The organism is Janthinobacterium sp. HH106, from assembly GCF_001758725.1.
Taxonomy (GTDB): Bacteria; Pseudomonadota; Gammaproteobacteria; order Burkholderiales; family Burkholderiaceae_D; genus Janthinobacterium.
The window spans coordinates 1-90,844 of the sequence record NZ_LRIC01000069.1 but is presented as its reverse complement, the minus strand read 5'-3'; the positions used below and the strand labels follow the sequence as shown (position 1 = coordinate 90,844).

At 63.2% G+C, this 90,844-nt stretch carries 93 protein-coding genes and 1 pseudogene; 43 read left to right on the top strand and 51 right to left on the bottom strand.

The features are described from left to right. Positions 1-22 precede the first annotated feature (22 nt). A pseudogene (locus JAB8_RS26595) lies at positions 23-775 on the top strand (neutral zinc metallopeptidase); the annotation flags it as partial. Positions 776-819: 44 nt separating this feature from the next. On the opposite strand, the gene JAB8_RS26590 reads toward JAB8_RS26595, so the two are convergent. The 5 genes from JAB8_RS26590 to JAB8_RS26570 all read right to left on the bottom strand — a co-directional run bounded on the left by JAB8_RS26590 (position 820) and on the right by JAB8_RS26570 (position 6,583). Continuing rightward, entirely contained in the window at positions 820-1,899 is a 1,080-nt protein-coding gene (locus tag JAB8_RS26590; protein WP_083287951.1) for a TIGR03118 family protein, read from the bottom strand. Positions 1,900-2,006: 107 nt separating this feature from the next. Then, positions 2,007-2,771, bottom strand: a complete 765-nt coding sequence (locus JAB8_RS26585) for a transporter substrate-binding domain-containing protein (RefSeq protein WP_070292299.1) — start codon at positions 2,769-2,771, stop codon at positions 2,007-2,009. Next, the gene (gene nadC / locus JAB8_RS26580) at positions 2,771-3,637 is read right to left on the bottom strand and encodes a carboxylating nicotinate-nucleotide diphosphorylase (protein ID WP_070292298.1); all 867 of its coding nucleotides are present in this window, start codon (positions 3,635-3,637) and stop codon (positions 2,771-2,773) included. Before nadC ends, JAB8_RS26585 begins: the two co-directional genes overlap by 1 nt. Continuing rightward, positions 3,634-4,767: a quinolinate synthase NadA gene (gene nadA, locus JAB8_RS26575; RefSeq protein ID WP_070218383.1), complete on the bottom strand. Its 1,134-nt coding sequence runs from the start codon at positions 4,765-4,767 to the stop codon at positions 3,634-3,636. The genes nadC and nadA overlap by 4 nt, the downstream gene beginning before the upstream one ends. Before the next feature lie 217 nt (positions 4,768-4,984). Beyond that, a complete protein-coding gene (locus tag JAB8_RS26570; RefSeq protein WP_034756044.1) occupies positions 4,985-6,583 on the bottom strand; it encodes an ABC-F family ATPase in 1,599 nt (532 codons plus the stop codon). Between the two features lie 210 nt (positions 6,584-6,793). Here JAB8_RS26570 and JAB8_RS26565 point away from each other — a divergent pair, with 210 nt between their 5' ends. The 3 genes from JAB8_RS26565 (at position 6,794) to JAB8_RS26555 (ending at position 8,583) form a co-directional block, all read left to right on the top strand. Next, positions 6,794-7,342, top strand: a complete 549-nt coding sequence (locus JAB8_RS26565) for a DUF2939 domain-containing protein (RefSeq protein ID WP_070292297.1) — start codon at positions 6,794-6,796, stop codon at positions 7,340-7,342. A 74-nt stretch (positions 7,343-7,416) separates the two neighbouring features. Continuing rightward, positions 7,417-8,088: a hypothetical protein gene (locus JAB8_RS26560; protein WP_070292296.1), complete on the top strand. Its 672-nt coding sequence runs from the start codon at positions 7,417-7,419 to the stop codon at positions 8,086-8,088. A 48-nt stretch (positions 8,089-8,136) separates the two neighbouring features. After that, entirely contained in the window at positions 8,137-8,583 is a 447-nt protein-coding gene (locus JAB8_RS26555) for a GNAT family N-acetyltransferase (protein ID WP_083287949.1), read from the top strand. 59 nt (positions 8,584-8,642) lie between these two features. Here JAB8_RS26555 and JAB8_RS26550 read toward each other — a convergent pair whose 3' ends face one another. Both JAB8_RS26550 and JAB8_RS26545 read right to left on the bottom strand, forming a co-directional pair. Continuing rightward, a complete protein-coding gene (locus JAB8_RS26550) occupies positions 8,643-9,335 on the bottom strand; it encodes a DUF3334 family protein (protein ID WP_070218387.1) in 693 nt (230 codons plus the stop codon). A 306-nt stretch (positions 9,336-9,641) separates the two neighbouring features. Next, complete coding sequence (locus tag JAB8_RS26545; protein ID WP_070218388.1) at positions 9,642-9,899, bottom strand: DUF1488 family protein; 258 nt, start codon at positions 9,897-9,899, stop codon at positions 9,642-9,644. Between the two features lie 294 nt (positions 9,900-10,193). Here JAB8_RS26545 and JAB8_RS26540 point away from each other — a divergent pair, with 294 nt between their 5' ends. The 11 genes from JAB8_RS26540 to JAB8_RS26490 all read left to right on the top strand — a co-directional run bounded on the left by JAB8_RS26540 (position 10,194) and on the right by JAB8_RS26490 (position 17,887). Further along, positions 10,194-10,511 (top strand): hypothetical protein, encoded by a 318-nt coding sequence (locus JAB8_RS26540; protein ID WP_070292295.1) that lies wholly within the window; start codon positions 10,194-10,196, stop codon positions 10,509-10,511. A 122-nt stretch (positions 10,512-10,633) separates the two neighbouring features. Continuing rightward, positions 10,634-12,304, top strand: a complete 1,671-nt coding sequence (locus JAB8_RS26535) for a DUF6138 family protein (RefSeq protein WP_070292294.1) — start codon at positions 10,634-10,636, stop codon at positions 12,302-12,304. A 96-nt stretch (positions 12,305-12,400) separates the two neighbouring features. After that, positions 12,401-13,090, top strand: coding sequence for a hypothetical protein (locus JAB8_RS26530; RefSeq protein ID WP_070292293.1), 690 nt, complete (start codon positions 12,401-12,403; stop codon positions 13,088-13,090). Positions 13,091-13,115: 25 nt separating this feature from the next. Beyond that, positions 13,116-13,442: a hypothetical protein gene (locus JAB8_RS26525; protein WP_070292292.1), complete on the top strand. Its 327-nt coding sequence runs from the start codon at positions 13,116-13,118 to the stop codon at positions 13,440-13,442. 106 nt (positions 13,443-13,548) lie between these two features. Next, positions 13,549-14,190: a hypothetical protein gene (locus JAB8_RS26520; RefSeq protein ID WP_070218393.1), complete on the top strand. Its 642-nt coding sequence runs from the start codon at positions 13,549-13,551 to the stop codon at positions 14,188-14,190. Positions 14,191-14,275: 85 nt separating this feature from the next. Then, positions 14,276-15,148 carry an alpha/beta hydrolase-fold protein gene (locus tag JAB8_RS26515; protein ID WP_083287948.1) on the top strand — a complete coding sequence of 291 codons (873 nt, stop codon included), beginning with the start codon at positions 14,276-14,278 and terminating at the stop codon, positions 15,146-15,148. Positions 15,149-15,243: 95 nt separating this feature from the next. Next, the gene (locus tag JAB8_RS26510) at positions 15,244-16,098 is read left to right on the top strand and encodes an undecaprenyl-diphosphate phosphatase (protein ID WP_070292291.1); all 855 of its coding nucleotides are present in this window, start codon (positions 15,244-15,246) and stop codon (positions 16,096-16,098) included. Between the two features lie 59 nt (positions 16,099-16,157). Beyond that, complete coding sequence (mntP, locus tag JAB8_RS26505) at positions 16,158-16,727, top strand: manganese efflux pump MntP (protein WP_070218395.1); 570 nt, start codon at positions 16,158-16,160, stop codon at positions 16,725-16,727. A gap of 95 nt (positions 16,728-16,822) precedes the next feature. Beyond that, positions 16,823-17,029, top strand: a complete 207-nt coding sequence (locus JAB8_RS26500) for a hypothetical protein (RefSeq protein WP_070292290.1) — start codon at positions 16,823-16,825, stop codon at positions 17,027-17,029. Positions 17,030-17,262: 233 nt separating this feature from the next. Further along, positions 17,263-17,568: a hypothetical protein gene (locus JAB8_RS26495; RefSeq protein ID WP_070292289.1), complete on the top strand. Its 306-nt coding sequence runs from the start codon at positions 17,263-17,265 to the stop codon at positions 17,566-17,568. Between the two features lie 73 nt (positions 17,569-17,641). Continuing rightward, positions 17,642-17,887 carry a hypothetical protein gene (locus JAB8_RS26490; RefSeq protein WP_070292288.1) on the top strand — a complete coding sequence of 82 codons (246 nt, stop codon included), beginning with the start codon at positions 17,642-17,644 and terminating at the stop codon, positions 17,885-17,887. 7 nt (positions 17,888-17,894) lie between these two features. On the opposite strand, the gene JAB8_RS26485 is transcribed toward JAB8_RS26490, so the two are convergent. After that, the gene (locus tag JAB8_RS26485) at positions 17,895-18,116 is read right to left on the bottom strand and encodes a hypothetical protein (RefSeq protein ID WP_070292287.1); all 222 of its coding nucleotides are present in this window, start codon (positions 18,114-18,116) and stop codon (positions 17,895-17,897) included. Positions 18,117-18,262: 146 nt separating this feature from the next. Here JAB8_RS26485 and JAB8_RS26480 point away from each other — a divergent pair, with 146 nt between their 5' ends. Beyond that, positions 18,263-18,979, top strand: a complete 717-nt coding sequence (locus JAB8_RS26480) for an SOS response-associated peptidase family protein (protein WP_070292286.1) — start codon at positions 18,263-18,265, stop codon at positions 18,977-18,979. A 1-nt stretch (position 18,980) separates the two neighbouring features. Here the strand turns inward: JAB8_RS26480 and JAB8_RS26475 are convergent, their stop codons facing one another. The 8 genes from JAB8_RS26475 to queE form a co-directional block, all read right to left on the bottom strand. After that, a complete protein-coding gene (locus tag JAB8_RS26475; protein ID WP_070292285.1) occupies positions 18,981-20,162 on the bottom strand; it encodes a DUF418 domain-containing protein in 1,182 nt (393 codons plus the stop codon). Between the two features lie 14 nt (positions 20,163-20,176). Continuing rightward, entirely contained in the window at positions 20,177-21,094 is a 918-nt protein-coding gene (gene ldcA / locus JAB8_RS26470; RefSeq protein ID WP_070292312.1) for a muramoyltetrapeptide carboxypeptidase, read from the bottom strand. A gap of 32 nt (positions 21,095-21,126) precedes the next feature. Beyond that, positions 21,127-22,044, bottom strand: a complete 918-nt coding sequence (locus JAB8_RS26465; protein ID WP_070218402.1) for an alpha/beta hydrolase — start codon at positions 22,042-22,044, stop codon at positions 21,127-21,129. 195 nt (positions 22,045-22,239) lie between these two features. After that, entirely contained in the window at positions 22,240-23,394 is a 1,155-nt protein-coding gene (locus JAB8_RS26460; protein ID WP_070292284.1) for a ChuX/HutX family heme-like substrate-binding protein, read from the bottom strand. A 62-nt stretch (positions 23,395-23,456) separates the two neighbouring features. Beyond that, entirely contained in the window at positions 23,457-25,820 is a 2,364-nt protein-coding gene (locus tag JAB8_RS26455; protein ID WP_070292283.1) for a TonB-dependent hemoglobin/transferrin/lactoferrin family receptor, read from the bottom strand. A gap of 241 nt (positions 25,821-26,061) precedes the next feature. Further along, the gene (tadA, locus tag JAB8_RS26450; protein ID WP_070292282.1) at positions 26,062-26,571 is read right to left on the bottom strand and encodes a tRNA adenosine(34) deaminase TadA; all 510 of its coding nucleotides are present in this window, start codon (positions 26,569-26,571) and stop codon (positions 26,062-26,064) included. After that, a complete protein-coding gene (gene queD, locus JAB8_RS26445; protein WP_035819191.1) occupies positions 26,564-27,010 on the bottom strand; it encodes a 6-carboxytetrahydropterin synthase QueD in 447 nt (148 codons plus the stop codon). The genes tadA and queD overlap by 8 nt, the downstream gene beginning before the upstream one ends. 9 nt (positions 27,011-27,019) lie before the next feature. Further along, positions 27,020-27,655: a 7-carboxy-7-deazaguanine synthase gene (gene queE, locus JAB8_RS26440; protein ID WP_070218406.1), complete on the bottom strand. Its 636-nt coding sequence runs from the start codon at positions 27,653-27,655 to the stop codon at positions 27,020-27,022. Between the two features lie 290 nt (positions 27,656-27,945). On the opposite strand from queE, the gene JAB8_RS26435 reads away from it, so the two are divergent. The 5 genes from JAB8_RS26435 (at position 27,946) to JAB8_RS26415 (ending at position 34,472) form a co-directional block, all read left to right on the top strand. Then, a complete protein-coding gene (locus JAB8_RS26435; RefSeq protein WP_070292281.1) occupies positions 27,946-28,845 on the top strand; it encodes a sensor histidine kinase in 900 nt (299 codons plus the stop codon). 90 nt (positions 28,846-28,935) lie between these two features. Next, positions 28,936-29,922 (top strand): diguanylate cyclase, encoded by a 987-nt coding sequence (locus JAB8_RS26430; RefSeq protein WP_070218408.1) that lies wholly within the window; start codon positions 28,936-28,938, stop codon positions 29,920-29,922. 154 nt (positions 29,923-30,076) lie between these two features. Then, positions 30,077-32,941 carry a pitrilysin family protein gene (locus JAB8_RS26425; RefSeq protein ID WP_071654466.1) on the top strand — a complete coding sequence of 955 codons (2,865 nt, stop codon included), beginning with the start codon at positions 30,077-30,079 and terminating at the stop codon, positions 32,939-32,941. Between the two features lie 161 nt (positions 32,942-33,102). Beyond that, positions 33,103-33,876 carry a hypothetical protein gene (locus JAB8_RS26420; protein WP_139143196.1) on the top strand — a complete coding sequence of 258 codons (774 nt, stop codon included), beginning with the start codon at positions 33,103-33,105 and terminating at the stop codon, positions 33,874-33,876. Beyond that, positions 33,873-34,472: a hypothetical protein gene (locus tag JAB8_RS26415; protein ID WP_070292279.1), complete on the top strand. Its 600-nt coding sequence runs from the start codon at positions 33,873-33,875 to the stop codon at positions 34,470-34,472. Before JAB8_RS26420 ends, JAB8_RS26415 begins: the two co-directional genes overlap by 4 nt. A 30-nt stretch (positions 34,473-34,502) precedes the next feature. On the opposite strand, the gene JAB8_RS26410 is transcribed toward JAB8_RS26415, so the two are convergent. Together JAB8_RS26410 and JAB8_RS26405 are read right to left on the bottom strand one after the other, a co-directional pair. After that, a complete protein-coding gene (locus JAB8_RS26410; RefSeq protein ID WP_070218411.1) occupies positions 34,503-34,757 on the bottom strand; it encodes a hypothetical protein in 255 nt (84 codons plus the stop codon). Positions 34,758-34,781: 24 nt separating this feature from the next. Further along, on the bottom strand, positions 34,782-35,567 hold the full coding sequence (locus JAB8_RS26405) for a DNA/RNA non-specific endonuclease (protein WP_070292278.1): 786 nt from the start codon (positions 35,565-35,567) through the stop codon (positions 34,782-34,784). A 207-nt stretch (positions 35,568-35,774) separates the two neighbouring features. On the opposite strand from JAB8_RS26405, the gene JAB8_RS26400 reads away from it, so the two are divergent. Continuing rightward, on the top strand, positions 35,775-36,302 hold the full coding sequence (locus JAB8_RS26400; protein WP_034755971.1) for an SRPBCC family protein: 528 nt from the start codon (positions 35,775-35,777) through the stop codon (positions 36,300-36,302). A 72-nt stretch (positions 36,303-36,374) separates the two neighbouring features. Here the strand turns inward: JAB8_RS26400 and JAB8_RS26395 are convergent, their stop codons facing one another. The 6 genes from JAB8_RS26395 to JAB8_RS26370 form a co-directional block, all read right to left on the bottom strand. Continuing rightward, complete coding sequence (locus tag JAB8_RS26395) at positions 36,375-37,388, bottom strand: response regulator (protein ID WP_070292277.1); 1,014 nt, start codon at positions 37,386-37,388, stop codon at positions 36,375-36,377. Next, positions 37,381-38,478 (bottom strand): hybrid sensor histidine kinase/response regulator, encoded by a 1,098-nt coding sequence (locus tag JAB8_RS26390; RefSeq protein WP_070292276.1) that lies wholly within the window; start codon positions 38,476-38,478, stop codon positions 37,381-37,383. Before JAB8_RS26390 ends, JAB8_RS26395 begins: the two co-directional genes overlap by 8 nt. 1 nt (position 38,479) lies before the next feature. Continuing rightward, entirely contained in the window at positions 38,480-39,823 is a 1,344-nt protein-coding gene (locus JAB8_RS26385) for a HAMP domain-containing sensor histidine kinase (protein WP_070292310.1), read from the bottom strand. A 2-nt stretch (positions 39,824-39,825) separates the two neighbouring features. Beyond that, positions 39,826-41,220: a class I SAM-dependent methyltransferase gene (locus JAB8_RS26380; protein ID WP_070292275.1), complete on the bottom strand. Its 1,395-nt coding sequence runs from the start codon at positions 41,218-41,220 to the stop codon at positions 39,826-39,828. 263 nt (positions 41,221-41,483) lie between these two features. Further along, positions 41,484-42,509: an AraC family transcriptional regulator gene (locus JAB8_RS26375; protein WP_070292274.1), complete on the bottom strand. Its 1,026-nt coding sequence runs from the start codon at positions 42,507-42,509 to the stop codon at positions 41,484-41,486. Then, positions 42,509-43,417 carry a GGDEF domain-containing protein gene (locus tag JAB8_RS26370; RefSeq protein WP_070218417.1) on the bottom strand — a complete coding sequence of 303 codons (909 nt, stop codon included), beginning with the start codon at positions 43,415-43,417 and terminating at the stop codon, positions 42,509-42,511. The genes JAB8_RS26375 and JAB8_RS26370 overlap by 1 nt, the downstream gene beginning before the upstream one ends. A gap of 308 nt (positions 43,418-43,725) precedes the next feature. Between JAB8_RS26370 and JAB8_RS26365 the strand changes: the two genes are divergently transcribed. Both JAB8_RS26365 and JAB8_RS26360 read left to right on the top strand, forming a co-directional pair. After that, entirely contained in the window at positions 43,726-46,263 is a 2,538-nt protein-coding gene (locus JAB8_RS26365; RefSeq protein ID WP_070292273.1) for a TonB-dependent receptor, read from the top strand. Between the two features lie 14 nt (positions 46,264-46,277). Beyond that, positions 46,278-48,143: a phytase gene (locus JAB8_RS26360; protein ID WP_070292309.1), complete on the top strand. Its 1,866-nt coding sequence runs from the start codon at positions 46,278-46,280 to the stop codon at positions 48,141-48,143. Between the two features lie 219 nt (positions 48,144-48,362). Here JAB8_RS26360 and JAB8_RS26355 read toward each other — a convergent pair whose 3' ends face one another. The 3 genes from JAB8_RS26355 to JAB8_RS26345 all read right to left on the bottom strand — a co-directional run bounded on the left by JAB8_RS26355 (position 48,363) and on the right by JAB8_RS26345 (position 49,355). Beyond that, on the bottom strand, positions 48,363-48,773 hold the full coding sequence (locus JAB8_RS26355) for a hypothetical protein (protein WP_139143195.1): 411 nt from the start codon (positions 48,771-48,773) through the stop codon (positions 48,363-48,365). Between the two features lie 91 nt (positions 48,774-48,864). After that, entirely contained in the window at positions 48,865-49,062 is a 198-nt protein-coding gene (locus JAB8_RS26350) for a hypothetical protein (protein WP_175445262.1), read from the bottom strand. Positions 49,063-49,079: 17 nt separating this feature from the next. Next, on the bottom strand, positions 49,080-49,355 hold the full coding sequence (locus JAB8_RS26345; RefSeq protein WP_139143194.1) for a hypothetical protein: 276 nt from the start codon (positions 49,353-49,355) through the stop codon (positions 49,080-49,082). 214 nt (positions 49,356-49,569) lie between these two features. Between JAB8_RS26345 and JAB8_RS26340 the strand changes: the two genes are divergently transcribed. After that, on the top strand, positions 49,570-50,448 hold the full coding sequence (locus tag JAB8_RS26340; RefSeq protein ID WP_070292269.1) for an EamA family transporter: 879 nt from the start codon (positions 49,570-49,572) through the stop codon (positions 50,446-50,448). Between the two features lie 212 nt (positions 50,449-50,660). After that, the gene (locus tag JAB8_RS26335; protein WP_240453661.1) at positions 50,661-51,041 is read left to right on the top strand and encodes a cytochrome c family protein; all 381 of its coding nucleotides are present in this window, start codon (positions 50,661-50,663) and stop codon (positions 51,039-51,041) included. Between the two features lie 47 nt (positions 51,042-51,088). Here the strand turns inward: JAB8_RS26335 and JAB8_RS26330 are convergent, their stop codons facing one another. The 5 genes from JAB8_RS26330 to JAB8_RS26310 form a co-directional block, all read right to left on the bottom strand. Continuing rightward, a complete protein-coding gene (locus JAB8_RS26330; RefSeq protein ID WP_070292268.1) occupies positions 51,089-51,439 on the bottom strand; it encodes a hypothetical protein in 351 nt (116 codons plus the stop codon). A 12-nt stretch (positions 51,440-51,451) separates the two neighbouring features. Beyond that, positions 51,452-51,715: a DUF378 domain-containing protein gene (locus tag JAB8_RS26325; RefSeq protein ID WP_083287945.1), complete on the bottom strand. Its 264-nt coding sequence runs from the start codon at positions 51,713-51,715 to the stop codon at positions 51,452-51,454. A gap of 212 nt (positions 51,716-51,927) precedes the next feature. Next, complete coding sequence (locus JAB8_RS26320; RefSeq protein WP_070292267.1) at positions 51,928-52,458, bottom strand: GNAT family N-acetyltransferase; 531 nt, start codon at positions 52,456-52,458, stop codon at positions 51,928-51,930. A gap of 7 nt (positions 52,459-52,465) precedes the next feature. Then, positions 52,466-53,038, bottom strand: coding sequence for a helix-turn-helix transcriptional regulator (locus JAB8_RS26315; RefSeq protein WP_070292266.1), 573 nt, complete (start codon positions 53,036-53,038; stop codon positions 52,466-52,468). A gap of 32 nt (positions 53,039-53,070) precedes the next feature. After that, a complete protein-coding gene (locus JAB8_RS26310) occupies positions 53,071-53,970 on the bottom strand; it encodes a LysR family transcriptional regulator (RefSeq protein WP_070292265.1) in 900 nt (299 codons plus the stop codon). Positions 53,971-54,075: 105 nt separating this feature from the next. Between JAB8_RS26310 and JAB8_RS26305 the strand changes: the two genes are divergently transcribed. Together JAB8_RS26305 and JAB8_RS26300 are read left to right on the top strand one after the other, a co-directional pair. Further along, positions 54,076-55,152 carry a YeiH family protein gene (locus JAB8_RS26305; protein WP_070292307.1) on the top strand — a complete coding sequence of 359 codons (1,077 nt, stop codon included), beginning with the start codon at positions 54,076-54,078 and terminating at the stop codon, positions 55,150-55,152. 107 nt (positions 55,153-55,259) lie between these two features. Then, the gene (locus tag JAB8_RS26300) at positions 55,260-55,901 is read left to right on the top strand and encodes a LysE family transporter (RefSeq protein WP_070218425.1); all 642 of its coding nucleotides are present in this window, start codon (positions 55,260-55,262) and stop codon (positions 55,899-55,901) included. A 2-nt stretch (positions 55,902-55,903) separates the two neighbouring features. Here the strand turns inward: JAB8_RS26300 and JAB8_RS26295 are convergent, their stop codons facing one another. Then, positions 55,904-56,668, bottom strand: coding sequence for an alpha/beta hydrolase (locus JAB8_RS26295; RefSeq protein WP_070292264.1), 765 nt, complete (start codon positions 56,666-56,668; stop codon positions 55,904-55,906). 88 nt (positions 56,669-56,756) lie between these two features. On the opposite strand from JAB8_RS26295, the gene JAB8_RS26290 reads away from it, so the two are divergent. Further along, the gene (locus JAB8_RS26290) at positions 56,757-57,515 is read left to right on the top strand and encodes a helix-turn-helix transcriptional regulator (protein WP_217494252.1); all 759 of its coding nucleotides are present in this window, start codon (positions 56,757-56,759) and stop codon (positions 57,513-57,515) included. Here JAB8_RS26290 and JAB8_RS26285 read toward each other — a convergent pair. The 7 genes from JAB8_RS26285 to JAB8_RS26255 all read right to left on the bottom strand — a co-directional run bounded on the left by JAB8_RS26285 (position 57,512) and on the right by JAB8_RS26255 (position 62,525). Beyond that, on the bottom strand, positions 57,512-58,153 hold the full coding sequence (locus JAB8_RS26285) for a CatA-like O-acetyltransferase (protein ID WP_070292262.1): 642 nt from the start codon (positions 58,151-58,153) through the stop codon (positions 57,512-57,514). The two genes, JAB8_RS26290 and JAB8_RS26285, sit on opposite strands and share 4 nt — an antisense overlap. Before the next feature lie 37 nt (positions 58,154-58,190). Then, complete coding sequence (locus JAB8_RS26280; protein ID WP_175445261.1) at positions 58,191-58,580, bottom strand: DUF5071 domain-containing protein; 390 nt, start codon at positions 58,578-58,580, stop codon at positions 58,191-58,193. A gap of 13 nt (positions 58,581-58,593) precedes the next feature. Further along, entirely contained in the window at positions 58,594-59,814 is a 1,221-nt protein-coding gene (locus JAB8_RS26275) for an MFS transporter (protein ID WP_070292261.1), read from the bottom strand. Positions 59,815-59,948: 134 nt separating this feature from the next. After that, positions 59,949-60,260 carry a pentapeptide MXKDX repeat protein gene (locus JAB8_RS26270; protein WP_070292260.1) on the bottom strand — a complete coding sequence of 104 codons (312 nt, stop codon included), beginning with the start codon at positions 60,258-60,260 and terminating at the stop codon, positions 59,949-59,951. Between the two features lie 81 nt (positions 60,261-60,341). Further along, the gene (locus JAB8_RS26265; RefSeq protein ID WP_070292259.1) at positions 60,342-61,118 is read right to left on the bottom strand and encodes a molybdopterin-dependent oxidoreductase; all 777 of its coding nucleotides are present in this window, start codon (positions 61,116-61,118) and stop codon (positions 60,342-60,344) included. Between the two features lie 4 nt (positions 61,119-61,122). Next, complete coding sequence (locus JAB8_RS26260; RefSeq protein ID WP_070292258.1) at positions 61,123-61,719, bottom strand: cytochrome b/b6 domain-containing protein; 597 nt, start codon at positions 61,717-61,719, stop codon at positions 61,123-61,125. Next, positions 61,719-62,525, bottom strand: coding sequence for a DUF1223 domain-containing protein (locus JAB8_RS26255; RefSeq protein ID WP_071654465.1), 807 nt, complete (start codon positions 62,523-62,525; stop codon positions 61,719-61,721). The genes JAB8_RS26260 and JAB8_RS26255 overlap by 1 nt, the downstream gene beginning before the upstream one ends. A 131-nt stretch (positions 62,526-62,656) precedes the next feature. Between JAB8_RS26255 and JAB8_RS26250 the strand changes: the two genes are divergently transcribed. The 10 genes from JAB8_RS26250 to JAB8_RS26205 all read left to right on the top strand — a co-directional run bounded on the left by JAB8_RS26250 (position 62,657) and on the right by JAB8_RS26205 (position 73,718). Beyond that, positions 62,657-63,247 (top strand): sigma-70 family RNA polymerase sigma factor, encoded by a 591-nt coding sequence (locus JAB8_RS26250; RefSeq protein ID WP_070292257.1) that lies wholly within the window; start codon positions 62,657-62,659, stop codon positions 63,245-63,247. Further along, positions 63,244-63,891, top strand: a complete 648-nt coding sequence (locus tag JAB8_RS26245; RefSeq protein WP_070292256.1) for a DUF1109 domain-containing protein — start codon at positions 63,244-63,246, stop codon at positions 63,889-63,891. The genes JAB8_RS26250 and JAB8_RS26245 overlap by 4 nt, the downstream gene beginning before the upstream one ends. 131 nt (positions 63,892-64,022) lie before the next feature. Beyond that, complete coding sequence (locus JAB8_RS26240; RefSeq protein ID WP_217494251.1) at positions 64,023-65,531, top strand: DUF4331 domain-containing protein; 1,509 nt, start codon at positions 64,023-64,025, stop codon at positions 65,529-65,531. Between the two features lie 13 nt (positions 65,532-65,544). Beyond that, a complete protein-coding gene (locus tag JAB8_RS26235; RefSeq protein ID WP_070218433.1) occupies positions 65,545-65,793 on the top strand; it encodes a hypothetical protein in 249 nt (82 codons plus the stop codon). Between the two features lie 64 nt (positions 65,794-65,857). Further along, entirely contained in the window at positions 65,858-67,072 is a 1,215-nt protein-coding gene (locus tag JAB8_RS26230; RefSeq protein WP_139143193.1) for a hypothetical protein, read from the top strand. Further along, on the top strand, positions 67,069-68,304 hold the full coding sequence (locus JAB8_RS26225) for a HupE/UreJ family protein (protein WP_070292255.1): 1,236 nt from the start codon (positions 67,069-67,071) through the stop codon (positions 68,302-68,304). The genes JAB8_RS26230 and JAB8_RS26225 overlap by 4 nt, the downstream gene beginning before the upstream one ends. Positions 68,305-68,433: 129 nt before the next feature. Next, positions 68,434-68,943: a sigma-70 family RNA polymerase sigma factor gene (locus JAB8_RS26220; protein ID WP_070292254.1), complete on the top strand. Its 510-nt coding sequence runs from the start codon at positions 68,434-68,436 to the stop codon at positions 68,941-68,943. After that, positions 68,940-69,932, top strand: coding sequence for a FecR domain-containing protein (locus JAB8_RS26215; protein ID WP_070292253.1), 993 nt, complete (start codon positions 68,940-68,942; stop codon positions 69,930-69,932). The genes JAB8_RS26220 and JAB8_RS26215 overlap by 4 nt, the downstream gene beginning before the upstream one ends. Positions 69,933-70,035: 103 nt before the next feature. Then, the gene (locus JAB8_RS26210) at positions 70,036-72,504 is read left to right on the top strand and encodes a TonB-dependent siderophore receptor (protein ID WP_070292252.1); all 2,469 of its coding nucleotides are present in this window, start codon (positions 70,036-70,038) and stop codon (positions 72,502-72,504) included. 14 nt (positions 72,505-72,518) lie between these two features. Continuing rightward, complete coding sequence (locus JAB8_RS26205) at positions 72,519-73,718, top strand: PepSY-associated TM helix domain-containing protein (RefSeq protein WP_070292302.1); 1,200 nt, start codon at positions 72,519-72,521, stop codon at positions 73,716-73,718. Here JAB8_RS26205 and JAB8_RS26200 read toward each other — a convergent pair whose 3' ends face one another. Together JAB8_RS26200 and JAB8_RS26195 are read right to left on the bottom strand one after the other, a co-directional pair. Continuing rightward, the gene (locus JAB8_RS26200; RefSeq protein WP_070292251.1) at positions 73,719-74,264 is read right to left on the bottom strand and encodes an RNA 2'-phosphotransferase; all 546 of its coding nucleotides are present in this window, start codon (positions 74,262-74,264) and stop codon (positions 73,719-73,721) included. It abuts the gene before it with no gap. A 17-nt stretch (positions 74,265-74,281) separates the two neighbouring features. Continuing rightward, positions 74,282-76,351, bottom strand: a complete 2,070-nt coding sequence (locus JAB8_RS26195; RefSeq protein WP_070292250.1) for a TonB-dependent receptor — start codon at positions 76,349-76,351, stop codon at positions 74,282-74,284. A gap of 95 nt (positions 76,352-76,446) precedes the next feature. Between JAB8_RS26195 and JAB8_RS26190 the strand changes: the two genes are divergently transcribed. Beyond that, positions 76,447-77,676, top strand: a complete 1,230-nt coding sequence (locus tag JAB8_RS26190) for a response regulator (RefSeq protein WP_070292249.1) — start codon at positions 76,447-76,449, stop codon at positions 77,674-77,676. Here JAB8_RS26190 and JAB8_RS26185 read toward each other — a convergent pair. Both JAB8_RS26185 and JAB8_RS26180 read right to left on the bottom strand, forming a co-directional pair. Then, positions 77,655-78,029, bottom strand: a complete 375-nt coding sequence (locus JAB8_RS26185) for an immunity 22 family protein (RefSeq protein WP_070292248.1) — start codon at positions 78,027-78,029, stop codon at positions 77,655-77,657. The genes JAB8_RS26190 and JAB8_RS26185 overlap by 22 nt on opposite strands. 1 nt (position 78,030) lies before the next feature. Further along, positions 78,031-80,736, bottom strand: coding sequence for a polysaccharide deacetylase family protein (locus JAB8_RS26180; RefSeq protein WP_070292247.1), 2,706 nt, complete (start codon positions 80,734-80,736; stop codon positions 78,031-78,033). A gap of 174 nt (positions 80,737-80,910) precedes the next feature. On the opposite strand from JAB8_RS26180, the gene JAB8_RS30220 reads away from it, so the two are divergent. The 3 genes from JAB8_RS30220 (at position 80,911) to JAB8_RS29315 (ending at position 83,813) form a co-directional block, all read left to right on the top strand. Further along, positions 80,911-81,033, top strand: a complete 123-nt coding sequence (locus JAB8_RS30220; protein WP_275528112.1) for a hypothetical protein — start codon at positions 80,911-80,913, stop codon at positions 81,031-81,033. Between the two features lie 471 nt (positions 81,034-81,504). Further along, entirely contained in the window at positions 81,505-83,103 is a 1,599-nt protein-coding gene (locus JAB8_RS28395; RefSeq protein WP_071654464.1) for an RNA-directed DNA polymerase, read from the top strand. A gap of 80 nt (positions 83,104-83,183) precedes the next feature. Then, positions 83,184-83,813, top strand: coding sequence for a hypothetical protein (locus JAB8_RS29315; RefSeq protein WP_139143192.1), 630 nt, complete (start codon positions 83,184-83,186; stop codon positions 83,811-83,813). 84 nt (positions 83,814-83,897) lie between these two features. Here the strand turns inward: JAB8_RS29315 and JAB8_RS26170 are convergent, their stop codons facing one another. From JAB8_RS26170 to JAB8_RS26140, 7 genes are all read right to left on the bottom strand, one after another. Then, complete coding sequence (locus tag JAB8_RS26170) at positions 83,898-84,953, bottom strand: ABC transporter substrate-binding protein (protein ID WP_070292301.1); 1,056 nt, start codon at positions 84,951-84,953, stop codon at positions 83,898-83,900. Positions 84,954-85,001: 48 nt separating this feature from the next. Beyond that, a complete protein-coding gene (locus tag JAB8_RS26165; protein WP_070292245.1) occupies positions 85,002-86,075 on the bottom strand; it encodes an ABC transporter substrate-binding protein in 1,074 nt (357 codons plus the stop codon). A gap of 33 nt (positions 86,076-86,108) precedes the next feature. Then, positions 86,109-86,987, bottom strand: a complete 879-nt coding sequence (locus JAB8_RS26160; protein ID WP_070292244.1) for an ABC transporter ATP-binding protein — start codon at positions 86,985-86,987, stop codon at positions 86,109-86,111. Beyond that, complete coding sequence (locus JAB8_RS26155) at positions 86,984-88,264, bottom strand: MFS transporter (RefSeq protein ID WP_139143191.1); 1,281 nt, start codon at positions 88,262-88,264, stop codon at positions 86,984-86,986. The genes JAB8_RS26160 and JAB8_RS26155 overlap by 4 nt, the downstream gene beginning before the upstream one ends. Then, positions 88,257-89,021: an ABC transporter permease gene (locus JAB8_RS26150; RefSeq protein ID WP_070292242.1), complete on the bottom strand. Its 765-nt coding sequence runs from the start codon at positions 89,019-89,021 to the stop codon at positions 88,257-88,259. Before JAB8_RS26150 ends, JAB8_RS26155 begins: the two co-directional genes overlap by 8 nt. Further along, a complete protein-coding gene (locus tag JAB8_RS26145; protein ID WP_083287941.1) occupies positions 89,018-89,854 on the bottom strand; it encodes an ABC transporter permease in 837 nt (278 codons plus the stop codon). The genes JAB8_RS26150 and JAB8_RS26145 overlap by 4 nt, the downstream gene beginning before the upstream one ends. Further along, positions 89,851-90,844 (bottom strand): PhnD/SsuA/transferrin family substrate-binding protein (locus JAB8_RS26140; protein ID WP_070292241.1); only part of this gene is annotated, 994 nt, incomplete at its 5' end. The genes JAB8_RS26145 and JAB8_RS26140, both read right to left, overlap by 4 nt.

The window sequence follows — 90,844 nt, the reverse complement described above, 5'->3', positions numbered from 1 at the left end:
GAGATGTGTATAAGAGACCGGCTCGTATGTGCTGGGCGTCAATCCCCTGACCCTGCTCAACCTGCTCAGCGGCGGTGGCGGCCAGGTCAGCACCCAGCAAAGCCAGGCCCCGGCGCGCCAGCCGCCCGAATCGGACGAGATGGCCCGCTTCGTGAAAACCGTGCTGGCCGATACGGAAGACACCTGGGGCGCCCTGTTCAAGGCCGAAGGCGGCAGCTATGTGAAGCCCAAGCTGGTGCTGTTTTCCGGGAGCATCCCGACGGCCTGCGGCACGGGCCAGAGCGCCAGCGGGCCCTTCTATTGCCCCGGCGACCAGAAAGTCTATCTGGACCTCGACTTCTTCAATCTGATGCAACAGCGCTTCAAGGTCTCGGGCGAGTTTGCGGAAGCCTACGTGATCGCGCATGAGGTGGGCCACCACGTGCAGAACCTGATGGGCTTGTCCGAGAAGGTCGACAATGCGCGCCGCACGGCCTCCGAACGCCAGGCCAACGCCATGTCCGTGCGCCTGGAATTGCAGGCCGATTGCTTTGCCGGCGTGTGGGCATTTCACGCGAACGCCGACCGCAAGATCCTGGAACAGGGCGACGTGGAAGCGGCCCTGAAAGCGGCCACGGCCATCGGCGACGATGCGCTGCAGCGCCAGTCGCAAGGCCACGTCGTGCCGGACTCGTTTACGCACGGCACCTCTGAGCAGCGCGTGCGCTGGTTCAGCAAGGGCATCGAGAGCGGCCAGATTGCCCAGTGCAATACGTTCGAGGCACGCCAGCTGTAAAGATCGCCCCCGTGCCGCCCTGCGCGCGCACGGGGACGTTGCTTCTACTTCAAATCGATGCGCCCGTATTGCCCATGCGTCTCGTCATCCGGCCCGGCCGCATAGAACAGCGTATTGACGGGCTGGCTGTTGAGGCCATTGCCGAAGGCGATGCCCCACAAGCCATCGATCGCCAGCGGCGTGCCATCGGTCTTGAGCAGCACGCCAGCGGCGGTACCCGTGTCGGGGTCATAGGCATTGATCTTGCCATCGCCAAAATTCCCTATCAACAACATATTGCTGGCCGTGCCGAAATCGGCGGGCGCCAGCGCCATGCCCCATGGCGCATTCAGGGCGCCGCCGCTCACCAGCCGCTTGATCAGTGTGCCACCCGTGTCATACACGTTCACGATACCGAGGCCGGCGCCGGCCTCTTCATCGTCGCCGCTGGCTTCCCGCTTCGCGTAGGCGACATAGATGCGCTCGCCAATGGCCTGGATGCCGAACGGCGCATAGCCAGCCGGCAAGGCGGGGTCGCCGAATGCGCCAGGCAGGGCGACCCTGGCGAAGCCGGCATCGAAGACGTCGACGCGCCCGTTGTGGAAATCGGCCGCATACAGGTAATTGGCGCCCGCATAGCGCGAAATGGCCAGGCCCTTGTAGACGCTGCCGCCCTCGCTGCCGTCGAAAACGACCACGGCGGTCGTCGGGCTGACCGTGGGCGACCAGGCGGAAATAGTCCCGCTTTCGCTGGCGAAGATGAAGGGGCTGGGTGCCGTCACGCCGTTCTGGCTCAGCTTGAAGTCCTGCGTGCCGTTGAAGACGATGCCCGTGGGCCCGGCCGGCGTGCCGACCACCAGCGATTGCGGCACGCCGTTGCCATCGTACAAAGTGGACTTCGCCGTGCCATTCGCGGCCACCCAGACGAAACCGCGCGGGTTGAAGGCCACGCCCCAGGCGTTGACGAGGTTGGGGTCCGTGTGCGCGGCCGGCACGGCGGGCTTGTCCGACACCAGGCTGGTGGCCGCATAGGCGCTCACGGCCGGTGGATGGTGATGATGGCCGCCGCCGCAGGCAAACAGGGCCGCGGCCAGCGCGATGACGAAACCGGTGCAGATCAGTTGCTTGATGCGGTGCGTATCCATGGCATTCCCCTCGGCGTGATGGGCAGTATTGTGCTGCCTGCTTTCAGGGTAGAACCGGGCCATGGAGCATGCTTGAGGCGTGTCAAGCGCGGCAAAGATAGCCAGTGTCAGGGTATGCTGACGTCGTAGCGCTTGCCCAGTCGTTTCAATTCGCCCGTCTCGATCAGGTTATTCAGTTCCTGGTCGAACTGCAGCCGCAGCCTGTCGAAAGCGGGTGAGCGTGGATAGGCAAAATAGCCGTTTTGCAGTTCGATGATTCTGGGCAGCGGTTTCACCTGGCGGCCATAGCCGAGACGGGCGATGACGGGGTCGGTATTGCGGCGGTTGCTGATGAACACGTCAACGTGGCTGTGCACCAGCATCTTCAAGCCATTTTCCACATTGTTGGCCACACTGACCTGCAGGCCGGGCCGCACGCGCTCCCAGTCCGCGCCATAGGCCCAGCCATTGAGCAGCACCACTCGGCGGTTCTTCAGCGCCGCGTAATCGCCATCCCAGCCGAAACTGGCGTCCTGGCGCGTATAAAAGACCATCTGGTCCTGGTAGAACGGCTTGTCGGAAAACGCCATGCTGGCAATGCGCTCGGGCGTCTTGTAGGGACCGATGAGGATATCGGCCTGGCCCTGCACCAGCATGGCTTGCGCGCGCGCCCACGGCACCATGCGAAAACGCACGGTGTTACCCGTGCGCGCCGCCATCACGCGCAGCAGTTCCGCGCCCAGGCCGCCGTATTCGCCGCTGTCCTGATATTCGAACACGCGCTCGAACTGCGCACCCACGGCCAGCAGTTCCCGGGCCGGCGCCGGCAAAGGCACGGCAAACGCCGGCCACAGCAGCGCCAAGGCCAGCAGGCGCCGCCCCGCTCTTCTCATCAGCCGACGATGCGCAAAGAGTAATCGGTGGCCCGCACGTCCTTCGTCAGGCTGCCGATCGAGATGCGGTCCACGCCCGTTTCGGCGATGGCGCGCACGGTGTCGAAGTTAATGCCGCCCGACGCTTCGAGCAAGGCGCGGCCGTTGGTGAGGGCCACGGCCTCGCGCATCATGTCGTTGCTGAAGTTATCGAGCAAGACGGAGACGGCGCCCGCGTCCAAGGCTTCCTGCAATTGCGCCAGGGTTTCCACCTCAATCTGCACGGGCACGCCCGCATCGAGGTTGCGCGCGTTTTCCAGGGCCTGGCTGACGCCGCCTGCCGCCGCGATATGGTTTTCCTTGATCAAGATGCCGTCATACAAGGCCAGGCGCTGGTTCTTGCCGCCGCCGACCCGCACCGCATACTTTTGCGCCAGGCGCAGGCCCGGCAAGGTCTTGCGCGTGTCCAGGATGGACGCCTTGGTGCCGGCGATCACATCGACATACCGGCGCGTGGCCGTGGCCACAGCCGACAGCAGCTGCAGGAAATTGAGGGCGCTGCGCTCGGCCGTGAGCAAGGCGCGCGCCGGCGCTTCAATCGTGCAGACGACGCTGTCGGCCGTCATCATGTCGCCTTCGGCGTAATGCCAGGCAATGTCGATGCTGCGGTCCAGGCTTTTCATGATGCCTTCGAACCACGGCGCGCCGCACAGCACGGCCGCTTCGCGCACGATGACACGGGCCGTGACGATGTGGTCGGGCGGCACCAGCTCGCCCGTCAGGTCGCACTGGCCCACGTCTTCCAGCAAGGCCGCCAGCAGATTGCCCTCGAACGCGCGCGCCAGGGCCGGATCGAAGGGAGCGAAAGAATTAACGAGGGTACTCATGCTGGACCGATTCCTTGGAACAATGTGGTTTCTTTTGCCAGGTCCGCGCCCGGCTTGAGGCCCGCCTTCTTGGCGGCGGCGAAGTCGAGCATGCGATTGATCGAACGCACGGCCAGCTGGCCGACGGCGGGATCGACGTGGATTTCGTTGTGCATGTTTTCCAGCGTTTGCGCCAGGTTCAGCAAGCCGTTCATGGCCATCCACGGGCAATGCGCGCAGCTTTTACAGGTGGCGCTGTTGCCGGCCGTGGGCGCTTCGATGAAGCGTTTACCTGGCGCGGCCGCGCGCATCTTGTGCAGGATGCCGTTGTCGGTGGCGACAATGAACGTGTCCGTGTCCATGGTTTGCGCTGCCGCGATCATTTGCGACGTCGAGCCGACCATGTCGGCCAGGGCCACCACGTTGGCGGGCGACTCCGGATGCACGAGCACCTTGGCTTGCGGATACTCTTCCTTGAGCAAATCGAGTTCGATACCCTTGAATTCGTCGTGCACGAGGCAGGAGCCTTGCCACAGCAGCATGTCGGCGCCTGTTTCTTTCTGAATGTACGAACCCAGGTGCTTGTCCGGCGCCCACAGGATTTTCTTGCCCTGCGCATGCAGGTGGGCCACGATGTCGAGGCCGATCGACGACGTCACCATCCAGTCCGCGCGCGCCTTGACGGCCGCGCTGGTGTTGGCGTAAACGACGACCGTGCGGTCCGGATGGGCATCGCAGAAGGCCGTGAATTCATCGACCGGGCAGCCGAGGTCGAGCGAGCAAGTGGCGTCGAGGTCGGGCATCAGGACGGTTTTCTCTGGACTGAGGATTTTCGCCGTTTCACCCATGAAGCGCACGCCGGCCACGACCAGGGTCTTGGCCGGATGGTCGCGCCCGAAGCGGGCCATTTCCAGCGAGTCGGAGACGCAGCCGCCCGTGGCTTCGGCCAGGTCTTGCAGGTCGGCATCTACGTAATAGTGGGCAACGAGCACGGCTTCGCGCTCGATCAGCAGGCGCTTGATGCGCGTGATCAGTTCGGCTTTTTCAGCCGGGGAAGGCGTCGCTGGCGTGCGTGCCCAGGCGTGGGCAGTGCAGCTGGCTCCGTCTTGCGGGTGTTCGTACTCGACGGATTTGATGGCTAAAGTTTGCATGGCTGTGTCAAACAAAAACGGGATAGACCGGCACGATTGCAATGAAGCAGGTGCGCCGGAACGAATGAACCGCGGCGCGTCGGTGTGGTGCTGGCCGATGGTACAGCTGGCCGGCATTGTCGGATTACGCTACGCTAATCCGACCTACATGGCCTGCCTACTAGCGTAGGTCGGATTAGCGCACAGCGCGTAATCCGACCCAACGTTAGCGTACAAATTAATCGATACCCTGGCTCTTGAGGTAATCCTCGTAATTGCCGCGGTAATCGACCACTTCATCTTCCTTGATTTCGATGATGCGGTTGGCCAGCGAGGACACGAATTCGCGGTCATGCGACACGAAGATCAGGGTGCCCGCGTATTTTTCCAGCGCGATGTTCAAGGATTCGATCGATTCCATGTCCATGTGGTTGGTCGGCTCATCGAGCATCAGCACGTTGTGGCGGCCCAGCATCAGCTTGCCGTACATCATGCGGCCCTTTTCACCGCCGGACAGTACCTTGACGGCCTTTTTCACATCGTCGCCGCCGAACAGCAAGCGGCCCAGGATGGAACGCACGGCCTGGTCGTCGTCGCCCTCTTTCGTCCACTGGCCGATCCAGTCGGTCAGGTTCGTGTCTTTGGCGAAATCTTCCGTCGGGTCTTGCGGCATGTAGCCGACGTTGGCGTTTTCCGCCCACTTCACGCGGCCCTGGTCCGGCTGCAGGCCGGCGATGTCGCCCGCGATGCAGCGCAGCATGGTGGTCTTGCCGGCGCCGTTGGCGCCGATGATGGCGATGCGTTCGCCCGCTTCGACCATGATGCTGAAGTTCTTGAACAGCTGGCGGTCAAAACCTTTCGAGATGTTCTCGACTTCCACGGCCAGACGGTGCAATTTCTTTTCGCCGTCGAAGCGCACGAACGGGTAGGCGCGCGACGATGGCTTGATGTCGTCGACCTTGATCTTTTCGATCTGCTTGGCGCGCGACGTGGCCTGGCGGGCCTTCGATTTATTCGCGGCGAAGCGGCGCACGAATTCCTGCAGTTCCGCAACCTTGTCTTTCGCTTTCGCGTTGTTGGCCAGCTGCTGGTTGCGCGCCTGGGTCGAGGCGAACATGTATTCGTCGTAGTTGCCCGGATAAATCTTCAGGGTGCCGTAGTCCATGTCGGCCACGTGGGTGCACACCTGGTTCAGGAAGTGGCGATCATGGGAAATAATGATCATGGTGGAGTTGCGCTCGTTGAGCACGTCTTCCAGCCAGCGAATCGTGTTGATGTCCAGGTTATTCGTCGGCTCGTCGAGCAGCAGGATGTCCGGATTCGAGAACAGCGCCTGCGCCAGCAGCACGCGCAGCTTCCAGCCTGGCGAGACATTGCTCATCGGGCCTTGATGCAGGTCAATGGCGACACCGGCGCCCAGCAGCAGTTCGCCTGCGCGCGATTCGGCCGTGTAGCCGTCGTATTCGGACACTTTGCCTTCCAGCTCAGCCGCCTGCATGTAGTCGTCGTCCGTCGCTTCCGGGTTCGCGTAGATCGCGTCGCGTTGCTGGATGGCGGCCCACATTTCCGTGTGGCCCATCATGACGACGTCGAGCACGCGCATGTCTTCAAACGCGAACTGGTCCTGGCGCAGCTTGCCCAGGCGCTCGTTGGTGTCGAGCATGACGTTGCCGCCCGACGGGTCCAGGTCGCCGCCCAGGATTTTCATGAACGTCGACTTGCCGCAGCCGTTGGCGCCGATCAAGCCATAGCGGTTGCCGTCGCCGAACTTGACGGAGATATTCTCAAACAATGGCTTGGCGCCAAACTGCATCGTAATATTTGCTGTAGAGAGCATGTGATATTGGGTCTTTATTCAGTTAAAACAGCTAGTTAAATACTTTTCTCCCATTATACAGCACCCATCCTCATCACTCTATAGCGGTCCGCCTAGGGCGACCGGAGCACATGCGGAAAAATAATGGCAAGAAAATATGATTGCCGTATTTTAATTTAACGGATACGCTGCGGGGCATCCGTTTCCACCCCTCCATCTCACAGGCTTCACTTGAAAAAAATCACCATCGCCGCGGCCCTGGCCGTCATTGCCGTCGCCGCCACCGCCTACGCTGCGCCGTATTACACCTTGCACCAGATCAAGACCGCCCTGGCCGAGCGCAATGCCGACGCCCTGGCCGGACACGTGGATTTCCCCGCCCTGCGCGCCAGCGTCAAGACGCAGCTGGAGGCGAGCATGGCGCGCAGCATCGCGGCGACCGCCGGCAGCGATAACCCGCTGGCCGCGCTGGGCCAGTCGATCGCCGGCGCCATGCTGGGCAAGATGGTCGATGCCATGGTCTCGCCCGCAGGTGTCGTCGCGCTGGTCAACAAGAGCGCCGTCAGCCCGCAAGCGGGAGCCGCAGGCGACACGGACGCGCCCGCCGATGGCGCCCGGAAAAAAGCCGCGTATTCCGCAGGCTATGCCGGCCTGAACACCTTCGTCGTGCGCGCACAAGACGGCAATGCGCAGGACGGCGCACTGGTCCTGCAGCGCCATGGCGTGTGGGGCTGGAAACTGAGTTCGATCGAGATTGCGTCGGCGATGGCCGCACGTTAAAGAAAAGGAACGCGCATGCGCAGGCGATCTGAGACACAATGCGTGTCATTTTGCCTCGGATTGCAGGAAATTTCATGCTGAAACATACGGTTTTATCGCTGGCAATGGCCCTGGCCTGCGCCACGCCATTGGCCCACGGCCTCGATGGCACAGCCGGGAGCAGCCACTCCGTTGTCTCGCGCATGCAGGCGGAAACGTCCAGCGCGGCCGACCCCGACGCCCCCGCGCCACTGCCCGTACCCAGCGATATCTCGCTGGCCGAACTGGAGCGCCGCCTGGCGCTGGGCCAGGCGCAAACCGCCGAAAAACACTATACCAGCGCGCTCGATCCGGCCGTGCTGAGTACCTTGGCGCAGCAGATGGGGTGCCACGATATCGCCGGCGTGCATCCGTTCGGCTTGCCGCTCGATCAAGCGCAGCCCACCGTGCTGAGCGGCTCCCACCTGCTGGCCCGCTGCCCGGACGGCGCTTACGTGACGATCACGGCGATGTCGATGGCGGGCAAGGCGGGCAAGCGCGCCTCCCTCAACCCGCAGGCGTTCAGGCACACGGTCGATGGCCGGCCCGCGCGGCGCCTGTATTACAAGGCGCCCAACGGCCGCCAGAAGGAATCGCTGACCATCATCGATGGCAGCTATGCGTATGCGCTCGAATACTGGTCGCTCGATGACAGCCAGCACAGCGGCATGGTGGGCATGCGCCGCATGGAAACATTGACGTTGCCGCAACAAGCCGGGCAAAACTAGCCAAAATACTGTATATTCATACAGTTATCAGCTATTTTCCTGCCCGCCATGCCCGCCAACCAGCACCACGCCTTGCCCTACACCATTTCCTTCAGCGCCACGATCGATGCGGAGGTCGAGCAAACCATCCTCGACGGCTTGAACGCCTACAACGATGCGATCACGGGATACCAGGACAGGCAGGTGTTGAGCGTGGTCGTGCGCGACCGCGACAGCCAGCGCGTGCTGGGCGGTGCCATGGGCCGGACCTCGCTGGGCCTGCTGTTTCTCGATTTGTTTTATCTGCCCGCCGCCTTGCGGGGGCTGGGACTGGGCAGCCAGGTACTGGCGCAGTTCGAGGAGGAAGGACGCCGGCGCGGCTGCGCCTCGGCGGTGCTGTACACCATCAGTTTCCAGGCGCCCGAATTTTACGAGCGCCGCGGCTGGCGCCGCTTCGGCGAGATTGCCTGCAGCCCCGAAGGCACGAGCCGGGTCTTCATGAGCAAGACCCTGTAGGCTGCATATGGCAGCGGCCGGCGGCAAACCGGCCGCCAGCCGCTCTCCGATACCGCTGCTTACATGCCCAGCGATTTGAGCAGGTCGGCGTTGTCGTCGTCTTCCGGCTCCGCCGCAGGCGCGGGGGCGGCGTCGCGTTCGCGGTTCGCATACTCGCTATCCATCAGCGAATCGGCGTCGATTTCGCGCGAATCGAAATCGTGCAGCTTGATGAACTCGGTACGGTCGATCGCCAGTTCCAGATAGAAAATATTATTCTTTTCCGTATAGAAAGTGACGCGGCGCATTTCCGGGCGGTCCAGCGGCGTGTCGACGCTGAGCATCACCTGCTTGTTCAGCACCAGCATCTTCGGCTGGCTCTGGGTGATGTTCGTTTGCAGCTCGCGCCGCACCTTGCCCGTGAAGTCGCCGACGATCTGGTTCATCAGTTCGCCCATGATGTTCGACACTTCGTCCGACGTGTAGAAGCTGGCCAGCTCCGACTTCGGCATACCCATGTGCAACATGTAGCGCTCGTAGATTTCCATCGCCGTATCGGCGGCGAAATTGAGCACCACCAGGCCCGTGAAACCGCCATCGAACATCACGAAGCAGCCGATGTCGGGCTTGAGGCCCGTCTTGGTGATGCGCTGCACCATGCCCGAATAATTGACCTTGCTTTGTGTTGCCACGTTGAGCACCCGAACCACCGAGTTGCACAAACTCATCAACAAATCTTCTGTACCGTACACAACATCCTTTTCTGCATCCATGAGCAACCTCTCCTACTATTTTAAAGATGACAGCACTGTTCCCTGCCCGCCGCGAGCCGAAACATGACCGTTTCGCTCAGCAAGCGGACGACTTCACCTTTGCATGCCTGACCTTGCGTGGCAGTGCGCGCCGCGATGCCGCCGGCCCGAACCGCCCTCTTACCTTTTTCTGTATAGAAATAAGTATCAGATGCGCAGAATACCGAGATGTAACATTTCCGTCCAGCCATACCTGCATTTACTTGACGATCTGTGCGGAAATACCATAGCTGGCCAGGACACGGGTGCAGGCAGAAGAAATAGTAACTAAAAATCAAGTGCGCGCAAGACGACGCTGCTGACCAGCAGATCGCGGCTCAGGTAAGCGAAGGCGCGCTGGCCGATGCGCAGGCGGTGGCTGTCGAAGATGTCCAGCAAGTTGCCGCCCTGCTCCTGGTCCAGGCTGTGCAAGGCCGTCACGGTGATGCGGCAGGTCTTTTCCGCCCCGAAGACGGACAAATGGAAGCGAATGGCATCGCCCGCCGGCTCGAGCGCGATGCTGTCGCGCAGAATTTCATAGGGCATGGACTGGCATCCCGCTGTGCGTATGGTCCGCCGCCCCCCGGCACCACCTGACTGACGGAATGGCCGAACAACGACGCTCAAGCTCGGCGCGGTTTTCTGCTAGGAATAAATGCATCATGACGTGTACGGCAATCTCAATGATCAATAACAAGCAAGCGTAGCGCGACGGCTCGTCAACTACCGTCTGTTACCGTACATATTCAACCGCGCGCCTGCCTTGGGGCCGTGCGGCGCACGTCCCGGCCCTCCCCCTGTGCTATTGTCGTCAGGTACATCACCAGGCAGGAGCCATGCATGAGCAACATCGTTACCAGCGTCTCGTTCCGCTACATCGATCCGCGCCACAAGGAACCGGGCCCCAGCCGGGAATTCATCAACCAGAACATTCTGCTGCCGCCGGGCGCCCATCTGCCGCGCATGGGCGAAGCGATCGAACTCATGCACTGGGACTTGAACCGCGACATGAAATCGGGCGTGTATTCCGTGCTGTTCGTCCACACGCGCATCGCCTTATTTGATGGCAATGACAAGCCTTCCGGCTGGCACACCACGATCACCGTGGGACCGCAGTCCGACGATATCGACGCGCGCTTCCTCACCGCCCCCTCGTGACAACCGTGCGGCCCTTGTTGCGGCCAGGCCCGACCACCTAAAATAGTGCTTTATATTAAACATGATCGTGACGGCAGCCGGTGGCACCGTCACGTGCAATGCAGGGAAAGACGACGATACAGATGAGCAATCTTGTAGAGCAGGCAACACAAGAAATGACGGCGGCAATCGAAGCGTGGTTTGCCGAGCGCCTCAAGCGTACCGACCTGGAAGCCGCCGTGAAGCGGACCACCTTGCAAATGGGCGTTTTTAACGATTTCCTGCTCGACTACAAGCCGGGACGCACCACGGCCGACGATTTCCATCTGGCCGAGGCCGATGATGTCGCACCGAGGACGCCTTCGCGCCTCGACGAAGCCGTCGTGCGCGACACCATCGCGCCCCGGCTGGCAGCGCTCGTGCGGGCGAAGCTGGAAACACTGGCCGACACGCCCCTGATCGACTACCGCTTCAGCTTTCGCGGCAAATTCCAGACGGCGCAGGGCATGCTGCACCTGAACCTGCTCGAGTATGTCAACGCAGGCAAGCGCACAAGCTTGCTCGATCACATACACAGCTACGTCACGCAAAAGCTCGAGCATGGCAACCGCCCGACGAAAAAGCTGGAAACCTTCTTCCTGGCGCGCCACCTGCTCGATCCCCACCTGTTTCCCCAAGCCGATATCGCCTGGACGATCGCCCAATTCGAGCGCATCGAGCAGCTGAACAAGTCGCGCCCGCAAGCGCTGGCCGAACACCGCAGCGATATCATCCAGGCCGTGTCGGCGTGGGCGGAAAAGCAGTTCCTGCCGCAGTTCTACGACGTGCAGCAATCGAGCTACCGCAGCACCGAATACACCTTGAAGGCGGGCGCGGCGCTTGACAAGCAGGCGCTGGCGTCCATCGACCTGCTGCTGTATGGCGCCGTGATGATCTTGCGCCACGAACCGAGCTACGCCAAGTCGACGGGCGTCAAATTCCTCGACATCGCGCGCGAACTGGGCAGCGAACGGGCCGTGCGCATGCTCAAGGAAGGCAGCGGCACCTTCGCGCCCGACGCCGTCCACCTGAAAAATGCGCAGCTGGAATGCCGCGCCAACGATGTGTTTGCCACCATCAGCATCGCGATTGTCCGGGAAGAGGAAGAGGCGTATGCGCAGGCGCTGGCCTTCATCACGCATTTGCTGAACAACGGTTTCCCGAAAAGCTGCCAGATCAAGCTCAAGTCCAAGGTCAAGCAGTACCTGCCGATCAAGGGACTGGCGAAATCCGATACGCATCGCTTCTTTGCCAACGCCCTCGCCTATCCCGCCCTGCAGCCGCAGCTGGAAGCGTATGCGCGCGCCGCCATCGAGCAATTCGAATTCTATGCGGACACGGAAGGCGAAAAGAATTGCATGCCCGGCAGCTACGCCACGTTCGGGCTGGGCCTGCTCGATGCGCGCTATTTCCCGCTGGTGCAGTACTACATGGCCTACGTCGACGAGGAACACCAGTCCGTGCAGGACCAGTTCACGGCGGCCTTTGCCGAGCAATATGGCGTGACGCGCGATTCCGCCCCCGTGCTGGCCGCGTGCCTGCGCGCCTGCACGGACAACGCAAAGATCAAGATCCAGGCGGAACTGGAAGAGGTGGAGAAACTGGAACTGTTCTGCCAGCAACTGCAAGGGCTGGAAGGCTATCTGGTCGAGCACATGCTGTATCCCATCTGGGGCAAGCTGGAAAAACTGGCTACCCTGGCGCGCAAGGCGCAAGGCCGGCGCAAGGAACTGCTGCTGGCTCTGCTGGAAGCGGCGAGCAAGACGCACGCCTAATGTGCGCAACGTTATGACTTTTACCATCTATAATGCGCGCGCCATAGTTGCTATAAAGCATTTTTGGCGCCTGACATTGAATCGTGGAGAAAATACATGCACCAAACATTAGCAACATCGCGCACTGCCCTGCTGGCGGCAGCCTTGGCCGCCGCCATGGCGTTGGCCCAGCCCGCCATCGCGGCGGAAACCGCCGTGGAACTGGCGCCCGTCGACGTGGCCAACCTGTACATCAAGACCATCATCAACCATGATGAAGCGAGCGTCGCCCAGCTCAATGCCTACCTGCGCCCCACGCGCCTGGCGGGCCAGCAATCCGCCGAATATGCGTCGTACAGCGGCTTGAAGGAAACGGATGCAATATTCCCTGCAAAAACGGGCAAGCTGATCGCCGACCTGTTCCCTGCCGCCATGCGCGCGGCCGTCACGCCGGCCGCCGAACAGCTGGCCGCCAATGTCATCGCCGCCATGAATGGCGCCGCGTGCCAGGCCACCAAGGCGGCCCCCGTGACGGTGGAAAACGGCATGCAGACGGCTGCCGTCAGCTTCGAGTGCCAGGTCGTCAAGGTGCCCGTGGCATGGGCGCCTGCCGCCCAGCAACTGGCGAAGAGCGGTTGCAAGGTCGAGCAATGCAAGGCCGGCCTGCAAAAGATCGCCGCCACCTACACGAGTTCGCCGAAGCAGACGTGGCGCGCCGTGTTCGCCGTCAGCCGCGAAAAGAACTCGGAAGCCTGGCGCAACGATTTCGCCCGCGAAACCTTCGATGAAATATGGGAATACCTGTAATCCCGACCTCGTTTAGAATGGCTGGATGGAAAAATTGACACCGGTACCACAGCCTGCGGGCCTCGCCTTGCTGCGCTTGATCGACCCCGACCATGTGGAAGGCGCGGTGGTCGCGCAAGCACTGGCGCAAGACTTGCCTGCCCTGCACGCCAGGCAATTGCTGGCGCTGCTGCGCCGGCTGCGTGCCGCGCAATCGAATCAGCAGGATTATGCGGGCGCCAGCCCGGCGCAGGCCGAACAGCAGTTCGGCGCCGCCATCGCCGCCGTCAAGGCGGAGCTGGCCACGCGGCCGCACATTCCCAACAAGCAGGAAGCCAAGGCCCTGCGCCAGGCGGCGGCAAAGAGGCGCTGAACGACGCGCAAGCCGCCCGCCAGCAAGGCCGTTTCGTGTGGGCAAGGACGCCAGCCCCCTCCTATAATCGGAGACTCTCCTGTTTCCGCTCTTGAAAGGCATCCCCATGTCCACACGATTTTCCCGCCACGTAGCCGGCTGCGCCATCCTTGCCGTTGGCGGCCTGGCCGCCATGCAGGCGGCCCATGCCCTGGAGACGGGCCCCATCGACGCGCGCGCCGTGTGGCAGGAGCGCTCGCTGTCGGCTTGCCGCAGCGAACAATCGCCCACGGCGCCCGACGTCTGCCTGCTGCGCACCATGCAGCGCTCGGGCGCCCGCCCGCAAGCCATCGCCGCCGCCAGGATGCTGGTCAAGGCAAACAAGGCGGGCTTCATCTCGGCCTGGCGCCCGCTGGGCAAGGCGGCCCTGGCCACCGTCACCTATCCGTTCCGCGCCAACACGAATGAAGGCACCCTGCTGATCGGCAGCGATGGCGCCGCCATCGACGTCGACGAGGACTCCGTGCGCGAGGAAGACCGCGCCACACCGGCCTGGCGCGCGTTTGCCGCCGCCCACCCAGACTCTGTCCCGTTCGCCCCCGCCGACTTTATTGGCAGCACAGCGACCGCCGATGGCGGCCAGAGCGTGCTGTTTTCCACGCCCCTGATCACCTGCCACGCCTGCGCCGAGGATGGCGCGCTGCTGGTTGCCTACACGATCGACAAGGCAGGGATCGTGCGCGAGCGCAAACTCTTGACGATCAAGTAAGCCTGCCTCAAAGATAAGATAGAATTGCTTGGTGGCATGTCTATACGCGTACATGCCATCTATCCACTACTTATTATGGGAAAACATGCGCCGCTCTTGCCTTGCACTGCACCTCACCGCCGCCCTGCTGCTGTCCAGCTCTGTCCACCTCGCCACTGCCGCGCCCGCCGCTACGGCTAACGCTGCCGCCAACGCGGCCACGCCGCTCGTCATCGGCGAAAGTTTCACGATCGACTCGCAGGCGCTGAAGGAACGGCGCCACATCAATGTGTATGTGGCGCGCGCCTGGGATACGCCGCCCGACGCGCCCCTGCCCGTGCTGTACATGCCGGACGGCGGCGTGGCCGAAGACTTTCTGCACGTGGCCGGCTTGCTGCAGGTGTCGGTAGCCAACGGCACGATGCGCCCGTTCATGCTGGTCGGCATGCAAAACACGCAGCGCCGGCGCGACCTGACGGGGCCCACCGATAATGCGCAAGACCGCAAGATCGCGCCCGTCGTGGGCGGTTCGCAAGCCTACCGGGCCTTCATCCGCGATGAACTGATGCCGGAAGTCAAACGCCGCTACCGCACGACGGGCGAGACGGCCATTGTCGGCGAATCGCTGGCGGGCCTGTTCGTGGTGGAAACATACCTGCTGGAACCGCAGCTGTTCGACCACTACCTGGCCTTCGACCCCAGCCTGTGGTGGAACCAGGGCGCGCTGCCCCGTCAGGCGGCGGAGCTGCTGGCCAAGGGCAAGCCGGGCAAGCACAGCCTGTACCTGGCGTCCAGCAGCGAAGCGGGCATCGCCATCGAAGTGCAGCGCCTGTCCGACGTGCTGCAAAAGCAGGCGCCGCCCGGCTTGCAATGGCACGTGGAAAAGATGCCGGAAGAGACCCATGGCACGGTCTACCATCCCGCAGCCCTGAAGGCTTTCCGCGCCGTGTTCAAACCGCAAGAACCGGCCAGGCAGTAAGACATGGACAAACTGTAATCTGGTGAGGGGCTCATCCGCAGGGTCGGGCGGGTAAAATCGGCGGCCCTGCTTTTCCCGCCTGAGTCCCGTCCGCCATGAACTTTTTGCAATTATTTATCCTTTCCATCGTCCAGGGCTTCGCCGAGCTGCTGCCCGTGTCCAGCTCCGCCCACGTCATCATGGCGGAAAAATGGATGGGGCTGGACCCCACGTCGCCCGAACTGACCATGCTGCTCGTGATGCTGCACACCGGCACCATGTTGGCCGTCATCGTGTATTTCTGGGCATCCTGGCGCGCCACCTATTTCAGTTCGGCCAGCGCCTTCCGACGCAATGTCCTGCTGCTCGCGGCCGCCACGGCCCTGACGGGCATCGTCGGCTTCGGCTTGCTCAAGGGCATCACCCACTTCATGAGCAAGGATGCACCCGGTTTTGAAATCGAGCACCTGTTTGGCAACGCGAAACTGATGGCCGCCGCGCTGGCCGCCGCCGGCGTGCTGATCATTGTGTCATCGCGCCTGCAGGCGCGCCAGCATGGCACCTTGTCCATCGGCAAGGCGATGGTGATCGGCGCCGTGCAAGGCCTGTGCCTGCCCTTCCGCGGCTTTTCCCGCTCGGGCGCCACCATTTCCGCCGGCATCGCCATGGGCGTGCCGCAGCGCCGCGCCGAGGAATTCAGCTTTGCCCTCGCCGTCGTGCTGACGCCGGCCGTACTGGTCAAGGAAGGCTGGCGCTTCTACCAGGCCGTGGCAAATGGCAGCCTGGATCATCTGGAACACGGCAACAGCCTGCTGCATTTGCTCGGCCCCAGCCTGCTGGGCATGCTGCTGTCGTTCCTGGCTGGCTTGCTGGCCTTGCGCTGGCTGTCGCGCTGGCTGGAACAGGGCCGCTGGCATTTCTTTGGCGCGTATTGCCTGCTGGCCTCTGCCGTGGTGCTGTACGTAGGGTAAAATCTCCGGGTTTGTCATTTGTCACTACCATCCCAGCCAGGTTTTACAGAAAGCCAACGATGAATTTCGCCGCCACCGCCGCCCTCTCCCTCGCCATGTCCACCGATGCCTTCGCGGCTGCCGTCGGCAAGGGCGCAGCCCTGCACAAGCCGCAATGGCGCGAGGCGCTGCGCACGGGGCTGATCTTCGGCGTCATCGAGGCGATCACGCCCATCATCGGCTGGGCCCTGGGCAGCGTGGCAGCGCCCTACGTGGAAGCGTGGGATCACTGGATCGCCTTCAGCCTGCTGGGCATCATCGGCCTGTTGATGATACGCAATGCCCTGTCCGACGCCGACGAGGAAGAAGCACCGGCCCAGTCGCACTCGTTCTGGGTGCTGGCCGTCACGGGCCTGGCCACCAGCATCGACGCCATGGTCGTGGGTGCGGGCCTGGCCTTGCTGGGCGCCAATATCGTCGTCACGGCGGCCGCCATCGGCTTTTCCACCTTCGTCATGGTGACCCTGGGCGTGATGCTGGGCCGCGTGCTGGGCACGGTAGCGGGCCGGCGCGCCGAACTGGTGGGCGGCCTGGTACTGATCGTCATCGGCTGCGTGATCTTGTACGAGCATATCGGCCACCCGGCCTGAAGCCCGGGCGCGCACGGCACAAGCGCCGGCGTGGACGGCAGCGCGCTTTGTGCTACATTCAATGCTCTGCATTCCTGTCTCGCAAGGTGACCATCATGGAAACTATTGAGCTGCTTTTTGCCGCGCTGCTGCGCGAAACGGCCGAATCGATACGCGACCACCACGTCCCTTTTGCCATCAAACACGATGAGCGCGCGTATTTCGAGTGGATGGATGGGCACCCGATCCATGGCTATATTCAGGAAGCGTATCGCGAGATCGAGGAAACAGCCCAACAGATCCGCGCCATTCGCGCTGGGTGAGGACGCTTGCCGCAAGCTACTGCGCGGGGGGCTTTGCGGCTGGCGATGCTCACCGTACTTATGTACGGTTGCGCTTCTCAGCCACACATCCCCTCCGCTCGCTACGCTTGCAACAAGCGTCGATACGCTAGTTGAATGCGTTCAAGGGACGTATTGATACAAATCAAACACTCTGCTGTTCGATACGCGTGGCATGGTCTGGCCCATGACAATCAGGTCTGGAGGCGGCAAACATGGATCAGCAACAAAAACACCAGATCCGGGGCTATGAATTTCATGTGGCGGGGGCGCTGGAGAAGGATGGGCGCTACCGGGGCATGATTTTGATCAGCAAGCGCGGCGATACCCTGCAGGTGTACCCCAAGCCCGTGCTGATAGAAACGCCGAGCAGTTTCAAGTCCGTGCATGCGGCCTTGATCGAGGCATCGGCGTATGCCCAGGAACTCATCTATAACGGCGCCATCAAGGCGCTGCTGCCGGTCGACGGGCCGCTGGCCGGAAAACAGGCGCCGCAGCCGCCGGATTTCGTTGGCAACTGACGCCGGCAAGCGCATCCGGTCATACAGGGTGACGCGTATAATGACGCGCTTTCCCGGATGAAAAATCAACACCATGGAATTTGTGAATGTACCGCTCGTCTTCCTGGTCGGCTGCGCGCTGATCGCCTTGCTGGCCAAGAAGAATGGCTACTCGTGGTACCTGTTTTTCTTCGCGATTGCCGTGCCCGCTCCCCTGTTGCTGCTGGCTTTGCCCCATGTGCTGGGCGTGGAGGCCGCGTCGCTGACCTCCGTACGGCTGGGCACCGTCCTGCTGTTCCCGCTAGCAGGCTTGCTGCTGGCGCTGCGGGGCAAGCGCTAAGGCTGTTTCAGCGCACATGCATCCCATCGGCCAGGCGCCAGCCTACCGACAAGGCTATTTGCTGCGCCTCTTTTTCATTGCTGCAATCATCATAATCACAGGTATCCGCATACGCGCCGCACGCCTGGTTCTGGCTGATGTACGAACCGACCCAGCGGCCATCGCGGCGCTGGCTGGCCGTGGCGCTGATGATAAAGCCTTTGTGGATGGTGGGGTTTTCAAAAGACATAATTCCTCCGATGCAAAAAAAGCGTCAGGGATCTGACTGGGTTCCACTGTGCGCCACATGCTGCCAGCAGTCTGTACGTTTGATCACACTCACGAAAAGGATGCACGCCGCGCTCGCGCCTACAGGCGATCGGGTATGATTTCGGCATGTGTGGACGATTCGATCAAAATGACACGGCGCGCGTGCTGGCGTCATCCTTCGGCTGGACCGACGCGGTGTTCGACAGCGAGGCCGAGCCGCACCTGAACGTCTCGCCCGGCACGTACCGGCCCGTGCTGCATATCCAGGATGGTGTGCACCGGGTCGACGATGTCTTCTGGGGCTACCGCCCTGCCTGGGCCGCCCAAGCCGTGCCCGCCCCCGGCAAGAAAAAAATCCCCATCGCCATCAATGCCCGGCTGGAAAAATTGGCAAGCGCCTACTGGAAACCCTTGCTGCGCGCGGGGCGCGGCATCGTCTGCGTCGATGGCTGGTATGAATGGACGGGCGAGAAAGGCCGCAAGCAGCCGTGGCACATCCACCGCAAGGACCGCGCGCGCCTGTTCCTGCTGGCGCTGGCCCAGTTCGGGCCGTACAAATTCAACCGCGAGGAAGCGGGCTTTGTGCTGGTGACGGCCGACAGCCTGGGCGGCATGGTCGATATCCACGACCGCCGCCCCGTCGCCGTCAGCCTGGAAGACGCGCACCGCTGGCTAGCCCCCGCGCTCACGCCCGAGCAGGCGCTGCACCTGGCGCGCACCTGCATGCTCGACGTGGACTTGTTCGAGTGGCATGCCGTCGATAATCCGCTCGTGCCGTCCGCCAAACCCAAGGCACCACCGCCGGCGTCGCCGCAAGGCGCGTTCGACTGGGGCAGCGACTAACTCAGCCGGGCAAGCGCGCCAGCCGGCGCCACAGCGCCTCCATCGGCCCCTGGCGGAAGTGCCGCAGCCAGTAGCGGCTGAGCAGCACCTGCCCCGCCATGATCACTATGGCCAGGCCCAGCATCTCGATGGGACGCAGCGTGGCGCCCCAGCCCAGGCCCGGCCCCTGCAGCAGCCAGGTGCCAAGCAAGGATTGCAAGAGATAATTACTCAGCGCCATGCGGCCCACGGGCGCCAGCCATGCACCGAGCCAGCGCAGCATGAAGGGACCGGCCAGCATCAGCGCCGCCACATAACCGGCCGCCAGCACGGGACCGCCGGCGAACAGGCCCACTTCGAACAGGGCCGTATCGAACACGGTTTGATACGGATCGGACACCTGCCACGCGACGGCCCCCGCCGCCAGCAGGTTGAACGGCAAGCCCACGCCCAGCCCCACGGCGCGCACGCGCCGCCACACGCGCTCGTGGCGCTGCGGCTGCGTCAGCCAGCCGCAGCGCACGGACAAAATGCCCAGCAAGAACAGCACGATGATGTGCGGCAGCATGACGGCGGCGTACAGCAAGGACACGAGAAAATCGTTGGCGCGCAGCCTGGCCACGGCCCACACACTGCCTTGCGTATAGGTGGCGTAGCGGGCCGCGAAGTTTTGCAAATCATGCGCCGTGTCCGGCGCGCCGCCCTGCTGCCCCACGGGAATGAGCAAGCACATGAACAGCAGGAAACCGGCTGCCACCAGCCAGGCGCGGTTGCGTATGCGGCTCAGTTTGGCCGCAGCCAGCGGCAGGATCAGCATGCCGGCGACAGCATACGAGGTCAGCACGTCGCCGCTCCAGATGCAAAAGCCGTGCAGCAGGCCGAACACGAGCAGCCAGCGCAAACGGCGCCGGTACGCCGCTTGCGCCGCTTCCCAGCTGCCCAGCTGGCGTTTCAGTGAACGTGTTTGCAGGGCAAATCCGGCACCGAACAAGAAGGCGAAGACGGGATAGAACTTGAATTGCGCCAGCGCCGCCACGCCGAAAATGACGAGCTGGTCGAGCACGGGCGGCTGCGCCGGCAAGGTGCCGTAGCGCAAGGACAGCGTGCCCCAGGCAAAGCCCCAGATATTCACGAGCAGGATGCCAAACACGGCGATGCCGCGCAGCACGTCAAGCTGCAGCAACCTGCCGGGCCTGGCGCTCATGGCGTTGATGGCGTTCAGGGGCGCGCCAGGGTCGGGTAATCAACCACCTGCAGGGTGAAGCCGGACGCGTCCGATTGCAGCCGCGCCTGGCCGCCGAACGGCAAGGTGACCCGCCGGCGGATGTGGCCGAATTCGAGCCCCGTCAGCACGGGCACGGGCAGGCGCTCGCGCACGTAGGCCAGCATGACGTCGAAATCGTAGCCCCTGTCCATCGGACTCAGCTTATAGGCGGAAAAGTCACCGAGCACGACCGCATGCTGGCGTTCGAACACGCCCGCATGCAGCAATTGCAGCAGCATGCGCTCGACCCGGTACGGGTGCTCGTTGACGTCTTCCAGGAACAGAATGCCGCCGTTAATCTCGGGGAAATACGGCGTGCCGAGCAGGTGGACCAGCATGGCCAGATTGCCGCCCCACAATTTCCCCTCCACATCAACCTGCGGATTGCCAGCTGCCGTGCCCGTGACCGTGTGTGTGGGACCGGTCAGGCACGACCACAGCTGATCGAGCGTAAATTGCTCGGGCTCGTCGCGCGTAAAATCGTCGCAGATCATGGGGCCGGCAAAGCTGGCGCGGCCCGTTTTCGCCATCAAGCCCATGTGGAAGGCAGTAAAATCGCTGTAGCCGACGAACAGCTTGCGGCTGGCGGCCATGCGGTCGAAATCGATGTCGGGCAGGATGCGGCTGATGCCGTAGCTGCCGCGCAAGGCGATCACCACCTGCACGTCGGGGTCGGCGGCTGCCGCGTTGAGCTGCGTCAGGCGGCCCGCATCCGTGCCGCCGAAACGCTGGAAGCTGTGTGCGGGGTCGTAGTAGTTGTGGACGGTGGCGCCTTGCGCCTGCAGGCGGGCGATGCCGCGCGCCACGGCCGCGTCATCGGGCGCGCAACCGCCAGGCGCCACGATGGCGATGCCAATTTCAGGTGTCTTCAAAATGCCCATGCCTTCAAAAGTGGTGGGCGCGCCTAGGCTGGCTGGGAGCGCATCTGGGGCGCCATCTTACCTTGCAGATGCACATCGATCAAGGCGAGCAGGCGCTCGATCAGCTGGGGCGGCATGTCGTGCCCCATGCCTTCGATCACTTCGAGCGTGGCGCCCGGAATCAGCGCCGCCGTATCGATGCCGCAGGCGACGGGGATCAGGGGATCGGCCGCGCCATGGATCACCAGCGCCGGGCAGCTGATACTGGGCAGCAAGGCCGTGCGCTCGCCCGAGGCGGCGATGGCCACCATTTGCCGCGCCACGCCTTCCGGGCAACTGCCGCGCTGCAACGCCGCTTCGATGCGCTGGTACAGCAGCTTTTCCGACACGGGATAGGCGGGACTGCCGATCACGCGCACGGTGGCCGCCATATGGGCCATCAGTTCGGCGCGGCTGGCATTGCGTTTCGGGCGTTGCAATAACGCATTGCGTGCCGCCCGCGTGGGGCCGGGCAAGCCGCGCCGGCCGCTGCTCGACATGATGGAGGTCAGGCTGAGCACTTGCAGCGGCGCGCGCGCCGCCATCACTTGCGCGATCATGCCGCCCATCGACACGCCGATCACGTGCGCCTGCGCAATGCGCAGAGCCGCCAGCAAGCCCAGCGCGTCGTCCGCCATGTCATCGAGGGTGTACGACGTTTTGAGGGGCCAGCCCAGCAGGTTTTTCACGTAGGCCAGCGGCAGATACGGTTTGCCCGCCTGCGCCATCTTGCTCGACAGGCCGCTGTCGCGGTTATCGAAACGCACGACGCGAAAACCTTGTTCGACGATGCCTTCGACAAAGTCCGCCGGCCAGGCGATCAGTTGCATGCCCAGGCCCATGACCAGCAGCACGCACGGATCATCCGGGTTGCCGTGGCTTTCATAGGCTATGTTGAGGCCGTTCGCCATGATGGTTGCCATGATTGCCTCTCTTCAGGAACCAGCACGCAGACACGATCGCTGCGGCCTTGCAATCAGCATACCACTATTGTGCTTCAGACATGAGACCGGCACGCGGCACCCACACTGAAGTGTTGCTCTGGTCGCACATGACATCAGCTACGGCGTATCGCTGCGGTTCTGTCACGTGCTGATACTCATCAACTTGCAAAAACCTTATTTTGCCTTTGGCAGACTATCAGCCAGATCCACCCAGCTTTGCGGCTGCGGTTTGCCCCGCTCGCGCACGCCGAAGAAGGAGACCACTTGCGTGCCGTCGTTGTCGAAGAACTCGACGGACGTGACGCCGCCGCGCTTGACGACCCAGCCGCTGCGCAGGGCCGTGTCGCGGATGTGCAGGTTGAAGTCCGGGTCCAGCACATTGAAGAAGCCGCCGGCCGCCATGGTTTTTTCGATCTTGCCGCTGTAGATCTGCGTCAAGCCTTCATTGCCCAGAAAGACCATGATGGCGACCTTGTCCTTGGCTGCGTTTTCCAGCAGGGTGCGCAGCGCTTGCGGCGTCACGCGCTCGACCACGCCGGCCGGCGCCAGGCGCAGCGCCTGTTCGCGCGTCAGGTGGAATTCGCGCATGATTTGCGCAAACTGGTGCACGTCCGTCATGTCTTTCCAGGCCAGCTGGAATTCCTTGACGTCGATTTCGCTGTCCGGCTTTTCCGCCGCTTTCGGCGCCACGGCCAGCACGTTCAGTTCCGCGCTTTGCTGCGGCGCGCGGAAGGTGGCCACCAATTTATCGTAGACGGCCACGCCAGGCTCGTTGCGCAGGTAGATTTTGTGCACGGCCGTGCCGTTGGCGTCAAAAAATTGCAGGCTGCGCGTCGGCTTGCCATCGCGGCCAGGCTGTTCCACGGCAAATGCGTATTTCCAGTTTTCAAAGTGGAAACGCAGGTCGATCTGGCCGCCCAGGTAGCCGCCCGCGATATTGCGCTGGCGCGCTTCCGTTTCCGGGTCCTTGGCGTCGGCCTGCTCGGACTTGTCGCCCGCCTGCTTGAACTTGCTGGCCACGCCCGTCGTTTCGATGACGCCGTTTTCATTGCGCGTGATCGCTTGCACGAGGCCCAGGTCCAGCGCGGCGCGCATGATTTCGCGCGGCTGGTTGCCGTCCGCCTGCAGGCGCGTGACGCCCTTGCCGATGTTGGTTGCCAGCAATTGCGCTTCGGACACGCCCAGCGCGCGCGCCGCGTCGCGGATCTGCAGCTTCGGCTGTTCCGTGCGCAAGGTGGACCAGCGTTCCGCCAGGGTGGCTGGGGCCGCATATGCGTTTGCAATCAGCAGGCTGCCTAGCAGGGATAGAACGAGTTTGGATAACTTCATAGAGAGACCATTCAATCAAACATGGAAAAAAAGAGGGGCAGGCGCCCCTCCCCGGTAAAAATTTAGAAATTGACGCTGAGGCTGGCGGCGACGTTGCGGCCCGGTTTGGCGTAGCGCTCGATCTCGGCGCGGCTGGCGGCCGTGGTGCCGGCGGCCAGGCTGCGCGAGGCGGCGTAGTCCCAGTACTTGCGATCCGTCAAGTTGTACACGCCGACGACGATCTTCGCGTTCTTGTGCACGTTCCAGTACGTCGACAGGTCGAAGATGGTGTATGACGGCACGGTAAACAGCGGGCCGGCATCGCCGATCAGCAGGTTTTCCGGCGCCTGCTTGGCGCCCGCATGCACGGCCGTCAGCGCCAGGCCGAACAGCTGGTTCGCATGGTCGTAGCCGAAGGTCAAGGCCGACTTGGCGGGCGCCACCGAGTTCAGGCCGCCGCTCTCGCCCGTCTGGGTATTGAAGGAGCGGCCCTTGGCCACGCCGGTGGCCAGGTCCACGTGGTAGCCCTGCATGGCCGGCGCCCAGGCGCCCAGCTCGGCGCGCAGGGTCAGCTCGGCGCCCCAGGTGCGGGCATTGCCGATGTTTTCCGGGCGGAACAGGCCGCGCGTGATGGTGGGGTAGTTCACCGGATCATCTTTTTGCATCACATAGTCGATCATGTCCGTGTATTCCGTCTGGTAGACGGACGCGTGCATGCTCAAGCCCCTGGTGACGTCGCCCTTCAGGCCCAGTTCATACGCCTTGCTCGTTTCCTTGCGCAAGTTGGCATTGCCCAGCACGGCATAGCCCTGCCCCGTGCCCGTATAGCTGAACGAGTCGTAGGTGCCCGTGCGCTCGGCCGCCGTCGGCAGGCGCGTGCCGCGCGTGAAAGTGGCGTAGGCGTTCATCTGCGGCAAGACTTCCACGGACAGGCTCAGGCTGGGCGTGAAATAGGTGTCGCTCTCTTCGCGCACTTCCTTGGCCGCGTTCGGCACGGCGATCGCATAGGTTTGCAGGTTTTTCGGTTCGTTCTTGCGGTAGTCGGCACGCAAGCCCGGCGTCAGCACGGCTTTCTTGCCCGCCAGATTGAAACTGAGATCGTCGCGCACATACAGGGCCAGCTTGCTCGTGTCCATGTCGGCCATGCGGTTCTTGTTGGTGACCTGATGCTGGCCCGTGGCGACGATGACGCGGTCTTCGCGCCACGGACGGCGCGTTTTCAGCTGTTCCAGCTGCACGCCGTACAGCAGCGCGTTGTCCGCATTGAGCTGCTTGAACGCTTCCGACGTCAGGCCGATGCTGTCATTCTTGAAATTGGTATCGATGGCGCGCCGGGCCGGACTGCCGAACGTGTAGAGGCCTTGCGTCTTGTCCTCGGTTTTCGCGTTCTGCAGATAGACCTTCGACGTCAGGCGGTCGAACAGGGCAAAATCCTTGAGCACCACGTCGTGGCCCAGGCTCACGCGCGTGCGCTTGGTGGTGGAATCCTGCTGCACGCCCGTCGGATAATACGTGCTGACCTTGCTGCGCAGGTCGCGCTTGTTCTTGCGCTCGAACATGTCGACCGTCAAGTCCAGCTTCTGTTCGCCAGGCAAGGTCCACACGAGCTTGGACAGCAAGGCGTTCGAATGCCAGTCGTCCGGGTTGACGGGCGTGGTACCGCGACTGTCCATCTGCTCGCCATCGCGGTGCACGTAGACGGCCAGGCCCTGCAGATTGGCGCCGATTTTGGCGGCGCCCGTCAGGGTGTGCGCATTGCTGCGGTCGGCCGTGGCGCGGCCGTATTTATAGGCCACGTAATGGTCCGTGCCTTCGCCCAGGTAATCCTCGGGCGACTTGGTGATGAAGGCCACGCCGCCGCCCAGGCCGGGATTGGCGCCGCTGGCGGCCGTCGTGCCCGAATCGATGCGCACTTCGCGGAAGGTTTCCGGATCAAAATAATCACGGCCCGTGGCGAAAGCGTTGAGGGTGTTGCCGTCCGGCTTGGGCGCCGCGTCGGGCAGCGAGATGCCGTCGAGTTCCAGGCTGACCCGGTTGCCTTCCAGGCCGCGGATGTTGTAACCGGTATTGCCGGAGCCGTCCCACACGCTGCCGCTGCCCGAGGCCGCCGCCGGCGCACTGATCAAGGGCAAATAGCGCACGATGCCGCCCATCTCGGTGACATTGCGGCGCTCCAGGTCGTCCGCCGTGACGACCGTCTTGGTGCCGGCGCGGCGTTCATAGTCTTGCTTGGCGTTGACGACGATTTCCGGGAAGACAGGCAACTTGGCCGGCTCCTGAGCGGCCGTGCCCGCATTGATGGCGGCCGTCTGCGCGAGAGCAGGCAGCATCGGCGCCGCGAACAGGCCCAGCAAGGCGGCGCGCAGCACCAGGTTATGGCGGCGGGCAGGCAGATGAGCTGAGAATACGACGGGTGCAGCGGTGCGCTGCGGAAGCACAGTAGTCATGATGGTCCGGTTTAAGAGTGGAGGCTGGCTCTTGAACCCGGATCGATAACGAAAGTGTTAACGATGCATAAGGAAAGTTTGCTGGCGAAAACAATACTGTAACACGAATCATTCTCATTTGAGAATGGCAATTGGTCTAGACAGATGTTATTTCGCAACAATTATAAAAATGCCAGCCGGATGGCTGGCAAGGGATGGATGGCATTCTGGCAAAGCCATGGCGGCCCTGCCCTGCCCGGCGTCAGGTAGCCGGATTGGCCAGCTTGCGCGCCTCCGCCTGCGCACGGCGGCGCTCGGCAAAGAAACGCTTGAGAAAAGCGCCGCACTCGTCGGCCAGCACGCCGCCTGCGATGGCCGTCTGGTGGTTCAGCGCGGGCTGCTCGAACAGGTTCAGCACGGAGCCGCAGGCGCCCGTCTTCGGGTCGCCCGCGCCGTAGACCACGCGCGCCAGCCGTGCATGCAGCATGGCGCCCGAACACATCACGCACGGCTCCAGGGTCACGTACAGCTCGCAGCCGGGCAGCCGGTAGTTGCCCAGCTTTTCGGCGGCGGCGCGCAAGGCCATCACTTCCGCGTGCGCCGTGGGGTCGTGGCGGCCGATGGGCTGGTTGTAGCCCACGGCGATGACTTCCCCGTCCTTGACGACGACGGCGCCGACGGGCACTTCACCCAGGTCCCACGCGTGCTGGGCCTGCTCCAGGGCCAGCTGCATGTAGCGCGCGTCCTGCGCGCCAGCGTGCGTTTCAGTCATCGGTCACTTCTGCCCAGCAATTTGGCGTTTCATGCAGCACCAGCTTATGCAGGTGCAAGCCCGTGCCGAAATGGTCGGTGAACGCCGCTTTCAGGATCTCGAAGGCGATGCGCGCCAGGTTTTCCACGGTCGGGATGCGGTCGATGACGACGGTTTTATGGTCGGGCAGGCTGGCCAGGAAATCGCGCACGGCCGTGTCTTTCTCGTAGACGAGGAAGGCGTGGTCCCACACGTCAACCAGGTGCTGCTTGGCCAGCGTTTTCACATCGGAAAAATCCATGATCATGCCATTGTCGGAATTGCCTTCCGCTTCGATGACCTTGCCGACCAGCGTGATTTCCACCGTGTAGCGATGGCCGTGCAGGTTGCGGCACTGGCTTTTGTGGTCGGGAATGCGGTGGCCCGCGTCGAATTCGAGCTTGCGTGTGATAGTCAGCATATTGTTTTATTAAGGTATTTGCAGGAGTTTATGGGTTTGCAGGCTCAGCTTCCACTTCGGGTTGCTTTTGCACGTCTCGATGGCCAGCTTCATGTTGTGCGCGGCCAGGGGGCCATCCATCGCCTGCACGAAGAAGTTCTCGAAGTCGAGCCCTTCGTAGGCGGCCAGGTCTTGCTGGAACTGGGGGATGACGACCTTGATCTCATTGCCCTTGTGGACGACCAGTGTCGAACCCATCTTCGGGCTGACGCAGATCCAGTCCACGCCGGCCGGCACGGGCAAGGTGCCGTTGGTTTCGATGGCGATGGTAAAGCCCACCGCGTGCATGGCATCGATCAGGGCCGTGTCCAGCTGCAGCAGCGGTTCGCCGCCCGTAAACACCACGTATTTGCTCGGCGCATAGCTGGCCGGCCACAGGCTGTCGATCAGCGCGGCCAGCTCTTCGGGCGTCTTGAACTTGCCGCCCAGTTCGCCATCGGTGCCGACGAAATCCGTGTCGCAGAACTGGCACACGGCCGTGGCGCGGTCGCTTTCGCGGCCCGTCCACAGATTGCAGCCGGAAAAGCGGCAAAACACGGCCGGACGGCCCGCGTGCGCACCTTCGCCCTGCAGGGTGTAAAAAATCTCTTTGATGCTATAAGTCACTGTATTTCCTAAGAGCTGGCCGGCACATCGCGCATGGATGCGGGCGCGCCCGGCGCAAAACACCTGGCCGGGGGCGTGAAGCCGATTGACAACCCTCTATTATATGCCGCCGCGACACTTCCCGTGCAAATGCCGTGCCTGCCGTCTGGCGCCGCGGCATCCGGCAGCAAGAAAGCCACAGCGGCCGGCAAAACTGCGCAGCTTTTGCGTTTAGACAATATAAATAACCCAAGGTTAATATATTTTCTGTAAGAACATTGCCTGTTGGAAAACATTTAGGGAGCGAGAAAATGATGCAACGCTGGCTACGCCCGCCGTGTCGCCTGAGCATTCTGGCTTGCCTGGCGGCCGGCGCACTCGCTTCCCTGCACGCCGGTTACGCCGCCGGCCCGATACTGCAGACCGGCACGCCCTTGCGCCTGATGCTGGCCTGCGCCATCCTGTGCGGTGCGCTGGCGCTGATGCTGTGGCGCCAGCACCGCCTGGCGCTGCGCCTGCGGGCGCTGGAACAGCTGCGCGCGGACGCCGAGCAGGAGCGCCTGGCCAGCGGGCAGCAGCAGGCGCGCGAACAAGAGCGCCAGCGCATCGGGCGCGACATCCACGACGACCTGGGCCAGCATCTGCTGACCTTGAAGATCGACCTGTCCATGCTGCAGACCAGCACGCATGGCACGGCGCCCCAGCTGGCGCAGCAACTGGCCGTGATCGTGCGCAATGTCGACCTCAGCATCGCTGCACTGCGCTGCGTCATCCATGACTTGCGCCCGCCCGCCCTCGACGCCGGGCTGCAAGCAGCATGCGAAGAGCTGCTGGCCGACTTCCGGCGCACCACGGGCATCGATTGCCGCTGCGATTACCGGCTCGATGCCGCCGCCGGCCGCGCGCACGGCGCCTTGCTGTACCACGTGGTGCAGGAAGCGCTGGCCAATATCGCCCGCCACGCGCGCGCCACGCATGTCCGGCTGTGCCTGCAGCAAGCGGGCGCCACCGTGGAATGCCGCATCCGCGACGACGGCATCGGGCTGCCGGGCTCGCCGCCGCGCCTCGGTTGCGGCCTGTCCGGCATGCATGAGCGCGTGGCCGCCGCCGGCGGCAGCCTGCACATCGACAGCCGCAGCGGCGCCGGCACCACCTTGCGCCTGTCGCTGCCGCTGCCGGTCCGCCATGACGAGGCGATGGCCCATCGCTGAAAATATTGCTCAATATCAACACCTTCGGCCCGCCACGCTGCATCATGGCCAACGAACCAGCCCCCACTCACGCCCAAGAAGGATGCTTTCATGCCGGATAGCCACGCACATGCCAGCGTATCACCGTATGGTGAAGCCCAGGGTTTCGCCGTCAAGATGATGGAATTACTGGTCGTGCCCACCTTCGTACTCGATGTGCATGGCAGGGTGATGATCTGGAACCGCGCCTGCGAGCAGCTGACGGGCGTGCCAGCGTCCGAAGTGCTGGGCGCGCGCGAGCCGGGCCGCTGCTTTTACAACGACGAGCGCCCCACCCTGGCCGACCTGCTGCTGTCCGGGCGCGGCGGCGACATGCGCGCCCTGCATGCCCAGCAACAATATCGCAGCGGCACGGGCAGCAACCTGTGCGCGGAAAACTGGTGCGACATGCCGCGCACGGGGCGGCGGCGCTACCTGGCCGTCGATGCCAGTCCCATCCATGGCAATCACGGTGAACTGATCGCCGTGGTCGAAACCCTGCGCGACATGACCGATGAAAAACGCGCGCAGGTGGAACTGGAACGCCTGGCCACGCGCGATGGCTTGACGGGGCTGGCCAACCGGCGTTGCTTCGACGACACCATCCTGGCCGAGTGGCAGCGCGCGCAGCGGCAGGAGCAGCCCCTGTCGCTGCTGATGGTCGACGTCGACAATTTCAAGGAATATAACGACAGCCACGGCCACCAGGGCGGCGACCTGTGCCTGCGCAAGGTGGCCGGCGCCGTGGCCAGCGAAATGCGCACGAACGACCTGGTGGCCCGCTACGGCGGCGAAGAATTTGCCGTCATCCTGCCGAACCAGTCGCTCAAGGGCGCGGCCATCGTGGCCGAACGCATCCGCCAGCGCGTGGAACGGCTGCAGCTGCCGCGCAAGCGTCCCGACGGCGCCTGCGTCACCGTCAGCATCGGCGCCGCCACGGCCCTGCCCGGCCCCGGCACGGAACTGGGGCAGCTGATCCACACGGCCGACTGCGCCCTGTACCGCGCCAAGCACCTGGGCCGCAACCGCATCAGCCTGCCGGAAACGACGCTGACCTGAGCACCTGTCCCTGCGGCACGCCTTGCCTGCCCTGACGGGGCCGCCCCTTCATGCCAAAACGCCTTGCCCCTATGCACGGCGGCATGAATATTCTATGCTGCGGCGTTGCACTTTCATAACATCCAAAAAAGAAGGAGCCCCCGTGTCAAGAATCATGCCTGCTTTATTACCCGCTTTCGCCCTGGCCCTGTCGGCCATGGCCGCGTCGAACCTGGGTGCGGCGCCCGTCAAACCGGCCGCCGCCCACGGCGCCACCGCCGCCAAGGCCGATTTGCTGCCGTTCAAGGCCACGGAAAAAACCCTGGCCAACGGCTTGAAAATCATCGTCGTGCCGACGGGCTTCCCGAACCTGGTCTCGCTGCAGATTCCCGTGCAGACAGGTTCGCGCAATGAAGTCGAACCGGGCAAGTCCGGCTTCGCGCATTTCTTCGAGCACATGATGTTCCGCGGCACCAAGGCCTATCCGCCCGAGAAATACCAGGAAGTCATCACCCGCGCCGGCGCGCGCCAGAACGCCTATACGAGCGACGACCTGACCAATTACCACACGACGTTCGCCAAGCAGGACCTGGAAACCGTGCTGAAGGTGGAGGCGGACCGCTTCCAGCACCTCGACTATGCGGAAGACGCGTTCAAGACGGAATCGCGGGCCGTGCTGGGCGAATACAACAAGAACAGCGCCAATCCCGTCTCGAAACTGTTCGAAGTGATGCGCGACAGCGCCTACACGACGCATACCTACAAGCACACGACGATGGGTTTCATCCAGGACATCGAAGACATGCCGAACCAGTACGCGTACTCGAAACTGTTCTTCGACCGCTGGTACCGTCCCGAGCGCACCACCATCATCATCGCCGGCGACGTGGAGCCGCAGCAGGCCATCGCGCTGGTGGAAAAGTACTGGAGCGGCTGGCAGCGCGGCAAGCAGCAGGCGGCCGTGCCCGTCGAACCCGCGCCGCGCGGCCCCGTCTACAAGCACGTGGCCTGGCCCACGCCGACCCTGCCGTGGGTAGCCGTGGGCTTCCACGCGCCCGCGTTTTCCGTCAAGGACAAGGACCAAGCGGCGCTGGCGACCTTGCTGTCGCTGTCGTTCGGCCGCACCTCGCCGCTGCATAAACGCCTGGTGCAGAACGAACAGAAGGTCGACCAGTTGTTCGAGATGACGCCGGACCGCGTCGATCCGACCCTGGCCGTGCTGGGCGCGCGCGTGAAAAACATCGATGACGCCGTCTACGTGCGCGACGCGATATTGGCCACCGTGGCGCAGCTGCGCGACACGCCGGTGAGCGAAAAAGACCTGGCGGACGCCAAATCGGCCGAAAAATACGGCTTGATCCGCTCCCTCGACAATACGGAGCAGATCGCCGGCACCCTGGCGTCCTTCGTGCATTTCGACCGCTCGTATGCCACCATCAACCAGTACTACCGCCTGATCGACACGCTCACGCCAGCCGACCTGCAGGCGGCCGCGCGCAAATACCTGACGGACGAGGGCCTGGTGGTGACCACCCTGTCGCACCAGCCGATGGCGGCCGCCATCGCCACCACGCCAAAGCTGGCCAGCCTGCTGCCGGCCGCCTCGAACGTGAAATTCGACGTGCTGGTGCAAAAGTCCGCGCTGCCGCAAATCCGCTACAAGCTGCTGTTTATGGCCGGTTCCGCGCAAGACCCGCAAGGCAAGGAAGGCCTGGCCGCGCTGACGGCCGCCATGGTGGCGTCGGGCGGCTCGTCCGAGCGCAAGATCGACGAAGTCAACCAAGCCCTGTTCCCGCTCGCCGGCAGTTTCAGCCAGCAGACGGACAAGGAAATGACGACGTTTACGGGTTCCATCCACAAGGATAACTGGACCCAGTTCAACGCCATCGCCCTGCCCCTGCTGCTCTCGCCCGGCTTCCGCGACGACGACTTCCGCCGCCTGAAGGATGCGCAAAAAAATGCGCTGCTGCTGGACCTGAAGGACAACAACGAAGAGGAATTCGCCAAGGAGCGGCTGCAAACGAACGTCTACGCGGGCACGCCGTACGGCCATCCCGTACTGGGCACGGTCGCCGGCATCGACGCCATCACGCTCGACGACGTCAAACAGTTCTGGCAGACGGCGTATGCGCAGGGTGCCGTCAAGGTAGGCCTTTCCGGCGACGTGTCCGACGCCATGACGGCCTCGCTGACACAGGCGCTGGGCAAGCTGCCGGCCGGCCCCGGCTTGCCGGCCACGGTCAAGCCCGCGGGCCGCAAGGCGCAGGGACTGGAAGTGGAAATCATCGAGAAAAACACGCGCGCCACGGCCATCTCGTTCGGCCTGCCGCTGGAGGTGACGCGCACGCACCCGGACTTCCCCGCCCTGTGGCTGGCGAAAACGTGGCTGGGCGAGCACCGCGCCTCGAATTCCTACCTGTACCAGCGCATCCGTGAAATCCGCGGCATGAACTACGGCGATTACGCGTACATCGAAGCTTTCCCGCGCGGCATGTATCAGTTCTTCCCGAATCCGAACCTAGGCCGCAAGGCGCAGCTGTTCGAAATCTGGATCCGCCCCGTGGCGCCGGACAACGCCCACTTCGCCCTGCGCGTGGCCCTGACGGAATTGGGCAAGCTCGTCAACAACGGCCTGACGCAGGACGATTTTGCCACCACGCGCGACTACCTGATGAAGAACGTCTTCGTCATGACGTCGACGCAAGACCAGCAGCTCGGTTACGCGCTCGATTCGCAATGGTATGGCACGCCCGAGTTCACCAAGCTGATGCGTGACGGCTTGTCGAAACTGACGGTGCAAGACGTCAACCGCGCCATCAAACAGCATCTGTCGGCGAAGAACCTGTCCGTGGTGATCGTTGCCAAGGATGCGGCCGGCCTGAAGGAAAAGCTCGTCAGCGACGCGTTTTCTCCCATCAAGTATGACGGCAACAAGCCGCAGGCCCTGCTCGATGAAGACAAGGTCATCGGCGCGATGCAGCTGAACATCAAGCCGGAGGCCGTCACCGTGACGCCGGCGGCGCAGGCGTTTGCGAAGTAAGCCGGCGCAGCATCAACCCCATCCGATGCAGACCGTCGGATGGGGTTCCGTTCCGCACGGGCGCCTGCCGCTCACTTTGCCGTAGCAAATTCATAGCACATATATTCCTCATGACATCCGAAGTAGTAGATTCCCCACGAGCAGAAACGCTCCCGCCGACCATGCCCGACAGCAGCCAGGCGAGACGCCCGCGTCCTGCAGCCGTCACGGTGACTGCCTATCTGTTACTCATGAACGCGGGCGGCGCGGTCATTTATTTCCTGCTGTTCGGCCGCCACACGGCGTCCGGTGCGCTGCAGTTACTTGAAGCATCTGGCTATGCCGACTTTTTCATTGCGATTGGCCTGCTCCGCGCGCAACGGTGGGCGCGCATGGCCTACGTCATTGCGGGCATGATCGGCATAGGGGTGATGATCGCCATCGAATCGCCGGCACAGGGCAGCCTCGCCCTGCGACTGCTGTTCGCCGTACCGGCATTCGCGACCTTCCTCTACCTGCTGTACCGTGAGGATGCCCGGCTCTACTTTGCATCAGCGAAACTGCCCCGCCCCAGCCCTGGCGGCCGGCGGCGCATCGGCGCCTACCTCTACATCATCGCTGCCGTCTATGCTTACTGGTGCCTCAATGCGATTGTACTGGGCATTACAGAGATCTATCCGGCAAGCCTGCATCGCGACAAGCTGATCTTTATTGCCTTGCCGGTCATTTTGATCGCGGAGTGGGTGGGCAACACACCGGGACGCCTGGCCAGGGCCAGCATCCTGTCCATCGCATTCGCCCTGTACCTGGCGCAGATGTTTTTCTATAAATATATCTCACCGTACGCCGTTCAAATTGGGCCATCGCTGTGGCAAATGCGGAACTGGGCCATCGGCATGAGCTGCATCGCAATTGCCCTGCATTATCTGCAGTGGTCACGGGGTGCGCGGAAATGATGATCAGCGCTGACGCTGCACAAGCGATGATATTGCAGTTCTGCGAAGGCGACACGCAGTCGCCGCACTACATGAAGCACGCGATCCAGTGTTGCGTCCTGTCCGAACGCGGCGACTACTGGATCATCCGTGCCAATTCAGAGGCATATGTGGTACATGGCCGCAGCGAGTATTGCTACGTCGGCGTCAATGCATTCTTGCTTGACGTCCTGTCAGGCAAGATCGAGACCGTTGTGAGCGGAAACCGTGTCAGTCACTACCTGCAGGATAAATATGACGTCCGCGACGCGGCCGGCCAAGCTTACGTGCTTGAACCTGCCTTTGAGCGATCAGACAAAGCAGCAGTCGTCCGCCTGCGGCAAACCCTAGCTTGTCGCTTGCCCCACGCCCTGGCGCTGCTGTCGCCTGAACATCGCAGCTGGCTGACTGGCCAGCGTCGCGTGATGCAGTGGGCGCAACGCGAGCTCATGGCAAATGGCGTGGCAACCGAAGTTATGCTGCGCCCGGGGCCGGGCGGCGCATTGCATATTCCAGAGCAAATCTGGCATTGGGATTTGCTGCTGGCCGAACTCAAACGGCTTCCCGGCCTGGCCTGACGATACTAAAGCGGCCCGGCCATGGCCAACTCACTCGAAGGGATTGGCCACCGACGTCACCTCGGGCGGCGGCAGCTGGTCGGGCAGTTCCTGCTTTTCCAGCTGCGCCACCACGTCGGCCAGCAGTTTTTGCAGCTGCTTGGCCAGCGCCAGGCCCGGCTTGTCCAGGGTCAGGTCGATGTCGCCGCTGATGCTGATGCGGTCGATACGGTTTTCGATGGTCAGGCTGCCAATTTCCAGCACATCGCTTTCATTGGCATACGGGACGAATTTTTTTGCGCACATGGGATTTCCTTTTTGACGGTCTTGTTATTTCTTGGACTTGCTCTTCACCTTGGGCAAACTCAGCATGCGTAGTTTCTGCTGGCGCGTCAGCGACGGTAACAGATCGATGCCTATCCTGTCTTCCAGTTGCGCAATGCTCAGCACTTCATACGTCTTGGTATCGACGTTTTCAATGAAGTAGGCGGCGCCGGCGCGCTGGCGCGGGCTGTACACGGCCTTGTACAGATGACTGGGCACAATGACTCTTCCCACCTTGCGCAGGTTGCCGCCGATAAAAGCCGGCCCCGTGATCACGTACAGGTCGCCCTCTTTCTTCGCCATCTTGCGCACGGCGCCTTCGATGCCGGCCCACACATAGCGGTTGTTGCGCGCGTCTTGCGGCACCATGTTAGCCAAGGTAAAGCTGTCGCGCTGGCTCTGGCGGTCCGGCATGTCGCCGTTGGGCGCCATGTGGCCACGGTCGAAGCCGCTGCGCGCGTAGTCGGCCAATTCGGCGCGCTGGGCGGCGGGCAGCTTGCGTTCAGGGTGAAAGGAGTTTTCGCGCGACAAATCCTGCGCCGCTTCCAGATTGTTGGCCGTCAAGTGCTCTGCCGACCACAGCGGCGTGCGCGTGATACCCGAGTGCATGACGCCAAACACGTTGTAGCACAGCTCTTTGGTTGCCACGTCCAGCTTGGGGTTGGTGATTTCCGGCTTGCGGCCATCGACGTAATGGGCGGGACAGGCATCGGCATGCGCCAGGTTCGCGGCAAAGGCGGAAGCCAGCACGCCGCACGCCAGGGTCAGCCTGGCGATCGTTCCTTGAATCATATTTCCCTTTGAAATCTTTGCAGGCCAGCATTCTAGCGGACGGCGGCCCTCGCCACAAACCGGCACTAGCCTGGCGTGCGCGCAGGCGTGCAAGCGGCCCTGCGCAAAGCCAGCGCAAATAAAGGCCAACAGGCCGCGCACGGCCATTCATATCTGCTAAGATTGCCTTGATTCGTTCGCATCGACCATTCAAGATTTGGAGAGCATATGATCAAAAAAACCCTGCTGCTGATCGTTGTCGTCGTCGCCGCCATCCTCGGCTATGCCACCACCAAGCCCGACACCTTCAGTGTCCAGCGCGAAATCACCATCAAGGCCCCGCCCGAGAAAATCGCCGCCCTGATCACGGACTTCCATTACTGGGCCGCCTGGTCGCCGTGGGAAAAGCTCGATCCGGCCATGCGCCGCACGTTTACAGGCCCGGCCAATGGCCTGGGCGCGCAGTATGCATGGCAAGGCAATGACAAGGTGGGCGCCGGGCGCATGGAAATCACGGAGGCGGCCCAGCCCGAACGCACCGTCATCAAGCTGGACTTCCTCAAGCCGTTTGAAAGCCACAACACCACCACCTTTACCATGACTCCCGAGGGCGACGGCACCAAGGTGAACTGGACCATGACCGGCCCCAGCCCTTACGTCAGCAAGGTCATGACGGTCTTCGTCAGCATGGACAGGATGATCGGCAAGGATTTTGAAAAAGGCTTGAACAACCTGAAGGCGGCTGCGGAACGCTAAGCCTGCTCGCAGCACATGACAACAGGGCCCGTGCGGCCCTGTTTTATTTGGCGCTCCCCCTTGCGGGCCCCGTCAGAATTGCTCGATCCAGGCGGCCAGGTGGTCCGGCGTGAGCGCCGGCTCGGCCTGCACCACCTTGCCCTGCAAGCCCAGTTCCGTCTTGCTCAGCTGCAGGGACCAGCCGCGCCGCGCCAGCCACAACAAGCTGGCCAGCCAGAACGAGTGAATGGGCGAGACGGGCGCCGTGGTCGGCGTTTCCAGAAATTCCGTCAGCAGCCGGCCATCGAGAAACAGTGCCGTGCCGCCCTGGTTTTGCAGCGCCGCGCCAAACACGGGCAGCAGCATGTCGATCGCCTGCTCCACGCCACGCCCCGGATGCTCGCGCTCGAGCGTGTCGAGCTGCTGGCGCACGGCGGCGGCAAAGGCCGTGCCGCGGAAGGCTTCCGAACTGACCAGGTCGGCATAATCCATCAGCAGCCAGTCCGGCTCGGGCGGCGTGACGCCGGCCGTCAGGGCCGCCGACAGATACGCTTCCACAGGCAGCTGCTGTTCCGGACCGGCCAGGCTGGCGCACAAGGCGTACAGGGTGCCGATGCGGTTGGCGACGGCTTGCCGCTGGCGCACCATCAGCTTTTCGCGCAGCAACTGGGCGTGTTCATTGCGCAAGCGCGCCAGTTCCAGCGCCTGCTTGAGTTCCATGCGCAACGCCGCGATATCCCACGGCTTCTGGATGTAGCGGTGGATCTGCCCCTGGTTGACGGCTTCCACCGTGTGCTCGAGCTCGGAATACGCGGTGGTGAGTATGCGCACGATGTGCGGATGGCGATCCCAGCAATACGACAGCAGCTCGTTGCCGTAGGCGCCAGGCATGCGCTGGTCGGACACCAGCACGGCGATGCGGTCGGCCTGCTCGTCGAGTATGCGCTTGCCTTCCTCGACCGAAGTGGCCGTCAGCACGTCGGCCAGCGGCGCGATGGCGCGCTGGAAGTATTTGAGGGCGTTGGCCTCGTCATCGACATAGAGTATCGTCGGCAAGCCTTGCGCCGGCTCACGCTGAGCCGGTAAACGCAGATTGGCGTCAATCATGCTCGTTCCTTATATGTACTGGAAAATTCAGGGTTACCGTGGTGGAAGTGTCAAATTCGGTGGCGATATCGAGGTTGCCGCCGAACGACTGCATCATGCGGTGGCAAAACACCATGCCCCAGCCCTTGCCTTCGCCGCCACCGGCACTGACGGGGTCGCTCAACAGCTGTGTGACGATCTCGGGGGCGATGCCGGCGCCATTGTCGCGCACCGTGATGCGGCCCGCATCGATGCGGATGCCGATCGCAGGATGGGCTTGCTCGCCGGCCGAACGCAAAGCATTCGCCAGCACCGACGATAAAATCAGCGCGACGCAATTGGGCGACTCGGCAATGGAGAAATCGTCGCCCACTTCCACCGTAATGGCGGCGCGCTGGTCCGTGCTCAAGGGATAGCTGTCGAGCAAGGCATCCAGCAGCTGGCGCGCGCTGCCGGCGCGGCGTCCGCCCTGCATGCCGGGACCGGCGCTGGCCAGACGCACCGTGTCGACAAAGCTGGCCAGCACCGACAAACAATAACGCGCATTGTCGTGCATCAAGGCGGCCGCTTCGCCGATCTCGGCCTGCGGTGCGGCGTCCGATTGCGCGCGGCGCGCAATGCCGCGCGCAAAATTGGCGATGGCCGCCAGCGGCGTGTTCAATTCATGCGCGAGAAAGGCCAGCGACTCCTCCATCGCCACCAGGCCCTGGCGGCGGGCGGCCCGCTCGCGTCCCGTCTGCACGGCCAGCTGCAGCGCCGTTTGCATGGCGGCCAGGTCGAGCGGCTTTTCCAGCAAACGGAACAAGGTGCCGCCGTTGATCAGCTCGAGCAGCACGTCCTTGTCCGCATACGCGGTGACGAGCATGCAGACGATGTGCGGATAGCGCTGCGCCACTTCCTGCAGCAATTCGCTGCCCAGGCGGTCCGGCATGCGGTAATCGGTGACGAGCACGTCGATCTGGCCGGCCTCGTCTTTCAGCAAGGCCAGCGCAGCATCGACGCTCTGCGCCGTCAGCACGCGGTAGCGCTGGCCGACGGCGCGCTCGAAATACTTGCAGGCGAGCGCTTCGTCGTCCACGTACAGCACGCTGGCGCGGCTATCGTTATCCATGCTAGCGGCCCTCCCAGTCGGAGCGCTGCAAGTCGAAATTCATGCTGGCCCATACACCCAGCTCGCTTTCGGCGGAGAGGGTGCCGCCGTGGCGCTCGATCACGCCATAGCTGATGCTCAGGCCCAAGCCCAGGCCCTGCCCCACTTCGCGCGTGGTAAAGAACGGTTCGAACACGCGCGCCAGGTTTTCCGGGGCGATGCCGGGGCCGTTGTCGCGCACGCTGATGCGCAGGCGGTTGTCATCCCAGTGGGCCGTGATGCGGATCTCGAACGGCGGCGCATTGCCCTTGCGCATGGACAGCACGGCATTGCCCAGCAAATTGATCAGTACGCCCACGATGGCCGCCTCGTCGCCGCGCACCAGGGTGTCGACCGGCAAGTCGTGGCTGATGCTGACGTTCTTCGTTTCGTGGCCCACGAGGCGGATGGCGGCCTCGAGCGCGCTGCGGAACTGGAAGTGGCCCGTTTCCAGCTGGTTGCCGCTCTTGCGGTAGGCAAAGGTTTTCAAATCGGACACGATGTGCTGCACGCGCAGCATGCCCTGCTTCGCGTCGGCCAGGCATTCGCTGACCAGTGCGCTTTGCTTGGCGGCCGGGTCTTCGATGGCCACCTCGATGGCCATCATGCAGAAGTTCACGGGATTGTTCACTTCATGGAGCATGCCGGCGGCCAGGGTGCCGATGGCGGCCATTTTCTCTTGCTGCAGCATCTGTCCCTTGATATCGGCCAGGCTTTTATTCGTTTCTTCCAGCTGCGTGTTCTTTTGCGCCACTTCCGCCTTCAGCTGGAACAGCATGAAGCGGGCGCGTTCATTAAAATAGGTAAATACGGCGCTGATGCTGGCCGACATGATGAGGAATAAACAGTTGACGACAAACGTACTCGGCAAGTCGAAACCGCCCGCATGCCAGGCGCACGCAGCCACGTACAGCAGGCAGGAAATCGCGCCAAAGACCATATTTTGCCACAGGCCGAAGGCCAGCACGATGCCCGATGAATAGATGGCCAGGGTCATGCCCACATAATAGATCGAGGTGGCGCCTTCCGTGACGGCGATCATCCAGGCGATCATGATTTGCGGCAGGATCAGCCAGACAAAGGTCAGTCCCTGGATGCGGTCTTGCGCCCAGCGCGTGCGCATGGCCAGCACGACGCAAAAGATCAGCACGGACACGACGATGCGCGCGCTGGTAAACGCCGACTGCTTGTCCGGATACAGGGCCGAATCGAGGCCCATGCCCAGCAGGATCAGCACGATGCCCGTGTAGGCCCCGCCGCGGCTGAATTCCAGGCGGAAGTCGCGCAAAACGGCCGTGTAGCCGGCGTGCAGGCCTGGGGTATCCATCATCAAGGAATGCTCACTTCCGCAAATACATTCACGCCCGTCGCGTCGACATAGATTTTCGGGTCCGTCGCATGTTCCGGCAGCAAGGCCGACAGGCCCGCTTCATTGCGATAGATCAAATGCCACTCCAGCAAATGCTCCATGCCGAACTTGCCCGGATTATCCGCGTGCACATTCGTCACCAGCAGCCGCCCGCCCGGCCCCACGCGCGAGGCGAAGTGCATCAGCAGGCGCGCGCACACCTTGTCGGACAGATAGTCGAACAGGCCGGCGCAATACACGGCGTCGAAACTGCCGGGTAGACCCGTGGCGCCCGAACCGTGGCGGCGCTTGAGCAGGTTGTGCACGGAGTCGTGCACATAATCGATCTCGACCACACGCCCCGTGCGCTGCATGATGGTGGTCAGGCGCGCGCGCGTCCAGTCCAGCGTCTCGCTGCTGAAGTCGACCAGCTCGAAGGCCAGCCATTGCGCATCGGGGCACGTTTCCAGAAAACGCTGCACCTCGATGGCCGGGCCGCAGCCCACGTTGAGCACTTTATACACACGCCCGGCGGCGCGCGCCGCGGCCGCCTTTTGCGACAGGAATTCCGTCAGGATATCGATGCGGTTGCGGTGTGCCGTCGCCACGGCCGCCTGCAGGAAGGCCGCATTGACGATCTGAAAATACGTGCTCGGGCCCTGGCGCGGATCGTCCAGCAGCTGGTTGACCATCTGGTAGTCGCCCGCATAGCCAAGCGGCTTGGTAAACGTGCGGAAGACGAAGGGCGCGCGCAGGATCAGCGGGTGCAGCGCCGCCTGGGCAAAGGCGCGGTGGGCCGGCGCCCGCTCTTCCTCGACCAGCGACGCTTCCACCTCGAGCTGGCGCAAGTACAGCTGGGTTTGCTCCATCAGCGGCAAGGCCAGCTCGTCGAAGATGTCGGGACGCAGGCGGCCGTTTTCCTTGGGCAGCGAGTCGGACAAGTCGACCTGCTCGACCCAGCGCGCCACTTCCGACAGGAAGGCGCGCATTTCGTTGACGACGATCTGGTAGTCGCGGCGGATGCGGAAGCGCTCGCCCCAGCCGGCGACAAAGGCGCTCGACTCTTTCAACACGGCGCCCTTGACGACGACCACATCGCTCAATTCGCGCCACTCGTCGATCAGGGTCACGGAAACGATGGCGGTCAGGCCCGTGTTGACGCTGCTGATGACGACGGCCTTGCCCACGTAGGCGTTCTTCGCCCCCATGCGCACCGTCACGTCATTGAGCACCTCGCTGACCTGCACAATCGAGTATGGATTATAGATTTCCATGACCAGCGAATTGCGCTGCAAGTTGAAAATCGTGCCGCGCACCGCCTCACCCTGGGTGTTGCGGAAACTGACGACTGGATCGATCTGCGATTGTGAATACACGATTGAGCATTATCAAGTTGCCCGGTTTCCGGCGCACCACACTGGTGACGCCAGTTTCCAGGCTGGGTTAAGGCACGGCACGCCGGTTGTCTGCCGCCGGCCCGCCATCGTGATGGCGGTATTGCGGCGTCGCGTGACGCCGTACCGGAGCGCCTCAAAGCGCGTCTGTCCGCTCTCTGATCGAGTGTACTATGGATGTAGCAGAACGGGCAATTGTTCCCTCAGGAACGACCTTGCGTGGCGCCGGCGCGCAACGCCGGCGATCATCCAGCCACGAACAGAGCCAGCGCGTGACGCAATAATTGCGGCGTTTGCCCCGTCCACCGTTTGAACGAGCGGCGGAAGTTGGTGGCATCATGAAAGCCGAGGTAGGCGGCCACGGCATCGTTGTCGTAGCCATGCGCCTGGAACAGGTAGATGGCCTTGTGTGCGCGCACCTGATCGAGCTCGGCCTGGAAATGCGTGCCATGGCGCGCCAAATGGCGTTTCAGGGTGGCGGGACTGACGCCGAATTCCTGCGCCGTGCGCTCCAGGGTCGGTGCGCAGCGGATATTGAGCAGCAGGTAGTCGTACAGCGCACCGAGCAGGCTGGCTGCCGGCACGGGCGCCAGGGCCGCCGCGCGCAAGGCCAGCGCGGCCGCCGTGGCATTGCCGCGCGGCCAGGGCTTGTCGAGCCAGCTCGAATCGATGAGCATGGCGTCCACCTGGCAATCGAAACGCAGCGCCTGGCCCAGGTGCACCTCGTGCTGCTCCACGTGGCGGGGCCGCGCGCGGTTGAAACAGAAGCGCCATGGCAAGGACTCTCCCGCCAGCCAGCGGCACATGGCCGCCAGCGCCGTCATGTGCATTTCCACCAAAAAAGGCAGCTGGCTGGGCGCGCCGAATGCATCGACCCAGTACAGCACGTGCATGTCGCCGGTCTCGCGCAAGCGCGGCTGCAGCAGCGGACACAGCAAGGTATGAAAATCGGACAGGATGGTCAAGGCCTGGCGCAGATTCTGCGCCTGCAGCAAGGCATGGCTGGCGGCGCCGTAATGGCCGGGCAGCATTTGCTGGCCCAGCATGAAGCTGGTGTCGGCACTGTCGAGACCACGCGCCACGTTGGCCAGCAATTGCAGGTATTGCGCGGCGCTCACCTGGCTTTCCGCGGACGGCAGCGCGCCGCCATCGAGGCCCGTGCCCTTGAGCAGCGGCGCCGTGGCCAGGTCGCGGCTGCGCGCGTAGTCAAGCACCAGCGCCGGCTGGTGATGGGCCGCGATGCCGGGGTCGCCCTGCTGAATCAGCGGCATCAGGCAGGCGCGGCGCTGCCGGCCCTGGGACTGGCGCTGCGGCCCGGCGTTTCCACGGCCCGGCTCAGCTCGGCCAACACCACTTCCGGCACGCCATCGGTGAGAGAGCACGCATGCCGCAGGCTCAGGCGGATTTCGCGGTTGTCGTTGGTGTGGTGGCGCATCTGCCCCACCATGACGCACAGGTGGCGTGCCCGCACGGCCGCATCCTCGCGCGACACGCCCGGCATCAGCACGGCGAAGCGGTCGCCCGCATAGCGGCACAGCAGATCGTCATTGCGCAAGTTCAACAGCAGCATGTGGCCCACGGCTTGCAGCACGCGGTCGCCTTCGCGGTGGCCGTATTCGCGGTTAATCAGGTGAAAGCTGTCGATGTCGAGCAAGACCAGCGCGCAATCGAGGCCGGGCCGGCGTTCCTGCTCCAGGCGCATCTGCGTGCGCAGGTAGCTGGCGTCGGCCAGCTGCGTGATGCGGTCGAAGGCGCGGTGGTCGCGGAACAGGCGTTCGCGCTTTTGCAGATGCTCGTTCAGGCGGAACTGTTCCTGGCGCCAGTAATACATGCCGATCGTCAGCACCAGCATGCCGAACGGGATCAAGGCTTCCAGCCAGTTATCCCATACTTCCTGCTTGTCGATGGCGAAGAATTCATCGAGGCAATCGGCCCAGGACCCCAGCATGATGGCGCACAGGCCGCCGGCGATCAGGCTCGTCACCCGTCCACGCGGCCGGCTGCTGAGGGTAAACAAAAACCAGATGCCCGCCATGACGGCCGTGCCGCCTTCGCAGACGATATCCATCCACTTCCAGACGGCAAACGGTTTAACGTGGCCCAATGTGGCGTACAGGAACAAGAACAGGGGCAAGGCCAGTGCGGCGGCAATCAGGCTGTTACGGTGCAATGGCAGCATGTGGGAAAACCTTTAAAAGTGGTGCTGCCGCCACGATAGCGCCCGCCCATGACGGCACGATGACATGCCCCGCTCCCGTGCGGCAGGTGCAAACGGCTCATCATTACCAGGGACACCCATGCAAATACGGCGAGCCTTTGCCCATGCGCCCTGCGCCGGCAGGTCATTTCAGCTCACCCCGGTTCATTTCCGGCCGGAAAGCGTTCACCCGCCGTTGTTTTCAGGCTGGCAATCGATTGCCTGTCACGCAACCGTCATATTTGCTGCCTAGAATCCGCCCGGTTCCTTCCTCCCTAACCGAGCTCTTCATGAAAACCACGCACACATCGTTCCCCTCCCCGCTGCGCCTGACGGCCCTGTCCCTGGCCATCATGGCCGTCTTCAGCGGTCAAAGCCATGCGCAAGCACAAGATGCGGCTGGCCAGCCGGCCGCCACCGTGGTCGTCAGCGGCCAGCGCGCCAGCCTGCGCAACGCCATCGCCGCGCAAGAGAAAGCCGACAACATCATCAGCGTCATCAGCAGCGACGATATCGGCGGTTTGCCCGATAAAAACGCGGCCGAGGCGCTGGCCCGCTTGCCGGGCGTGTCCGTGCAGCGCGACCAGGGCGAAGGCCGCTACATCACGGTGCGCGGCCTGGGGCCTGACCTGAATGCCGTCACCATCAACGGCGCGCTGGTGCCGTCGCCGGAAGCGGGCCGCCGCGCCGTGGCGCTCGATATCCTGCCTGCCGGTCTGATCCGCACGCTGGAAGTCTCGAAGACCTTGCTGCCGGAAATGGACGCCAACTCCCTGGGCGCCACCATCGAAGTGAAATCGCTGTCCGCCTTCGACTTGCCGGGCAAGCTGCTGTCGGCCAACGTGGCCGCCAGCCATGATGAAAAGACGGGCAAGACCAGCCCCAGCGGCGGCGCCCTGTGGGCCCAGCGCTTTCTCGATGGCAAGCTGGGCGTGGCCGCCGGCCTGAGCGCGGAAAAGCGCTCGTTCGGCTCCGATGACGTGGAAACGGGCGGCGCCTGGAGCAAGGGCAAATTGTCGGGCCTGGAATTGCGCGACTACCTGCCCGTGCGCAAGCGCGGCGCCCTGGCCGTCAACCTCGATTACCGTCCGGAAGCGGGCAACAGCTGGTTTTTGCGCTCGTTCGTCAGCGAATTTTCCGACGATGAAGTGCGCGACCGCCTGACCATCAGCAATATCGCCGGCGGCAGCCTGGCCGAAGGCCAGACGGCCAGCGCGCGCGCCGAACGCCGCATCCGCCAGCGCAAGTACACGCAGCAAGTGCGCTCGCTGGTGCTGGGCACGCAGCAGAAATCGGGCGACTGGACCCTGGACGTGAAAGGCGGCCTGAGCCGCGCCATGGAAGACACGCCGGAATCCTTGAACGACGGCCGTTTCCGCGGCCTCAGCAATTTTGCCGGCATCAGTTTCAATGGCACCGAGCAACCATTGTTGAGCGGCCCCGCCTCGCTGTACGACCCGGCCGGCTACGCGCTCAACGCCATCACGCTGCAAAAGCGCTACTCGAAGGACAATGAACACCATGCACGCATCGACCTGGCGCGCAAGTTCGACATCGCCACCCTGAAATTCGGCGCCAAAGTCAGCCGCCGCGAAAAAACGAATGACACGGATCAATGGGCGTATAACAGCAGCAAGGCTTCCAGCGGCAATTACTGGGGCGCCGGCTCCACCTCGATGAGCGCCTTCGTGCAGGGCCACAATCTCGATTACGATCTGGGCAACATCGGCGTGGCGCTGGACCCGGCGCTGATACGCGCCAGGGTCGCCGGCCTGGACCGCGACAAGGCGCGCCTGGCCACGGAATCGATCATCAACGATTACCGCATGCATGAAGACATCAACGCCATGTATGTGCAGAACAGCTATGATTTCGACGCCTGGCACATCCTGGGCGGGGTGCGCGCCGAACGCACCAGTTTCGAGGCCGCCGGCTCGCAGGTGGACAGCGCCGGGTTGGCCACGGCCTTGACGCGCGAACGTTCATACACCAATTGGCTGCCAAACCTGCAAGCCCGTTATGATGTGGATCAAAAAACCAGCGTGCGGGCCGCGTGGACGCAAGCCGTCGTGCGCGCCAACTTCAGCCAACTGGCACCCGGCATCAGCCTGGCCAGCAACACGGAAGCCGTGATCGGCAACCCGGACTTGAAACCCTTGAAAGCCAACAACCTGGACCTGGGTATCGAGAGAGTCCTGGGCAACGACGGCGTGATGTCGGCCTACGGCTTCTACAAGGACATCAAGAATTTTACCTACACGACCAACCTGGCCGGCACGGGACAATGGACGGGCTACACGACGGCCACCTCGTATGCGAACGGCGACGCGGCGAAAGTCAAGGGCATCGAACTGGCTTACATGCAGCCCCTGCGCATGCTGCCGGCGCCCTTCAACAAATTCCTCGTCGGCGTGAATGGCACCCTGAGCACGTCGCGCGCGCAAATCGGCCGCTACGACAAGGCCAGCAAGCAGCAGATGAACCGCGACATCCGCCTGCCGGGCCAGTCGAACCAGGTGATGAACTTGATGCTGGGCTATGAAACGGGCCCGGTCAGCGCCCGCCTGGCCATCAACTACAAGTCGCCCTACCTGCTGGAAATGGGCGGCGATATCCTCGACCAAAGCCAGGACCGTATCGTGGACAGCCAGAAACAGCTCGACTTCTCGCTGTCCTACCAGATCAACAAGCAGTTCCAGGTGACGTTCGAGGCGGCCAACCTGAACAACGAGAAATACTATGTCTACCAGGGCACGAAGCCATACAACGTGCAAAACGAACAATACGGCCGCACTTTCAAAGTGAGCCTGAAAGCCAGCGCCTTCTGATGATTGTCAATAACATGAAAAAAACCGTACTCTGCAGCGCTTTGCTGGCTGCCTTCTGCATCAGCGGCACGGTGCAAGCCGCCCCCGTCGCGTCCAACGCCACCCCCTCCTTCACGCAGGAAGCGGAGGAACTGGCGCGCCTGCCCGGCGGCGGCTGGCTGACTTTGGACAAGCACGGCTTGCGTTTGTTCAATGCGGCCGGCCAGGAACAAGACCGCATCGCCGTGCGCGCCAAGCAGCTCGACACGCGCATCGATGGCAGCAAGGTGCTGGCCGTCTTCCTGGAAGCGGACACGCAGCACCCGCTGCCCGTCTCCGTCGATGTGCAGGCCGGCAAGCTGGTGAAACTGGCGCCGTTTCCCGTGCCGACGTTTTCCGTGGAAGCGTCCTGCCTGTACCGCGACGCCCAGCAGCTCGATCACCTGTTCTTGATCGGCAAGGATGGCCAAGCGGAACAATGGGTCATGCAGGGCGAGCAGCGCAGCCTGGTACGCAAACTGGCCCTGCCGCCGCACGCCAAACATTGCCGCGTCGACGATGGCACGCAGCGCCTGCTGGTGAGCGAGTCCAACATGGGCGTGTGGGCGTATGAGGCCGATTCGGAAGGCATGGGCAAGCGCGAAGTGGTGGCCCTGCGCAAGCCGTACGGCCAGCTCGACGGCGGCGCCGGTGCGCTGGCCGTGCTGCCGGGCGGCGTGGCCGTGCTCGACGGCAAGGCGGACAAGCTGCACCTGTTCGCCCACCAGGACAGCCGATGGACGGCACAGCCAGCCCAGTCCGTCGCCTTGAACGTGCGCAAGGGCGACAGCCAGCTGGCGCTGGACAAGGACGCCTTGCTGCTGCGCGGCAAGAACGGTTGGCAGGCGCGGCCCTTGAAATGGGCAGGCAAAGCGGAAACGCAGCCTGCGGTGGCCATCATCGCCCCGCAAGCGCAGACGGAACCGATGGCGCGCCAGGGCGACGCGGCCGACGACCCGGCCATCTGGCTTTCCAGGAATCCAGCCGATGCGCGCATTCTCGGTACCAACAAGAAGCAAGGACTGCTCGTCTACGACCTGCAAGGCAAGCAGACGCAGCTGCTGGAAGTGGGCCGCCTGAACAACGTTGATGTGCGGCAGAACATCCAGTTGGGCGGCAGCAAGGTCGACCTGGCCGTGGCCACCCAGCGCGACGACAACAGCATGATGTTATTTACCATCAATGCCAGCGGCGAGGTGGCGGAAGCGGGCCGTTTTCCTACCGGTCTGAAAAGCATCTACGGCATGTGCTTGTACCAGCCGGCCGGCGGCGGCGTGCAAGCGTTCATCAACGACAAGGACGGCACCTTCCAGCAATACAGCATCGGCCTGGAAGGCGGCAAATTCAGCGCGACTCCGTTGCGCAGCTTCAAGGTCGCCACGCAACCGGAAGGCTGCGTGGCCGACGACGCCAACGGTCGCCTGTTCCTGGGCGAGGAAACGCGCGGCGTGTGGACCACCTCGGCCGACGCAGCCAAACCGGACGCGCTGACCATGGTCTTGCCTGTGGGCGCAAACCTGGCGGCGGACGTGGAAGGCATGGCCATCTACCGCAGGCCCGATGGCGCGCCCAATACGGGCTATCTGATCGTCTCCAGCCAGGGCAACAGCAGCTACGTGGTGCTCGACGCGCAAGCGCCGTACAAGGTGCGCGGCCGCTTCAAGGTGGGCTTCAACTTGCCCGCTGGCATAGACGGCACCTCGGAAACGGACGGCCTCGACGTCACCTCCGCCAACCTGGGCGGCGCGTATGCGCAAGGCATGCTGGTGATCCAGGACGGCTACAAGCGCTTGCCCGATGGGCCGCAGAACTTCAAGTATGTGGCGTGGGGGGATGTGGCGAAGGCCTTGAAACTGGACTGATGCAATCGGGGCGGCCAGCACAGGCTGCCCCAGTTCACGAAGTAGGTCGCAATAAATTATTGTGATTTCTGACTTCCATAACCGGCGCTCTGCGGCGTTATCCGCTGCTAGCAGTGCCTGCACTGCGTCGCAACGGGCGCCTTGCAGCGCATCCCGTTCTGTTCGTCATAACTTCACAATAATTTCCCACGACCTACTTAGCTGCGCTGAAGATTGCCGCTAGCTTATGCGCGGCATATCGATGGCGAAAGGCAGGTTTTTGCCAAAAAATTCCACCTTGCCCGTGATGGCCAGGCGCTGCGCCGACAATTCCACCAAGCGTAGATCGGCCACTTCGCGGTATTCCATCATGTAGAGCGCGGATTCGCAGTCCGTATTGCCGGCGTCAACGGCAAGCATCTGCACGGGTCCGTCATCCGTTCCCGCGACGAGCAAGCCTTGCAAAAGGAAGGACGGCGGATACAGCGCCCACGACCAGGGCGCATCGTCGTCTTCCGTCAGCCGCATGAACACCTCGTCGTCGGCCTCGATCCTGATATTGATTTCCCGCATGCCATCGGCACGTGGCGCCAGACTGATGTGTGATTTCGCGACATCCACTTCAAAATTGGTGTCGCCGATACGGAACACAGTCATTGCCCTGCTACTCCTGTAGACGCGTTAATTATACGGCTCGATAGAACGCCTCCCCATCGGCCAGCAGACAGCTGCGTGGAATGCGTCAATCGCCCTGCTGTTGCCACACCGCCTTGCCGCCCTTGATATAAATCAAGGCACTGGCAGAACCCTCTTTCGCCACCACGATCCCGTCCGTTTTCAGCCGGAGCGATTTTTCATGGTAGCTGCGCTGGAGCGAGCCCTTGTCTTCCACCTGCCACACTTCCAGCCAGGCGAAATCGTCGCCGCCATTGGACAACACATGTCCCGCCCCGACGATCACGGCGCCGTCTTTTGCCGGAACAGGAAGACGATACCCTCTTTCTTGCTGTCCTTGTTCTTGATCAAGACAGCCAGGTCGCCCTTGCCGTCGCCGTCGAAATCGCCGCGCAGGACGAAGGGATTCACGCGCGCATTGACTTCGATGGCCTCGCGCTTGGCCAGATTATCGAATTGCTGCGTTGCCCAGACCGGCAATTGCGCCTGCGGTGGCAAGGCCTCAGCCCCAGCCCCAGCCATGCCAGCGGCAAACACCAAAGCGACTGTCACTGCCATGCTTCTGCAATTCATAGAGCGGCTCCATAGAGACAAAGAATCGTTGGCGGCACCCCACTGATCAGTGGGGTACTGGCAGAATAACATTATCAGAAAATACTTGTACTATTACAACAGTGTCCGCTCCGCATTGTCGCCAGTACGGGCGGATAAATGCCGTCCGTTGCTGATCTGCCAGCGACTGGCGGCCTGTTGCGTATTAAAATGGCGCCCCATGACCTCCCCCGCCTCGACCTCCGCCCTCCCCGACAACATCCTGCTCCCTTCCCTGGCCGTCCTGGGAGGGCAGATTTCCGTCAATCTGGGGGCGGCGATTGCGAAGAATCTGTTTCCCGTCATCGGGGTCGAGGGGATTACGGCGTACCGCGTGGGGTTCTCGGCGCTGATCCTGCTGGCCATCTTCCGGCCGTGGCGCTACCGGCTGACGCGCAAGGATGTGCTGAATTTGCTGGTCTACGGCTCCGTGCTGGGGTTGATGAACTTGCTGATTTACCGGGCGTTTGCGCTGATACCGATCGGTATCGCCGTCGCCATCGAGGTAACGGGGCCGCTGGCCGTGGCCATGCTGTCGTCGCGGCGGCCACGCGATTTGCTGGCCGTCGCGTGCGCCGTGTTTGGCTTGTATTTACTGTTGCCGCTGCAAGGCAGTCCGGGCAGCCTGGACCCCGTCGGCGTGGCGTATGCACTGGGCGCGGCGCTGTGCTGGGCGCTGTACATCATCTTCGGCAAGCGGGCCTCGACCTTGCAAGGTGGCCAAGCCGTGGCCTGGGGCATGACGGTGGCGGCCATGGTGACGGTGCCCATCGGCATCACCTACTCGGGAACAGCCTTGCTGGCGCCGTCGATTGCCTTGATGGGCCTGGCCATTGCCATGCTGTCGAGCGCCCTGCCGTACTCTCTGGAAATCTTTGCCCTTCGCCGCTTGCCGCAAGGGGTGTTCGGCATGTTCAGCAGCGCGGCGCCGGCCGTCAGCGCGCTGGCGGCCATGGCCGTGCTGGGAGAACTGTTGAGCCTGACCCAGTGGCTGGCCATCGCCTGCATCGTGTTTGCCTCGGCCATGGCGGCGCTCGGTGCACAGGGCGGCAAGCGCTAGCGGTATGGAGCCTGTCCCGCAGCTTGCGGCGCCGTGCCCTCGCCTAGCCGCCTGGCATGGCTAGCCTGGCATGGTTGCATAGCTGACGGGCAGGTTTTGATGCCCGCCTGTAAAATGCGTCATTACTTGCCATATCGCGCACTTCCGCCTCACCGATGACATCCCCATTTCTTTTTCGCTGGTCCTCTCCTCTTGCCGCCGCAGCCTTGCTACTGGCGCCAGCCCTGCTGCTGGCGCCAGCAGCCGTAGCGCAGGCAGCCGCTCCCGCCCCCCTCACCGGCAATGCCGAAGCGGGCAAGGCAGCATTTCGCAAATGCGCTTCCTGCCATCAGGTGGGACCATCGGCGCGCGGCGGCTTCGGTCCCAAGCTGACGGGCGTGATCGGCCGCAAGGCCGGCGCCACCACCGACTACAAATACTCGGCGGCCATGAAAAACGCGAATATTGTCTGGACCGAGCAAAACCTGGCCGCCTTCCTCAAGGCGCCCAGCGATTTCATTCCCGGCAATAACATGCGTTTCTGGGGCATCGGCAATGCGCAGCAAGTGGCCGACTTGCTGGCCTACCTGCGTACGCAGCAAGCCGTCCCATAACGCATGCATGGACAAGCCGGACACCGCATACAGCTCATGACGCCAGCTCAAGCCTCCAGCGCTTGCAGCACGCCCTTGCGCTTCTTGTGTGCCGCCTCATAAGCGCGCAGCCGCTTGCGCTGGGCAGCGGACAGGCTGTCCAGCTTGTCGCGGATCTGCGCCACCGTCAGTTGCTGGTAGCCGGCGATGGGCAAGTCAAGCGGTGACGCCTCCGGGGCAGCGCCGCCGGCTTTTTTCCGCTCCTGCGCTTGCCTGGTTTCACCCGACTGCGCCCTTTGCTTGTTCACGATGCGCGCCGCGACCTCTTCCTCGCGGCCCGGGTAACGTCCTTCCTGCTTGAAATCGCGTTCCAGCTTCTTGAATTCGCGTTCACGCTTGGGGCTTGCACCAACAGGCATGTATCCTCCCGTCTAGGATTTGGCCGGGAACTTGCGCAGGCACAGGTAAATGGAATACAGCGCCGCCAGCCCCACCAGCACGTACACGCCGCGCGAAGCCGCCGTCATGGCACCGAGGATGCGGGCCACGATGTCGATATCGAACAGGCCCACCAGCGCCCAGTTCAAGCCGCCCACGATCAAGAGGATCATGGAGATCCAGTCCACCACGTTCAAGCGCTTTGCCGACATTTCCTGTTTTGCCGCACCGTCCGATCCTGCCTGGATATTTGCCATATCAGCCTCCTGTAAGAAGAAAGGACCCGCCGCCGGGTCTATCAAAGAACAGTGTAGGCGCGGCACCGGCACACGCCAGTCGGACGATGCCGGGTATCGAGGTAGGACGGTTCTGTAATCAGACGGGTGATTTTATCTGGCAACAAGCCAGCCGACATTGGCTGGCAGCGGCAACATGCGGTCCTTGCAATGCATGAGTTCCCTTTGCCAGATCAATGCTGCAGTTGCTTGTACAGGATGGTGGTGGCGTCCAGCCGGTCGCCGGCCGGCGCCAGCGCGTAGGCGGGGATGCTGCCCGCCACCACGTAGCCGAGCGACAAATACAGCGCTTGCGCATGGTCGCCGCTGCGCGTGTCCAGAGTCAGCAGGCTGCACGGCAGCTGCCGCGCCTGTTCTTCGAGCGCCTGCATCAGCTGGCGGGCGATGCCATGCCGGCGGAAAGCGGGCGCGACCAGCAGCTTGCGCACTTCGGCCCGGTGCGCCTGGTTGGGATTGGTGTCCCAGTCCAGCTGCACGGCGCCGGCCACCTTGCCTTCCACTTCGGCCACCAGCAGCAGGCGCACGCCGCGCGTGACGGCCGGCAAGACGTTATCCGTCCAGAACGCCTGGCTGGCCGCCGTATCGAACGGCAGGATAAAACCGATGCTGGCGCCGTCGTGCACGCAGTCTTGCAGCAAGGTGCCCAGTTCCGGCAGGCGTACAAGAATATCGGCGGGCGAAAAATGGCGTAGCGATGGGGACATGTCAATCTCAGACGATGAACAAAAAATAGCGGGCGCCGCTGTCCGGCGGGGTCGTAAACGCGCTGGCGCCGTGCAACTGGTAGCGCAGGCAATCGCCGGGCAGCAAAGCGTGGGAGCGGCCGTCAACCGTCACGTTGAGCTTGCCCTCCTGCAGCAGCAGATGGTGTTCCATGCCGGGCCGGGGCGAGGCCGCGTAGGCGATCGTCACGCCCGCGCCGAGCTCGCATTCGAGCGCTTCGCCGGCCAGCGCGCGCGATGGGGGCGAGACGGAACGGCGGACAAAGCCCGTGTCCGCGTCCGTCCACACGCTTTGCTCAGCCCGCAGCAGCAGGGGCGGAAAATCGTCCTCGACCATGCGCAGCAGGCGCGACATGGCCAGGCCATAAGCGGCGCACAGCTTGCCCAGCACGGCCGTCGTCGGGCTGACTTCGCCATTTTCCAGGCGCGACAGGGTGGCCCGGCTGACCTGGCTCAAGTGAGCCAGCTGGTCCAGCGACCAGCCCCGCTCCACGCGCAACTGTTTTAATCGCGCGGCCAGGCGCTGTTCCGTCTCGTTATCTGTGAGCGTTGAATTTTCCATATATGGGAATTTATCCCTTATATGGAAAACAGTCAAGCCATGCGCGAGGCGTGGCGGCACAGTTCCAAAAATCCCGTCAAACGGGGCGAGAGGATTTTCTTCGATTGGCGGATCAGATAGAAATTGCGCTCCAGGGGCGGCAGCATGGTTTCCAGTTCCACCAGTTGGCCGCTGGCCAGCAGATCGGCCACGACGACCCGCGACAGGCAGGCGATGCCGAGACCGGCCGCCGCGCCATATTTGATGGCTTCCGAGTTGCTGAATTCGCCTGCGGCGCGCAGATAATGCAGATACGGCACCAAGGCTTGCTCCACGGCTTCGCGCGTGCCCGAGCCCGCCTCGCGCAACAGCCAGCCCGCCTGGTTCAGCTCCGCAAAGCTGAGCAAATGGCGCAGCTGCGCCAGCGGGTGCGTGGGCGCGGCCACGATCAGCATCTGGTCCGTCAGCCACGGCTCCACCAGCAAGCCCGCTTCGTGACACGGCCCTTCGATGAGGCCGATATCGACACGGAACTCCGCCACGGCGGCTGCGATGTCGGCCGTGTTGGCAATCGTCACCTGCGGGATGCTGCGCCCGTACTGCTGCGACGCCTGGGCCAGGATCTGCGGCAACAGATAGATGCCGATGGTCGTGCTGGCGCCGATCTGCAGGCTGACGGGCACGGACGGGTCGGCGCCCGCAAACTGGCGCTCGATGCTGGCGGCCGCGTCACGCATCTGCCGCGCCTGCGGCAACAGCAAACGGCCATTGTCGTTGAGCAGCAATCGCTTGCCCACCCGGTCGAACAGTTGCGCCCCGAGCAGGGCTTCCAGCTCGTTCAGGGCCGCGCTGGTGGCCGATTGCGACAGCGCAATCAGCTCGCCGGCCGCGCTGGTGCTGCCCGTGTCCGCCACGGCCAGGAATATCTGCAGTTGCCGCAAAGTCAAAGCCATCTGATTTACCTATTTTTCAGGTTAAACATACTAAAACAATCCGTTTTACCATTTAATCGAGGAACTGTACAGTCATGTCATACGCATAAAAACATGGAGTACGGCATGTCTTCCCTCTCAACAACCAACACAACAAGTTTCAGCGACCGCTATGGCCGCCTCCTGCCCGGCCTGCTGCTGAGCGGCGTGATCGCCTGGGGCGCCATTGCGCTGGGCAAGCTGGAATGGATGCAAAGCCACGGCATGAGCGCCCTGACCCTGGCCATCATGCTGGGCATTGTGCTGGGCAACAGCGTGTATGGCGGCCTGGCGCCCACTTGCGGCGCCGGCGTGGCCTTTTCCAAGCAGACATTATTGCGTCTTGGCATCATCCTGTATGGCTTCCGTTTGACATTCCAGGATATCGGCCAGGTGGGCCTGGCCGGCATCGCCATCGACGCGCTGGTGCTGGCGTCCACGTTTGGCCTGGCCATGTTCCTGGGCACCAGGGTGTTCAAGCTGGAACGCAACAGCGCCATCCTGATCGGCGCGGGCAGCTCGATCTGCGGCGCGGCAGCCGTGATGGCGACGGAGCCCGTCGTCAAGGGGCGCAGCGAGGACGTCACCGTCGCCGTCTCCACCGTCGTGGTGTTCGGCACCATCGCCATCTTTTTGTATCCCGTGCTGTACCAGCTGAACCTGGGCTGGCAAGTGCTGGGCGCCACGCCCACGGCCTTCGGCGTGTACATCGGTTCGACCGTGCATGAAGTGGCGCAAGTGGTGGCGGCCGGCAAGTCGATCGGGCAAGAGGCGGCGAATGCGGCCGTGATCGCCAAGATGGTGCGCGTGATGATGCTGGCGCCGTTCCTCGTCATCCTGTCGGCCCTGCTGGCGCGCGGCAAGGCCAAAGATGGCGGCCACGACAAGGCGGCCAAGCTGGCCATCCCCTGGTTTGCCTTCATTTTTATTGCCGTGGTGGCATTCAATTCGCTGGGCCTGTTGCCAGCGGGCACGGTCGCCACCATCACCGACATCGACACGGCCCTGCTGGCCATGGCCATGGCGGCCCTGGGTTTGACGACGCACATGTCGGCCATCCGCCGCGCCGGCATCAAGCCCCTGTTGCTGGCCGGCCTGCTGTTCTGCTGGCTGATCGCCGGCGGCGCGGCCATCAACCATGTGGTCGCCAGCCTGTTTGCCTGACCTTGAGCCGGATTCAGGCCGGGGCCGCTGACACGGGAGCCGAAAACTTCGTACAATAGACGTGTTTTGACTTCCCAATCCGGCTTCGGCCCCACCCAGGAACATCCATGCACCTCTCGAACTGGCTGCTTTTCTGCAGCGTCGCCCTGCTCGTCACGTTTTCTCCCGGCCCGGCCGTCTTGCTGGCCATCTCGAATGCCATCGCCGTCGGCCCGCGCCGCGCGATGATCAGCAGCATGGGCAATGGTTTTGGCTTGTTCATCATTTCCGGCGTGGCCATGGCCGGCATGGGCGTCGTGCTGGCCACCTCGGCCACGGCCTTCATGCTGCTGAAACTGGCCGGCGCCCTGTATCTGGTGTTCCTGGGCATCAAGCAATGGCGCAGCAAGACCAGCGTCGTGGCCGATGCGCCCGTGGTGCAAGGCGCGGCGAATCCAAATTCATTCTGGAAACTCTTCCGCCAGGGCTTGACGGTCGCGCTGACCAATCCGAAAGCCATCCTGTTCTTTTCGGCCCTGTTCCCTCAATTCATCACGCCGGGCGAGCCGGTGGCCATCCAGTTCACCGTGCTGACGACCTCGTTCGTCGCCTGCGCCATGCTGGCCCATCTGTTCTATGCCAACCTGGCGCGCCTGCTGAAAACCCAGCTGGCAACGCCGGGCCGCGCCAAGCTGTTCAACCGCATCACGGGCGGCGCCTTCGTGCTGCTGGGCCTGAGCTTGCTGCGCCTGCGCAGCAAGGCAGCATAAGGTCACTGCGCCGATAGAAACGCCTCGATGCTGGCCGCCAGGGCCAGCGGCGCTTCATTCATCGGATAGTGTCCCGCATTGCCCAGCACCTCCAGCCGGGCTTGCGGGTACCACGCCAGATACGTGCGGCGCATCAAGTCCGCATCGAAGCGGGGGTCGTGTTCCCCCACCAGCGCCAGCAAGGGCAGTTTCGGCGCTGATCCTTGCACTTCGCCGCTGAAATCCGTTTCGCTCCACGCGAGAAAATAGGCGGCAAACGCGGCCTGATCCGAACTTTCCCACGAATACTGCGCCTTCCAGTCCAGCCAGCTTGCAGGCAAGCGCCCGCCCGTGCTGCGATCGATGATGGCGCGCCGCGCATCGATGTTCGCGCTGGCATCGAGAAACAGTTGCCGGGCCGGCCCCTGCAGCGCCACGCCGCAGCTGGGCACGGGCGCCACGGCCACCAGCTTGCGCAAACGCAAGGGCGCCAGCAAGGCCAGCCGTTCCAGCGCCATGCCGCCCATGGAGTGACCGACCACGCTGAATGTGGCAAAGCCCAGCGCATCGGCCAAGGCCAGTGCATCACAGGCGACCTCTTCCATCGAATACTCGCCCGCCGCGCCGCGCATGCCGCCATAGCCGCGATTGTCCATGAAGACATAGCTGAAGGCGTCGCCATCGAGGGCCGTTTCCATCGGCGCAAACGCGTGCGCGTCGCCAAACCAGCCGTGCAGGACGATGACGGCGTGGGGGCCATGGCCCACGCGATGATAGGTATTGTGCATATGCATCCTTGAAGGAAAAGTCTGCATGGTAGTGGTACAGGCAACGGCCCGCTTTCGATGGCAGGTCAAATACTGTAGAGTACGGGCCATGGATGATTTTTATACGGAAGTGCCGCGAACACTGATCGCCACGGCGCGCGACTATGCTCCCGGCAAGATATTTCCCAGCCACAGCCATGCGCACGGGCAATTCGCCTATGCGGCGCGCGGCGTCATCAGCGTGCACACGCCGCAGGGCAACTGGCTGGTGCCGCCGCAACGCGCCTGCTGGGTACCGGCCGGACTGGTGCACGGCATGCGCATGCATGGCGCCGTCACCATGCACAATGTGTTTGTCGATCCGCACGCCATCGCCGAGGCCGGCTTGCCGCGCCACTGCCAGGTGCTCGATGCCACGCCGCTGCTGCGCCAGTTGCTGGCCGAGGCCGTGACCGTGGAAGCCTTGTATGCGCAAGCGTCGCGCGCCGGGCGGTTGATGGCCTTGCTGCTTGACGAGATCGCCGCTGCCAGTCCCCTGCCCCTGAGCGCGCCCCTGCCGCAGGATGCCAGGCTGGCACGGCTGTGCATGGACATGCTGCAACAGCCGAGCCTGGACAGCGGCTTGGACGCGATGGCGGCGCAGGCGGGCATGAGCCGGCGCACGTTTACGCGGCAATTCCGCGCCCAGACGGGGCTGGGCTTTGCCCAATGGCGCCAGCAAGCGTGCCTGCTGGCCGCCATCACACGCCTGGCCGAAGGACAAGCCGTTACCCGCGTGGCGCTCGATCTCGGTTATGCCAGCCCCAGCGCTTTTACGGCCGCCTTCCGCCGCGTGCTGGGCCGGGCGCCCAGCGACTATTTAGCTTAGGCAATCATGGCGGCGATGCGCTGCGCCAGCGCCTGCGCCAGTTTCTGCACATGGTAGCCATCGACAAAGCCATGGTGGGCCTGCGCGGAAAACGGTATCCGCATGCGGCCATCCTGCTGCGCGGGGCCGAATTTGCCCCAGGTAAAGGTCGGGATGTCGGCGTCGCGGTGGCGGCAGACCGGGTGCTCGATGGCCGCCAGCTCCAGCCATGGCAGGCAGGTGATGAAGATATTGTTGCGCTGCTCGCGTTCGCTTTGCCCCTCGCCCGTGTTGATCAGCGCGCAGCTCGCTTCGGCGATGCGCTTGGCTTCCAGGCTGCGCTCGATGAATACGTCGAGCTGGTCGGTCATGGCAAAACGCGTGTAATTGAGGTTCTCGTCGCTGTTGATGACGGTGTAGGACGCGGGAAAATCGTCGATACGGATCACTTCGCCCTGGCAGATGCGGTACATGAAATTGTCGATGTCCTTGACCGTATTGAGCAGGCAAAACAGGAAAAAGTGAAACACGGGAATGTTCCGTTCCTTGCACCAGGGGCGGAAATCGGGCACGTCGAGCTGGAAATTGATGTTGACGAGGGGATTGTCAAACGCGCGGAACAAATCGTAGCGGTCGCGCCGCTTTTCAAAATTTTTCATGCGGCGAGTGTAGACGATGGAAGTGCTGGCGGGCAAGTCACGCCGCACCAGCGCCGCTGCCCGCCAAAATCTCCCGGGCCACCTCGGCCACGCCTTCTTCCAGCTCGGCAGCCGTTGGCGACAGGGCGAAGCGCTGCAATTGCCCGTCCACCGCGGTAGCCAGCCCGGGGGAATGGCGCACGATGCCCAGCAGAACAACATATTTCCATTGTTCATCGTCACTGGCCAGCACCGTCTTGAGATACGGAGCCAGGCGCGGACCGATGCCGGCCAGGTAAGGCAGGAGGACGGCGGCCACGGGCCAGTTGGCGTCCTGCACCCACTCGAGGATCTGCGGCATGGCGGGACGCAGTTCTTCCCAGCGCAAGGCGGTCAGGGCTTGCGCATTGTCCGTATCGTGTTTGTCGCGCGGCAATGGCAGACTCATGCGAGGCATCCTGTCATGCGGCGCCGCCATGCGCCAGGCCCCGCTGCACCTTCCACGCCAGCGGCAAGGTCAGCAGTAATACGGCCGCCAGCGCCAGCAAGGCCGTGGGCACGCTCGTATGGTCGCCCAGCGCGCCGAACAGCACGGGCGACAGCGCGCCGCCGCCGATGCTGCCCGTGTAGAACAGGGCAAACGCGTGCTCGCGCTTGCCAGGCTCGGCCAGTTCCGGCACCGCGCCGTACAGCACGGACGAGGTGCCGTTCAGCGCCAGCCCCAGCAGGGGCAGCATGACCATGATGCCGGCCAGCGGCAACCACAGGGCCGCGACGATCAGCAAGGAAGTCATCGATTCCGTCAGCCACACGGTCTTCATCATGCCGATGCGCGCGCCCAGGTAGCCGCACAGCAACTTGCCGAAGGCGCCGCCCACGAACAGCAGCGACAAGGCCACGCCGATGCCGGCCGTGCCCGCGCCCTTGCTTTTCAGCAAGAACGGCAAGAAGGTGAGAAAACCCATCCGCACGGCGCTGTCCAGGGTGCCCGTTGCCAGCAGCGCGCGAAAGCTTGCTTTGGAGCCGCTGCCAGTGACGGACTTGACCGCTTTCTTCTGACTGGCCTGGATCTCTTCCGGCTTCGGCAGCAACCACCACAGCAAGCCGGCCGCCGCCAGGCCCAGCAAGCCCAGCAGGGAAACGCTCGCTTGCCAGCTGCATACGAGCAACAGCAAGCCCACCAGCGCGGGAATCAGGGTCTTGCCGATATCGCCCGCAAAGTTATAGTGCGACAGCGCTTCCTTCACGCCGCCGCCCGCCTCGTGCGTATCGGTGACGATGGAAGACGCCAGCGGATGCTGGGTGCTGGCGCCCAGGCCGCCCAGCAGCAAGGCGATCAGCAGCACGGCCAGGCCGCCCGCCTGCCCCGCGATCAGGTAGGCGACGCCGGCCAGCGCCGTGCCGCCCACCAGCATGCGCTCGCGTCCCCAGCGCCTGGCCAGCCGGCTGGCCAGCAGCTGGAAACCGGCCATCATGCCCGAGTACGACCCGCGCAACAGCCCCACCATGGCGTAGCTGATGGCAAACTGCGCCTGCCAGATGGGCAGCAGCACATAGATCACGTCCGTCAAGCCGTCATGCACGGCATGCGCGCTGCAGGCGGCGAACAGCGAGCGGCGGCGGATCGATTTATCGGAAGGATGTGCTTCGGGGGACAACGCGGCAACGGACGGTTCGGTCATGACTGTGCATGCGGGAAATCAGGAGGCGTCCAGCTTACACCAATTAGCAACTTCGCATCCTGAGCCAGCATGGGTGAACGCTGGAAGACGCGCGCGGCCTGGCGCCATCGCGTTGACGGCGCCAGGCCCCTGCACTACTTGACCATCGCATCCTTGGCCATGCCATCCTTTTTCATTTCATCCTTTTTCATTTCATCCTTTTTCATGCCGTCTTTCCCCATGGCATCTTTTGCCATGCCATCCTTGGCCATGTGATCCTTTTTCATGTGTTTCTTGGCCATCGGCTTGTGCATGCCGTCCTTGTCCATCGCATCCTTGTGCATGGCGTCGGCCGAGGCAGGCTTGGCCATCGCGTCTTTCTGCATGGCGTCCTGGGCAAACGCGGCGCCCGACATGAGGATGGCGGAAGCGATGATGGCGGCGAAGGTGGTGATGGTGGTTTTCATGATATGTCCTTGTCTCTGGGTTAAATGGGCAAGTGCCCGGTGTGAAAGCAACTGCGGTACTGCTGGTGCTGCTAAAAGTGTTCAAGAGCCGCCAAACCAGTTGTAACCCTGGTTTTCCCAATACCCTCCCGGGTAGGTATTCGTGACAAAAATGGCCTGGATGTGCTTGGGGTTCTTGTAGCCCAGCTTGGTCGGCATGCGCAATTTCATCGGGTAGCCGTATTTGGGCGGCAATTCCTGGCCGTCGTACGTGAGGGCCATGATGGTTTGCGGATGCAGGGCCGTGGCCATGTCGATGCTCGTAAAATAATCGTCGGCGCACTGGAAGCCGATGTATCTGGCCGTCGTGTCGGCGCCCACGCGCTTGAGGAAATGGGAAAACGGCACGCCGCCCCACTTGCCGATGGCGCTCCAGCCTTCCACGCAGATGTGGCGCGTGACCTGCGTTTCCTGCGGCAAGGCGCGCAGCTGCGGCAGGGTCCACGGCTTCTTGTCGGCGATCAAGCCGCTCAACTCCAGGCGCCAGGCGTCGCCATCGACCTGTTCCACCTCATCCTCGCCGTAATACGCGTTGAAGGGAAACGGCCGCGTGATCATGGAGTCCGGATACGTGGGCGCCAGTTTGTTGGGGTCGAACAGCCAGCCCTGCACCCGGTCGTTCATGCGCGACACGGCCATCAAGGTTGTCTCGATGCTGGACGGGTCGCTGGCGTTGCAGCCCGTCAGCAAGGACAGGCCGCCCAGGGTCAGGCTGCGCTGCAAAAACAGGCGGCGCGACGGCTGTTTGATCTGGCGCAAGGCGTCGGCCAGCATGGCCTGGCCCTGTTCTTGCACGAGGATGGATTTTTTCATGCTCATCTCCTTAGCGGCCGCGCAGCATGGCGACCAGGGTGCGCGGCACCAGCGCCACCATCAACAGGTGCACGCCCACAAAGCCCGTCAGCAGCGCCATGGCGATGAAGTGAACCCTGCGCGCGCTCTCGTAGCCGCCCAGCAACTCGCGCAAGAGGGGAAACTGCACGGATTTCCACAGCACCAGGCCGGACAGCACCAGCACGATGCAATCGAACATGACGAACAGGTAGGCGGCGCGCTGCACCATGTTGTAGCGGCGCGGGTCCGCATGGGCCAGCTTGCCCTTCAGCGCGGCGATGAAATCGGCCAGCAGCGCTCGCGGCGAGAGGGGAAAGAACTGGCGCCGCAGCCGTCCCGAGACGATATTGATGACCAGATACAGCAGGCCATTGCCCACCAGCAGCCACATGGCGGCGAAATGCCATTGCAGGGCGCCGCCCAGCCAGCCGCCCAGGGTCAGCGCGCGCGGCAGCTCAAACGGGAAGAATGGCGCCGCGTTGTAGATGCGCCAGCCGCTGGTGGCCAGCACCACCACGGCCACGGCATTGAGCCAGTGCGTCAGGCGCAGCCAGGCGGGGTGGATCACGCTTGCTTGTCCGTTCATCACATCACCCCCTTCGCGCAGGATGCCGTGCTGACGGCTTGCAGGATGGCGCTGCTGTCGGCCCGCTGCACGAAGGCGACGATTTGCAGGTTTTCCGGGCGCCAGCTGGCGGGCAGGCTGACTTCGCGGCGCAGCCGGGCGCGGCCTTGCGCCAGCGCAAGCGGCCCCAGCCACAGGCGCACGGCTGCATCGTGATGCAGGGTAGCGCCCCGGTTTTCGCCGCGCAGCACGGTCGAGACGATGCCGCTTTCGCTGACGGCCACATACAGCTGGCCGCCCGTCCGCGCGTCCGCTGCGCTGGCATCGGCTTCCAGCAGCAGCTTGCCACCCGGCGCCGGCACGGCGGACAGGCGGATAGCGACGGGCGCGGCGGTCGCGTTGATGCGGCGGATGGCGGCCGGCAGCTGCGTATCCCAGCCGCGCAATTCCGTGCCGCCCACGAAGAACTGCGGCGTATAGGCCACGTGGCGCGACTGGTGGCGCAGCAGCTCGGCCTGGCGCGCATCGAATTGCGCCTGCGCCAGCGGGTCCGTCCAGCCGATCTGGTCCCAGTACGTGACGTGCAGGGCCAGCGGGACGATCAGGCTGGCCGCCCCCGCTTCCTTGCGCAAGGCGTTCAGGCGCCGGTCGGCGGGCGGGCAGCTGGAGCAGCCTTCGCTGCTGTACAGCTCCACCAGCGCCGCCGTCTGCGCACCGCTTTTGACTTCGCAGCGCTGGCCGGAAGCCATCTGCGCCATGGCCGGCGCTACCACAGCCATGCTCAGCAAGGGTAAAAGTAATGTTGCAAGGCGCTGCTTGATGTCCATGGTCTTTCACCGGTATATTAAAAATAGGAAGCGTGCTTGCCTGTCAATTCGCCGCACCGTGCGGATTGGTTACAGCCACCCTCAAATAATTTAAGATTTATTTTTTTCAACGCCTGTCACCAAAGGCTTGCATGCAACGAATACCAATAAGCGAGCAGTTGCACGGCACGGAATTGCGGCTGCACGGCTTGATGCTGCGCGGCCTCGACGGCGATGCGGCGGCGTATCGAAGTTTCTTGCAGGCAAGCAGCGCCCATTTGCGCGCATTTTTCCGGCGCCGCCTGCAGCGCTGGCCGGACGAGGCGGAAGACCTGGTGCAGGAATGTTTATTAGCCATCCACAACCAGCGCTTGACGTATGACACGGGCGTGCCGCTGACGTCGTGGATCCATGCGATCGCGCGCTACAAGATGATCGACTGGCTGCGCCGGCACGGGCGGCGCGAGGCGCAGCACTTGCCGTATGACGAAGAAGATAGCGCGCAGGAACTGTTTTCCAGCGCCGATGCCGAGGCGGCCGAGGCCAGCCGCGACCTGGGCAAGCTGCTTGCCACCTTGCCGGCGCAGCAGCGCGACGCCATCGTGCATACCAAGCTCGACGGCTGGTCCGTGCGCGACACGGCGGCGGCCATGGACATTTCGGAAGCCAGCGTCAAGGTGGCCGTGCACCGCGGCTTGAAAGCACTGGCGGCCCATTTAAGGATAGAAGGAAGCGCACCATGAAAACCGATGACTTGATCGCCATGCTGGCCAGCGGCCCCGACGTGGCCGCCGCAGCGCCGCCCGGCACGCACTGGCGCGCCGCAGGCACTTTGGGCGCCGGCCTGCTGGCCAGCGTGGCCTTGATGGCCATGCTGCTGGGCGTGCGGCCCAACCTGGAACAGCTGGCCCAGCTGCCCGACTTCTGGATCAAGGTGGGCTTCGTCGTGTGCCTGTGCCTGGCGGCCTGGTACGTCAGCCGCCGCCTGTGCCTGCCGGGCGCCGCTACCCGCGCCCTGCCCCTGCTGCTCGCCATGCCCGTGCTGCTGATGTGGGCGCTGGGCGCCATCATCCTGAACGAAGCCCCGCCCGAACAGCGGGCCGAGCTGTTCTGGGGCGCCACCTGGCGCAGCTGCCCCCTGCTGATCGCCATGCTGTCGCTGCCCATCCTGGCCGCCGTGCTGCGCCTGATGCGCCAGCTGGCGCCCACGCGCCTGCGTCTGGCGGGCGCCGCCGCCGGGTTTGCCGCCGGCGCCATGGCCGCACTCGTGTATTGCCTGCATTGCCCGGAGCTGGCGGCCAGCTTCGTCGGCTTCTGGTACGTGCTGGGCATGCTGGTGCCGACCGCCATCGGCGCCGCCATCGGTCCCAAAGTGCTGGCCTGGTAGGGGGCCTACAAGGTCAGTTGCAGACTTTGGCAAAGAGTTGAATCCGTTTTTTGTAGCCGTTCGTATAAGTCAGGCAGCCTGCAGTTTCTTGGACTTGTCTGTCAACGCCAACAAAAATCGGGAGAATCGAAATGTCATTGTCACACTCGAAAACCGCACTGGGTGCCGCCCTCCTGGGCAACCTTCTCGCCGTTTCCTTCACTTTGGCCATCGCGCCAGCCGCCTACGCGTCCAGCCACCGCGAAGCGCCGTTCATCACGCAAAACCCCAAAGTCGACGCCACCGACTTCTACATGTTCCGCAGCTATGAAGCGGGCCGCGGCGCCTACACCACCCTGGTGGCCGACTATATTCCCCTGCAGGACGCCTACGGCGGCCCGAATTATTTCGCCATGGACCCGAACGCCCTGTACGAAATCCATATCGACAACAATGGCGACGGCAAGGAAGACCTCACCTTCCAGTTCCGCTTCAACAACACCATCAAGGACGGCCAGTTCACCGTGGGCGGCAAGAAAGTGTCGATTCCGCTCGTCATCAACGGCGGCGCCATCGATTCCGTCAACCCGGCCGGCCTGAACGTGCGCGAAACCTACAGCGTGACGGTGGTGCGGGGCGACCGCCGCTCGGGCACGCGCAGCAGCGTGACCAATGCCACGGGCGGCGGCACGACGTTCGACAAGCCCGTCGACTACATTGGTACCAAGTCCATCCCCAACTATGCCGCGTATGCCGCGCAGCACGTCTACACGGTCAACATCCCCGGCTGCGCCACGCCGGCGCGCATGTTCGTCGGCCAGCGCAAGGACCCGTTCGTGGTGAACCTGGGCGAAACGTTTGACTTGATTAACATCAAGGCGCCCGCCACGGAGTTTGCCGCGAATGCGGAGTCGGCTGCCAAGGATGACCTGGCACGCAAGAACGTCACGGCCATCGAGATGGAAGTGCCGACCGCCTGCCTGACGGCGGGCAGTGACCCCGTCATCGGCGGCTGGACCACGGCCAGCCTGCGCCAGGGTCGTTTGCTGAACCCGGCGCCGGGCAGCACCGCGGCATCGAAGGAAGGCGGCGCGTGGGTGCAAGTGTCGCGCCTGGGCATGCCGCTGGTAAATGAACTGGTCATCGGTCTGAAGGACAAGGACCGCTTCAACGCCAGCAAACCGTCCGGCGATGCGCAGTTTGCCGACTATGTCACCAACCCGACGGCGCCGGCGCTGGTGGAAGTGCTGTTCGGCTCGGCAGGCGCCAAGGCGCCCACCAACTTCCCCCGCAACGACCTGGTGGCCACCTTCTTGACGGGCATCAAGGGCGTCAACCAGCCCGTCACCGTGACGGCATCGGAAATGCTGCGCCTGAATACGTCCATCGCGCCCACCGCCGTGGGATCGCAAAAGCGCCTGGGCGTGATCGATGGCGACAACGCAGGCTTCCCGAACGGCCGCCGCCCTGGCGACGACGTGGTCGACGTGGTGCTGCGCGTGGCCATGGGCAAACTATGCACCTTGAACATCGGCTGCTCCCCGGCCGACGCTCCCGCAGGCGCCCTGCACTTCACGGACGGCGCTTTCCTGGATGAAACCTTCTTCACGGCGGGTTTCCCTTACCTGAAAACGCCCGTGGCCGGTTCGCCACAGCAGTAACAAGGAGAACGCGATGAAAAAGCTCTATCTGATCGGCGCCCTGGCGCTCGCGGCCCTGCTGGCCGGCTGCGGTGGCGGCGGCAGCAGCCATGGTGGCGATAACGGCAACGGCGGCACCACGCCGCCGCCCGTGGTCTTGCTCGATGCGTTTTATATGGCCGTCAGCAACGTCATCCTGACCACCAGCGATGACAAGGATGGCGTCGCCATCGACGCCATCATGGCGACGTCGCCGGAAGACACGGAACCGGTGCCGCTGTAAAGCCCTTGCGGGCGCCGGGGAGTCCGCTCTCCGGCGCCCGCATCAATGACTGTTGATGGCATCCATGATGAAAACACCGATTTCCCTGCTGTGCGCCTGCCTGCCCCTGCTGGCCCAGGCCGCGCCCTACACGCCGAAAGACGGCGGCGCCGTCATCGAACAGCTGCCGCGCCGCGCCGACACCACGCAGAGCGAGCTGCGCGGCCTGCGCCAGCAATTGAATGCCACGCCGCAAGACCTGGCCTTGGCGGCAAGCCTGGCGCAGCGCTACATCGCCCTGGCGCGCAGCGAAACGGACCCGCGCTACCTCGGCTACGCGCAAGCGGCCTTGGCGCCCTGGTGGCGGCAAGCGGCACCGCCCCTGCCCGTGCGCCTGCTGCGCGCCACCATATTGCAAAGCACCCACAAGTTCGGTCTCGCCCTGCAAGACCTCGACGCCGTCATCGCGCAGGAACCGGCGAATGGCCAGGCCTGGCTGACGCGCGCCACCGTCCTGACCGTGCAGGGCGATTACGCGCAGGCGACAGCCAGCTGCGCCCGCCTGTCAGCGCTCACGACGCAGCTGGTCACCGTCACCTGCCTTGCCAATATCGCCAGCGTCACGGGGCGCGCCGCCGCCAGCGAGCGCCTGCTGGACCTGACCCTGCAAAGAAGTGCCGGCGCGGCGCCCGAGCTGGAAAGCTGGGCCGCCACCCTGCTGGCGGAAATGGCCACGCGGCGCGGAGATTCAACGCTGGCCGAGGCGCGCTACACCAAGGCACTGGCGCGGCAGCCGCGCGACAGCTATCTGCTGGGCGCCTACGCGGATTTCCTGCTCGACCGGCAGCGTCCGCAGGAAGTCGTCCAGCTGCTGCAGGACCGGCAGCGCATCGACGCCCTGCTGCTGCGTTACGCGCTGGCCCTGCAATCGCTGCCCGGCCAGCAAGCGGCATTCCAGGCGGCCAAGGCCGAGCTGGCGGCCCGCTTCACCGCCGCCATGCAGCGGGGCGACACCGTGCACCAGCGCGAGCAAGCCCGTTTCGCCCTGTTTTTGCAAAAAGATGTGCCGGCCGCCCTGCAGCTGGCGCAGCAGAACTGGGCCATCCAGAAGGAAGTGCCCGACATGCGCATCCTGCTCGAAGCGGCCCTGGCCGCGCGCAACTACGCGGCGGCCCGGCCCGTACTGGCGTGGGTGGCGGCGAATGGCGTGGAAGATACGGTCCTGCAAGGACTCGTCAGACAGCTGGGGCCGCAGGATGGACAAAAAGTCAGTTTTATCAAGAAAGCAGGTGTGCTGTGAGGTGTGCTGTAAAGCGCTGCCTGTTCATCCTGTTCCTGTGCGCCTGGCTGGCCCCCGCGCAGGCGCACAAGCCCAGCGACAGCTATCTGAGCCTGGCCGTGCACGGCCAGCAGGTCGAGGGGCAATGGGATATCGCCCTGCGCGACCTCGATTTCGCCATCGGCCTCGATGGCAATGGCGATGGCGCCCTGACCTGGGATGAAATCCGCGCGCGCCATGCGGCGATTGCCGCCTATGCGCTGCAGCGCCTGCAGCTGGCCAGCGACCAGGGCGTCTGCCCCTTGCAAGCCATCGAACAGCTGGTCGACAGCCACACGGACGGCGCCTACAACGTGCTGCGCTTCCAGGCCACTTGCCCGGGCGGCGCTGCGCCGGCCAGTGTGACCATTGGCTACACGCTGTTCGCCGACCTCGATCCGCAGCACAAGGGGCTGCTCAAGATCGATAGCGGCGGCGCCACGCAAACGGCCATCTTCGACCCGAACAGCCCGCGCCAGACCATTTCGCTGGCCGCACCCGACCGCCTGGCGCAGTTCGGCGCCTACGTCAAACACGGCATCTGGCATATCTGGATCGGCTACGACCATATTTTGTTTTTGCTGTCGCTGCTGCTGCCGGCCGTGCTGCTAAAAAGTCCAAATGACACGGACCGTTTAAACCCAACGGCAGAGAGCTGGGGTCTGTCCTTCCAGGAGCGGAATGTGCCCCATTCGGGCATATTCCCCCTGAGGGTCCGACCCCAGACTTTGCCTCTGGGTTTGAATGCGGCGTTTATTGACGTTTTCAAAGTCGTCACGGCGTTCACGCTCGCCCATTCCATCACATTGAGCCTGGCCAGCCTGTCACTGGTGTCGCTACCGTCGCGCTGGGTGGAGTCGGCCATCGCCGCTTCCGTGATCCTGGCCGCGCTGAACAACCTGCTGCCCCTGTTCCGGGGCAAGCGCCCCGTGGCAGCCTTTGCCTTCGGCCTGATCCACGGCTTCGGCTTTGCCAGCGTGCTGCGCGACCTGGGCTTGCCGCAAGGCTCGCTGCTGGCCAGCCTGCTGGGCTTCAACGTGGGCGTGGAACTGGGCCAGCTGGCCATCGTCGCCGCGTTTCTGCCCCTCGCGTGGCTGCTGCGCAAGACCTGGCTGTACCGGCAAGTGCTGACCGTGGGCTCGCTGGCGATTGCCCTGGTGGCGTGCGTGTGGCTGGTGGAGCGGGTGGCCGATATCAGGCTGATCCCGGCCTGATGCCGGCTCGACAGCGTTGCTGGCCCGCCACTGCCGGGCCACAAGTCGCGGCAATCGGGCTACAATACGAACAATTCTCAATCGCATCAAGGCCTGTCTGTCCTGTGGACCGTGGCATGGAAAGGTTGCATGCTACGCCCCGAACTGGAACTGCACCATCAAATCGAAATCCTGTACAGCGACCATCACGGCTGGCTGCAGGGCTGGCTGCGCCGCAAGCTGGGCAACGCCTTCGATGCGGCCGACCTGGCGCACGACACGTATCTGCGCATCCTCGCGCGGGGCCGCGCGCCCCAGCCGGAAGAATCGCGCCAGCATCTGGCGCAGATCGCCAACGGCTTGGTGGTGGACCTGTTCCGCCGACGGCATATCGAGGCCGCCTATGCGGACGCCATCGCCGCGCAGCCGGAAGCGACTGTCCCCACGCCGGAAATGCGCGCGCTGATCGTCGAGACACTGCTGGAAATCGACGCCATCCTCGCCAGCCTGCCAGCCAAGGTGCGCGACGCCTTCCTGCTGTGCAAGCTCGAAGGCATGGCGTATGCCGACATCGCCGCGCGCCTGGGCGTATCCGTCTCGTCCGTGGAAAAATACATCGCCCGCGCCCTGCTGGCCTGCTGCGCGGTGCAATGCGCATGAGTTCCCAAGCGGACGGCGCCCCCATCTCCCCCGCCGCGCTGCAACGCGCCGCCGAGTGGATGGCGCGGCTGTGGGCGGAAGACGCCAGCGTGGCCGACGCGGATGCGTGCGCCGCCTGGCGCGCCGCCCACCCCGAGCACGAGCGGGCCTGGGCCCGGCTGCAGCGCTTCGCCCGGCAATTCGACGCTTTGCCGCGCGAGGTGGCGCGCGGCGCGCTGGCGCCGGTCCAGCGCCGTGCCACCGGGCGCCGGCGCGCCTTGCAGCTGCTGGGCCTGATCGCGGCGGGCGGCGGCACGGCCCTGCTGGCGCACGAATCCGGCCTGTGGCAACGAACGGGCATGGGCAGCGACTACCGCACTGCCGTGGGCGAGACGCGCGCCATCGTGCTGGCCGACGGCACGCAGGTGGTGCTCGACACGGCCAGCGCCATCGACGTGCGCTACAACGCCGGCGAACGGCGCATCGTGCTGCGCGCGGGCGCCGTCCTCGTCACCAGCGCGCATGAAAACGCGGCAGTCTACCGCCCTCTGCTGGTGGCAACGCCGCAGGGCACGGCCACGGCACTGGGTACGCGCTTCTCCGTGCGCCTCGACGATGGCGTCAGCCAGGTCGCCGTCTTCCAGGGCGCCGTGGCCTTGCAGCCTGCCCGCGCCGGGGCGGAATCCCTGCATCTGCAGGCGGGCCAGCGCGCCGGCTACACGCGGCAGGACGTGCAGGACGTGGCGAGCGTGGAAGACAGCGCCGCCGCCTGGGCGCAGGGCAGCCTGGTGGCCGAGCGCATGCGCCTCGATGACTTGCTGGCCGAGCTGGGCCGCTACCGCCATGGCGTGCTGCGCTGCGACGAGTCCATCGCCGCTCTGCGCGTGACGGGCGTGTATACGCTGCGCGACACGGACCGCTCGCTGGCCAACCTGGCCCTGAGCCTGCCCGTGCAATTGCGCTACCGCACGCGCTACTGGGTCAGCGTGGGGCCGCGCCAGGCGTCCTGAAAAATACCTGCAAAATAATTGAAAAAACGTTGAGGGTTTTGGCTTTTCGTTCGGAATACGGGAAGAACGATTTTTTTCCCGCCACTTTCCAAGGATTTGCACCATGCCTGCTCGCCTGACCGCTCCCGCACCCAAGCTGCGCCCGTTTCCCCTCGCCGCCGCCATCCAGGCCCTGTTCCTCGCTGGTGCCGCCGTGGGCGCCCTGGCCGTCACGGCACCAGCCGCCCACGCCCAGGCGGCAGGCAACACGCGGGCGCAGCGCCAGTACGCCATTCCCGCCGGACCGCTGGAACGCGCGCTGACCAGTTTCGCCAGCACGGCCGGGGTGGAACTGTCGGCCGATGCCGCGCTCCTGCAGGGCAAGCGCAGCGGCGGGCTGGCGGGCAGCTACACGGTGCGCCAGGGCTTCGAGGAACTGCTGCGCGGCCAGGGCCTGCGCCTGGTGGCGGGCGCGCATGGCGCGTATGCGCTGCGCGCGGACGCCTCCGCGGCACAGACGCCAGCGCCGGCCCAGGCCAGCGCCACCCTGCCCGCGATCACCATCAATGCGAGCAGCGAGCGCGAGACGGCCACGGGCCCCGTGCGCGGCTATGTGGCACGGCGCGCCGCCTCGGCCACCAAGACCGACACGGCCCTGAACGAGAACCCGCAATCCGTCTCGGTGGTCACGGCCGATGAAATCAGCGACCGCAATGCCGAATCGCTCGACGAAACCCTGCGCTACACGGCCGGCGTGACGCCGAACCAGCGCCCGCTGGGCAGCGACGATTCCTCGCTGCTGCGCGGCTTCACCATCGAGACGAACGGCATCCTGCAGGATGGCTTGCGCAATTCGGGCCGCACCTTTGGCGCCTCGATCGAGCCGTATGGCCTGGAACGCCTGGAAGTGCTGCGCGGCCCCGCGTCCGTGCTGTATGGGCAGATTCCGCCCGGCGGCATGGTCAACGCCGTCAGCAAGCGCCCCAGCGCGGATGCCGTGCGCGAAGTGGGGATTGAGTACGGCAGCTACCAGCGCCGCCAGCTGAAAGCCGACGTGGGCGGCGCGCTTGACGCACACGGCGACTGGACCTACCGGGTCGTCATGCTGGGCCGCGAAGCCCATACGCGGCTGGAGCGCGACCGCGACAACCGCCTGTACTTCGCGCCTTCGCTCACGTGGCAGGCGGGACCGGCCACGCGCCTGACTTTGCTGGCCCGCTACGAACAGGACAACCAGCAGTACGCGTTTCCCAACCAGCTGCTGCAGCCTGGCCCGCGCGGCCAGGTCGATCCGAAAGTCAACCTGATGGGCGCCGATAACCGCTTCAAGCGTCGCAATACCATGCTGGGCTACGAGTTCGAGCACAGCTTCAATGACACCTGGTCGCTGCGCCAGAACCTGCGCTACACGCGCCTGAACAACGACCGCACGGACATGTTCCCCCTGGGCCTGAATGACGATGGCACGGTGGAGCGCTATTTCATGCCCGTCGATACGGCGTCGAAAAGTCTGTTCGCCGACACCCAGCTGCAGGCGCGCTTTGCCGCTGGCGCCCTGGCGCACCAGGTGCTGCTGGGCGTCGATTACGCGAACATCCGCAACACGGACGACTACCGCCATCAAAAAGGCTTTATCGCGCCGATCGACCTGTACCAGCCCGTGTACGGCAAGCAGCCGCTGCTTCCCGCCAAGGCGCCCACGCGCGCTGAAGCGCCGTCGCGCCAGCTGGGCCTGTATGCGCAGGATCAATTGAAATGGGACCACTGGGTCGTGACGGCCGGCCTGCGCCGCGACAAGGCCACGCAGTCGCGCGACGTCACAGACCTCCATAGCGGCGCCGTCAAACCCGACTTCCACCAGTCGCCATCGGCCACCACGGGCCGCGTGGGCGCCGTCTACCTGCTCGATGGCGGCTGGGCGCCGTACGTCAGCTACGCCACTTCGTTCTCGCCCGAACTGGGCATCACGGCCAACGGCAGCGCCCTGAAGCCATCGCGCGGCAAGCAGTTCGAGGCGGGCGTGCGCTACGAACCCGTGGGCCAGCGGGCCAGCTACACGGCGGCCGTCTTCGACCTGGTGCGCGACAACGTCACCACCTCCGACATCGGCAATCCGGGCCGCCTGCAGCAAACGGGCCAGGTGGGCTCGCGCGGCGTGGAACTGGAAGCGCGCACGGAGTTTGCCAGCCGCCTGAGCCTGATCGCGCAATACACCTACCTCGATACGGAGGTCAGGAAGAGCAATAACGGCGACCTGGGCTTGCAGCAAGCGGGCGCGCCGCGCCACAGCGCCTCGGCCTGGGCCCGCCAATCGTTCAACCTGGGCACGGCGCTGCCCGCGTATGCGGCGCTGGGCATACGCTTTCTCGGCGCCATGCGCTCGAACTCCGACGGCGAGAACCTGAATATCCGCAATGGCGGCATCACGCAGTGGGATGCGGCGCTGGGCGTGTCGCGCGGGCCGTGGCAGTTTGCCCTCAACGTCAACAACGTGCTGAACAAGCAGACCCTGTATGACTGCGGCTACCTGCCCAATCTGTGCTACCGCAATGCCGAACGCACGGCCAACGTCAGCGCCATGTACCGCTTTTGATGCCATCGCTGCAAATGCGCCCTGCATTGGCGGCCATGCACCGCTATGCCGGCCTGCTGATGGCCGGCTTCCTCATCGTGGCAGGCGTCACGGGCAGCGCGCTCGCGTGGAAGGATGAACTGGAGGCGGCCCTGCTGCCTGCCGTCTTCCGCGCGGCGCCGCCAACGCCGGGCGCCGCGCCGCTCGACGCCCTGCTGCTGCGCGAGTCCGTCGCCGCGCGCTTCCCGCAGGCGCAGCTCAGCTACGCGCCGCTGTCGGCGCCGCCCGGCCACAGCATGGTGTTCTACCTGCGCCAGTCTGGCGACGCGCCGCTGGCCAGCGATGAAGTGTTCGTCGATCCGTACACGGGCGCGCTACTCGGCCAGCGAAAATGGGGCGAGATCGGCCAGGGCGCCATCAACCTGCTGCCCTTCATCGAGCGCCTGCACTATGCGCTGGCGCTGGGCGACACGGGCTTGCTGATCTTCGGCCTGATCGCCATCGTCTGGACCATCGACTGCTTCATCGGCGCCGCCCTGACCTTCCCCGCACGCCTGAAAAAACGCTCGCCGGGCAGCAAACCGTGGCTGATGCGCTGGCGCCCGTCGTGGCTGCTGCGCCGCCATGGCGGCACTTATAAACTGGTGTTCGACCTGCACCGCGCGGGTGGCCTGTGGCTGTGGGCCATGCTGCTGGTGTTTGCCTGGAGCGGCGTGGCCTTCAACCTGTACGGCGCGTATGCGGCCGTGATGCATCCGCTGTTTGCCCATCAGCCAGCCGAGGAAGTCGTGGCGCGGCACACGCCGTCGCCAGGGCCGCAGCTGGACTGGCCGGCCGCGCGCGCGCAGGGCCGCAGCCTGATGGCGCAGCTGGCGCGCAGCGGGAACTTTGCCATTTATGAGGAAAACGCGCTGGCCTACGAGCGCGGGCTGGGCGTCTACAGCTACAGCGTGCGCAGCAGCCGCGACGTGCGCGCCCACAAGGGCCTGACCACTGTCTTTTTCGACGCGGCCAGCGGCCGGCAACTGGCGGCCTGGCTGCCCACGGGCGCGGCCAGCGGCGACACCATCCGCAGCTGGATCAGCGCCCTGCACATGGCCTCGATGTGGGGCTGGCCCTTCAAGCTGTTCATCTGCGCCATGGGCGCGCTGGTGACAGGCCTGAGCGTGACGGGGGTGCTGATCTGGCGGCGCAAGCGCCTGGGGCAAGCCAGGGCCAGGGCGCTAAGCCATTAATCAGGGAAAACCGATGAACGCCCGCGGCACGGCCTGCGTCAGCCACACGCCATTGGCCGACACGTAAAACACGTGGCCCTGCGCCTGCATGGCGGCCGCGTCGACCGTCAGCACGACGGGCTTGCCGTGGCGCGCACCCACGGCCACGGCCGTTTCGCGGCTGGACGACAGGTGCACGTGATTGCGCGATCCCGGCAGCAGGCCGCCGGCGCGGATCGCTTCCACGAAACGGCTGGCCGTGCCGTGGTACAGCATGGCGGGCGGCGTGGCGGGCGGCAGTGCGATATCGACGGCGGCCAAGGAATGCCCCTGGTTGGCGCGGATGCGCAAGCCGTCATCGCTGATCGCGTAGCGCGTCTTGCTGTCGCGCGCCACCACGTCATCCAATTGTTCACGAGAAATAGAACGGCCATGGCTGGCCGCCTGCGCCAGCAACTGGCCGATATCGGCCCAGCCCTGGGCATCAAGGGCGAGGCCGATTTTTTCGGGAGAGTGGCGCAGGATAAGGGAAAGGAATTTACTGATTTGTACTAGGTGATCGGTCATGCCCCAGTTTATCGTTATCAGAACGCATACGACAAGGTCAAGCGCGCGGACCGGGGTTCGACGGGATGAAAGTGCCGGTCATTCACGCCGTCCGCCCCCTCGCCGGACAGGCGCGACGCATAGTAATAATCGATGTCGCTGGCGCGCTTGTTGAACAGGTTGAAGACGTCGAGCGACAGCCGCGTCTTGCGGTTGAGCTGATAAGCGAGGCGCGCATACGCCAGGGTGGTCGAGGCCGAGCGCACGCTGTTGTCCTCGATCAGGGGACGGGGGCCGAAATAGCGCAGCTGCAAGGCGCCCGACCACGGCCCCCGGTCCGTCACGGTCACGCCGAACGACGCCACCTTGCCGATCGCGCCCGGAATATGGTTGCCGGCCGCATCGTTTTGCGTGTAGCGCGAGCGCGAAGCTGCCAGGTCCAGGTCGAACAGCAGCCACGGCGCGGCAACATAATGGTTGTTCCACTCGATGCCATGTCGGCGGCTGGCGCGGCTGGGCTGCGTCTCGCCCGCGTCGCCCACGAACAGCAGTTCCGACGCCAGATCGAGGCGCCACAGGGCCAGCGAGCTTTGCAGGCCCGGCAGCCATTCCGTGCGCGCGCCCAGTTCCAGGCCCCTGGTCGGCACGAGGGGCGTCACGGGAGCCGAAGGCGTGCCATCGGGCAAGCGCGTCTGCGTCGTGCCCCGCGCATCGTTGCTATGGAAACCCTTGCCGTAGTTCACGAAGAATTCCGTCTGGCTCCACGGCCCCAGGATCACGGACAGTTTCGGCGACACCACGTGGTCCTGCGCCGTACCGCTGTTGCCGGCTATGCTGCTGGCCACATTGAAACGGTAGGTGTCGTAGCGCACGCCCGCCACGGAACGCAGCCACGGCAGCCATTGGGTCGTGTTTTCGCCGTACAGGCCGACGCTGGCCTCGCGCACGCGGTCTTCTCGCACCGTGGCTTGCCGGATGCGTTCTACCGTGCTGTACAGGCCCACGGGCGACAGCCGGTCATGGCGCGCCTGCACACCGAGCTTGTTGCGCAGGGAAAGACCGAACAGCTCCGTGGTCCAGCTTTCGCCGGCGTTGACACCGGCCACCGTGCGCCGCTCGCTTTGCTGGAACTGGTCGCCGGCGGCCGGGTCGGCCAGGAAATAGGTGAAGTCACTGTTGAGTTCCAGCTGCGAGCGGATCAGGTACGCGTCAAACTCGAACACCCGGTTTTCCGTGCGCCGGCGCATCGCGTACGACAGGCTGGCGCGCGAGGTGTCGCCGCCGTCGCTGGGCGCGAGCGAGCCAAAACGGCCGATCTGGCCGGACTCCACGGCGCGCAGCGGCACCTGGTCCGTGGCGTTCCAGCTGTTCTTGTAGGCCATGGCCGTCACGCTGAAGCCGTCGTCCGGCGTGCCCTGGCTGTAGCGCAGCACGCCGCTGACCTTGCGCACGCGCTCCGGCACGTCCCAGGGGCCATTGTTGCGGTTCACCTCCAGGCCATACAGCAAGGTGCCTGGTCCTGCATCGAGGGAATCGGCCACGACGGCGCGCACATAGCCATGCTGGCCCACGGACACGCTGGCCTGGCCTTGCGGCAATTTGTCGGCCAGGCGGATGCGCGCCGCGCCCGCCGAGGCGAAATCGCCTTCGCCGGCGAAATACGGCCCCTTCTTGTAATCGATGCGCTGCACCAGCTCGGGAATGAGGAAATTGAGATCGGAATAGCCCTGGCCATGCGCATGCGTGCGCATGTTGACGGGCATGCCGTCCACATAGGTGGCGAAATCCGTGCCATGGTCGAGGTTAAAGCCGCGCAAGAAATACTGGTTGGCCTTGCCGTCGCCGCTGTGCTGGGTGACGATCAGGCCCGGCACGAATTCCAGCAATTCGCCCGTGCGCAAGGCGGGCCGGTTGACGATCAGCTCATTGGTGATGACGCCTTGGCTGGCCGCGTCCGAGGTGCCGACGGCGTTGTCGTAGTGGCCCGTCACGCGCACGGTGCGCGACGCATCCGTGGGCGATGCGGCCTCCGGCGCAGCCGCCTTGCCGGCACCGGCCACCAGCAACAAGGCACAAGCTGCCAGCTGTTTGCGTTTTATCAACCGCATCGCGTCTCCCCTTTTTATGATGTCAGTACAGGCTCCTACGAGATATATACGCGGCAGACCGGCTGCCTGGATTCAGCATTTTTCAAGGAGCGACCGTGGACCTGAGCGACAGCAGCGGCAAGGCGAGCAAAAGCGTCACGGCGGCCGTGCGCAAGCGCGACGTGCTGCCGTACATCCTGCTGTTCATCTTGCTGGCGGGCTTGCTGGCCGTGCTGGCGGGCGCCCTGCTGCCGCCCTACTACCACGCCGTGCCGGCCCTGCTGTGGAGCCTGGGCTTTTGCGTCAGCGGCATGCTGCTAGGGTTTTTATTCGGCATACCGCGCAGTCTGCCCTCGGGTACCGTCAACGCCGCCCCGCCCGACGAGCAGGCTAATGGCAAGGGCCGTTCCACGGACGAGCCTCCCCCGGCAAGCGCGGACGCGGCAACCGGCAACCCCAGCAATACCCTGTTCCTGGGCACGCCCACGCCCATGGAAATCAATTCGAATCTGGTGGAAGTGTCGGACTGGCTGACGAAAATCATCGTCGGCGTGGGTTTGATCGAGCTCAAAAGCCTGCCTGGCAGCGCGCGCAGCATGGCCGCCTTCATCGCGCCCAGCCTGGCCACGGACACGCCCACGGCCATGGCGGTAGTGGGCGGCATCATGCTGTTCTTTTCCGTGCACGGCTTTTTGATCGGCTATTTGCTCACGCGCATTTACCTGTCCATCATGATCAAGCGCGCCGACAGCCTCGTCAAAAACGAATCCGTGCGCCTGGAAAGCGGCAAGGAAATCGAAGTGACGGAACTGAGCCGTTTGCAGCAAAAGTCGCTCGACGACATGCAGGAAGCCGTCACGCAGCTGCTGCTGGCCCATCCCCCCGATGGCGCCGCCGCCGTCACGGCCCTGGCCGCCGCGCCGACGGCGCAAAAGCCGGTCAGCCTCGTGCTGTGGCTGGACGACCACCCGCGCAACAATACCTTGCTGATGGAGCAGCTGGAGCGGGAAAACATCAAGGTGGACCAGGCCGTGTCGACGCGGCAGGCGCTGGTCATGCTGCAACAGAAGCACTACGCGCTGTTCATCACGGACATGGCCAGGGTGGAAAACGGCCGCCGGGTCAAGGATGCGGGCGTGCGCACGGTGCGCGAAGTGCGGCAGGCACAGCCCGCATTACCGATCATCGTCTATTGCAACAAGGATACGTTGGCAAGCTATGGCACGGAGGCGCAGGCGGCGGGTGCCCGTTTCATCACCACCTCGGGCACCAGCCTGCTGGCCAGCGTCAACAAGCTCATACATGAACAACGCGGAAATGAGGCTCAGCCGCCGTCGCAGGCGTAGCTGCCTACGTGGTGCAGCGAGCTGCGGTGCGGATGCGCCAGTCGATTCGGCGCAAACACGCAGACGACCGTATCGGCCAGCAAGCCCTGCGCGTCCGCGCACGCCTGCGCCAGCCAGTTGTCCGCATACGACACGCCGTCGAGCAACTCTGCCAGCGGCGCGGGCGCGGCCAGCAGCGCGCTCTCGAAGCAGGCCGGCTCATAGTCCGTCAGGCCCGATTCCAGGAAGAATGGCGACGGCACGGCATCGCCATCTTCCGTGTACGCGGGCGCCAGGTAAGCCTGCAGCGCTTCCCAGCTGGGAAAGCGGCCGCTGCAGGTGAAGACGTGGACCATGGGCAAGTTGGACGTCAACTTACAGCTTTTCCATTTTTTGCCGCACGGCCGGCGCCGTCAAGGCCGTCGGCGCCAGCTCCAGATACGTCTTGTACGCCGCTTTCGCCTTGGCCGCATCGCCGGCCTTGGCATACGCGTCGCCCAGGTTCAGGTAGGCGATGGCGCGCGACGGGTCCATCTTGACCGTGTTTTCAAACCAGCGTGCCGCTTCGCGGTATTTTTCCTGCTTGTAGAAGACAAAACCCAGGTTGTTGGCCGCAAGCGCGAAGTCGGGACGCAATTTCAGCGCTTCCGTAAATTGCGCTTCCGCCTGCGCGTACTGTTTCTCCTTGTACAGCTGCAAGCCGCGGTCGTTGGCCCGCTGGGCCAGCTGGCGTGTGGAGGTCGGTACGGCGCCCGGCGTGACGATCTTCTGTTCGCCGCCCTGCAAGTCCTTCACCGTCACGCTGGCCGCAGCCGGCTTCGCGTCGAGCTTGCTGTTCAGGGCGATGGCTTCCGTCGACAGCTGCGTCGTGTTCGGGCTGAGGAATTCCGTCTCGCCTGGCAATTCGAAGACGAAATCGCCTCCTTCCGATCCGGGCAGGCTGCCGAACGCGGGCGTCTGGTTCGACACGCTGGACACGGCGGGCGCTACATACGCCGCCAGTTCCGTGGCCGTGATGAGGCCGTCACCGTTCAGGTCGCCCTTGCCCGCCAGGCCCTGCAACAGGGTCCACGTAAACACGGAGTGACCGTTCGGTCCGCCATCGGCCACCAGCTGGTCGCCGCCGCCGGCCGTCAGCATTTGCCGGCCGATGCGTTTGGCATTGTCGCGCAAGAAAGAGCTGGAACCGGCGCCGCGCGTCAGGCCCAGGCCGCTGTAGCAGGCATCCATGACGAAAAACGCATGCTTGGCCGTCAGGGACTCCGCGATATTCTGGATTTCCGTCATCGGAATCGCATCCGTGGCGAACTGCGCCGGGTCGGAATCGACGGGCACGATGTAGCCGAGGTCACGCCCGGAGCTGAGCTTGCGCGTGGCGCCGTGACCGGCGAAGAAGACGAAGATACGGTCATTCTTTTGCACGCCGCCATGGGCCAGCTTGTCATGGAAGGCGGCCAGGATGTTGTTACGCGTCGCGTCGCCATTTTTCAGGGTCACGACGCGCTCGGGCGCGAACGCGAATTTTTCAATCAGCGTTTCGCGGATGCCTTGCGCGTCGCGTACCGCATATTGCAGCTTCGGCCACTTCGCGTAATCGTCGATGCCGATCACGACGGCCCAGGAATTCGCGTAGCCGGTGGTGACGGGCACTTTCTCGGGCGCGGGCGCCGTGCTTTTTGCCACTTGGAAACTCGTGCCATCCCAGCCCGCGAATTGATAGCCTTCGGCGATCAGCTTGTCTAGCACGGCCGGCAAGGCTTTCATCGTGCGTTCGTGGATGTCGTGGAACAGGACGATGCCGCGCCCCGCCTTGTCGACGGACGCCAGCACCCGATTCGTGATCGAGCTGGGCACGGGATCGGCCCAGTCCAGCGAATCGATGTTCCACATCACGGATTTCAAATGGGCATCGGCCAGCGCGGCCATGCCTTCGCTGTTGCGCGCGCCATACGGAAAGCGGAACAGCGCGGCCCGCTCGGGGCTGATGGCCTTTAATAAAGTGTCGGTGCCGAGGATTTCGCCTTTCAGCTTGTCGCCCGTCTGCTTCGACAATTGTGCGTGGCTGAAACTGTGGTTGCCGACGGCGTAGCCTTCCTGCATCAGCTTGCGGCTCACTTCCGCGCCCGCGCCCAGCTTGGCATGGCCTTCCGCGTCCAGGCTGCCCAGGTTGCGTCCCACATTGAAGAACACGGCCGGCACGCCATACTGTTTCAAAATGGCGCTGATTTCTTCCGTGTAACGGCGGTGCGGGCCGTCGTCGAAGGTCAGCACGATGGTTTTCTTCGGTAAGCCCAGGCCGAAGATTTCCGCCTCATCTTTTTTTGGCGCCGGCTTGGCTTCCGGCACAGAACCGGCCAGCGGTACTGCCGAAGGTGCCACATAAGGCACGACGATGCCGTTTTCCTTCAGAATCTGTTCGCGGCTGTACAGTTTTTTCAACTGCGCCACGTAATCGTCCCACCGTTCACGCTTGAGTTCGATGGAACGCTGGCCCAGGTTGCCGAAGATTTGCCGGATTTCCTTCTCGTAATTGCGCTCGATCTCGCCCAGCGCATCGAGGTCTTCGGAAATGCGCTTGTGAAGCTTGATCGCCGGCAAGGACGAGTCCTTGGCCACGTCGACCAGCATGCTTTGCAGCAGTTCGCGGAAAGCCAGGCGGTCCGCGTCATACAGGCCGGGATCGGATTCGATATAGGTGAGCAGGCTGTCGAGCGCTTCGAAGCGGCCCGGATTGGCGGGTGCCGTCAATTGATCGAGCGCTGCATCGAGCTTGGCGATGCGTTCCTGGTTTTCATGGAACAGCGCCTGCCCCACTTTACGGGCTTCGTCGCGCGCGCCTTCGGGCAATCTTTGCTCGTCGGCCAGCAGCACGATGATCTTGCGGAAATTGCCCAGCAAGTCGCGGAATTGGCTGGCCACGGCGGCCGTGTCGACGGCGGAGTGCGGCGCGGCGGCAGGGCTGCCCGAAGCCGGGGCACCGGGCGTGGCGGTGGCGGCCGGACGGGTGTAGCTATAAATGCCGGCCCCAGCGGCGAGAGCCACGACAACGGTGGCGGCGATCTTGATCGGCTTGGAAGTCACAGGCTTGTCATTCCCTTCACATACTATGCATACAATTCAGATGGCGCGGATGCGCAAGATGCATAATTGTAGAGCACACTTGGTAATTTGCTCATCCCGCACGCTGAATTTCGGCAATAATATGGCGGCAAAGATGACAACTAGGCTCCATCGAGCATAAAAATAGGAAAGACGATGCACAAGAAACTCTGCGCCGCTGCGCTGATGCTGGGAATGGCCCTGATGCTGCTGCAATTGCGCGCGCATGCGGGCGATGGCGTACTGAAGCTGGTAGGACGCGTGTGCCTGCCGCATTAAATCGCAAAAGCATTTCTCGAAATATTTCCTTATTAGCAAGCGCAGTACTACTTGCACTACAAACCTCAGAACATCACCTCGCGCGTCAATTCCTGCTCTTATACGATACCTCGCTGAATAGTTCCCCCCCGACCAGCGCTATAGCTTCAGGTTGACTTTTGGCAAAAAATTATCCGTATCGGCTGCAATACAGTGCTTGTTAGGCAAAAAAAGTTGCATACCTCGCCACGTGAATCCGCCTTATGCAACTGTGACATCCTCATATACCAAATTGAAGTGCAATCTATCAGCAATAATCATCATTTAAATCAAAGAGTTAACGTCCATTACCCATAACTCGAATACTTGTACCGATTTCAATTCTTCGTTATCGTTCAAAGCCATTAGTCATTCAAATACCCGAAATCATAAAAATAAATCTTGCAGAATTTGATGGGCCATGCTAAATTAAGTATTTGATAAGGAAAAATAATGGAAGAATATTTTCGTTTTGCAGTTCAAAATATTGCGAGACACGGCGATACAGATGTATTTCCCTTCCCAATAGAAAATCATGTACTTTACGACGAAGAAGATCTCGTAGTTTCAGCTCTATTGAAAATTAATTCAGATATTTCTGCCTCAATTTCGGACAATCCTCCAATAGTTGAAGGAATGCTTTCCCCCGTTGGTTACACTGGATTTCGATGGGCGACACAACTAGATCCACTCTGGAATGCCTATTTTCTAGGCTTGGTCTTATCCATAGCAGAAAAAATAGAGGCGGCACGGCTTCCGATAGAAAAAGAAAATATCTTCTCTTATCGTCTAAACTTAGATTCTACAGATAAAACAATTTTCAACAAAAATATAGGTTGGATGCAGTTTCAAAAAACTTCAATAGAAAGAGCAAAAAAAAGTAAATTTGTATTGATATGCGATATAGCTGATTTCTACCCAAGAATTTATCATCACCGCCTGGAAAATGCTTTGCAAAAAGCGACAAGCAACAAATCAACTACAGCAAGCATAATGAAACTATTAATGCAATTTTCAAATAACGTATCATATGGGCTTCCCGTTGGAGGTCCAGCAGCTCGACTTTTAAGCGAATTACTCCTAAATAGAATAGATAGATTACTAATAACAAATAAAATAAAATTTTGTCGATTTGCGGACGATTATCATATATTTACAAACTCGTCAGAAGACGCCTATCAAGCCCTATTGTTAATTAGTGAAAAATTGCAAGAAAATGAAGGCCTATTACTACAAAAAACAAAAACTAGAATTATGTCCTCCGAGGAATTTCTTTCCACTTCGGAATTTTCAGAAGAAAATGAACCAGAAGATGAAGCGCAAAGGGCAAGTCGCAACTTCCTACGCTTACGATTACATTATGATCCATATTCCACAACAGCAGACGCCGATTATGATTCACTAAAAATGGAGGTAGGTAAGTTTGATGTTGTTGGAATGCTTGCGCATGAAATGAGAAAAAGTAAAATTCATCAAAGTCTAGTCAGAAAGCTAATCAGCACCTTACGCCTATTAAAGCCAGCCCAACGAGATTCGGCAATAGTTTCATTGATGGAGAACTTGACTGTGCTTTATCCAGTATATCCAAATATCATGCTTCTATTAAAAGGCGCCATGAATGATATGTCTGAGCCAACAAAGGAAAAGGTATTTACTATTTTGAGGGAACTTCTACAGAAAGGTTCTTATATAGTTTCAGTGCCCACACATCTGGCTTATACGATCAGAGTTCTTGCACATGATGCATCCCAAGAAGCAGACGAAATCTTGGCCAATATTTACGAAAAATCCAATAGTAGCCTGATTCGAAGGGATATCATATTGGCAATGGCAAATAAAAATGCTGACTTTTGGATATCTGATGTTCGAAAAAAATTCAAGACTGTTACAGAATGGGAACAAACCGCACTACTCGTTGCCTCTCATATTTTAGGTGATGAGGGAGAGCATTGGAGGAAGTCAATTAAATCAGCGCTATTGCCAATGCAAAAAATTGCCTTTGAATGGTCAACAAAAAGATTTAAGTCTGGGAACAAAGAGGTGCCGATTTGATTTCAGAACGCAGATTGGTATCTTCGCATTCTTCTTTTTGGCGTCACGCAATGCCAATGGGAGATTCATTTGTACGCTTCATGAACGCAAGCCTTGTCAGATTTAACGTTCCGTGCGATCCAGTTTCCAAATCCAACCGCAACTCCTTAATCAGCGAATTATCTTTTAGGCTGTACAAGAGCAAAATTGAAGATGGCAAGAAAATTTTAGGGAAAGATGAAGATTATGCCAACCTAAAGGAATTATCTACTGACGTAGTGAATTATATAAAGCTACTCGAAAGAAGTAATTCCGTACCGGCCATGAATGCGAAAGAAATTTCGGAGGCAAAACTTTGGGCTCATCGTCTAAGTGCATTTTCCGCACATATGTGCCCAGGTCAAAGTATTTTAATGCAGCCAAAATTCGATGGCTGTGGAATTGTAGATCGTTGCGAAGGGGATATACTTATTGGAAAAACGCTATGGGAGTTGAAAAATGTGGAAAGAGATTTTCGACTTGCAGACATAAAACAACTCCTTACATACTGCTCTCTAAATTATGCATCAAAACAATACACCATAGAATCTGTCGGGCTAGTAAATTCTCGCCTCGGGGTATGTTTTGAAACAAAAATAGAATCTTTGGCCGCGATGGCAGCAGCTATGTCTGAAAGCGAGTTACTTGGCGATGTAGTGAATTACATAACAATGGATGGGCCATCGAAGTAAACAGCACCAAAAATTTATCACTTAATCAGATAGTCTGAATTTAATTTAGACTATCTGATTAAAAATTTATTTATAAACTATTACTTACACCTTGGCCGGTTCCCAGTAATTGGCCAGGCCCAGCTTTTTCAAGCCGGCCGCCACGAAACGCGGTTCCAGCAACTCTTCCGCCGTCAACGGTAGCCGGATCAGCTTTTGTTCCTGCGCAAACGCCAGCACGCGGCGGTAATGACGGTACACGGCGTCGTCGTACAGCGGCGACCAGCGCTCCTTCCACTGCAAGCCCGGATCGTCGTAGCTGCGCCGCACCACGCTGTCGGGCGTGCCGTTGCGCGTGCCATCCTTGATGATGGCCTCGCGGTTGCCATCGAGCGCCGCCCAATGCTGGGCCCGCAGCCAGGCCGTGGCCACCAGTTCGGCAATATCGGGATAGGCTTGCGTAAAGTCGCGCCGCGCCCACAGTTCCGCGCGCATTTTCCTCTCCGGCAAGCCCTTGCTGGACCAGATGATGCGGCCGATGCCCTTGTCTTCCAGCGGATAGCCATTGATCATGAACAAGGCGTCGACGGCGCCCGTGGCCAGGGCGGCCGTGCCCGGCTTCAAATCCATATTGATCAGGCGGAAATCCGTGGGCGACATGCGCTGGTCGGCGATCAGCTGGCGCAAGCCCAGTTCCCACGGCCGGCCCCGGTGCACGCTGATGCGCTTGCCCTTCAGCTCGGCCAGGGACGTGGCGCGCGAGCCGGTGGGCACCAGCAGGAACTGGTCCGTGCCGCGCCCCGCCGGCACGATCACCTGCGTGCGCACGCCGCCCGCGTTGAGTATGACGGACGGCAAGTCGCCATAGGCGGCCATGTCGATGCGCCCGCTGGCGAACGCCTCGTTCATGGTCGCGCCCGTGTCGCCCGTGACGGGCAGCCATTCCAGCCGCACGCCGCGCAGCTTGAGTTCGCGGGCCAGCCAGCCTTCCTGCTGCACGCGGTAAGCGATGCCGCCCAGTTCCGCCTTGCCGTTTTCCGCAAAGCCCGTCGAGGCGATGCGCAGGGCCGCCGGCGGCGCCCCCGCCGCTTTCGCCGCCGAGGCCGCCTTTCCCGCCAGGGGCAGCAAGGCCAGCCCGCCCATCACCGTGCGTCGCCGCATCGCATTCTCCTCATCATCGAACATGGCCACCGTTGACGTGCTTCCCGCTCAAGCCGCGCGGCGCGTCTGCGCCAGCGCCGCGTCGAAAGGACGGGGATCGATCCACGCGCGCACGTCGACCTTGCTGGGCAGGAAGTTCCAGCGGAACAAAAAGTCGCTGAAATCCTGCAAGCCGGCGACCGACGTTTCCGCCAAATCCGTGTCCAGGCGCAGATGGGCATCCTTGCCGTAAGCCACTTGCACCCAGTGCTCGCTGGCATTCGATTCGCGCGCCAGGAAACGCCGCGTCTCGTCCGCATGACCGCGTGCCCACGCTTCGGCCCGCAGCACCTGCTCCACCAGAGTCACGGCGGAAGCAAAATGGTGGTCGAGCAAGTGCGCATCGACGGTCAAGGTGCGCGGCGTGCCGTTATTGGCGCGGATCAAGGGCTCCGGATGGCTGCCCGTATCGATCACCGTGTGCAAGCCGAACTGCTGCGCCAGCTGGGCGGCCGACGCGCCTTTCAGGAAAATGGCGTCGACCTCGCCCCGCAGCAAGCCCAGCAGCTCCGGGCTTTGGCCGCCGCGCCGCGCGCCGCTGAACAGATTCGTTGCCGCACCCCGCTCCGGTGGCGTTTCGCTCTGGCCCGCTTGAATGACATAATCGACCAGTTCCACGTCGGCAGCAGTCAAACCTTCCAGGCTGAGCGCGTTTTCCAGCCCCCGCAAGGCTTGCGCGCGCGCAAAGTCGATCTGCGCCCTGGCCCACAGGGGCAAGCCGAAGCGCCGGCCCTTCAAGTCGCGCGCCGTCTCGATGCCGCTGCCGGGAAGAGTAAGGATCAGCTGCGTCTCGTCCGACCACGACAGGCCGATGACGCGCGTGTCGCGCCCCGCCGCGCGCGCCCACAGGGCGGGAATATTGCCGCCGTGACGCACGGAATTCTGCAAGGTATGGTCGAAATGCGATTCGCGCACGGCTTCCTGGTCCGATTCGCGCAAGGAGCGCAAACTGGTACCGTCGGCGCGCAAGGCGTCTTCCAGCCAGCCCTGCTGCAGGGAAATGCCCAGGCCCGTGGGGACGGGACAGCGCGTGTACCACAGGGTGTCGAGTGCTTGGTTTGCTGCCTGACTTTCATTGCTCATGCTGTCTCTCCAGGTTGATGGATATCAAAAAAACTACAGCGCCATCCTGCGCGCCCATTCATTGCCATCCCACAGGGTGCTGGGATCCACTTCCTGCGCCACGGGCGCGTGCGCATCGTCGAGGTCGCTGAAATCCGCATGCAAGCCGTCGCGGATGGCAACGAAACCGGGCGAACCGCGCTGGCGCGGGTGGGCCAGCGGCACGTCCTGCACCCTGCGCACCTTGCCCGGCCGCGCATCGAGCACGACGATGCGGTCGGCCAGATACACGGCTTCATCGATGTCATGCGTGACCATCACCATGGTGATGCCCTCGTTCTGCCACAGGCGGCGCAATTCCTGCTGCAAACGCAAGCGGGTCAGCGCGTCGAGCGCACCGAGCGGCTCGTCCAGCAGCAGCACGTCGGGCCGCCCGACGAGCGCGCGCGCGATGGCCGCCCGTTGCGACATGCCTCCCGACAATTGATGCGGGTAAGCATCCGCATAGCCGTCGAGGCCCACACGCGTGATTTCCGCCGCCACGCGCGCGTCGCGCTCGGCCTGCGGCACACGGGTATTGCTGAAGGCCACGGCCACGTTCTGCTGCACCGTCAGCCATGGAAACAAACGGTGATCCTGGAACACGAGGCCCCGGCGCAAGTCCGTGCCACGGATCGGCACGCCATCATGCAGCAGCAAGCCCGTGTAGTCCGTATCGAGACCCGCCAGCAGACGCAGCAAGGTGGATTTGCCGCAACCGGAGGCGCCCACGATGGCGACGAATTCGCCGGGGGCGATGGTCAGCGAAATATCGTCGAGCACGGGTAGCGGCGCGCCTTTCAGCGCAAACGACTTGCTCACGTGCTGCACTTGCAAGCCGCCGCTCAGCTGCCGCTGCGGCAGCAAGGTCGATGGGGAAACAAAATCATTCATGGCGCACTCTCTGCAGTGGGGGCGAGGGAAGGAATGGCGGCGGGCGGCGCCCGGCGCAGCCAGCGGCTGCCGTGGAAACAGAGCCAGGCGGCCAGCCACGGAAACAGCCAGATCAGGAACACATTACGCAAGCCCGCCACGTCGGCCAGATGGCCGGCCGCCAGCGCGCCAGCCGTGCCGCCCACCATGCCGAACAGGGTCAGGTGGGCGGAAACGCGGGCCTTATCGACGGGGGCGCGGGCGATATTGTCCGTATTGACGAGGTTATTCACACCCAGGCCCAGGCCCAGCAGCACGGAGGCGGCCAGGTAGGCGACGCTGGATGGCCACAAGCCCAGGATCAGCAAGGCCGCCATGATGGCCAGGTGCGCGCCGCCATACAGCTGCTCGCGGTAACGGCTGGCCAGCACGAAGCGCCCCAGGAACAGCAGCACGAGCACGCAGCTGAGTCCCTGCACGGCCATCAGCCAGACGGAGTGGTGCGCAGGCCAGTGCAGCACGCGGATCGCCAGCAGGATGGAAAACACGCCCACGCTGGATGCCGTGAAGCTGGCAAGGATTTCGAACAGGTAAGTCACGCGCACGATAGGCAGGCGCAGCAGCTCGCGCAGGCTGGCCGCACCGGGCAGCGCACTTTGTCCCATCTGCTTGCGCGGTGCCGTGTTATCCGGCAAAGTATTGTTGGGCAATACGTGCCAGCCCAGCACGGCCAGGATGGCGAACATCAGGGCGGAAATCAAAAAGCCCGCCTTCAGGCCCAACTGCGCGATCAGGTAGTTGCCGCAGAGGGGACCCAGGAACTGCATGCCGAGGATCAAGGTGCCCTTGTACCAGCCCGCCTTGCCCTGCCCCAGTTCCGGCAAGCGCACGAGAAACACGGTACTCATGGCCACGATGCGCAGCGAGATGCACAGTCCCACGAGAAACATCAGCAGGGCCACCCATTGCCAGCCGGGCAGCCACGGCAGCACGCAAAAGGCCAGCGCCAGGCTCAGGCTGACGCCCGCGTACAGGTGCTTCGGATTGCCGCGCGACAAGATGTAGCCGGCCGGAATGGTCCCCAGCGCCATAGCCAGGGTTTCCGCGCTGCTGATCGCGGCCAGCTGGAAATTACTCACGTGCAAATGCAAGCCCAGCAAGGTGGCCAGCACCTTGTTCATGCCGATGGTCACGCCCGACAGCAAGGTCAGGCCGATAAAGCGCAGCAGGAAGGCGCGCAACTCGCCTTCGCGGGCACTGACGGCCGCGTCTGGCTGGAATGGCAGGGATTTAGTCACTGCTGCGCCCCTTCACCAGCAAACGCGCGAGGCGCGCAAACGCCACGTTCATCGCTTGCGCCAGCAAGGCGATCACGAGCACGGCCAGCAGGACGACGTCCATACGGCCCGATACTTCACCGTTGAGCAACAGGGAACCCATGCCGGGACCGGCCGCAAACAGCAGTTCGCCGCCGAGGCAAGCGAGCCAGGCGAACGCCAGCGCATGCGTGACGCCGGTGACGATGGCCGGCATGGCGCCCGGCAACAGAATCTGGCGCAAGGTTTGCCAGCGCGTCAGGGTCAGCACCTGCCCCACTTCGCGCAGTCTCCCTTCCACCTGGCGCATGCCCGCATACGTGTTGAGCACGGTAGGATAGAAGGCGGCGATGGCGATCACCAGCAGCTTGGCGTCGTCGCCATTGCCCACCCACAAGCCCAGCAAGGGAATCAGCCCCAGCATGGGGACTTGGCGGATGCTGTGGAACAAGGGGCCGATCAGGCGGTCGGCCAGCGGCGACTGCGCCATCAGCGCACCCGTGACGATGCCGGCGCTGCCGCCCAGCAGCAAGCCGGCCAGCGTGCGGCCCAGGCTGGCGCGCAGATGCACCCACAGTTCGCCCGTCCAGACCAGGTCGCGCAGGCTGTGCGCCAGATCGCCCAGCGAGACAAAGATGTAGGCGGCGGCAGCACCCTGCCCGGAGGCCCATTGCCAGGCGCCCAGCAAGGCCAGCGGCAGCAGCGCGCCCTTGAAGATCACACTCAAACGTTGCTTCATGCGTTCTCTCCACTGCGCTTCCAGCGCATCAGCCGTGCTTCCAGCGCGTGGCAAGCCCGGTCCAGGCCGAAGCCGATCACGCCCGTCAGCACCACGCCCACCATCACCACGTCGAGGCGGAACATTTGCCGGCCCATTTCCATCATCTGGCCCAGGCCGCTGTCGGCGGCCAGCAATTCCGCGCCCACCAGCACCATCCACGAACGCGACAGCGCGATGCGCATGCCCGTCAGCGCGGCGGGCACGATGGCGGGCAGGACGATCAAACGGATGCGCTGCCAGCGCGAAAAGCAATACACTTGCGCCACCTCAAAGTAGCGCTGCGACAAGTTGCGGATGGCGTCATGCACGGCCAGCGCGACGATGAAGAAACTGGCCTTGGCCACGATAAACACCTTGAAACTCTCGCCTATGCCGAACAGCAAGATGAACAAAGGAATCAGGGCGACGGTCGGCAACTGGCGCAAGACATTGAAAGTGGGATCGACATAGCTGCGCAAGCCAGGCGACAGGCCCAGCACGACGCCGAAGGCCAGGCCCGCGCTGGCGCCCAGGCCGAAACCGGCCAGCAGGCGGAACAGGCTGATACCCAGGTGCTGGCCCAATTCTCCGCTTTCGGCCAGGTCCGCCGCCGTCAGCAGAACTTGCCAGGGCGACATCAAGATGTGCGCTGGCATCCACTCGAAGGTGGTGGCGGCCGTCCACAGCAGCAGCAAGGCCAGCGGCGATGCCCACACGGACCAGGGCGAGCGCACAAAACGCCGCAGCCAGGGAATGGACGCCGCATGCGCAGGCGCACAAGAGCGCGGCAAGGCGATAGTGAGGGAAGTCATGGCGCCCAGTACGTTTGCAATTTCAGCTGCGCCAGCGCCTGGTTGACGAACTGGGGCGCGAACAGGCTGTCGACTTGCAGGGGCCGCCCGATCAGGCCCGCGCTCTTCGCATATGCCGCCTCGCCCAGGTAATGCTGGCGCAGGCTGGCCGTGAACAATGGCGACCAGCGCGCCTGCCACGGCGTATGGTCGCCTGCCAGTTCGCGCCGCACCACGCTTTCCACCTGGCCCGCCGCCGCCTCCGTGCGCACATACTCGTCTTCGCCACCGGCGCCGGCGGCCCGGTGATGCTCGCGCACATAGGCCGTCACCACCAGCTGGGCCAGCTGCGGCCAGCGTTGCAGGAAACCGCTGTCGGCCCACAGTTCGGCGCGCATCTTCCAGTCCTGCGGCGGCGCCTTGCTGGACCAGATGATCTTGCCGACCTTTTTATCTTCCAGCAAAAAGGCGTCGCTGAGGGTAAAGAAGGCATCGGCGCCGCCCGTCGCCACGGCCGCCGCGCCCGCCTGCGGATTGAGGTTGAGGATTTTCACGTCGCGCAAGCTCATGCCATTCGCTTCCAGCAAGCGCGCGAACGGGTATTCCCACGGCCGGCCACGGTGCAGGGCGATCTTCTTGCCCTTCAGCTCCTTGATCGAGCGGGCCGTGGAGCCGTTCGGCACCACCAGGTAAGTGTTGCTGAAGCTGCCACCCGGCAAAATCAGCCGCGTCTGCAGGCCCGAGGCATTGGCGATGATCGATGGCAGGTCGCCATACTGGGCCAGGTCGATCGAGTGGTTGGCAAACGCCTCGTTGACTTGCGTCGCCACGGAATTGGTGGTGACGGGCACCCATTCCAGCTTCACGCCCAGCTTGCCCAGTTCGGCCGCCAGCCAGCCTTGGGCAGCCACCTGGGCGGCCGAACCGGCAAACACGGTCTTGCCGGACGGCGCCGTGCGCGCCACGACGGCGATGCGAACGGCAGCCGGCAGCGGCTCGGCCGCCCAGGTG

Coding starts and splice junctions, on each gene's coding strand:
- JAB8_RS26590 (WP_083287951.1), bottom strand. CDS start 1,899: ATGGATACGCACCGCATCAAGCAACTGATCTGCACCGGTTTCGTCATC.
- JAB8_RS26585 (WP_070292299.1), bottom strand. CDS start 2,771: ATGAGAAGAGCGGGGCGGCGCCTGCTGGCCTTGGCGCTGCTGTGGCCG.
- nadC (WP_070292298.1), bottom strand. CDS start 3,637: ATGAGTACCCTCGTTAATTCTTTCGCTCCCTTCGATCCGGCCCTGGCG.
- nadA (WP_070218383.1), bottom strand. CDS start 4,767: ATGCAAACTTTAGCCATCAAATCCGTCGAGTACGAACACCCGCAAGAC.
- JAB8_RS26570 (WP_034756044.1), bottom strand. CDS start 6,583: ATGCTCTCTACAGCAAATATTACGATGCAGTTTGGCGCCAAGCCATTG.
- JAB8_RS26560 (WP_070292296.1), top strand. CDS start 7,417: ATGCTGAAACATACGGTTTTATCGCTGGCAATGGCCCTGGCCTGCGCC.
- JAB8_RS26555 (WP_083287949.1), top strand. CDS start 8,137: ATGCCCGCCAACCAGCACCACGCCTTGCCCTACACCATTTCCTTCAGC.
- JAB8_RS26550 (WP_070218387.1), bottom strand. CDS start 9,335: ATGGATGCAGAAAAGGATGTTGTGTACGGTACAGAAGATTTGTTGATG.
- JAB8_RS26545 (WP_070218388.1), bottom strand. CDS start 9,899: ATGCCCTATGAAATTCTGCGCGACAGCATCGCGCTCGAGCCGGCGGGC.
- JAB8_RS26540 (WP_070292295.1), top strand. CDS start 10,194: ATGAGCAACATCGTTACCAGCGTCTCGTTCCGCTACATCGATCCGCGC.
- JAB8_RS26535 (WP_070292294.1), top strand. CDS start 10,634: ATGAGCAATCTTGTAGAGCAGGCAACACAAGAAATGACGGCGGCAATC.
- JAB8_RS26530 (WP_070292293.1), top strand. CDS start 12,401: ATGCACCAAACATTAGCAACATCGCGCACTGCCCTGCTGGCGGCAGCC.
- JAB8_RS26525 (WP_070292292.1), top strand. CDS start 13,116: ATGGAAAAATTGACACCGGTACCACAGCCTGCGGGCCTCGCCTTGCTG.
- JAB8_RS26520 (WP_070218393.1), top strand. CDS start 13,549: ATGTCCACACGATTTTCCCGCCACGTAGCCGGCTGCGCCATCCTTGCC.
- JAB8_RS26515 (WP_083287948.1), top strand. CDS start 14,276: ATGCGCCGCTCTTGCCTTGCACTGCACCTCACCGCCGCCCTGCTGCTG.
- JAB8_RS26510 (WP_070292291.1), top strand. CDS start 15,244: ATGAACTTTTTGCAATTATTTATCCTTTCCATCGTCCAGGGCTTCGCC.
- mntP (WP_070218395.1), top strand. CDS start 16,158: ATGAATTTCGCCGCCACCGCCGCCCTCTCCCTCGCCATGTCCACCGAT.
- JAB8_RS26500 (WP_070292290.1), top strand. CDS start 16,823: ATGGAAACTATTGAGCTGCTTTTTGCCGCGCTGCTGCGCGAAACGGCC.
- JAB8_RS26495 (WP_070292289.1), top strand. CDS start 17,263: ATGGATCAGCAACAAAAACACCAGATCCGGGGCTATGAATTTCATGTG.
- JAB8_RS26490 (WP_070292288.1), top strand. CDS start 17,642: ATGGAATTTGTGAATGTACCGCTCGTCTTCCTGGTCGGCTGCGCGCTG.
- JAB8_RS26485 (WP_070292287.1), bottom strand. CDS start 18,116: ATGTCTTTTGAAAACCCCACCATCCACAAAGGCTTTATCATCAGCGCC.
- JAB8_RS26480 (WP_070292286.1), top strand. CDS start 18,263: ATGTGTGGACGATTCGATCAAAATGACACGGCGCGCGTGCTGGCGTCA.
- JAB8_RS26475 (WP_070292285.1), bottom strand. CDS start 20,162: ATGAGCGCCAGGCCCGGCAGGTTGCTGCAGCTTGACGTGCTGCGCGGC.
- JAB8_RS26465 (WP_070218402.1), bottom strand. CDS start 22,044: ATGGCAACCATCATGGCGAACGGCCTCAACATAGCCTATGAAAGCCAC.
- JAB8_RS26460 (WP_070292284.1), bottom strand. CDS start 23,394: ATGAAGTTATCCAAACTCGTTCTATCCCTGCTAGGCAGCCTGCTGATT.
- JAB8_RS26455 (WP_070292283.1), bottom strand. CDS start 25,820: ATGACTACTGTGCTTCCGCAGCGCACCGCTGCACCCGTCGTATTCTCA.
- tadA (WP_070292282.1), bottom strand. CDS start 26,571: ATGACTGAAACGCACGCTGGCGCGCAGGACGCGCGCTACATGCAGCTG.
- queD (WP_035819191.1), bottom strand. CDS start 27,010: ATGCTGACTATCACACGCAAGCTCGAATTCGACGCGGGCCACCGCATT.
- JAB8_RS26435 (WP_070292281.1), top strand. CDS start 27,946: ATGATGCAACGCTGGCTACGCCCGCCGTGTCGCCTGAGCATTCTGGCT.
- JAB8_RS26430 (WP_070218408.1), top strand. CDS start 28,936: ATGCCGGATAGCCACGCACATGCCAGCGTATCACCGTATGGTGAAGCC.
- JAB8_RS26425 (WP_071654466.1), top strand. CDS start 30,077: ATGCCTGCTTTATTACCCGCTTTCGCCCTGGCCCTGTCGGCCATGGCC.
- JAB8_RS26420 (WP_139143196.1), top strand. CDS start 33,103: ATGCCCGACAGCAGCCAGGCGAGACGCCCGCGTCCTGCAGCCGTCACG.
- JAB8_RS26415 (WP_070292279.1), top strand. CDS start 33,873: ATGATGATCAGCGCTGACGCTGCACAAGCGATGATATTGCAGTTCTGC.
- JAB8_RS26410 (WP_070218411.1), bottom strand. CDS start 34,757: ATGTGCGCAAAAAAATTCGTCCCGTATGCCAATGAAAGCGATGTGCTG.
- JAB8_RS26405 (WP_070292278.1), bottom strand. CDS start 35,567: ATGATTCAAGGAACGATCGCCAGGCTGACCCTGGCGTGCGGCGTGCTG.
- JAB8_RS26400 (WP_034755971.1), top strand. CDS start 35,775: ATGATCAAAAAAACCCTGCTGCTGATCGTTGTCGTCGTCGCCGCCATC.
- JAB8_RS26395 (WP_070292277.1), bottom strand. CDS start 37,388: ATGATTGACGCCAATCTGCGTTTACCGGCTCAGCGTGAGCCGGCGCAA.
- JAB8_RS26390 (WP_070292276.1), bottom strand. CDS start 38,478: ATGGATAACGATAGCCGCGCCAGCGTGCTGTACGTGGACGACGAAGCG.
- JAB8_RS26385 (WP_070292310.1), bottom strand. CDS start 39,823: ATGGATACCCCAGGCCTGCACGCCGGCTACACGGCCGTTTTGCGCGAC.
- JAB8_RS26375 (WP_070292274.1), bottom strand. CDS start 42,509: ATGCCGCTGATTCAGCAGGGCGACCCCGGCATCGCGGCCCATCACCAG.
- JAB8_RS26370 (WP_070218417.1), bottom strand. CDS start 43,417: ATGCTGCCATTGCACCGTAACAGCCTGATTGCCGCCGCACTGGCCTTG.
- JAB8_RS26365 (WP_070292273.1), top strand. CDS start 43,726: ATGAAAACCACGCACACATCGTTCCCCTCCCCGCTGCGCCTGACGGCC.
- JAB8_RS26360 (WP_070292309.1), top strand. CDS start 46,278: ATGAAAAAAACCGTACTCTGCAGCGCTTTGCTGGCTGCCTTCTGCATC.
- JAB8_RS26345 (WP_139143194.1), bottom strand. CDS start 49,355: ATGGCAGTGACAGTCGCTTTGGTGTTTGCCGCTGGCATGGCTGGGGCT.
- JAB8_RS26340 (WP_070292269.1), top strand. CDS start 49,570: ATGACCTCCCCCGCCTCGACCTCCGCCCTCCCCGACAACATCCTGCTC.
- JAB8_RS26330 (WP_070292268.1), bottom strand. CDS start 51,439: ATGCCTGTTGGTGCAAGCCCCAAGCGTGAACGCGAATTCAAGAAGCTG.
- JAB8_RS26325 (WP_083287945.1), bottom strand. CDS start 51,715: ATGGCAAATATCCAGGCAGGATCGGACGGTGCGGCAAAACAGGAAATG.
- JAB8_RS26320 (WP_070292267.1), bottom strand. CDS start 52,458: ATGTCCCCATCGCTACGCCATTTTTCGCCCGCCGATATTCTTGTACGC.
- JAB8_RS26315 (WP_070292266.1), bottom strand. CDS start 53,038: ATGGAAAATTCAACGCTCACAGATAACGAGACGGAACAGCGCCTGGCC.
- JAB8_RS26310 (WP_070292265.1), bottom strand. CDS start 53,970: ATGGCTTTGACTTTGCGGCAACTGCAGATATTCCTGGCCGTGGCGGAC.
- JAB8_RS26305 (WP_070292307.1), top strand. CDS start 54,076: ATGTCTTCCCTCTCAACAACCAACACAACAAGTTTCAGCGACCGCTAT.
- JAB8_RS26300 (WP_070218425.1), top strand. CDS start 55,260: ATGCACCTCTCGAACTGGCTGCTTTTCTGCAGCGTCGCCCTGCTCGTC.
- JAB8_RS26295 (WP_070292264.1), bottom strand. CDS start 56,668: ATGCACAATACCTATCATCGCGTGGGCCATGGCCCCCACGCCGTCATC.
- JAB8_RS26290 (WP_217494252.1), top strand. CDS start 56,757: ATGGATGATTTTTATACGGAAGTGCCGCGAACACTGATCGCCACGGCG.
- JAB8_RS26285 (WP_070292262.1), bottom strand. CDS start 58,153: ATGAAAAATTTTGAAAAGCGGCGCGACCGCTACGATTTGTTCCGCGCG.
- JAB8_RS26280 (WP_175445261.1), bottom strand. CDS start 58,580: ATGAGTCTGCCATTGCCGCGCGACAAACACGATACGGACAATGCGCAA.
- JAB8_RS26275 (WP_070292261.1), bottom strand. CDS start 59,814: ATGACCGAACCGTCCGTTGCCGCGTTGTCCCCCGAAGCACATCCTTCC.
- JAB8_RS26270 (WP_070292260.1), bottom strand. CDS start 60,260: ATGAAAACCACCATCACCACCTTCGCCGCCATCATCGCTTCCGCCATC.
- JAB8_RS26265 (WP_070292259.1), bottom strand. CDS start 61,118: ATGAGCATGAAAAAATCCATCCTCGTGCAAGAACAGGGCCAGGCCATG.
- JAB8_RS26260 (WP_070292258.1), bottom strand. CDS start 61,719: ATGAACGGACAAGCAAGCGTGATCCACCCCGCCTGGCTGCGCCTGACG.
- JAB8_RS26255 (WP_071654465.1), bottom strand. CDS start 62,525: ATGGACATCAAGCAGCGCCTTGCAACATTACTTTTACCCTTGCTGAGC.
- JAB8_RS26250 (WP_070292257.1), top strand. CDS start 62,657: ATGCAACGAATACCAATAAGCGAGCAGTTGCACGGCACGGAATTGCGG.
- JAB8_RS26245 (WP_070292256.1), top strand. CDS start 63,244: ATGAAAACCGATGACTTGATCGCCATGCTGGCCAGCGGCCCCGACGTG.
- JAB8_RS26240 (WP_217494251.1), top strand. CDS start 64,023: ATGTCATTGTCACACTCGAAAACCGCACTGGGTGCCGCCCTCCTGGGC.
- JAB8_RS26235 (WP_070218433.1), top strand. CDS start 65,545: ATGAAAAAGCTCTATCTGATCGGCGCCCTGGCGCTCGCGGCCCTGCTG.
- JAB8_RS26230 (WP_139143193.1), top strand. CDS start 65,858: ATGATGAAAACACCGATTTCCCTGCTGTGCGCCTGCCTGCCCCTGCTG.
- JAB8_RS26220 (WP_070292254.1), top strand. CDS start 68,434: ATGCTACGCCCCGAACTGGAACTGCACCATCAAATCGAAATCCTGTAC.
- JAB8_RS26215 (WP_070292253.1), top strand. CDS start 68,940: ATGAGTTCCCAAGCGGACGGCGCCCCCATCTCCCCCGCCGCGCTGCAA.
- JAB8_RS26210 (WP_070292252.1), top strand. CDS start 70,036: ATGCCTGCTCGCCTGACCGCTCCCGCACCCAAGCTGCGCCCGTTTCCC.
- JAB8_RS26205 (WP_070292302.1), top strand. CDS start 72,519: ATGCGCCCTGCATTGGCGGCCATGCACCGCTATGCCGGCCTGCTGATG.
- JAB8_RS26200 (WP_070292251.1), bottom strand. CDS start 74,264: ATGACCGATCACCTAGTACAAATCAGTAAATTCCTTTCCCTTATCCTG.
- JAB8_RS26195 (WP_070292250.1), bottom strand. CDS start 76,351: ATGCGGTTGATAAAACGCAAACAGCTGGCAGCTTGTGCCTTGTTGCTG.
- JAB8_RS30220 (WP_275528112.1), top strand. CDS start 80,911: ATGCACAAGAAACTCTGCGCCGCTGCGCTGATGCTGGGAATGGCCCTG.
- JAB8_RS28395 (WP_071654464.1), top strand. CDS start 81,505: ATGGAAGAATATTTTCGTTTTGCAGTTCAAAATATTGCGAGACACGGC.
- JAB8_RS29315 (WP_139143192.1), top strand. CDS start 83,184: ATGAACGCAAGCCTTGTCAGATTTAACGTTCCGTGCGATCCAGTTTCC.
- JAB8_RS26170 (WP_070292301.1), bottom strand. CDS start 84,953: ATGCGGCGACGCACGGTGATGGGCGGGCTGGCCTTGCTGCCCCTGGCG.
- JAB8_RS26165 (WP_070292245.1), bottom strand. CDS start 86,075: ATGAGCAATGAAAGTCAGGCAGCAAACCAAGCACTCGACACCCTGTGG.
- JAB8_RS26160 (WP_070292244.1), bottom strand. CDS start 86,987: ATGAATGATTTTGTTTCCCCATCGACCTTGCTGCCGCAGCGGCAGCTG.
- JAB8_RS26150 (WP_070292242.1), bottom strand. CDS start 89,021: ATGAAGCAACGTTTGAGTGTGATCTTCAAGGGCGCGCTGCTGCCGCTG.
- JAB8_RS26145 (WP_083287941.1), bottom strand. CDS start 89,854: ATGACTTCCCTCACTATCGCCTTGCCGCGCTCTTGTGCGCCTGCGCAT.